103 protein-coding genes, 1 pseudogene and 1 riboswitch (1 of these 105 cut by a window edge) are annotated in these 115,343 nt (G+C 58.0%); of the genes and pseudogenes, 51 read left to right on the plus strand and 53 right to left on the minus strand.

Going from position 1 to position 115,343, the window contains the following annotated elements; all coding sequences use genetic code 11:
- Positions 1-131: 131 nt before the first annotated feature.
- Complete coding sequence (gene gspS / locus GO007_RS21945; protein ID WP_095103682.1) at positions 132-506, plus strand: type II secretion system pilot lipoprotein GspS; 375 nt, start codon at positions 132-134, stop codon at positions 504-506.
- A 41-nt stretch (positions 507-547) separates the two neighbouring features.
- Here gspS and gspB read toward each other — a convergent pair whose 3' ends face one another.
- On the minus strand, positions 548-1,102 hold the full coding sequence (gene gspB / locus GO007_RS21950; protein ID WP_370525585.1) for a type II secretion system assembly factor GspB: 555 nt from the start codon (positions 1,100-1,102) through the stop codon (positions 548-550).
- A gap of 90 nt (positions 1,103-1,192) precedes the next feature.
- Entirely contained in the window at positions 1,193-4,465 is a 3,273-nt protein-coding gene (gene pulA / locus GO007_RS21955; protein WP_095103686.1) for a pullulanase-type alpha-1,6-glucosidase, read from the minus strand.
- A gap of 308 nt (positions 4,466-4,773) precedes the next feature.
- Here pulA and gspC point away from each other — a divergent pair, with 308 nt between their 5' ends.
- The 13 genes from gspC to GO007_RS22020 are packed head-to-tail and all read left to right on the plus strand — an operon-like array spanning position 4,774 to position 16,425.
- Positions 4,774-5,625, plus strand: coding sequence for a type II secretion system protein GspC (gene gspC / locus GO007_RS21960; protein ID WP_095104097.1), 852 nt, complete (start codon positions 4,774-4,776; stop codon positions 5,623-5,625).
- Between the two features lie 42 nt (positions 5,626-5,667).
- Positions 5,668-7,608 (plus strand): GspD family T2SS secretin variant PulD, encoded by a 1,941-nt coding sequence (pulD, locus tag GO007_RS21965; protein ID WP_095104099.1) that lies wholly within the window; start codon positions 5,668-5,670, stop codon positions 7,606-7,608.
- Positions 7,605-9,131 carry a type II secretion system ATPase GspE gene (gene gspE / locus GO007_RS21970; RefSeq protein ID WP_095103688.1) on the plus strand — a complete coding sequence of 509 codons (1,527 nt, stop codon included), beginning with the start codon at positions 7,605-7,607 and terminating at the stop codon, positions 9,129-9,131. The genes pulD and gspE (GO007_RS21970) overlap by 4 nt, the downstream gene beginning before the upstream one ends.
- A complete protein-coding gene (gspF, locus tag GO007_RS21975; RefSeq protein ID WP_095103690.1) occupies positions 9,100-10,314 on the plus strand; it encodes a type II secretion system inner membrane protein GspF in 1,215 nt (404 codons plus the stop codon). The genes gspE (GO007_RS21970) and gspF overlap by 32 nt, the downstream gene beginning before the upstream one ends.
- Positions 10,315-10,334: 20 nt before the next feature.
- On the plus strand, positions 10,335-10,757 hold the full coding sequence (gene gspG, locus GO007_RS21980) for a type II secretion system major pseudopilin GspG (RefSeq protein WP_095103692.1): 423 nt from the start codon (positions 10,335-10,337) through the stop codon (positions 10,755-10,757).
- Positions 10,757-11,275, plus strand: a complete 519-nt coding sequence (gene gspH / locus GO007_RS21985) for a type II secretion system minor pseudopilin GspH (protein ID WP_095103694.1) — start codon at positions 10,757-10,759, stop codon at positions 11,273-11,275. The genes gspG and gspH overlap by 1 nt, the downstream gene beginning before the upstream one ends.
- On the plus strand, positions 11,272-11,637 hold the full coding sequence (gene gspI / locus GO007_RS21990) for a type II secretion system minor pseudopilin GspI (RefSeq protein WP_095103696.1): 366 nt from the start codon (positions 11,272-11,274) through the stop codon (positions 11,635-11,637). Before gspH ends, gspI begins: the two co-directional genes overlap by 4 nt.
- A gap of 11 nt (positions 11,638-11,648) precedes the next feature.
- Complete coding sequence (gspJ, locus tag GO007_RS21995) at positions 11,649-12,233, plus strand: type II secretion system minor pseudopilin GspJ (protein ID WP_095104101.1); 585 nt, start codon at positions 11,649-11,651, stop codon at positions 12,231-12,233.
- On the plus strand, positions 12,230-13,210 hold the full coding sequence (gene gspK, locus GO007_RS22000; RefSeq protein ID WP_095103698.1) for a type II secretion system minor pseudopilin GspK: 981 nt from the start codon (positions 12,230-12,232) through the stop codon (positions 13,208-13,210). Before gspJ ends, gspK begins: the two co-directional genes overlap by 4 nt.
- Positions 13,203-14,399, plus strand: a complete 1,197-nt coding sequence (gene gspL / locus GO007_RS22005; RefSeq protein WP_095103700.1) for a type II secretion system protein GspL — start codon at positions 13,203-13,205, stop codon at positions 14,397-14,399. Before gspK ends, gspL begins: the two co-directional genes overlap by 8 nt.
- The gene (gene gspM / locus GO007_RS22010) at positions 14,392-14,883 is read left to right on the plus strand and encodes a type II secretion system protein GspM (protein WP_095103702.1); all 492 of its coding nucleotides are present in this window, start codon (positions 14,392-14,394) and stop codon (positions 14,881-14,883) included. Before gspL ends, gspM begins: the two co-directional genes overlap by 8 nt.
- Complete coding sequence (locus GO007_RS22015) at positions 14,873-15,628, plus strand: type II secretion system protein N (protein ID WP_095103704.1); 756 nt, start codon at positions 14,873-14,875, stop codon at positions 15,626-15,628. The genes gspM and GO007_RS22015 overlap by 11 nt, the downstream gene beginning before the upstream one ends.
- On the plus strand, positions 15,625-16,425 hold the full coding sequence (locus GO007_RS22020) for a prepilin peptidase (protein WP_095103705.1): 801 nt from the start codon (positions 15,625-15,627) through the stop codon (positions 16,423-16,425). The genes GO007_RS22015 and GO007_RS22020 overlap by 4 nt, the downstream gene beginning before the upstream one ends.
- A gap of 7 nt (positions 16,426-16,432) precedes the next feature.
- Here the strand turns inward: GO007_RS22020 and hrpB are convergent, their stop codons facing one another.
- Complete coding sequence (gene hrpB, locus GO007_RS22025; RefSeq protein WP_095103706.1) at positions 16,433-18,877, minus strand: ATP-dependent helicase HrpB; 2,445 nt, start codon at positions 18,875-18,877, stop codon at positions 16,433-16,435.
- Between the two features lie 127 nt (positions 18,878-19,004).
- Between hrpB and thpR the strand changes: the two genes are divergently transcribed.
- The 9 genes from thpR to panD all read left to right on the plus strand — a co-directional run bounded on the left by thpR (position 19,005) and on the right by panD (position 26,172).
- Positions 19,005-19,541, plus strand: coding sequence for an RNA 2',3'-cyclic phosphodiesterase (gene thpR, locus GO007_RS22030; protein ID WP_095103708.1), 537 nt, complete (start codon positions 19,005-19,007; stop codon positions 19,539-19,541).
- Positions 19,541-20,269: a DNA/RNA nuclease SfsA gene (gene sfsA / locus GO007_RS22035; RefSeq protein ID WP_095103709.1), complete on the plus strand. Its 729-nt coding sequence runs from the start codon at positions 19,541-19,543 to the stop codon at positions 20,267-20,269. The genes thpR and sfsA overlap by 1 nt, the downstream gene beginning before the upstream one ends.
- Before the next feature lie 152 nt (positions 20,270-20,421).
- Positions 20,422-20,877 (plus strand): RNA polymerase-binding protein DksA, encoded by a 456-nt coding sequence (gene dksA / locus GO007_RS22040; protein WP_004858018.1) that lies wholly within the window; start codon positions 20,422-20,424, stop codon positions 20,875-20,877.
- Between the two features lie 58 nt (positions 20,878-20,935).
- Positions 20,936-21,817: a tRNA glutamyl-Q(34) synthetase GluQRS gene (gene gluQRS / locus GO007_RS22045; protein ID WP_095103710.1), complete on the plus strand. Its 882-nt coding sequence runs from the start codon at positions 20,936-20,938 to the stop codon at positions 21,815-21,817.
- Between the two features lie 179 nt (positions 21,818-21,996).
- Entirely contained in the window at positions 21,997-23,391 is a 1,395-nt protein-coding gene (gene pcnB, locus GO007_RS22050) for a polynucleotide adenylyltransferase PcnB (RefSeq protein WP_095103712.1), read from the plus strand.
- Positions 23,388-23,867, plus strand: coding sequence for a 2-amino-4-hydroxy-6-hydroxymethyldihydropteridine diphosphokinase (gene folK, locus GO007_RS22055; protein ID WP_095103713.1), 480 nt, complete (start codon positions 23,388-23,390; stop codon positions 23,865-23,867). The genes pcnB and folK overlap by 4 nt, the downstream gene beginning before the upstream one ends.
- 117 nt (positions 23,868-23,984) lie before the next feature.
- Complete coding sequence (gene panB, locus GO007_RS22060) at positions 23,985-24,776, plus strand: 3-methyl-2-oxobutanoate hydroxymethyltransferase (protein ID WP_095103715.1); 792 nt, start codon at positions 23,985-23,987, stop codon at positions 24,774-24,776.
- Between the two features lie 11 nt (positions 24,777-24,787).
- Entirely contained in the window at positions 24,788-25,642 is an 855-nt protein-coding gene (gene panC / locus GO007_RS22065; protein WP_041144089.1) for a pantoate--beta-alanine ligase, read from the plus strand.
- A 149-nt stretch (positions 25,643-25,791) separates the two neighbouring features.
- Positions 25,792-26,172, plus strand: coding sequence for an aspartate 1-decarboxylase (gene panD / locus GO007_RS22070; protein ID WP_095103716.1), 381 nt, complete (start codon positions 25,792-25,794; stop codon positions 26,170-26,172).
- Between the two features lie 328 nt (positions 26,173-26,500).
- Here the strand turns inward: panD and GO007_RS22075 are convergent, their stop codons facing one another.
- The 6 genes and pseudogenes from GO007_RS22075 to GO007_RS22100 form a co-directional block, all read right to left on the minus strand.
- The gene (locus tag GO007_RS22075) at positions 26,501-26,977 is read right to left on the minus strand and encodes a DUF2778 domain-containing protein (protein WP_095103719.1); all 477 of its coding nucleotides are present in this window, start codon (positions 26,975-26,977) and stop codon (positions 26,501-26,503) included.
- Positions 26,974-27,456, minus strand: a pseudogene (locus GO007_RS22080) (Hcp family type VI secretion system effector). Before GO007_RS22080 ends, GO007_RS22075 begins: the two are co-directional and overlap by 4 nt.
- Positions 27,457-27,745: 289 nt before the next feature.
- Positions 27,746-28,993, minus strand: coding sequence for a polysaccharide deacetylase family protein (locus GO007_RS22085; RefSeq protein ID WP_095103720.1), 1,248 nt, complete (start codon positions 28,991-28,993; stop codon positions 27,746-27,748).
- Between the two features lie 63 nt (positions 28,994-29,056).
- Positions 29,057-29,497 carry a PTS sugar transporter subunit IIA gene (locus tag GO007_RS22090; protein WP_095103721.1) on the minus strand — a complete coding sequence of 147 codons (441 nt, stop codon included), beginning with the start codon at positions 29,495-29,497 and terminating at the stop codon, positions 29,057-29,059.
- A gap of 120 nt (positions 29,498-29,617) precedes the next feature.
- Positions 29,618-30,388 carry an ABC transporter permease gene (locus GO007_RS22095; protein WP_045859825.1) on the minus strand — a complete coding sequence of 257 codons (771 nt, stop codon included), beginning with the start codon at positions 30,386-30,388 and terminating at the stop codon, positions 29,618-29,620.
- Positions 30,385-31,311, minus strand: coding sequence for an ABC transporter ATP-binding protein (locus tag GO007_RS22100; protein WP_095103723.1), 927 nt, complete (start codon positions 31,309-31,311; stop codon positions 30,385-30,387). Before GO007_RS22100 ends, GO007_RS22095 begins: the two co-directional genes overlap by 4 nt.
- 106 nt (positions 31,312-31,417) lie before the next feature.
- Between GO007_RS22100 and can the strand changes: the two genes are divergently transcribed.
- The gene (can, locus tag GO007_RS22105) at positions 31,418-32,080 is read left to right on the plus strand and encodes a carbonate dehydratase (protein ID WP_045859826.1); all 663 of its coding nucleotides are present in this window, start codon (positions 31,418-31,420) and stop codon (positions 32,078-32,080) included.
- Between the two features lie 100 nt (positions 32,081-32,180).
- Here the strand turns inward: can and hpt are convergent, their stop codons facing one another.
- Positions 32,181-32,717: a hypoxanthine phosphoribosyltransferase gene (gene hpt / locus GO007_RS22110; RefSeq protein WP_041147520.1), complete on the minus strand. Its 537-nt coding sequence runs from the start codon at positions 32,715-32,717 to the stop codon at positions 32,181-32,183.
- 204 nt (positions 32,718-32,921) lie between these two features.
- Between hpt and GO007_RS22115 the strand changes: the two genes are divergently transcribed.
- A complete protein-coding gene (locus GO007_RS22115) occupies positions 32,922-35,312 on the plus strand; it encodes a glucose/quinate/shikimate family membrane-bound PQQ-dependent dehydrogenase (protein WP_095103724.1) in 2,391 nt (796 codons plus the stop codon).
- Positions 35,313-35,407: 95 nt separating this feature from the next.
- On the opposite strand, the gene cueO is transcribed toward GO007_RS22115, so the two are convergent.
- The gene (gene cueO / locus GO007_RS22120; protein ID WP_095103725.1) at positions 35,408-37,000 is read right to left on the minus strand and encodes a multicopper oxidase CueO; all 1,593 of its coding nucleotides are present in this window, start codon (positions 36,998-37,000) and stop codon (positions 35,408-35,410) included.
- 144 nt (positions 37,001-37,144) lie between these two features.
- Here cueO and GO007_RS22125 point away from each other — a divergent pair, with 144 nt between their 5' ends.
- The 3 genes from GO007_RS22125 (at position 37,145) to speD (ending at position 39,350) form a co-directional block, all read left to right on the plus strand.
- Positions 37,145-37,492 (plus strand): YacC family pilotin-like protein, encoded by a 348-nt coding sequence (locus GO007_RS22125; protein ID WP_095104103.1) that lies wholly within the window; start codon positions 37,145-37,147, stop codon positions 37,490-37,492.
- Between the two features lie 179 nt (positions 37,493-37,671).
- On the plus strand, positions 37,672-38,541 hold the full coding sequence (speE, locus tag GO007_RS22130; protein WP_095103727.1) for a polyamine aminopropyltransferase: 870 nt from the start codon (positions 37,672-37,674) through the stop codon (positions 38,539-38,541).
- Between the two features lie 14 nt (positions 38,542-38,555).
- Positions 38,556-39,350 (plus strand): adenosylmethionine decarboxylase, encoded by a 795-nt coding sequence (gene speD / locus GO007_RS22135; protein ID WP_095103728.1) that lies wholly within the window; start codon positions 38,556-38,558, stop codon positions 39,348-39,350.
- 37 nt (positions 39,351-39,387) lie between these two features.
- Here speD and GO007_RS22140 read toward each other — a convergent pair whose 3' ends face one another.
- The 12 genes from GO007_RS22140 to pdhR form a co-directional block, all read right to left on the minus strand.
- Positions 39,388-40,146 (minus strand): DeoR/GlpR family DNA-binding transcription regulator, encoded by a 759-nt coding sequence (locus GO007_RS22140; protein WP_095103729.1) that lies wholly within the window; start codon positions 40,144-40,146, stop codon positions 39,388-39,390.
- Between the two features lie 127 nt (positions 40,147-40,273).
- Positions 40,274-41,287, minus strand: a complete 1,014-nt coding sequence (locus GO007_RS22145) for a D-threonate 4-phosphate dehydrogenase (RefSeq protein ID WP_095103731.1) — start codon at positions 41,285-41,287, stop codon at positions 40,274-40,276.
- The gene (gene dtnK, locus GO007_RS22150; protein WP_095103732.1) at positions 41,247-42,521 is read right to left on the minus strand and encodes a D-threonate kinase; all 1,275 of its coding nucleotides are present in this window, start codon (positions 42,519-42,521) and stop codon (positions 41,247-41,249) included. Before dtnK ends, GO007_RS22145 begins: the two co-directional genes overlap by 41 nt.
- The gene (locus tag GO007_RS22155) at positions 42,518-43,480 is read right to left on the minus strand and encodes a 2-keto-3-deoxygluconate permease (protein ID WP_095103733.1); all 963 of its coding nucleotides are present in this window, start codon (positions 43,478-43,480) and stop codon (positions 42,518-42,520) included. The genes dtnK and GO007_RS22155 overlap by 4 nt, the downstream gene beginning before the upstream one ends.
- Positions 43,481-43,655: 175 nt before the next feature.
- The gene (yacL, locus tag GO007_RS22160; protein WP_095103735.1) at positions 43,656-44,018 is read right to left on the minus strand and encodes a protein YacL; all 363 of its coding nucleotides are present in this window, start codon (positions 44,016-44,018) and stop codon (positions 43,656-43,658) included.
- Between the two features lie 184 nt (positions 44,019-44,202).
- Positions 44,203-46,800, minus strand: a complete 2,598-nt coding sequence (acnB, locus tag GO007_RS22165) for a bifunctional aconitate hydratase 2/2-methylisocitrate dehydratase (protein ID WP_095103736.1) — start codon at positions 46,798-46,800, stop codon at positions 44,203-44,205.
- Positions 46,801-46,969: 169 nt separating this feature from the next.
- Positions 46,970-47,119 (minus strand): hypothetical protein, encoded by a 150-nt coding sequence (locus GO007_RS22170; protein ID WP_157349331.1) that lies wholly within the window; start codon positions 47,117-47,119, stop codon positions 46,970-46,972.
- 47 nt (positions 47,120-47,166) lie between these two features.
- Positions 47,167-47,451 (minus strand): hypothetical protein, encoded by a 285-nt coding sequence (locus GO007_RS22175; protein ID WP_095103737.1) that lies wholly within the window; start codon positions 47,449-47,451, stop codon positions 47,167-47,169.
- Positions 47,452-47,613: 162 nt separating this feature from the next.
- On the minus strand, positions 47,614-49,038 hold the full coding sequence (gene lpdA / locus GO007_RS22180) for a dihydrolipoyl dehydrogenase (protein WP_095103739.1): 1,425 nt from the start codon (positions 49,036-49,038) through the stop codon (positions 47,614-47,616).
- Positions 49,039-49,363: 325 nt separating this feature from the next.
- A complete protein-coding gene (gene aceF / locus GO007_RS22185; RefSeq protein WP_095103743.1) occupies positions 49,364-51,256 on the minus strand; it encodes a pyruvate dehydrogenase complex dihydrolipoyllysine-residue acetyltransferase in 1,893 nt (630 codons plus the stop codon).
- A 14-nt stretch (positions 51,257-51,270) separates the two neighbouring features.
- Positions 51,271-53,934: a pyruvate dehydrogenase (acetyl-transferring), homodimeric type gene (gene aceE / locus GO007_RS22190; protein ID WP_095103744.1), complete on the minus strand. Its 2,664-nt coding sequence runs from the start codon at positions 53,932-53,934 to the stop codon at positions 51,271-51,273.
- Between the two features lie 241 nt (positions 53,935-54,175).
- Positions 54,176-54,955, minus strand: coding sequence for a pyruvate dehydrogenase complex transcriptional repressor PdhR (gene pdhR, locus GO007_RS22195; RefSeq protein WP_041144071.1), 780 nt, complete (start codon positions 54,953-54,955; stop codon positions 54,176-54,178).
- A 643-nt stretch (positions 54,956-55,598) separates the two neighbouring features.
- On the opposite strand from pdhR, the gene aroP reads away from it, so the two are divergent.
- Positions 55,599-56,972, plus strand: a complete 1,374-nt coding sequence (aroP, locus tag GO007_RS22200; RefSeq protein ID WP_095103746.1) for an aromatic amino acid transporter AroP — start codon at positions 55,599-55,601, stop codon at positions 56,970-56,972.
- 371 nt (positions 56,973-57,343) lie between these two features.
- On the opposite strand, the gene ampE is transcribed toward aroP, so the two are convergent.
- Together ampE and ampD are read right to left on the minus strand one after the other, a co-directional pair.
- On the minus strand, positions 57,344-58,198 hold the full coding sequence (gene ampE / locus GO007_RS22205) for a beta-lactamase regulator AmpE (protein ID WP_095103748.1): 855 nt from the start codon (positions 58,196-58,198) through the stop codon (positions 57,344-57,346).
- On the minus strand, positions 58,195-58,758 hold the full coding sequence (ampD, locus tag GO007_RS22210) for a 1,6-anhydro-N-acetylmuramyl-L-alanine amidase AmpD (protein WP_095103750.1): 564 nt from the start codon (positions 58,756-58,758) through the stop codon (positions 58,195-58,197). Before ampD ends, ampE begins: the two co-directional genes overlap by 4 nt.
- 224 nt (positions 58,759-58,982) lie before the next feature.
- Here ampD and nadC point away from each other — a divergent pair, with 224 nt between their 5' ends.
- The 4 genes from nadC to hofC all read left to right on the plus strand — a co-directional run bounded on the left by nadC (position 58,983) and on the right by hofC (position 63,085).
- Positions 58,983-59,876 (plus strand): carboxylating nicotinate-nucleotide diphosphorylase, encoded by an 894-nt coding sequence (gene nadC, locus GO007_RS22215; RefSeq protein ID WP_095103752.1) that lies wholly within the window; start codon positions 58,983-58,985, stop codon positions 59,874-59,876.
- A gap of 183 nt (positions 59,877-60,059) precedes the next feature.
- Positions 60,060-60,491, plus strand: coding sequence for a prepilin peptidase-dependent pilin (ppdD, locus tag GO007_RS22220; protein ID WP_095103754.1), 432 nt, complete (start codon positions 60,060-60,062; stop codon positions 60,489-60,491).
- 10 nt (positions 60,492-60,501) lie between these two features.
- Positions 60,502-61,890 carry a type II secretion system protein GspE gene (gene gspE, locus GO007_RS22225; RefSeq protein ID WP_095103756.1) on the plus strand — a complete coding sequence of 463 codons (1,389 nt, stop codon included), beginning with the start codon at positions 60,502-60,504 and terminating at the stop codon, positions 61,888-61,890.
- Positions 61,880-63,085 carry a protein transport protein HofC gene (hofC, locus tag GO007_RS22230; protein ID WP_095103758.1) on the plus strand — a complete coding sequence of 402 codons (1,206 nt, stop codon included), beginning with the start codon at positions 61,880-61,882 and terminating at the stop codon, positions 63,083-63,085. Before gspE (GO007_RS22225) ends, hofC begins: the two co-directional genes overlap by 11 nt.
- A gap of 34 nt (positions 63,086-63,119) precedes the next feature.
- Here the strand turns inward: hofC and GO007_RS22235 are convergent, their stop codons facing one another.
- Complete coding sequence (locus GO007_RS22235; RefSeq protein WP_095103760.1) at positions 63,120-64,163, minus strand: GMP reductase; 1,044 nt, start codon at positions 64,161-64,163, stop codon at positions 63,120-63,122.
- Between the two features lie 346 nt (positions 64,164-64,509).
- On the opposite strand from GO007_RS22235, the gene coaE reads away from it, so the two are divergent.
- The 3 genes from coaE to yacG are packed head-to-tail and all read left to right on the plus strand — an operon-like array spanning position 64,510 to position 66,077.
- Positions 64,510-65,130, plus strand: a complete 621-nt coding sequence (gene coaE, locus GO007_RS22240) for a dephospho-CoA kinase (protein ID WP_095103762.1) — start codon at positions 64,510-64,512, stop codon at positions 65,128-65,130.
- Entirely contained in the window at positions 65,130-65,873 is a 744-nt protein-coding gene (gene zapD / locus GO007_RS22245; RefSeq protein ID WP_095103763.1) for a cell division protein ZapD, read from the plus strand. The genes coaE and zapD overlap by 1 nt, the downstream gene beginning before the upstream one ends.
- Positions 65,874-65,882: 9 nt before the next feature.
- Positions 65,883-66,077, plus strand: coding sequence for a DNA gyrase inhibitor YacG (yacG, locus tag GO007_RS22250; protein ID WP_041144058.1), 195 nt, complete (start codon positions 65,883-65,885; stop codon positions 66,075-66,077).
- Between the two features lie 57 nt (positions 66,078-66,134).
- Here yacG and mutT read toward each other — a convergent pair whose 3' ends face one another.
- The 23 genes from mutT to leuO all read right to left on the minus strand — a co-directional run bounded on the left by mutT (position 66,135) and on the right by leuO (position 93,442).
- Positions 66,135-66,530, minus strand: a complete 396-nt coding sequence (mutT, locus tag GO007_RS22255) for an 8-oxo-dGTP diphosphatase MutT (protein WP_095103764.1) — start codon at positions 66,528-66,530, stop codon at positions 66,135-66,137.
- Positions 66,531-66,588: 58 nt separating this feature from the next.
- The gene (gene secA, locus GO007_RS22260; RefSeq protein ID WP_095103765.1) at positions 66,589-69,294 is read right to left on the minus strand and encodes a preprotein translocase subunit SecA; all 2,706 of its coding nucleotides are present in this window, start codon (positions 69,292-69,294) and stop codon (positions 66,589-66,591) included.
- A 61-nt stretch (positions 69,295-69,355) separates the two neighbouring features.
- Positions 69,356-69,850: a secA translation cis-regulator SecM gene (gene secM / locus GO007_RS22265; RefSeq protein ID WP_223261814.1), complete on the minus strand. Its 495-nt coding sequence runs from the start codon at positions 69,848-69,850 to the stop codon at positions 69,356-69,358.
- Between the two features lie 250 nt (positions 69,851-70,100).
- Positions 70,101-71,018, minus strand: coding sequence for a UDP-3-O-acyl-N-acetylglucosamine deacetylase (gene lpxC / locus GO007_RS22270; protein WP_095103768.1), 918 nt, complete (start codon positions 71,016-71,018; stop codon positions 70,101-70,103).
- Positions 71,019-71,118: 100 nt separating this feature from the next.
- On the minus strand, positions 71,119-72,270 hold the full coding sequence (gene ftsZ, locus GO007_RS22275) for a cell division protein FtsZ (RefSeq protein WP_041144053.1): 1,152 nt from the start codon (positions 72,268-72,270) through the stop codon (positions 71,119-71,121).
- A gap of 62 nt (positions 72,271-72,332) precedes the next feature.
- Positions 72,333-73,595 carry a cell division protein FtsA gene (ftsA, locus tag GO007_RS22280; protein ID WP_004857881.1) on the minus strand — a complete coding sequence of 421 codons (1,263 nt, stop codon included), beginning with the start codon at positions 73,593-73,595 and terminating at the stop codon, positions 72,333-72,335.
- Positions 73,592-74,428: a cell division protein FtsQ gene (gene ftsQ, locus GO007_RS22285; protein ID WP_095103769.1), complete on the minus strand. Its 837-nt coding sequence runs from the start codon at positions 74,426-74,428 to the stop codon at positions 73,592-73,594. Before ftsQ ends, ftsA begins: the two co-directional genes overlap by 4 nt.
- A gap of 1 nt (position 74,429) precedes the next feature.
- The gene (locus tag GO007_RS22290) at positions 74,430-75,350 is read right to left on the minus strand and encodes a D-alanine--D-alanine ligase (RefSeq protein ID WP_095103770.1); all 921 of its coding nucleotides are present in this window, start codon (positions 75,348-75,350) and stop codon (positions 74,430-74,432) included.
- A complete protein-coding gene (gene murC, locus GO007_RS22295; protein WP_095103772.1) occupies positions 75,343-76,818 on the minus strand; it encodes a UDP-N-acetylmuramate--L-alanine ligase in 1,476 nt (491 codons plus the stop codon). Before murC ends, GO007_RS22290 begins: the two co-directional genes overlap by 8 nt.
- A gap of 47 nt (positions 76,819-76,865) precedes the next feature.
- Entirely contained in the window at positions 76,866-77,936 is a 1,071-nt protein-coding gene (gene murG / locus GO007_RS22300) for an undecaprenyldiphospho-muramoylpentapeptide beta-N-acetylglucosaminyltransferase (protein WP_095103773.1), read from the minus strand.
- Positions 77,933-79,192 carry a cell division protein FtsW gene (gene ftsW, locus GO007_RS22305; protein ID WP_095103774.1) on the minus strand — a complete coding sequence of 420 codons (1,260 nt, stop codon included), beginning with the start codon at positions 79,190-79,192 and terminating at the stop codon, positions 77,933-77,935. Before ftsW ends, murG begins: the two co-directional genes overlap by 4 nt.
- Complete coding sequence (gene murD, locus GO007_RS22310) at positions 79,192-80,508, minus strand: UDP-N-acetylmuramoyl-L-alanine--D-glutamate ligase (protein WP_095103775.1); 1,317 nt, start codon at positions 80,506-80,508, stop codon at positions 79,192-79,194. Before murD ends, ftsW begins: the two co-directional genes overlap by 1 nt.
- A 2-nt stretch (positions 80,509-80,510) precedes the next feature.
- Positions 80,511-81,593 carry a phospho-N-acetylmuramoyl-pentapeptide-transferase gene (mraY, locus tag GO007_RS22315; RefSeq protein WP_095103777.1) on the minus strand — a complete coding sequence of 361 codons (1,083 nt, stop codon included), beginning with the start codon at positions 81,591-81,593 and terminating at the stop codon, positions 80,511-80,513.
- Positions 81,587-82,945, minus strand: coding sequence for a UDP-N-acetylmuramoyl-tripeptide--D-alanyl-D-alanine ligase (gene murF / locus GO007_RS22320; protein ID WP_095103778.1), 1,359 nt, complete (start codon positions 82,943-82,945; stop codon positions 81,587-81,589). Before murF ends, mraY begins: the two co-directional genes overlap by 7 nt.
- Entirely contained in the window at positions 82,942-84,429 is a 1,488-nt protein-coding gene (gene murE, locus GO007_RS22325) for a UDP-N-acetylmuramoyl-L-alanyl-D-glutamate--2,6-diaminopimelate ligase (RefSeq protein ID WP_095103779.1), read from the minus strand. Before murE ends, murF begins: the two co-directional genes overlap by 4 nt.
- Positions 84,416-86,182 (minus strand): peptidoglycan glycosyltransferase FtsI, encoded by a 1,767-nt coding sequence (locus tag GO007_RS22330; RefSeq protein ID WP_041144043.1) that lies wholly within the window; start codon positions 86,180-86,182, stop codon positions 84,416-84,418. Before GO007_RS22330 ends, murE begins: the two co-directional genes overlap by 14 nt.
- A gap of 15 nt (positions 86,183-86,197) precedes the next feature.
- The gene (gene ftsL / locus GO007_RS22335) at positions 86,198-86,563 is read right to left on the minus strand and encodes a cell division protein FtsL (RefSeq protein ID WP_004857854.1); all 366 of its coding nucleotides are present in this window, start codon (positions 86,561-86,563) and stop codon (positions 86,198-86,200) included.
- Entirely contained in the window at positions 86,560-87,501 is a 942-nt protein-coding gene (gene rsmH, locus GO007_RS22340) for a 16S rRNA (cytosine(1402)-N(4))-methyltransferase RsmH (protein ID WP_095103780.1), read from the minus strand. Before rsmH ends, ftsL begins: the two co-directional genes overlap by 4 nt.
- Before the next feature lies 1 nt (position 87,502).
- Complete coding sequence (gene mraZ / locus GO007_RS22345; protein WP_041144041.1) at positions 87,503-87,961, minus strand: division/cell wall cluster transcriptional repressor MraZ; 459 nt, start codon at positions 87,959-87,961, stop codon at positions 87,503-87,505.
- 637 nt (positions 87,962-88,598) lie between these two features.
- Positions 88,599-89,603 (minus strand): catabolite repressor/activator, encoded by a 1,005-nt coding sequence (cra, locus tag GO007_RS22350; protein ID WP_095103783.1) that lies wholly within the window; start codon positions 89,601-89,603, stop codon positions 88,599-88,601.
- Between the two features lie 181 nt (positions 89,604-89,784).
- Entirely contained in the window at positions 89,785-90,276 is a 492-nt protein-coding gene (gene ilvN, locus GO007_RS22355) for an acetolactate synthase small subunit (protein WP_041144039.1), read from the minus strand.
- Between the two features lie 2 nt (positions 90,277-90,278).
- Positions 90,279-92,003: an acetolactate synthase 3 large subunit gene (gene ilvI / locus GO007_RS22360; protein WP_095103784.1), complete on the minus strand. Its 1,725-nt coding sequence runs from the start codon at positions 92,001-92,003 to the stop codon at positions 90,279-90,281.
- A gap of 470 nt (positions 92,004-92,473) precedes the next feature.
- The gene (gene leuO, locus GO007_RS22365) at positions 92,474-93,442 is read right to left on the minus strand and encodes a transcriptional regulator LeuO (protein ID WP_095104105.1); all 969 of its coding nucleotides are present in this window, start codon (positions 93,440-93,442) and stop codon (positions 92,474-92,476) included.
- A gap of 603 nt (positions 93,443-94,045) precedes the next feature.
- Between leuO and leuL the strand changes: the two genes are divergently transcribed.
- The 6 genes from leuL to aroD all read left to right on the plus strand — a co-directional run bounded on the left by leuL (position 94,046) and on the right by aroD (position 99,760).
- Complete coding sequence (gene leuL / locus GO007_RS22370; RefSeq protein WP_115193567.1) at positions 94,046-94,132, plus strand: leu operon leader peptide; 87 nt, start codon at positions 94,046-94,048, stop codon at positions 94,130-94,132.
- A gap of 94 nt (positions 94,133-94,226) precedes the next feature.
- Positions 94,227-95,798, plus strand: a complete 1,572-nt coding sequence (gene leuA, locus GO007_RS22375) for a 2-isopropylmalate synthase (protein WP_095103785.1) — start codon at positions 94,227-94,229, stop codon at positions 95,796-95,798.
- Positions 95,798-96,889, plus strand: coding sequence for a 3-isopropylmalate dehydrogenase (leuB, locus tag GO007_RS22380; RefSeq protein WP_041144036.1), 1,092 nt, complete (start codon positions 95,798-95,800; stop codon positions 96,887-96,889). Before leuA ends, leuB begins: the two co-directional genes overlap by 1 nt.
- 2 nt (positions 96,890-96,891) lie before the next feature.
- Complete coding sequence (gene leuC / locus GO007_RS22385; RefSeq protein WP_095103787.1) at positions 96,892-98,292, plus strand: 3-isopropylmalate dehydratase large subunit; 1,401 nt, start codon at positions 96,892-96,894, stop codon at positions 98,290-98,292.
- Positions 98,293-98,302: 10 nt separating this feature from the next.
- Complete coding sequence (gene leuD, locus GO007_RS22390; protein ID WP_095103788.1) at positions 98,303-98,908, plus strand: 3-isopropylmalate dehydratase small subunit; 606 nt, start codon at positions 98,303-98,305, stop codon at positions 98,906-98,908.
- Positions 98,909-99,004: 96 nt separating this feature from the next.
- Positions 99,005-99,760, plus strand: a complete 756-nt coding sequence (gene aroD / locus GO007_RS22395) for a type I 3-dehydroquinate dehydratase (protein WP_095103789.1) — start codon at positions 99,005-99,007, stop codon at positions 99,758-99,760.
- 38 nt (positions 99,761-99,798) lie between these two features.
- Here aroD and GO007_RS22400 read toward each other — a convergent pair whose 3' ends face one another.
- The gene (locus tag GO007_RS22400; protein ID WP_095103791.1) at positions 99,799-100,983 is read right to left on the minus strand and encodes a sugar efflux transporter; all 1,185 of its coding nucleotides are present in this window, start codon (positions 100,981-100,983) and stop codon (positions 99,799-99,801) included.
- Between the two features lie 185 nt (positions 100,984-101,168).
- Positions 101,169-101,321 carry a glucose uptake inhibitor SgrT gene (sgrT, locus tag GO007_RS22405; RefSeq protein ID WP_095103793.1) on the minus strand — a complete coding sequence of 51 codons (153 nt, stop codon included), beginning with the start codon at positions 101,319-101,321 and terminating at the stop codon, positions 101,169-101,171.
- Positions 101,322-101,408: 87 nt separating this feature from the next.
- Here sgrT and sgrR point away from each other — a divergent pair, with 87 nt between their 5' ends.
- From sgrR to thiQ, 4 genes are all read left to right on the plus strand, one after another.
- Positions 101,409-103,064 carry an HTH-type transcriptional regulator SgrR gene (sgrR, locus tag GO007_RS22410; RefSeq protein WP_095103795.1) on the plus strand — a complete coding sequence of 552 codons (1,656 nt, stop codon included), beginning with the start codon at positions 101,409-101,411 and terminating at the stop codon, positions 103,062-103,064.
- Positions 103,065-103,124: 60 nt separating this feature from the next.
- Positions 103,125-103,271, plus strand: a riboswitch (TPP riboswitch).
- Between the two features lie 32 nt (positions 103,272-103,303).
- Positions 103,304-104,287, plus strand: coding sequence for a thiamine ABC transporter substrate binding subunit (thiB, locus tag GO007_RS22415; protein ID WP_095103797.1), 984 nt, complete (start codon positions 103,304-103,306; stop codon positions 104,285-104,287).
- The gene (gene thiP, locus GO007_RS22420) at positions 104,263-105,873 is read left to right on the plus strand and encodes a thiamine/thiamine pyrophosphate ABC transporter permease ThiP (protein WP_095103799.1); all 1,611 of its coding nucleotides are present in this window, start codon (positions 104,263-104,265) and stop codon (positions 105,871-105,873) included. The genes thiB and thiP overlap by 25 nt, the downstream gene beginning before the upstream one ends.
- Complete coding sequence (gene thiQ, locus GO007_RS22425) at positions 105,857-106,558, plus strand: thiamine ABC transporter ATP-binding protein ThiQ (protein ID WP_095103801.1); 702 nt, start codon at positions 105,857-105,859, stop codon at positions 106,556-106,558. Before thiP ends, thiQ begins: the two co-directional genes overlap by 17 nt.
- Here the strand turns inward: thiQ and GO007_RS22430 are convergent.
- Positions 106,545-107,309 carry a DedA family protein gene (locus GO007_RS22430; protein ID WP_095103803.1) on the minus strand — a complete coding sequence of 255 codons (765 nt, stop codon included), beginning with the start codon at positions 107,307-107,309 and terminating at the stop codon, positions 106,545-106,547. The genes thiQ and GO007_RS22430 overlap by 14 nt on opposite strands.
- Positions 107,310-107,437: 128 nt before the next feature.
- The gene (gene araC, locus GO007_RS22435) at positions 107,438-108,283 is read right to left on the minus strand and encodes an arabinose operon transcriptional regulator AraC (RefSeq protein ID WP_095103805.1); all 846 of its coding nucleotides are present in this window, start codon (positions 108,281-108,283) and stop codon (positions 107,438-107,440) included.
- Between the two features lie 337 nt (positions 108,284-108,620).
- Here araC and araB point away from each other — a divergent pair, with 337 nt between their 5' ends.
- The 5 genes from araB to rapA form a co-directional block, all read left to right on the plus strand.
- Complete coding sequence (araB, locus tag GO007_RS22440; RefSeq protein WP_095103807.1) at positions 108,621-110,330, plus strand: ribulokinase; 1,710 nt, start codon at positions 108,621-108,623, stop codon at positions 110,328-110,330.
- Positions 110,331-110,340: 10 nt separating this feature from the next.
- Positions 110,341-111,843 carry an L-arabinose isomerase gene (araA, locus tag GO007_RS22445; protein WP_095103809.1) on the plus strand — a complete coding sequence of 501 codons (1,503 nt, stop codon included), beginning with the start codon at positions 110,341-110,343 and terminating at the stop codon, positions 111,841-111,843.
- Between the two features lie 83 nt (positions 111,844-111,926).
- Entirely contained in the window at positions 111,927-112,622 is a 696-nt protein-coding gene (araD, locus tag GO007_RS22450) for an L-ribulose-5-phosphate 4-epimerase (protein ID WP_095104107.1), read from the plus strand.
- A gap of 97 nt (positions 112,623-112,719) precedes the next feature.
- Positions 112,720-115,077 carry a DNA polymerase II gene (polB, locus tag GO007_RS22455; RefSeq protein WP_095103811.1) on the plus strand — a complete coding sequence of 786 codons (2,358 nt, stop codon included), beginning with the start codon at positions 112,720-112,722 and terminating at the stop codon, positions 115,075-115,077.
- A gap of 133 nt (positions 115,078-115,210) precedes the next feature.
- A protein-coding gene (gene rapA / locus GO007_RS22460; protein WP_095103813.1) for an RNA polymerase-associated protein RapA crosses the window boundary here: on the plus strand, positions 115,211-115,343 show its beginning. It continues 2,774 nt past the right edge of the window; 133 of the gene's 2,907 nt are visible here — the first part of the coding sequence; it begins with the start codon at positions 115,211-115,213; the stop codon falls past the right edge of the window.

The following is a 115,343-nucleotide window of genomic DNA, read 5'->3' on the forward strand; positions in this document are numbered from 1 at the left end:
AAAGATAAACCTTAAACCATCCGCAGATAAAAGTGGGAGCCGCTTAACAATTATATATAATAATATTTACTGATGACACCGTGGAAATATTTGTTAAACTACCCTTCAGTTAACCATTCCAGCTTAATATTATGCGAACTTTCGTTATATTTCCGCTTATCATGATTGCCGCTCTTGCAGGGTGCCAGCAGAATCGCTCCTCAACCTTAAGCCCTGCCGTCAGCAGCGAGGCGCAGCTTGAGCAGCTCTCATCCGTGGCCGCAGGCGCCCGCTATCTGAAGAACAGATGCAATCGCAGCGATCTGCCCGCAGACGAAGCCCTTACCCAGGCCGCGTGGAATGTCGGGAAAAAAAGAGGATGGGGAAATATCGATTACGCTACCCTGGCTCAGCGCAGCGCGCAGATGTATCAACAGCTGCAGCAGGACAGTACTCCGGAAACAACCAAATGCAGTCAGTTTAATCGCCAGCTGGCGCCATTTATTGCTGGCTTAGGTCGTCAATAAAATGTCGCAGCCGGTTATTTTGCGTTTTATTGCCGCGCAATTTATTGCCCCTGCGGACTATCCGCAATAATACCTCCCGGCCAGTCATCCAGCGCCGCCAGAGTAAACGTATTGCCCTTAAAGCTAAACACGGTTAAATCCTGCTGAATCTGCTCAATCACCAGATTCGGCAGCGGTGATTGCCCTTCCTGCCAGGACTGGCCGTTGATAACAATAGTGCGCTTATCCTCGCGCGAGGCGTAGATATGCGCGCTGTAGCGCAGTGCCGGTAAATAATCCTCCTCTGAACTCTCCTCCTCCACGCTGGCCTGCCCCTTTTCCTTTGTCGGAGCCTTTGCCGGAGCCGGAGTGGGGGCCGATGCAGAATGGCTAAGCGGCACCAGCGCCGCGTGCGCCACCGGCACCATCGACGTTTGCGCGACCGGCGCATTTCGCCACTGCTCGCCGCTAAACCAGCCCAGCGCGATAAATAGCGCGGCGTAGAGCGGGACGGTCAGCCAGGGAACCTGCACCATTCCGCCGACCATCACCGGCGCTCCCGCATCCCGGATGTCCGCCGCGGGCGTCGGGCACTCTTCATCATGGCGAATCATCACACCCTCTCTCCTGATACCGGAAAAACCGCAGCCCGGCTCTGAGCGCCGGGCTGCCTGACCCCTTTCATGCGGGTCAGCTAAAGAGACGCTTTACTTACTGCTTACCGGCAGGCCCGCGCCCTGCGCGTCGCCCTGCGGTTTTTCCAGCACCGCAACGGACCAGGCAGGCAGCGTAATCGCGCCGTCGGCAGCGATCTCGACGCCGTTCGCCAGCGACCCCTCTCCCGCCGCCTGCTGAACGGAACTCAACTGCAGGTTTTCACCATTGAAATCATGGAGGGTCCGGCTCTCAGGCGCCGCGTTGATCGCCACGACCAGGCCGTCCACCCGGCCGTCGAGGCTCGCTCCCGCCTGGACGCCATCATCGATGGTCATGATCAGCAGGCCAGCCAGCGCGTCGGCTCCGGTATTGCGGAAATCGACGCGCTTCATCACCGCGCTGCCGTCACCTAAGGTGAAGAGCGGGGATGATTTGCGCAGCTGGGTCAGCTCCTGATAGAACGCGGTCATCTGCTGCAGCTCCGGCTCGCCGGGAGTCGCCACCATCTCCTTAACGCGGGAAATCAGATCGTAATTGCTGCCGTCATCGCTACTGCGCGGCATCCCGACGTTAAAGTTATTGTCCTGCATGGCGTAGTCGACGCGGTTAAACCAGTCGCCGGAGTCATAGGAGTCGCGGGTGAAGGATTTAGAGCGCAGCAGCTCCGAACCCTGCTGATCGAAGGCGATCCCCTGACCCAGCATCACCGTCGCCAGCGATACCGCCTGCATCCGCACGCGGGTATTGAGATCGGCCTCCTGCGCGGCTTTGTAGCTAATCATGTCCCACAGCGTTTGGTTATCGTGCTTCGAGACGTAGTTAACAACCTCCGTCGGGTCAGCCGCATAGCCGCCCGGCGCGCCGTTGTAGTCAATCTCGCTGCCTTTTTTCACCGCGCCGTCTTTATCAACCATCACAAAGTCGGCCAGGTTTCCGGCCATTCCCAGACGCGTCAGATCGGCAAGATGGCGCACCGTATCTTCGTTCTGGCTGGCGATCTCGTTAGGCAATACCCCGGCACCGCTGCCGATCCCCTGGTTCTGACGCAGCGCATCGCCGGAGTCAAACGGACCGCCGCCGCGCACCGAGTCACGCAAACGATCGGAGAACGTCCCGATACCGCTGCCTTTGAGATTGATCTGCGAAGCGATTTCGAAACGGTCGCTCTGCCCGGAATCCCAGCCTTCACCGAAGAAGTAGATATCCGGATTTAGGGCCTTCACCCGCTCCCACGCCGACAGGATCTGCGCTTTCGGGTGATAGCCCATCAGGTCGAAACGGAAGGCGTCAATTTTGTAATCGGTGGTCCATACCGCCAGCGAGTCGGCGATAAGCTTGGCGAACATCCGATGCTCCGGCGCGGAGTCCGAGCAGCAGGTCGCCGATTCAACGCTTCCGGTAGTTTCGTTCAGACGCTGATAGTACCAGGGGACGATTTTATCCAGCACCGAAGTCCGGTCAGTTGGCCCGGCGGCATTGGTGTGGTTGTACACCACGTCCATGATCACGTTCATTCCCAGATCCTGCTTAATCGCCTGGATCATGGTACGGAACTCTTTGATCCGCGCGGTCCCTTCCGGGTTGGTGGCGTAAGAGCCTTCCGGCACCGTGTAGTGGAACGGATCGTAGCCCCAGTTATAGGAATCGGTCTGCGCGACCAGGCTGTTCAGCGCCTGAACCTGCGGATTATCCTGGCTATCGCTTTGCTTCAGCTGATTAAGCACCTCTTCCACCGTCGACCCGCTGGCGCAATAAGCGGCAAATTCGCTGCTCTTCACCGCGCTGTTGACTTCGCAGAGGCGGCTGAACGGCTGCTGGATGTCGGCCACTTTGTCGCTGAACTCGTTGACCGTCGCCAGATCGAAGACCGGCAGCAGCTCAACGTGGGTCACTCCGGAGGCGGAGAGCTTTTTCAGATGCTGCACCATGTTGCTGTCCTGAGCGGTGAGCGCCAGATATTTACCGCGCAGCTCGGCCGGAACGGTGCTGTCCCAGGCAGAAAGATCGCGAATATGCGATTCATGAATCGTCATCTTCGCCAGATCGGCTTTGGTTTTCTGCGCATGAGGCATCGCCAGGCTATCCCAGCCGTCGGGCTTGAGCGCGCTGTCGTTCAGATCGACAACCTGGCTGTACTCCGAATTGGTGGAGAGGCTATGGGCGTAAGGGTCGGTCACCTCGTACTGTTCAATCTTGCGCGACTGCGGGTGATAAACCGTCAGCGCATAGCGATAGAAGGCCCCCTTCAGGTCGCTTCCGCCCTGCCATGCCCAGGCGCCCGAGGCCGCGTCGCGGGTCATCGGATGGCTGGCAAGCACCTTTTTATCGGCGCTATACAGCACCAGATCGACCTGCTGCGCGGTCGGCGCCCACAGGCGGAAATTAACCCCGCCATCGCTCACCTGCGCCCCGTAGCTGAGGGCCTCCGCCGGCGGCGCGTAGACGTCGTCCAGCACGCCCGCCGTCTGCACCTGGGTGGCGGAGATCAGAATGCCGTCCTTCTCGGCGGCGATCGCCACCGTTTCGCCCTGCAGCAGCTCGTCAACCGGCGCATTATCCGGAAGCTTAAAGGCGGCGTAGCTGGAGAGCTGCGGGAAGCGCATGCTCACCTGCTGGCTGACGGTGGTGGGAGTCAGGTTCAGATAGCGATCGGTAAATTTCCCTTCGCTATCGGCGGCCACTTTACTGCTGTGGCTGTAGTAAAGGCGGACGATTGGTTTGTCCTGTCCGCCCGGCCACAGCAGAGTGGTCTTGTCAACCCAGTGGGCCTCGGCAAGCGCCACGCCAAACGCGGCGCGAAACGCATCCGCGCGGGTATCATATAGCGAGCCGCTGCCGGCGATAACCGAGACCGTGCGGTCGGTAAAGTCGCCGAACGACACGCGCAGATCGCTATCGATCAGCTTGTTGGTGCCATCTCTGACGATGACGTTAATACAGCCGCTCTCTTTATTGAGCGGAATCACCCAGTACGGGCCGTATTTATCGCTGCCGCTCGGGGTGGTGCTGACGTCATTCCAGTCCGCCACCGGCGCGCTTAACGCATCGCAGGTTTCATTATTCCAGAGATAGAGGTTCCGGGTGCTGTAATCCGCGGCGGTGGTGCCGGTAATGCCAGCAATATCAACCAGATGAATGACCGCCTGCTGAGAGGAAGCCGTGGCAGCTTCACCGGGAACCGCCACATCGGGTAAACGAACAACGACATCCTGATTATCGGGAGTGTCAGGTGAGCCAGAGGAAGAAGATGAAGAACTATTATCGCAGCCGCTAAGTAAAACCAACGAGCCAAGGAATAGGGCATTACAGGTATATCTGAGCATTCGATAGTCCCTAATATGCTTAATAAATTATGAAAGGTAAGAGAAGATGTTTATCTGTAAAGCGCCGGCAATTAGATATTTTTGCTTTCAGCGATTCAATCATCCATTAACAATTAATGGGGGGGCGTAGGCGGCCGGGGGAGTAAAAATAAAAAGGGAATGACGACCCGGATAGCGAAACTCATTATGCTTTGCGGCGACTAATCAAGAATTTCGCAATAAAAGATCTAAATATAAAAAGCCACCCACCAATACAGGTAGGGAAGCGATGCCGCCCCGGGGAAAACAGGATGAGAAAAAGAATTAAAATACCTTTTTCTGTGATGAGGTTAACACTAACAAATAAAACAATAATTAACAATACTCCTCATATTGTGATGTTCGTCATATTATTACTTATCGCTCAGCAGCTCGCCAAATTAAGCTGGCGGATTATATTCCCTGTAGATCCTGCGGCTATGGCGATTAACGCCGCGACGGTTTTCGCTCCCCCGATCGCTATTCGACAAACGGAATTAGCGCCGTTTACGCTATTTGGCAGCGCGGAAAAAACGCCTCCGGCATCGGGCGTATCCACCGACGGTAAGAGCCTGGCCCAGGCGCCGCTTTCCGCCCTGAAGCTGCGGATCACCGGCCTGCTCGTCAGCAGCGATGCCGCGCGGTCGATTGCCATCGTGGCAAAAGGGAATCAACAGGTTAGCCTGGGCGTTGGCGACAGCACGCCGGGTAACGAAGCCAAAATAGTCGCTATTCTCAACGATCGCCTGATCGTTAACTACCGGGGCAGAAACGAAGCGATACCGCTCTTTGACGACGCCGCCGCGGGCGTGAAACCCGCCCTGACGCCGCCCGCGAAAGCGTGGGTTAAACAGCTGCGCGAACAGCCGCAAAATATTCTCAACTATCTCAATATTTCCCCGATTATGGTTAATGAGCAGCTCAGCGGATATCGACTCAATCCGGGAAAAGACCCCACTCTTTTTCGTCAGTCCGGCTTACATGAAAACGATCTGGCGGTCGCCATGAATGGCCTCGATCTTCGCGATCGGCAGCAGGCTCAGCAAGCATTAAAACAGCTCCCCGAGCTCAGCGAAATAACGCTGACCGTCGAACGCGATGGTCAGCGGCAGGATATCTATTTAGCCTTGAGGGATGAATAATTGCGCAGAACCATAAATTTCCGTCTGCTTTTCACGCTGCTGATGATATTCAGCACGCTGTTATTCAAACCCGCCGGCGCAGAAGAATTCTCCGCCAGCTTCAAGGGCACCGATATTCAGGAATTTATTAATACCGTCAGCAAAAACCTCAATAAGACGGTCATTATCGACCCCAGCGTACGCGGCACAATTACCGTTCGCAGCTACGATATGCTCAATGAAGAACAATATTATCAGTTCTTCCTCAGCGTCCTCGACGTCTACGGTTTTGCGGTTATCAATATGAATAATGGCGTACTGAAGGTCGTGCGTTCAAAAGATGCCAAAACCGCGGCGGTCCCGGTCGCCAGCGACGCCTCGCCGGGCGAGGGCGATGAGGTGGTTACCCGGGTGGTACCGCTGACCAACGTGGCCGCCCGCGATCTCGCGCCGCTGCTGCGACAGCTCAATGACAACGCCGGGGCCGGCAGCGTGGTGCACTACGAGCCGTCCAACGTGCTGCTGATGACCGGACGCGCGGCGGTGATTAAGCGCCTGCTGACCATCGTCGAGCGCGTTGATAACGCCGGCGATCGCAGCGTGGTGACGGTCCCGCTCTCCTGGGCCTCCGCCGCCGACGTGGTCAAGCTGGTGAATGAGCTGAACAAAGACACCAGCAAATCCGCGCTCCCCGGTTCGATGGTGGCGAACGTGGTCGCCGACGAGCGGACCAATTCGGTGCTGGTGAGCGGCGAACCGAACTCCCGCCAGCGCATCATCACCATGATCAGGCAGCTCGACCGCCAGCAGGCGGTACAGGGAAACACCAAGGTTATCTACCTCAAGTATGCCAAAGCCGCCGATCTGGTGGAGGTGCTAACCGGCATCAGCAGCAGCATGCAGAGCGAAAAGCAGAGCGCGAAGCCGGTGGCGGCGCTGGATAAAAACATCATCATCAAAGCCCACGGCCAGACCAACGCGCTGATCGTGACCGCCGCCCCGGACGTCATGAACGACCTCGAGCGGGTCATCGCTCAGCTGGATATTCGCCGTCCGCAGGTGCTGGTTGAAGCCATTATTGCCGAGGTTCAGGACGCCGACGGCCTCAATCTGGGCGTACAGTGGGCCAACAAAAACGCCGGCATGACCCAGTTCAACAACAGCGGGCTGCCGATCTCAACGGCCATTGCCGGCGCCAACCAGTACAACAAAGACGGCACGGTCACCAGCTCGCTCGCCAGCGCGCTAAGCTCCTTTAACGGCATCGCCGCCGGGTTCTATCAGGGGAACTGGGCGATGCTGCTCACCGCCCTCTCCAGCAGCAGCAAAAACGATATTCTCGCCACCCCCAGCATCGTCACCCTCGACAACATGGAGGCGACCTTTAACGTCGGCCAGGAGGTTCCGGTGCTCAGCGGCTCGCAGACCACCTCCGGCGATAACATCTTCAATACCGTCGAACGAAAAACCGTCGGCATCAAGCTGAAGGTCAAGCCGCAGATTAACGAAGGGGACTCGGTGCTGCTGGAAATTGAGCAGGAGGTTTCCAGCGTCGCCGACTCCGCCTCCAGCACCAGCTCGGATTTAGGCGCGACCTTCAACACCCGCACGGTTAACAACGCGGTGCTGGTCGGCAGCGGCGAAACCGTCGTCGTGGGCGGGCTGCTGGACAAAAGCGTCACCGACTCCGCCGACAAGGTCCCGCTGCTCGGCGATATTCCGCTGATTGGCGCCCTGTTCCGCTCCACCAGCAAAAAGGTTTCCAAACGCAACCTGATGCTGTTTATCCGGCCGACCATTATTCGCGATCGCGATGGCTACCGGCAGGCCTCCTCGGGCCAGTACGCCGCCTTTAACGACGCGCAAACCAAACAGCGCGGCAAAGACGGCACGGAAGCGTCGCTGAACGATGACCTGCTGCATATCTACCCCCAGCAGGATACCGCCGCGTTTCGTCGGATCGGCGCCGCCATCGATGCCTTCAACCTGGGAGGCAAACCATGACGCCAGCGGCGGAACGCCGCCCGCTGCTGCCTTTCGTCTATGCCCGCGCCCACGGCATTATCCTGCTGAGCGATGGCGCGACCTGCGCCGTCCGCTGCCTCGCCGACGCCCCGACGGCGGCGCTGCTTGAGGCGCGCCGGGTGGCGGATATGCCGATCGAGGTCCAGCGGCTGGCCGCCGATGAGTTCGAGAAGCTGCTGGTGCTCAGCTATCAGCGTGATTCGGCGGAAGCCCGGCGCATGATGGCCGATATCGGCAATGAGCTGGATTTATACACCCTCGCCGACGAGCTGCCCGACACCGACGATCTGCTGGATAGCGAGGACGATGCGCCCATTATCCGCCTGATCAACGCCATGCTGACGGAGGCCATCAAAGAAAAGGCCTCGGATATTCATATCGAAACCTACGAGCGCCACCTGCAGATCCGCTTTCGCGTTGATGGCGTCCTGCGGGAGATCCTCCGCCCACAGCGTCGGCTTGCGGCCCTGCTTATTTCGCGCATTAAGGTGATGGCCAACCTCGATATCGCGGAAAAGCGCATTCCGCAGGATGGCCGCATGGCGCTGCGTATCGGCGGACGCGCCGTTGACGTGCGCGTCTCGACGCTGCCCTCCGGCCACGGCGAGCGCGTGGTGCTGCGCCTGCTGGATAAAAACAGCGTCAACCTCGACCTGCTGACCCTCGGCATGCCGCCCGCGCTCCTGCAGCAGGTCGATGAACTGATGGCCCGCCCGCACGGCATCATTCTGGTCACCGGCCCTACCGGTTCGGGCAAAAGCACCACCCTGTACGCCGCCCTCAGCCGCCTCGACGCTCGCGAGCGCAATATTATGACTATTGAAGATCCCGTCGAATACGAGCTGGAGGGCATCGGCCAGACGCAGGTCAACGCCAGGGTGGAGATGACCTTCGCCCGCGGGCTGCGCGCCATTTTGCGTCAGGACCCTGACGTGGTGCTGGTGGGCGAGATCCGCGACAGCGAGACGGCGCAGATTGCCGTCCAGGCCTCCCTGACCGGGCACCTGGTGCTCTCCACGCTGCATACCAACAGCGCGCTGGGGGCGATCTCGCGCCTGCAGGATATGGGCGTGGAGCCATTTCTGCTGTCAACCTCGCTGCTGGCGGTGATGTCGCAGCGCCTGGTGCGCCGGCTCTGCCCGCACTGCCGTCGACCGGGGCAGGCGGATGCGCAAACGGCGAAACGGATGGGCGTCCCGACCGGTACCGCCATGTGGCACGCCGAGGGCTGCGGGGAGTGCGGCTTCACCGGCTATCGCGGGCGCACCGGGATCCACGAGCTGCTGCGGGTCGACGATCGGGTGCGGATGGCAATCCACCGCGGAGAAAACGAATTAACGCTGGGCCAGCGGCTGGGGACGGACTATATCACCCTCCGCCACGCCGGGCTGGAGAAGGTGCTGAGCGGCATCACCAGCTGGGAAGAGGTGGTCAGGGTGACCGAGCAGCAAACGGCACAGGGGGAGCAGGATGGCCATTTTTCGCTACCAGGCGCTCGATGAACGCGGCAGGACGCAGCGCGGCGTACAGCAGGCGGACTCCGCCCGCCACGCCCGCCAGCTGCTGCGGGAAAAGGGCTGGCTGCCCGTTGAGATCAAGGCCGCTGAAGGCCCCGCGCGCGGCGGCGGGCGTTCGCTGCTGACGCGACGCACCGGCGCCGGCGACCTCGCCCTGCTCACCCGGCAGCTGGCGACGCTGGTAGCGGCGGCAATCCCGTTGGAAAAAGCGCTGGATGCCGTGGCGCAGCAGTGCGAAAAAGCGCACCTGAAAACCCTGATGGCCGGGGTGCGCGGCAAGGTGCTGGAAGGACATACCCTGGCGGAGGCCATGCGCGGCTATCCGGCCTGCTTCGATCGGCTGTATTGCGCGATGGTCGCCGCGGGCGAAACCTCCGGGCACCTTGCCGGCGTGCTTAACCGGCTGGCGGACTATACCGAACAGCGCCAGCAGCTTCGCGCCCGCCTGCTGCAGGCCATGATCTACCCCATCGTTCTGACCCTGGTCGCCATCAGCGTGATCGCCATTTTGCTCTCCACGGTGGTGCCGAAGGTCGTCGATCAGTTCGTCCATCTCAAGCAGGCCCTGCCGTTTTCCACCCGCCTGCTGATGACCATGAGCGATATCGTCAGAGGCGCCGGGCCCTGGCTACTGCTGGCGCTGCTGGCGGGCGGGCTGCTGCTTCATTACGCCCTGCGCCAGCCCGCGCGGCGGCTCATCTGGCATAGACAGCTGCTGCGCCTGCCGCTGATTGGCCGGGTGGCCCGCAGCATCAACAGCGCTCGCTACGCCCGCACCCTCAGCATTCTTAACGCCAGCGCCGTCCCGCTGCTGCCGTCGATGCGCATCAGCGCGGAGGTGTTAAGCAACACCTGGGCGCGCCGCCAGCTGGAAACCGCCGCGGAGTCGGTGCGCGAAGGGAGCAGCCTGCACCGCGCCCTCGAAACCACCGCCCTTTTCCCGCCGATGATGCGCTACATGGTTGCCAGCGGCGAACAGAGCGGCGAGCTCAACGGCATGCTCGAACGCGCCGCCGATAACCAGGACCGCGAGCTGAGCGCGCAAATTCAGATGGCGCTCAGCCTGTTTGAGCCGCTGCTGGTGGTGGCGATGGCCGGCATGGTGCTGTTTATCGTGCTGGCCATTCTGCAGCCGATCCTGCAGCTCAACACCCTTATGAGTATGTAATTGTCTTAATGGAGAAAAATATGCAACGACAGCGTGGATTCACCCTACTGGAAATTATGGTGGTGATTGTCATCCTCGGTATTCTTGCCAGCCTGGTGGTACCTAACCTGATGGGCAATAAAGAAAAAGCGGACCGGCAAAAGGTGGTCAGCGATCTGGTGGCGCTGGAAGGCGCGCTGGATATGTACAAGCTGGATAACAGCCGCTATCCCAACACCGAGCAGGGGCTCGCGGCGCTGGTCAGCCGTCCCACCGCCGAGCCGCTGGCGCGTAACTATCCGGAAGGCGGCTATATCCGCCGTCTGCCGCAGGACCCGTGGGGCAACGACTATCAGCTGCTCAGCCCCGGCCAGCACGGCCAGGTCGACGTCTTTAGCGTTGGGCCGGACGGCATGCCGGACACCAACGACGATCTCGGCAACTGGAATATCGGGAAAAAATAGTGCAACAGCGCGGCTTCACGCTACTGGAGATGATGCTCATTTTGCTGCTGATGGGCGTTAGCGCGGGCATGGTGATGCTGGCGTTTCCGCCATCGCGCGAGGATGACGCGGCGCAGACCCGCGATCGCTTTGAGACGCAGCTGCGCTTTATCCGCGATCGCGGGCTGCAAACCGGCCAGTTCTTCGGTATCTCGATTCACCCCGACCGCTGGCAGTTTATGCGGCTGCAGTCCGCAGACGAGAACGGCAGAGCCGGAGAAGCGGACGGCGGCGAGGAGAGTCCCCGCTGGCAGCCGCTGCAGATCGCTCGCCTCGCCACCTCGGGCAGCGCCGCCCCGGAACCGCTGGCGCTGAGCTTTCCCGATGGCGCCGCCTGGACGCCGGGCGAACAGCCCGACGTTCTGCTGTTCCCCGGCGGGGAAGTGACGCCCTTTCAGCTGCGCATCGGCAGCGGGCAGGCGCTGAACGTTGATGCTCGCGGCGACATTCAGCCGGCGCAGCGGGAGGAGAGTCCATGAAATCACAATCCGGGATGACGCTTATCGAAGTCATGGTCGCGCTGGTGGTCTTCGCCCTCGCCGGGCTGTCCGTGATGCAGGCAACGCTGCAGCAGACCCGCCACCTCGGGCGAATGGAGGAGAAAACCCTCGCCGGGTGGCTTGCCGACAATCAGCTAATCCAGCTGAAGCTGGAAAACCGCTGGCCGGCGCTGAGCCCCTCGGAAACGACGGTCCAGGCGGCAGGCGGCAGCTGGCACATCCGCTGGCAGGGCGTCGAAACGGAGCTCCCGCAGCTGCGGGCGCTGGACGTCGAGGTCCGCCATGATAAAAGCGATAAGGCTCCGGTCTCTTCGCTGCGCACCTGGGTGACCCGGCCATGAAGAATGGCACCATGCGCGGCTTTACCCTCGTTGAAATGCTGCTGGCGCTGGCGATCCTCGCCGCGCTGAGCGTGGCGGCGATCGGCGTACTGCAAAACGTCATTCGCGCGGATACGCTCACCAAAGAAAAAGCGCAGCAGATCCAGGCGCTGCAGCAGACCTTTAGCCAGATGGCCGCCGACTTCAACCAGATCGTTCCCCGCCGCGGGCGCAACGACGACGCCCTGTTCTCTGCCGGGCGCTTCCTGCTGGGCAGCGACGACTGGGCGATAGCCTTTAGCCGCAGCGGCTGGCCAAACCCGATGGGCATTTTGCCGCGCTCAGAGATCCAGAGCGTCAGCTACCGCCTGCGCCAGCAGCAGCTGGAGCGTCTGAGCTATGACCAGCAGGACCCGCTCACCGGCAGCCGGCCGACGACCTGGGTCCTGCAGCGCGACGTCCAGGCGTTCCGCCTGCGCTTTTACGCCAGCGGCCGCTGGCAGGATCGCTGGGAGTCCGCGCAAAATCTGCCGCAGGCGCTTGAAGTCACCTTAACGCTGAAGGGCTACGGCGACATCACGCGCCTGTTTTTGCTTGCCCCCGGAGACCAGCCGTGAACGGCCGACAGCGCGGCGTCGCGCTGCTGATGGTGCTGCTGATCCTCGCCCTGATGATGGTGCTGGCGAGCGCCATTACCGAAAGAACGGCGCGGATGTACCAGCAAACGGCCACCACCCTCGATAACCTGCAGGCCAAATGGTACGCGCTGGGCGCGGAGACGATGGTCGCCGCCCTGCTGCAGCGCGACGCGCTTGATTCGCCGAATCAAACCCATCTGGCGCAAAACTGGGCCCAGCAGGGACGCCGCTTTACGCTCGCCGACGGTGAGATTTACGCCACTATTACCGACGACCAGGCCTGTTTCAATCTGAACGCCATCAACCGCACCGCCGCCGATGAAAGCGAAGCGATCCCCGCCGCGGCGCGCGCCTTTACCCGTCTGCTGGAAAAGCTCGGCGCGGAGCCGCTGCGCGCCCTGCAGCTCACCGCCGCCCTGCGCGACTGGATCGATGCGGATAGTCAGCCGCTGCTTAACGGCGCGGAAGACGAGGTCTATATGGCGCAGTCCCCGGGCTACCTGACCGGCAACCAGAGTATCCAGGACCTCAGCGAGCTGCGCCTGCTCGCCGGGATGGACCCGGCGCTGTACCAGCGTCTGCTGCCCTACGTCTGCGCCCAGCCGAACGACGCCCTGCAGATCAATATCAATACCCTGAAGCCGGCGCAGGCCGCTCTGCTGGCGGCGCTGTTTCCCGCCGATCTGAGCATTCAGCAGGCGCGCCAGCTGCTGAGCGCCCGTCCGGCAAGCGGCTGGAACAGCGTTGCCGCGTTTTTAGCCCAGCAGGCGCTGCAGGACACCGACACCACCGCCGTACGCCCCTGGCTGACGGTCCATAGTGAACGCTTTGTCGCATCGTTCACCGTGGTCATGGGCAGCGCGCGCTATCAGCAGCGCAACCTCCTGCAGCTGGAGGGGCGCAGCTTCCGCGTTATCCAGCGACGTTATGGACTTTACAGAGTGGCCGATGAATAACGATAAAACGCCGCCGCGCGCGGCGCTCATTTTGCGCCTTGGCGCCCCTGACCGGCCGATAGCCTGGCGCCTGCTCTCGCCCGGACAGCCGGAGAGAGCCGGCGCATGGTCTCCCGGTGACGATGACCCGACGCTGCGCGAGCTGGCGGCGCGCTATCCCGCCTGGGTATTGGTTCCCGCCAGCGACTGCGCTTTTCACCGCGTGACGCTGCCCGCCGGCCTGCGCCAGCGCCCGCAGCAGATCCTGCCCTTCCTGCTCGAAGAGCAGCTGGCAACTGACGTCGAAGAGGTCCATTTTGCGCTGCTCCACCGGCAGAAAAATATCTGCCATGTCGCCGCCCTGCAGCGGCAAAAAATGCGCGAGTGGCTCGCCCGCTGCGACGAGCTGGGGCTGGAGGTCCTCGCCCTGACGCCGGATGTGCTGGCCCTCCCCTTCACCCCGGCCCGCTGGAGCGCGCTGCAGGTCGGCGAACAGTGGCTGATTCGCCACCAGGCCTGGGGCGGGATGGCGGCGGAAGCCGGCTGGCTGGCTGAGCTGCTTTCCCCCGGCGAGGAGCAGCCGCCGATCGACAGCTACTCTCCGCCCCCGCCGATCCCGGCGCCGTGGCGCGAACAGGCGGCGCAGGATTTACTCCAGCTGGCGGCGGCGGATCCGACGGCGCAGCGCATCTGCTTACGTCAGGGAGACTTTGCGCCGAAACGCCGCTGGCAGCCCGCCGGGCTGCGCTGGCGTCCGGCGATGGCCGCTGCCGCCGCGCTGGCGCTGCTGTGGGGCACCAACGCCGTGCTCGATCATCTGGCGCTCGGCCAGCGGGCAGCCGCGGCTCAGCAGGCCAGCCAGGGGTTTTATCGCCAGTGGTTTAAAACGGAGACCCGGGTGATTAATCCGCGCCTGCAGATGCAGCAGCATCTGCGCCAGCTTGAGCAGACGGCGGCGCACCCGCCGGCAGTCGTCACCATCGGCCTGGTGCAAAAAATCGTGGCCGAGACCCCGGGAGTTCGCCTGCGGGCATTGGCCTATGATGGCGCGCGCAACGCCCTGCAGCTCGACGTTTCGGCGGTATCGCCGCGGGCGCTGGAGCAGTTCACTCTCCGGGCGCAGCCCCATTTTCGCGTACGAACCGGCGAAATGAAGCCGCGCGCGGATGGCATTGAAGGGCGTCTCTCCCTGGAGGGTAACGATGGATAGCCTGCGTATTTTATGGCAGCAGCGCTCGCAGCGGGAGCAGCGCCTGCTGATGGCGATGGCCATCGCGCTGTTCGTCGGTATCGCGTATTACGCCTTCTGGCAGCCGTGGCTCAACCGCGAACAGCAGTGGCGGCAAACCCTCGTCAAAGAGCAGGCCAGCCTGCGCTGGATGCGGCAGCAGACTCCGCTGCTACAGCAGCTAAGCCGCCAGCAGCCGGGCCCTGCGGCCAGCGGCGAGGAGCCTTCGGCGGTCATCATGCGCGAGGCGGCCCGTCAGGAACTGGCGATCGTCCGACTGCAGCCGCAGGGGATGCGGGTGAGCGTCACCCTCGAAGCCTGCACCTTTCAGGCTCTGATGTCATGGCTGGACGCGCTGGGCCGAGGGGGAATTCACGCCGCCTCGCTGGCCGTCACCGCGCATCCCCAGCGTCCCGGCTGGGTGACGGTGAATACTCTGATCCTCGAGCGTCAGCATGAGAAGTAAAGCCGCCATCGGACTTCTGCTCGGCGCCTGGCTGCTGTGGATGCTGCTCACCGCCCCCGCCAGGCTGCTGACCGCCGCGCTGCCGGCCGGGATCGGCGTCGGCGAGCTTGCCGGCACCGTCTGGCGAGGCGAGGCCAGAGATATTGCCTGGCGCGGAGCCAGCCTCGCCCACCTGCGCTGGCAGCTGGCTTTCTCCGGCGCGCTTCCGGGCTGGCGTATTTCGTTCAGCGATCCCAGCGGGCTGCGCGGCCAGGTCTGGCTCCAGGGGCTGAGCGCGCTGACCCTGCGCGATGGCCGCTTTATCGTCCCCGCCAGTATTGCCGGCCGCGGGCTGGCGCAGGCAGGGGCGGTTGACGCCGGCGGCCTGATTACGGTGGAAATCGCCGAGGCTCGCTTCAGCCATGCCGGCTGCCAGCAGATATCCGAGGGGCGCGCGCGCTGGCAGGATGCGACGCTGAGCTCGCCCGCCGGCTCCCTGACGCTGGCCAGCGTCAGCGGCAAATTCAGCTGTACGCCTGCGGGCGCGCTGACGATGAACATCAGCCAGGACTCGCATCAGCTAAGCCTAAGCGGACAGGGCACCCTCGCGCCTGACGGCGGCTACGCCTTTCGCGGCACGCTGCAGAGCCGACAGTCAACGCCGACGCTGCTCGCGGCGCTTATCGCCCAGGGCGGCCGCCAGGATGAACATGGACGCACGCCCTGGCAGCTGCAGGGCAAATGGTCGCCACGGGAGAAACCATGACCCTATTTACCGCATTTTCCCAGCAGTTCCCCCTGATATGGGGCTGCTTTTTGTTTATTTTCGGCCTGTGCTTCGGCAGCTTTTTTAACGTCGTGATCTACCGGCTGCCGCTGATGTTAATGGCCGAGAAGGGGCAGGAGCGGCTCAATCTCAGCTTTCCGCCGTCGTTCTGCCCGCAGTGTCGGCAGCCCGTTGCCTGGCGGGATAACGTCCCGCTGTTCAGCTTCCTGCTGCTGAAAGGCCGCTCCCGCTGCTGCGCGCGGCCGATTTCACGCCGCTATCCGCTGACCGAGCTATTCTGCGGGCTGCTGTTTGTTCTCGCCGGGTATCTGCTGACTCCCGGTTTACCGCTGCTGGGCGGGCTGGGGCTGCTTTCCACCCTGCTGGTGCTGGCCATCATCGACGACAGGACGCAGCTGCTCCCCGATTGCCTGACGCTACCGCTGCTGTGGGCCGGGCTGCTGTTTAATCTCAACGCCGCGTTTGTGCCGCTGACGGATGCGGTTATCGGCGCGGTGGCGGGCTACGTGTCGCTCTGGGCGGTGTACTGGGTATTTCGGCTGCTGACCGGCAAGGAGGCGCTGGGATATGGCGATTTTAAGCTGCTGGCGGCGCTCGGCGCGTGGTCCGGCTGGCAGGCGCTGCCGCATACGCTGCTGCTGGCCTCAGCCAGCGGGCTGATCTGGACCTTACTGCAGCGGCGGCTGACCCGCCAGGCGCTGGATCAGCCGCTGGCCTTCGGCCCCTGGCTGGCGCTGGCCGGCGGCGGCCTGTTTTTATGGGTCCAGGCGTCATAGGCTGGGCTCAGCGCGAACCCGGCGACGAATACTTTTTGGTGCGGCGGGTCGCCGCGGCGTTTGCCGGATCGTCCGGCCAGACGTGTTTGGGGTAGCGCCCCTTCATCTCTTTTTGCACTTCCCGATAGGCTCCCTGCCAGAATGCGCTGAGATCGCGGGTAATTTGCAGCGGGCGCTGGGCGGGCGACAGCAGCTCCAGCACCAGCGCCATGCGGCCCTGGGCAATCATCGGAGTCGTCGCTTCGCCAAACATCTCCTGCATGCGTACCGCCAGAGCCGGCGGGTTTTCCTCATGGTAACGAATGGCGATCCGGCTGCCCGTCGGCACGACGTAGTGCGTTGGCAGCTCGCTATCGAGCTTCTGGCGCAGCGGCCACGGCAGCCAGTTTTGCAGCGCCTGGCGAATATCCAGCGCCCTGAACGCGCGCAGCGAGTGCACTCCGCTCATTTGCGGCAGCAGCCACTCCTCCAGCGTAGCCAGCAGCGAAGCCTCATCAACCGCCGGCCACGCCTCCTCCGGCAGCCACTGCGCCGCGCAGTGCAGGCGCAGACGGAGCTGCTCCGCCTCCGCCGTCCAGTTCAGCACGCTGAGGCCTTTATCGCGAATGCCGTTGAGCATCGCCCGGTGCAGCTCCTCTTCCGACGGTTTTGCCAGCGGCTGAGTTTTGATCACCAGCTGCCCGATACAGGTGCGTCGCCAGGCCTTCAGCGTTCCCTGCGCCTCATCCCACTCCACGGTATCGGAGCGCTGCGCCAGATCCGGCAGCTGCTCGAGCAGCGCGGTAATATCCAGCGGTTGCGCAAGTAAAATGCGCGCATCCGGCGATGAGCTTCCCTGCAGCAGCAGAGGCGCAATCAGCCACTCATGGCGTCCGAACGCGTCATCGGCGTTAAGCATCGCCCCCATGCCGTTTGCCAGCTGATAGCGCCCCTCCTGGCCGCGTCGGCGGGCAATCCGGTCGGCAAAGGCCGGCGCCAGCAGCAGCGCCGCGCGCTGCGCGTCCGGATAGCCTCCGCGGCTGCCGAGGCGCTTCAGCAGCTGCTGCGCCCGCTGCTGCCAGCCAGGCTGCTGGCGGGCAAACGCCGAGCCAAGATCGCTATTGCCGCCGCGCGGCGGTTCTTCGAGGATCGCCGCCAGCTTAGCCGCCGTTGCCGCCGCATCGGGAGAGTCCGCCGCAGTCAGCATGGCCGCAAGGCGCGGATCGTTGCCCAGCGCGGCCATTTTACGCCCGCGCGCCGACAGCCTGCCGCCCTCCAGCGCCGAGAGCGCCGTCAGCAGGCGCCGGGCCGCCGCCAGGTTGGCTTCCGGCGGCAGATCCAGCCAGCGGAGTTCGGCGGGATCGTGACATCCCCACTGCAGCAGCTCCAGCAGCAGCGACGACAGATCGCTTTGCAGGATCTCCGGGTCGCTCTGCGCCGCCGCGCGTTCCGCCTGCTCTTTGGCGATCAGATGCAGGCAAATACCGGGCTCCAGACGCCCGGCGCGACCGGCGCGCTGGGTCATGGATGCCTGGCTGATACGCTGAGTTATCAGGCGGGTTAAGCCGGTGCGGGGGTCAAAGCGGGCAACCCGCTCCTGGGCGCTATCCACCACCAGACGGATCCCCTCAATGGTCAGGCTGGTTTCGGCGATATTGGTCGCCAGCACCACCTTGCGCGTTCCCTTCGCCGCCGGCAGAATCGCCTTACGCTGCTCGCTCAGCGGCAGCGCCCCGTACAAGGGGCAGATAGCCACATCGTCGGCAACCCGCCCGGCCAGTTGCTCCTGCACCCGCTGAATTTCGCCGACGCCGGGGAGAAACAGCAGCATCGACCCGCTCTCCTGGCGCAGCAGCTCGGCGGCGGCTATCGCCACCGCCTCATCAAAGCGCTGGTGTGCGGCGAGCGCCTGATAGCGCTTCTCCACCGGGAAAGCCCGGCCTGCGGAGGTAATCACCGGCGCCTGCGGCAGCAGCCGCTGCAGGCGATCGTTGTCCAGCGTCGCCGACATAATCAGCAGCTTAAGATCGTCACGCAGGCCCTGCTGCACGTCAAGCAGCAGGGCGAGGGCCAGATCCGCCTGCAGGCTGCGTTCGTGGAACTCATCGAGGATCACCAGCCCAACGCCCGTCAGCTCGGGATCGTGCTGGAGCGTGCGCGTCAGGATCCCCTCGGTGACCACTTCGATTCGGGTATTCGGCCCGACGCAGGTTTCCGCACGCATCCGGTAGCCCACGGTATCGCCCGGCTTCTCGCCCAGCAGTTCGGCCAGGCGCTGCGCCACGTTGCGCGCCGCCAGCCGGCGCGGTTCCAGCAGGATAATGCGCCCGTCGATATGGCCCGCCGCGAGGATTTGCAGCGGCAGCCAGGTCGATTTACCGGCGCCGGTTGGCGCATTGAGCAACACCTGCGGCGCCTGCTGCAGAGCGGAGAGAAGTTCGGGGAGGACGGCGGCAACCGGCAATGAGGACACGAAAGGCTCCAGGGCTTAACATTCAAGGGCAGGCATTGTAGCATCACGCCAGACTTGTCGTCTTTCGCGTTGCAGATCCGCTGCAGGTTGACATTCATCGCACTGAAATGATTAGCGGGTATTTATCATGTCCGAGCCGAAAAGGCTGTTTTTCGCCCTTGAACTGCCTGAAGAGGTGCAGCGACAGATCGTCGACTGGCGCGCCCTGAGCTTCCCGGATGACGCCGGCAGGCCGGTGGCAAAAGATAATCTGCACCTGACGCTGGCGTTTCTTGGCGAGGTCAGCGCGGATAAGCAGCGCGCGCTGGCGGCGCTGGCGGGACGCATTCGCCAGCCCGGCTTTACGCTGACCCTCGACGATGCCGGACAGTGGCTGCGTTCGCGCGTGGTGTGGCTCGGTACGCGCCAGCCGCCGCGCGGCGTGCTGCAGCTGGCCAGCATGCTGCGCGCGCAGGCGGCCCGCAGCGGCTGCTATCAAAGCCCGCAGCCGTTCCACCCGCATATCACCCTGCTGCGCGACGCCCGCAGCGCGGTCCCCATTCCGCCGCCCGGCTTCAGCTGGACGTTTGCGGTCCGTGAATTTGTACTTTATGAATCCAGCTTTGCCCGCGGACGTACCCGCTATACCGCGCTGGAACGTTATCCCTTCAACAAGGAAAGCTGATGCAGTTCAACCCACCGCTCCAGTCCGCCGTTCTGATTAAACGTTACAAACGATTTCTGGCCGACGTTGTGACTCCCGACGGGCGGGAGCTGACCCTGCACTGCCCGAACACCGGGGCGATGACCGGCTGCGCTACCCCCGGCGATACCGTCTGGTATTCGACCTCTGACAACGTGAAGCGCAAGTATGCCCATACCTGGGAATTAACCGAAACCCAGCAGGGCGCGACAATTTGCGTGAATACTTTACGCGCCAATACGCTGGCGAAAGAGGCGATACTGGCGGGAAATATTCGCGAACTTTCTGGCTATAATACGTTGAAAAGTGAAGTGAAATATGGTGGTGAGAATAGCCGCATCGATATTATGTTACAGGCAGAAGATCGACAAAACTGCTATATTGAAGTGAAATCGGTTACCTTAGCGGAAAAAGAGAGCGGTTATTTCCCCGATGCGGTCACCGAGCGCGGCCAGAAGCACCTGCGGGAGCTGATGGGCGTGGCGGCAGCGGGAGATCGGGCGGTTATTTTGTTCGCCGTGCTGCATTCGGCGATCGACCGTTTTTCTCCCGCTCACCACATTGATGCCAGATACGCACAGCTATTGATTGAAGCGCAAACCAAGGGGGTTGAAATTCTCGCATATAAAGCGGAACTTTCTACCGAGATGATGACTCTGAATAAGCCGATTACCGTGGTGTTAACTCCCGGTAAACAAACGGCTAAATAGTGTCCGGGTCGCGAGCGCAAATACGCTTTTCTTCACAGGGTTGTCAAGTGTAACGTTTAGATAATTGCTATCCGGAAAAGCATCTGCTATTTATAGCGGCCTGATTTTTCCCCCACCATGGGGATCGATAGTGCGTGTTAAGGAGAAGCAACATGCAAGAAGGGCAAAACCGTAAAACATCGTCCCTGAGTATTCTCGCCATCGCTGGGGTGGAGCCGTACCAAGAGAAACCGGGCGAAGAGTATATGAATGAAGCCCAGCTAGCGCACTTCAAGCGTATTCTTGAAGCATGGCGTAATCAACTCAGGGATGAAGTGGATCGCACCGTATCACACATGCAGGATGAAGCAGCTAACTTCCCGGACCCGGTAGATCGTGCCGCTCAGGAAGAAGAATTCAGCCTGGAACTGCGTAACCGCGATCGCGAACGTAAACTCATCAAAAAGATCGAGAAAACACTGAAGAAAGTCGAAGACGAAGATTTCGGCTTTTGTGAATCCTGTGGCGTTGAGATCGGCATTCGCCGTCTGGAAGCGCGTCCGACCGCAGATCTGTGCATCGATTGCAAAACTCTGGCGGAAATTCGCGAAAAACAGATGGCTGGCTAATCCACTTCGCTATCGTATCTCCGGCGGGAGTTTCTCCCGCCTACATGCTCTATAGACCATGAATGACTCACGCTATACAGGCCGCTTTGCCCCCTCACCTTCCGGCGAACTCCATTTCGGTTCCTTGATTGCCGCACTCGGCAGCTATCTACAGGCTCGGGCAAAAAACGGGATCTGGCGCGTACGCATTGAGGATATCGACCCGCCGCGGGAAGTTCCCGGCGCTGCCGATACCATTCTGCGCCAGCTTGAGCACTACGGACTGCACTGGGATGGCGAAGTGCTGTGGCAGTCGCAGCGTCATGAAGCCTACCGCGAGCACCTTGCCTGGCTGCATGAGCAGGGGCTTTGCTATTACTGCACCTGCACCCGCGCGCGTATTCACTCCGTCGGCGGCGTCTATGACGGCCACTGCCGCGACCTGCGGCTGCCGGCTCAGAACGCCGCTCTGCGCATACGCCAAACCCGTCCGGTTCTCGCGTTTTATGACCAGCTGCGCGGCACCATCGTTGCCGACGAGCCGCTGGCGCGCGAAGATTTTATTATCCACCGCCGCGACGGCCTGTTCGCCTATAATCTTGCGGTAGTGGTGGACGATCGTTTCCAGGGAGTGAGCGAGATAGTCCGCGGCGCCGATCTTATTGAGCCCACGGTGCGGCAGATTTCGCTCTACCAGCACTTCGGCTGGCAGGCGCCGGATTATATGCATCTGCCGCTGGCGCTGAACGCCGAGGGGAATAAACTCTCCAAACAAAATCACGCCCCGGCGCTGCCGGAAGGCGATCCGCGTCCCGAAATTATACGGGCGCTAATGTTTCTTAATCAGGATGTTGAGCAGGAATGGCGAGCGTTGAGTATCGATGATTTACTCAAACAGGCGGTAGCGAACTGGAAACCGGAAAAAATCCAGCATTCTCAAATGGCTCCCGCTGAGCTATGATTAGCCGCAATTTTTACTCATCGCCTTACGCATTGCCGCTGCGATAGCCGCATTTGTCCGCCCAGGTGACATAGTTCGCTATGCAACCGGGAGCCCACAAGCCTGTCGCCGTGCTGCAATCTGAAGTCCATAGAGTAGCTTTTTGGTCCTGAAGTCAGTCTGACACTACGAGGTGCAACATTTTTACCCGAGTCGCTAATTTTTGCCGTAAGGTGCTAAGCCGTGAGGAACGCGAGGCAGAAGCCGCCGTCGAACAAACGCATATGACGGTTATCCCGCGTGAACAGCATGCAATTTCCCGCAAAGATATCAGTGATAATGCCCTCAAGGTGCTCTATCGACTGAACAAGGCGGGCTACGAAGCCTATCTCGTCGGCGGTGGCGTACGCGACCTCCTGCTTGGCAAGAAACCGAAAGATTTCGACGTCACCACCAGCGCTACCCCGGATCAGGTACGTAAACTGTTCCGCAACTGCCGCCTGGTCGGTCGCCGTTTCCGTCTGGCTCACGTCATGTTCGGGCCGGAGATTATCGAAGTCGCCACCTTCCGTGGTCACCACGAAGGGCATACGACCGATCGCGTAACCTCGCAGCTCGGCCAGAACGGCATGCTGCTGCGCGATAACATCTTCGGCTCCATCGAAGAAGATGCCCAGCGCCGCGATTTCACCATTAACAGCCTTTACTACAGCGTTGCCGACTTTACCGTGCGCGATTACGTTGGCGGCATGAGGGATCTGCAGGAAGGCGTTATCCGCCTGATTGGCGATCCGGAAACCCGCTACCGCGAAGATCCGGTACGCATGCTGCGCGCGGTGCGCTTTGCCGCCAAGCTCAATATGAGCATCAGCGCAGAAAGCGCCGAGCCGATCCCGCGCCTTGCGGCGCTGCTTCACGACGTCCCTCCGGCGCGTCTGTTTGAAGAAGTGCTGAAGCTGCTGCAGGCGGGCTACGGTTTTGATACCTATATGCTGCTGCGCGAATACAACCTGTTCCAGCCGCTGTTCCCGACCATCACCCGCTACTTTACCGAGCACGGCGATAGCCCGATGGAGCACATCATCACCCAGGTTCTGAAGAACACGGATAACCGCATCCATAACGATATGCGCGTTAATCCGGCGTTCCTGTTTGCGGTGATGTTCTGGTATCCGCTGCTGGAAATGGCGCAGAAAATTACCCAGGAAAGCGGCCTGGCGTACAACGACGCCTTCCTGCTGGCGATGAACGACGTGCTGGACGAAGCCTGCCGTACGCTGGCGATTCCGAAGCGCATCACCACCCTGGTTCGCGATATCTGGCAGCTGCAGCTGCGGATGTCCCGCCGCCAGGGCAAACGCGCGTGGAAGCTGATGGAGCATCCAAAATTCCGCGCCGCGTACGATCTGCTTGAGCTGCGCGCCGGCGCCGAAAAGAACGGCGAGCTGCTGCGCCTGACCAAATGGTGGGGCGAGTTCCAGGTAGCCCCGCCGCCAGATCAAAAAGATATGCTGAACGAACTCGATGAAGAGCCGGCACCGCGCCGCCGTCATCGTCGTCCACGCAAACGCGCCCCGCGCCCGGGCGGCGCATGACGCTCGCCTTTATCGCCCTCGGCAGCAATCTGGCCGCTCCTCTGGAGCAGGTTAATGCTGCCGTCGCTGCGCTGGCGGAGATCCCCAACAGCCGGATCGTCGCCGTCTCCTCTTTCTACCGCACGCCGCCGCTGGGACCGCAGGATCAGCCTGACTACCTTAACGCCGCCGTCGCGCTGGAGACCGGGCTTGCCGCAGAAGAGTTGCTGAATCATACCCAGCGCATCGAGCTGCAGCAGGGTCGCGAACGCAAGGCCGAACGCTGGGGCCCGCGCACGCTCGATCTTGATATCATGCTGTTTGGCGAGCAGGTTATTGACAGCGAACGCCTGACGGTGCCGCATTACGACATGAAAAACCGCGGCTTTATGCTGTGGCCGCTGTTTGAGATTGCCCCTGAACTCCATTTTCCTGACGGCGTCGCGTTACGCACCGTACTGACCCGGCTCGCTGCCGATAAACCCGCCCTCTGGTAGTCCCCGCGGCTTTAAGCAATTACGGCAATCGTGGTCATCGGTTGCCTAAAACCGTTGCCCCCTCCAATGCTGCTGTTAGAATGCCGGTTAATATGACTTTCATCATCAGGAAACGTTATGAAACCGACCACTATCGCCCTGCTGCAGAAATGCAAACAGGAGAAGAAGCGCTTCGCCACGATCACCGCCTACGACTATAGCTTCGCCAGGCTGTTTGCCGATGAAGGCATCAACGTGATGCTGGTTGGCGACTCGCTGGGCATGACGGTACAGGGCCACGACTCCACGCTGCCGGTGACGGTCGAAGACATTGCCTACCACACCCAGGCAGTACGTCGCGGCGCTCCGGCCTGCCTGCTGCTCGCCGACCTGCCGTTTATGGCCTACGCCACGCCGGAACAGACCTTTGCCAATGCCGCCGTGGTGATGCGCGCGGGGGCGAATATGGTCAAAATCGAAGGCGGCGCGTGGCTGGCTGAGACCGTAAAAATGCTGACGAAACGGGCGGTGCCGGTTTGTGGTCACCTTGGCCTGACGCCGCAGTCGGTTAACGTTTTTGGCGGCTATAAGGTTCAGGGACGCGGCGATGCGGCCCAAACGCTGCTTGACGACGCGCTGGCGCTGGAAGCCGCAGGCGCGCAGCTGCTGGTGCTGGAGTGCGTGCCGGTCGCGCTGGCCCAGCGCGTTACCGACGCGTTGACCATCCCGGTGATCGGCATCGGCGCGGGCAACGTTACCGACGGGCAAATCCTCGTTATGCATGACGCCTTCGGCATCACCGGCGGCCATATCCCTAAATTCGCTAAAAATTTCCTCGCCGCAGCAGGCGACATACGCGCGGCGGTACGGCAGTATATTGCCGAAGTGGAGTCCGGCGTCTATCCGGGCGAAGAACACAGTTTCCATTAAGGAGTCTTGTTGTGCTGATTATTGAATCCCTGCCGCTGCTGCGTCAGCATATCCGCCGTTTACGTCAGGAAGGCAAGCGCATTGCGCTGGTCCCCACCATGGGCAACCTGCATGACGGTCATATGAAGCTGGTTGATGAAGCGAAAGCCAGCGCTGACGTCGTGGTGGTCAGCATTTTCGTTAACCCGATGCAGTTCGACCGCCCTGACGATTTGACGCGCTACCCGCGCACGCTGCAGGACGATTGCGAGAAGCTGAACAAACGCAAAGTGGACTTCGTATTCGCACCGGCTCCGGCGGAAATCTATCCGCACGGTACCGAAGGTCAGACCTACGTCGATGTTCCAGGCCTGTCGACCATGCTTGAAGGGGCCAGCCGTCCGGGCCACTTCCGCGGCGTCTCCACCATCGTCAGCAAACTGTTCAACCTGGTGCAGCCGGACGTTGCCTGCTTTGGCGAGAAGGATTTCCAGCAGCTGGCGCTGATCCGCAAGATGGTTGCCGACATGGGTTACGATATCGAGATTATCGGCGTACCGATTATCCGCGCCAAAGATGGCTTAGCGCTCAGTTCACGCAACGGCTACCTTACCGCTGACCAGCGCAAGATCGCCCCAGGGCTGTATAAAGTGCTGAATAGCGTGGCGGAAAAGCTGGCGGCCGGCGATCGTAATCTGGATGAAATGATTACCCTTGCCGGGCAGGAGCTGGACGAAAAGGGCTTCCGCTCCGACGATATTCAGATCCGCGATGCGGATACGCTGCTGGAGCTGACGGAAACCAGCCAACGGGCGGTGATCCTGATGGCAGCATGGCTCGGCCAGGCGCGTCTTATCGACAATAAAATCGTCGAGCTCGGCCTGTAGACAAAGGTTAAAAACCGGGCAATACTGCCCGGCATTTGCTCAAGCGGATGCGACATCCGCTTCGTTTTCGTCAGGTAGATACCCGCAATAGTTCGAGTGCAGCCAGCCTGTATGCCGCTTGAAGTATGACGGGAATAAAGGTAGACACTATGATTCGTAATATGCTGCAGGGCAAACTCCACCGCGTAAAAGTCACTCAGGCCGATCTGCACTATGAAGGCTCCTGCGCTATTGACCAGGATTTCCTTGATGCGTCCGGGATCCTCGAAAATGAGGCGATCCATCTCTGGAACGTGACTAACGGTAACCGCTTCACCACCTACGCCATCGCCGCCGAGCGCGGCTCCAGAATCATTTCCGTTAACGGCGCGGCGGCGCACTGCGCCAGCGTCGGCGATATTCTGATCATCGCCAGCTTTGTCACCATGAGCGATGAAGAAGCCCGCAGCTGGCGGCCAAAGGTCGCCTATTTTGAAGGCGACAACGAAATGAAGCGCCAGGCCAAAGCCATTCCGGTCCAGGTTGCCTGATAGCTCATCGCTGACGGCGCGCCGCGCAGGCGGAGCGCCGTTCAGTCGGCCCCGTAAAAACCTATAGCTAATTAGTCTCTGGTACGCTGAGGATTAACGCTTTTAATTAAAGCCGTTATATAAACGACTATTGATACAATCAATAGTGACGTGAGACAAACAGACAGAAAATAATACTTATCCCATGTAAAATCGGACATAAACCCCGTAAGGTCCGTAATCAGTCTGTACATTTTAACTTCAGGTATCAGCACGTAGAGCAGGACGAATGTAACGGTAAAGAGTAATGCTTCCCCGAACCATAATAGTACGTATTGTATTGGCTTCATTAGTAGACCTGTACGGTACCGAAAGCGGTTAATGACGCAGTTATCTGTATTGTGGGCGTATTCAGCAACGCATCACGCAACAGCATGAAGTCAGATAATCGGGGTAGCGTAATACAACCTTCACTTACACCTTTATAACCAGCAGGATGAAGTCTGAAGTTTCCCCTTCGAACATGGCCAATAAATGTATGATCATTAATCTGCGAATCGTATCGATACAGGGCAAACCATATCGACCGATCCGACCCAGAAATAAACGACGCTACAGAATCACTTACCATCGTAACTATCCCCCCGGTACCACGCGTAACGATGTAGTACAGACCCGGCGGCAATGGTCCGATAGAAGGTATAGCTACATCATCAGGATTGTTACGTGATGCTCCTGTACCAGAATAGGCAGGAAAAAATCCTATACCAGGACAACTGAGATTACTTAGCTGATTCCCGTTCAGATAGAAGGTACCTTGAATCATCGTTCATTCCATGAATCCGAGAAAATAATATTACCATCACAATGTTTCCATGTGATTTTCTCATAGCGTAATGAAACAGCCTCTAAGTGATTATGTTTCTCTGTCGCGGGGTTTTTACAATCGTGCATCACTGGACAAATAGAGATTACCTTTACGTTTTCAAGTAACATATTAAAGTATTCTTCTTCCTGACCTGAGTAGTTAATTTTGTACCATTTAATCTCTACACTTTTCAGAGTTTGCCCTTGCGCCACGGCCTTATAGATATATGGACTTGATGAATCAAATTATTTTTGAAAAGTTAACGGTGCATGTAAACGCGTGCCGGTGATCTTTCCCGTACTGTTATCAGTCGGAAGATGTAACCTATGACTAAAACCGAGAACCTCAATACTCCCCTCGCGTTTTATAACATCAACCGCCCCTTTGATATCAGCCCCACCATCATCTTTCATCCATAAATAAGCCGGAATTGCCATTTCTGTACATCCTTTTACTGTTATTACGCTGAATAACCATAAATAAAGGATGGATTTTATGCAAGAACGTAAACTCTGAAAATAAATAGAGTCATTCGTCAATTTTATACAATTAAAATCCCGTCAGGTGGCTAACCAACGGAATGGGCCGGTAAAGCATAACAGGCAATGAAAGTGCCGTTCAGACTGCTATTGTTGAGCGCTGTGAGTACCTTCAGACCGTACCCTGTGCCTGCATTCCCAGTGCCCCTTTCTAACTTTTCGATATTGATGACCAGGACGGCCCAACCTACCCCTGCGGCTGGTTGCTGATCAGCCGCGACATCGTCTCCAGCGAATCCGTGCGCAGAATATAGAGCCGCTTCAATAAGAACGGATTATCCCCGGGTTTCACCTTCCCTCTCACCGTGGTCACCGCCATATGAAAACCGGCATCGTTCGCGGCTTTGACCGCCGTGGCGTTATAGCCGCCAAACGGATAGGAGAGATACAGCACGTGCGGATTAAACTGCGTCAAGGCGCGGCGCGAGTGCTCAAAATCAAACAGGATGTTGTGGTAGCTGCGGCTCAGCAGAATCGGATGATGCCAGGCATCAACCCGATGCAGAAAATGGGTATGCGACTGCACGTCAAAGACGTCCTGAATCTGCTTCAGCTCAGAAATACTCATAAACTGCAGCGATTTAGGCGCCCATTTCTGCGGATGGCGCTTAATGCGCGAGGAGATAATAAACGCCGTGGCGTGAAAGCCATACTGCCTGAGGATCGGCCAGGCGTAGCGGTTGACCGATTTCAGGCCGTCATCAAAGGTGATCGCCACCGCACGCGCCGGCAGGTTGATCTTATTGCGCACGTAGCCTTCCAGCTGGTACATGTTCAGGGTGGTGTAGCCCTGGTCGCGCAGCCAGGTCATCTGGTTGCTGAAGGCGCGTACGGAGGTGGTGGTCGAGGTATGGCGAAAGCGGGTGTTCTCTTCATCACGCAGGATATGATGATAGGTGAGGATCGGAATGCCGTTATCCTGCTGGGCGTCCAGGCTACTGACCCACGCCAGGCGATTGCCGATACGAATTTGAAACCAGGTCTGATTCAGCCGATCTTTCAGCTTACTGATTATCGGATAGCGCAAATTATTGGCCAGCGTGCCGAACGGCGCGCTGCCGCTGGATGGCGCGTCGTAAACCGGGGTATCTTTCCAGGTGAGCAGGTTTTGATTACTCAGCGACTTATGCAAATCGCCAAGGCTGTCCTCCACCCGCTGCTTACCCTGCACCGGCTGCAGATGGCCTTTATCGATAAAACCGGTACCAAAGCCGAAGCTGAATTCATAATAATCGGCGGCCGTCGGCACGACGGCAATAATTTGCCCGGCCCGGATATTACCGACGCTGACCACCTGATTGCCGATCTGCGCCCAGATAACCGCGTCTTCAGCGGTTTGCATATAGCGAGCAGGAACGCCCTGTTGGCTTAACAGGCTGGCAGAGGCGCTGAGCGACGTCAGCAGGAGGAGCAGAGCAAAGATTCGGGCAAACATCGACGTCTAACCGCTGGAAAGAAACTGCCGCCATTGTAACAAAAGCGGCATCAATACCAACGCCTAATTGCCGAACGCTTCATGCAGCAGGCGGAAAGGCGGATTCTTTTGCTGCTGGTGCCAGAGGCTGCTGACTACCGGGCCTCCGGCGCTGACTATCGCCTCGCGAAACGCTTCGCTGCTCAGGCTCTCCCGCAGAAGATACATTCTCTCTAACAATGGATAGTCGATTCCGGAGATCACTTCGCAGTGGGTATGCTTATGGCTCATTAGCGCCGCGACCCGATACGGCGCCGCGCCGGTTTCATCGGTCAGAAAGATCGCGCCATCGCCGCTATCGGTTGCGTGCAGCGCGTCGCACATCATCCGGCTCAGCATATTGCTGCTGAGATTACGCCAGTAGTTCACCGCCCGACACTGCGTCAACGGGCCATATTTTTTTTCCAGACGGTCCAGCAGTTCCTGCGCTTTATCGTCATGACAAGCAATTACCCAACCTAACATCGCCTACCTCCTTAGCAGGAGGCTAATTTAACAAGGGGAATGATTGATGTCGGTGATGGCAGTCAAGATTAGCGGATAGCGCTTCGCCTAATCGGTCAGCGAAGCGCCAAATATCGCCCGCTAGCTGCGCAGACCGCGTCCGCGCTGGATCAGAGACCAGCACAGCAGATAGAACGCGACGATAAATACCACCAGTACGCCAAAGGTGGTAATCAGCGGAACATCGTTGATGCCGAGGAAGCCGTAGCGGAAGCCGCTGATCATGTAGACGATCGGGTTAAGATGCGACAGCGCCTGCCAGAACGGCGGCAGCAGGGTCAGAGAATAGAAGACCCCGCCGAGATAGGTCAGCGGCGTCAGCACGAAGGTCGGGATCAGGCTGATATCGTCGAAGGTTTTGGCAAATACCGCATTCAGTAGACCCGCCAGCGAGAAGAGGATGGCAGTCAGGATCAACGTCAGCCCAACGAACAGCCAGGAGTGAACCTGGAACGGGACGAAGAACAGCGAGATCGCGGTGACGAGGATCCCCACAAACAGCCCGCGCGCCACGCCGCCGCCAACGTAGCCGATGATAACCACGTGCGTCGGCACCGGCGCCACCAGCAGCTCCTCAATATTACGCTGGAATTTAGCGCTGAAAAAAGAGGAGGCCACGTTGGCGTAGGCGTTAGTGATCACCGCCATCATAATCAGGCCCGGCACGATAAACTGCATATAGGTGAAGCCGTGCATTTCGCCGATGCGCGAGCCGATCAGGTTGCCAAAAATGACGAAATAGAGCGTCATGGTGATCACCGGCGGCACCAGCGTCTGGATCCAGATACGCATAAAACGGTGGATCTCTTTGGCCCAGATGCTTTTCAGCGCGACCCAGTACAGCTGCATCATGCTGATTCTCCTTTCCTGTCATGTACCAGCGTGACAAACAGCTCTTCCAGGCGGTTGGCTTTGTTACGCATGCTTAATACCTGAACGCCCTGCGCGCTCAGCTGAGAAAATACGCTGTTGATCCCCTGCTCGCGCAGCACCTCAACTTCCAGGGTTGAGGTGTCCACCAGGCGATAATGATAGCCTTCGAGCACCGGCAGCGGGCTTTTCGGCGCCAGATCGAGAATAAAGGTTTCAGATTTAAGCTTCGCGAGCAGCGCTTTCATAGAAGTATTCTCCACCAGCTCCCCGCGCTGAATAATGCCGATATTGCGGCACAGCATCTCCGCCTCTTCCAGGTAGTGGGTGGTCAGGATAATGGTGGTGCCTTTATCGTTCAAATCCTTGAGGAAACCCCACATCGAGCGGCGAAGTTCGATATCCACGCCCGCCGTCGGCTCATCGAGGATCAGCAATTTCGGCTCGTGCATCAGCGCGCGGGCGATCATCAGCCGGCGCTTCATGCCGCCGGATAGCATCCGCGCACGCTCGCCGCGCTTTTCCCATAAATCGAGCTGTTTCAGGTATTTTTCACTGCGTATAACCGCTTCTTTACGCTCAACGCCGTAGTAGCCCGCCTGATTGACGACGATCTGCTGCACGGTTTCGAAGGGGTTAAAGTTAAATTCCTGCGGCACCAGGCCGAGCTGGCGCTTGGCGTTAACCACATCCTTCTGCAGGTCGTAGCCAAAGACGTTGACCTGACCTGAGGTTTTATTTACCAACGAGCTGATAATGCCAATCGTGGTGGATTTACCCGCGCCGTTAGGCCCCAGCAGCGCATAAAAGTCGCCTGCCTCAACCTGCAGATCGATCCCCCGCAGCGCCTGAACCCCGCCGGGGTAGGTTTTTGTAAGCTGTTTTAATTCCAGAGCAATGGTCATTAAATATCTCTTCTCGTGTCGTGACACGCGATGGGTTGTTTTAAAAAACGTGAGGTTAACCTATATTAGCGCAACGCACTTACCTGGTTATAGGCCGTGAACGTCCATGAACGATATAGATACACTCATCAGCAATAATGCACTATGGTCAAAAATGCTGGTGGAAGAAGATCCCGGTTTTTTTGCAACCTTGTCTCAGGCGCAAAAACCGCGCTTTCTGTGGATTGGATGTTCTGATAGCCGCGTACCCGCTGAACGGTTAACTGGCCTGGAGCCTGGCGAACTGTTTGTGCACCGCAACGTTGCCAATCTGGTGATTCACACCGACCTGAACTGTCTTTCAGTGGTGCAGTACGCCGTTGATGTGCTGGAGGTCGAACATATCATCATCTGCGGCCACTACGGCTGCGGCGGCGTGCAGGCGGCGATTGAAAACACCGAGCTGGGCCTGATCGACAACTGGCTGCTGCATATTCGCGATATCTGGTTTAAACACAGTTCGCTGCTGGGCGAGATGCCCGAAGAGCGTCGCCTTGATACGCTGTGCGAGCTGAACGTGATGGAGCAGGTCTATAACCTGGGTCACTCAACGATTATGCGCTCGGCGTGGAAACGCGGGCAGAAGGTGACGATCCACGGCTGGGCCTACGGTATCCACGATGGCCTGCTGCGCGATCTCGACGTTACCGCCGTCAGTCGCGAAACTCTCGAACAGCGCTACCGTCACGGAATTTCCAACCTCAAAATTAAGCACGTCAATCACAAGTAACTGACGCGCTTTCCGTATCCGGGCAGGCAGCCTGCACTGGACCGGATAAACCCGGCGGCACGCTGCTTAGCCGGGCACCGCAATATTGCTCACCTGCGCCCTACTCGTCCAGCAGCACCACTTTGCCCACGTACGGCAGATGGCGATAGCGCTGGGCGTAATCAATACCGTAACCGACAACGAACTCGTCCGGGATAGCGAAGCCGACAAACTCAACCGGTACGCTCACTTCGCGACGGCTCGGCTTATCCAGCAGCGTACAGATGGCCAGCGATTTCGGCTCGCGCAGGCTGAGGATCTCACGCACCTTGGAGAGCGTGTTGCCGGAGTCGATGATGTCTTCCACGATCAGGACATCTTTACCGCGAATGTCTTCATCCAGATCCTTGAGGATTTTAACGTCGCGGGTCGTGGACATGCCGCTGCCGTAGCTGGAAGCGGTCATAAAATCGACTTCATGCGGCACCTGAACTTCGCGGCACAGGTCGGCCATAAACATAAATGAGCCGCGCAGCAGCCCCACCAGCACCATTTCGCTGCCGCTGTCTTTGTAGCATTCGTTGATTTGACGACCCAGTTCGGCGATACGTGCTTTGATCTCGGCTTCCGGGATCATCACTTCTACAGTATGTTTCATAAAACTAACCATTTGATTCTTAAGATAAATCATCAAGGCCGCTGCTCTCACATCGACGTTGACCGGCAAGCTGACCAGTATACCAGTAAAAAGAAATCTGCGGTGCAGGGAATAATAAAAGCCATTTTGTGATTCCGATCACACTTGTTAAATCCTATAATTAATTGCATCTAAAAAATTAACAAACAAAACGAGTAACCTTCTATGGCAGAAACAAAATCTCAACAATCACGGCGACTCGTGACGCTGACTGCTCTCTTTGCAGCGTTCTGTGGTCTCTATCTTTTAGTTGGCGGGGTATGGCTGGCGGCCATCGGCGGCTCCTGGTACTACCCGATTGCCGGTCTGGTTATGCTCGCCGTCACCGTTATGCTGCTGCGCGGTAAGCGTTCAGCGCTTTGGCTGTACGCCGCGCTGCTTCTCGCCACGATGATTTGGGGAGTCTGGGAGGTCGGCTTTGACTTCTGGGCGCTCACCCCGCGTAGCGATATCCTGGTATTCTTCGGCATCTGGCTGATTTTGCCCTTTGTCTGGCGCCGTCTGCCCGTCCCTTCCGCCGGTGCGGTCGCCGGGCTGGTTATCGCCCTGCTGATCAGCGGCGGGATCCTGACCTGGGCCGGATTTAACGATCCGCAGGAAGTGAACGGCACCCTGAGCGCCGACGCCACGCCTGCGGCCCCGATCTCCGCCGTTGCCGACGGCGACTGGCCGGCATATGGCCGTAACCAGGAGGGTCAACGCTATTCGCCGCTGAAGCAAATCAACGCCGATAACGTGAAGAACCTTAAGGAAGCCTGGGTGTTCCGCACCGGCGACCTGAAGCAGCCGAACGATCCGGGTGAGATCACTAACGAAGTGACGCCGATTAAAGTCGGCAACATGCTCTACCTGTGTACCGCCCACCAGCGTTTGTTCGCCCTGGACGCGGCGACCGGGAAAGAGAAGTGGCACTTCGATCCGCAGCTGAACGCGGACCCGTCCTTCCAGCACGTGACCTGCCGCGGCGTCTCTTACCACGAAGCCAAAGCCGACAGCGCGCCGGCTGACGTGGTCGCCAACTGTCCGCGCCGCATCATCCTGCCGGTCAACGATGGTCGCCTGTTCGCCATTAACGCCGACAACGGTCAACTGTGCGAATCCTTTGCCAATAAAGGGATCCTCAACCTGCAGACCAATATGCCGGTGACCACTCCGGGAATGTACGAACCGACATCCCCGCCGATCGTCACCGATACCACGATTATCATTGCCGGCGCGGTGACCGATAACTTCTCCACCCGCGAGCCGTCGGGCGTCATTCGTGGTTTCGATGTCAATACCGGTAAGCTGCAGTGGGTGTTCGATCCGGGCGCCAAAGACCCGAACGCGATTCCCGATGACCAGCACCACTTTACGCTGAACTCACCTAACTCGTGGGCGCCTGCGGCCTATGACGCGAAGCTGGATTTAATCTATCTGCCGATGGGCGTCACCACTCCGGATATTTGGGGCGGTAACCGTACGCCGGAGCAGGAGCGCTTCGCCAGCTCTATCGTCGCGCTGAACGCGACCACCGGTAAACTGGCATGGAGCTACCAGACCGTTCATCACGATCTGTGGGATATGGATATGCCGTCGCAGCCAACCCTCGCAGATATTGACGTCAACGGTAAGACCGTACCGGTTATCTACGCGCCGGCCAAAACCGGCAACATCTTCGTTCTGGACCGTCGTAACGGCGAGCTGGTTGTCCCGGCGCCGGAAAAACCGGTTCCGCAGGGCGCGGCGAAAGGCGATTACGTTACGAAAACGCAGCCGTTCTCCGACCTGAGCTTCCGTCCGAAGAAAGATTTGACCGGTGCGGATATGTGGGGCGCCACCATGTTCGACCAGCTGGTGTGCCGCGTTATCTTCCACCAGCTGCGCTATGAAGGCATCTTCACCCCGCCGTCTGAGCAAGGTACGCTGGTATTCCCGGGTAACCTCGGGATGTTCGAATGGGGCGGTATCTCCGTCGATCCGAACCGTCAGGTGGCGATTGCCAACCCGATGGCGCTGCCGTTCGTCTCTAAGCTGATCCCACGCGGCCCGGGCAACCCAATGGAGCCGCCAAAAGATGCTAAAGGTTCCGGTACCGAGTCCGGCGTTCAGCCGCAGTATGGCGTGCCGTTTGGCGTAACCCTTAACGCGTTCCTGTCACCGTTTGGCCTGCCGTGCAAACAGCCGGCCTGGGGCTATATCTCCGCGCTGGATCTGAAGACCAACGAAGTGGTGTGGAAAAAGCGCATCGGGACGCCGCAGGACAGCCTGCCGTTCCCGATGCCTGTCCAGCTGCCGTTTAATCTCGGGATGCCAATGCTGGGCGGCCCAATCTCCACGGCGGGTAACGTGCTGTTTATTGGCGCCACCGCGGATAACTACCTGCGCGCATACAATATGAGCAACGGTGAGAAGCTGTGGCAGGCCCGCCTGCCGGCGGGTGGCCAGGCGACGCCGATGACCTACGAGGTTGATGGCAAGCAGTATGTTGTCATCTCCGCCGGCGGTCACGGTTCGTTCGGGACCAAAATGGGCGACTACATCGTCGCTTACGCCCTGCCGGATGAGGCGAAATAACCGGTGAAGTCAAAGAGCAAAAGGCCCGGTGAGAACCGGGCCTTTTCTTTTGCGGTTTTGCAGGATAGCCTGCGGAGCCAGGCCCTGCGGCCGGGCTAGACCGTAAAGCCGAGCATCATGCCGGTATCCTCATGCTCCAGCAGATGGCAGTGCGCCATATAGGCAAACTCCTTCGGCGCGTCGTGCTCGAACTTCACCAGCACCTCGCTGACGCCGCCATCGACCCGCACGGTATCTTTCCATCCCGTTCGATGCGCGGCGGGCGGCTGGCCGTTTTCCGACAGAATACGGAACTGGGTTCCGTGGATATGGAACGGGTGCAGCATCATGTCGCCTTTGCCGGAAATCACCCAGCGTTCATACTGCCCCTTCGCCGCGGCGAACATCGGCACGTCCATGTCAAAAGCTTTGCCATTGATACGATTGGCGTTATGGAAGTCGAACGCGTTGCCGCCGTGGTTCATCTGCCCCATACCCGCGTGGTCCATTTTACCCATCTCGCCGTGGTTCATATTTCCCATGCCGCCGCTATCCATCATGCTGCCGTGGTGCATGCCTGACATCGCCCCATCGCCGTACTTTTTCGTCAGCGCCTGCATTCCCATCATATCCAGCATCGGGTCCATCGACAGCTGCAGCGTGCGTTGGGTCAGGCCTGCCAGCGGCGGCAGCCCGGGCAGCGCCGCCAGCGCATCCGGCAGCTGGCCGGATGCCTGAATCGTCAACGGCTGGACGTGCAGCACCGGCTGCGGCTTATCGAACGGCGCAATCGCCATTCCCATCTGGCTGACCGGCAGCGTGATCAGATCGAAGGCTTTACCGTCGCTGGTATCCACCAGCACTTCAAAGCGTTCCCCCATCAATATCGGCAGCTCGCTCACTTTGACCGGCTCGGCAAGCAGCCCGCCGTCGCTGGCCACCACGTACATCGGCCGGCCATCGCTGGCGGCGAAATTCAGCGAGCGGGCGTTGCAGCCGTTAAGCAGGCGCAGACGCAGCCAGCCGCGCGGGGCGGCGTGCTCGGGATAGAGCGCCCCGTTGGTCAGCAGCGTATCGCCAAACCAGCCGACGGCGGCGCTGATGATATCAAGCTGATAGTCAATTTCGCCGGCGGCGGTGAAGCGCTTATCCTGCACGATCACCGGCACATCATCGATCCCCCACTGCTTCGGCAGCAGCAGGCGCTCGCTCTCCTCATCGGAAATCAGCACCAGACCCGCCAGGCCCATCGCAACCTGGCGTCCGGTTTTACCATGCTGATGCGGGTGGAACCAGCAGGTGGCGGCCCGCTGCGTCGGCGTGAAGCTCACGCTGCGGGAAGCCCCCGGCGCAATAACTCCCTGCGGCCCGCCGTCAACCTCGCCGGGGACCTCCAGCCCGTGCCAGTGCACGGTGGTCTCTTCGGTCAGGCGGTTATGAATATCAACGGTTACCGCCTGCCCTTTTTTGAGGCGCAGCGCAGGGCCCAGCAGATTGCCGTTATAGCCCCAGGTGGTCGCGCTGTGAGGACCAAACTGCGTTTTCCCGGCCTGGATGGTTAACGTGATGCGATTACGCGCGTCGGCGGCGAGCAGGTCTGGTATCGGCAATGCCGGACGAGCGGCGGCAAACGCCGGGCGGCTCCAGAGCGGAAGCGCGCTGAATGCGCCAAGCGCGGCGGTTAATTTGATAAATTCACGACGTTGCATTTCACATCCTTTTATTCTGCTGGTGAACTTTTGAGCTTAAACCCTCCAGCAACGGGAAGGTCAAGCATAAGAGTAAGAATAAAGCTCGGCGTCATGTAAAGAAGTATGCTAACTTTGTTCGTCCGTGATTCAATGGTAAACAAAATGAAGACGCTTTGCAGAACACTAGTGCTCGGCAGCCTGCTTGCACTATCCGCCAATAGCTACGCGTTAAGCGAGTCGGAAGCGGAAGATATGGCTGATTTAACAGCGGTATTTGTTTTTCTGAAAAACGACTGCGGTTACCAGAACCTGCCTAATACCCAGATCCGTCGCGCGCTGGTCTTCTTTGCTCAACAGAATCAATGGGATCTGAGCAACTACGACAGCTTTAATATGAAAGCGCTCGGCGAAGACAGCTACCGCGATCTCAGCGGCATCAAGATTTCGACCCCAAAAAAATGTAAGGCGCTGGCGCGCGATTCCCTAAGCCTGCTGGCTTACGTTAAATAACGTCGTTAAATAAGCCCGCCGCCAAAAAATATCCGCCCGCTATCGCCTCTATTTTCAGGCGTATTTGCCCGCGCGCGCATGGCTGAAATATCCGCCGTGCATCCTCATCTATAGTTGGCTATGATGTTGCGCTCGTTTTTTACGGGTGTAACAGATGTTAACAAAGGAGGAATCAACCCGTGGCCGATAGCAACCTGTGGCATGAAACACTGCACGACCATTTTGGTCAGTATTTTACCGTTGATAACGTGCTGTATCACGAGAAGACCGATCATCAGGATTTGATCATTTTTGAGAACGCCGCTTTTGGCCGCGTGATGGCGCTGGACGGCGTGGTGCAAACCACCGAGCGCGATGAGTTTATCTATCATGAAATGATGACCCACGTGCCGCTGCTGGCCCACGGCCAGGCGAAGCACGTACTGATTATCGGCGGCGGCGATGGCGCAATGCTGCGCGAAGTCTCCCGTCATCCCCACATCGAAACTATCACGATGGTTGAGATAGACGCGGGCGTAGTCTCTTTCTGCCGCCAGTACCTGCCAAACCACAATGCCGGCGCCTACGACGATCCGCGCTTTACGCTGGTTATTGATGACGGCGTCAATTTTGTTAACCAGACGACGCAAACGTTTGACGTCATCATCTCCGACTGCACCGACCCAATTGGTCCCGGCGAAAGCCTGTTCACCTCAGCGTTCTATGCGGGCTGTAAGCGCTGCCTGAACCCCGGCGGAATTTTCGTCGCCCAGAACGGCGTGAGCTTTCTGCAGCAGGACGAAGCCGTCGACAGCCACCGCAAGCTGAGCCACTATTTCAGCGACGTTAGCTTCTATCAGGCGGCGGTACCCACCTATTACGGCGGCATTATGACCTTCGCCTGGGCGACGGATAACGACGCGCTGCGCCATCTTTCCGGCGAAATTATCCAGGCACGCTTTCACAAAGCAAACCTGAAGTGCCGTTATTACAACCCGGCAATTCATACGGCGGCATTCGCCCTACCGCAATATCTGCAGGATGCGCTGTCTGTCAGCGATCTTAAGTAAGGGGGTGAACTAAATTGAAAAAACTGAAGCTGCACGGCTTTAACAACCTGACCAAGAGCCTGAGTTTTTGCATTTACGATATCTGCTATGCCAAAACGGCGGCAGAGCGCGACGGCTATATCGCCTATATCGATGAACTCTATAACGCCAACCGCCTGACCGAGATTTTGTCCGAGACGTGCTCGATAATCGGCGCCAACATCCTGAATATCGCGCGCCAGGATTATGAGCCGCAGGGCGCCAGCGTCACCATTCTGGTCAGCGAAGAACCGATTGACCCGCAGCTTATCGATCAAAGCGAGCATCCGGGCCCGCTGCCGGAAACCGTGGTCGCCCATCTCGATAAAAGCCATATCTGCGTCCACACCTACCCGGAAAGCCATCCCGAGGGCGGGCTCTGTACCTTCCGCGCTGATATTGAAGTTTCAACCTGCGGCGTCATTTCGCCGCTGAAGGCGCTGAACTACCTTATTCACCAGCTGGAGTCCGATATCGTCACCATTGATTACCGCGTTCGCGGCTTTACGCGCGATATCAACGGTATGAAGCACTTTATCGATCACGAGATTAACTCAATACAGAACTTTATGTCCGACGACATCAAGGCGCTGTATGACATGGTGGACGTCAACGTGTACCAGGAAAATATCTTCCACAGCAAGATGCTGCTGAAGGAGTTCGACCTGAAGCACTACATGTTCCATACCCGGCCGGAAGATTTAAGCGAAGAGGAGCGCAGGGTCATTACCGACCTGCTGTGGAAAGAGATGCGCGAGATTTACTACGCCCGCAACATTCCGCATATCTAAGAGACGCAGGCAGGGCCGCGGCGGCGGCGCTGCCTGGTTATGCCAGGTGAAGCTGGCACGGCAGGTTGGCGAGCGCCTCCTGTGCCTGGGTCGCCAGGCCGCGATCGGTGACGATATCCGTCAGGCTGGCAAGCGGGGTGACACAAAACAGCGACCAGGAGCCATACTTGCTGCTGTCCGCTAACAGCACCCGGCGGCTCGCATTCAGCGCCAGATCCTGCTTGAGCCCGGCCTTCTCTTCCGTGGGAGTGGTAATTCCCTTCTCCAGGCTCCACGAATTACAGCTAATAAATGCGATATCCGGGTAGATACCGCGCAGCAGCTTACGACCGTGATCGCCAATGCACGACTGGCTGCTGTCATCGATGCGACCGCCGATAATGGTCACCTCTATCTGCTTAAACTCCGAGAGAAACAGGGCGATGCGTAAATCGGATGTAATCACGCGCAGCGGCAGCGAAGTCAGGTTACGCGCCAGCTCCAGCATCGTCGTCCCGGCATCCAGCACGACCGAATCTCCGGCTTTAATCATCGACAGGGCGAGCTGGGCAATCGCGCTCTTTTCCTGGGGATGCAGCAGCTGCTTTTCATTCGTCGTCGGCTGAGCAGGGATAAAGCGGTTAAGCGCCACGCCGCCGTGGCTGCGATTAATCACGCCCTGCTCATCCAGCTTAATCAGATCGCGTCGTATGGTCGCGGGGGAAGCGTCAATAGCGCTAACCAGTTGTTCAACGGTGACCAGATTATGGCCTTTCAGATAGTCCAGAATCTGGTCTAATCGATTTTGTGACTTCATATACCTTTCATCTTTCACGTTGCGAGCCGATAGCCACGCCAGCGCTTAACCGGCGCGGGTAACCGCCTCAGGCACCGCGGACTGCCGCCTTGTGCAACCTGAATGAATCCGGATAACGATCTATAAATTAAGCAAGCTGACTGGCTAGCTGGATAGAGATCGCCATGCTCTCAGACTTAGCTTTACCTGTCCAGGCAATATCAAACGCGGTGCCGTGATCCGCTGAGGTGCGGATAAACGGCAGCCCGGCCGTGATATTGACGCCATCATAGAAGCCAAGCAGCTTCAACGGAATATGCCCCTGATCGTGGTACATCGCCACCACCATATCGTACTGCCCTTCCCAGGCCTGCAGAAAGACGGTATCCGGCGGGCAAGGGCCATAAACGGCCACTCCCCGCTGCTGCATCTGCGCTATCGCCGGGCCGACAATATTAATCTCCTCATCGCCAAAAAGACCGTTTTCACCGGCATGAGGATTAACGCCGGCTACCGCGATACGCGGAGAGCTGAACCCCACGCGCCTTAGGAAAGTGTCGGCGAGCGAGATCACCGTTTTGATACGCTCGCCGTTCAGGGTATCGAGGAATTTACGCAGCGCAATATGCGTCGAAACGTGTATGACCTTCAGCTTGTCGGTATACAGCACCATCGCATAATCGCGACTGTCCGTCAGCCGGGCCAGCAGCTCCGTATGGCCCGGATACATGTGCCCCGCCAGATGAAGCGCCTCTTTATTCAGCGGCGCGGTCGCGATGGCGGAGACCTCTCCCGCCAGCGCCATTTCGGTGGCCCGCTTAACGCAGCGGTAAGCCAGGTCGCCGGCCTGCGCCTGCACTTTTCCCGGTATGAGCATGGCAGGCTCTTTCAGGGGTTCGTCAATGACGTTAACGATCCCCGGCGCAAAGCGCGCCTGGGAAACCTGCTTTATCGGGCGTAATTCTACGGGCGGGGTGACGCCGGACGCCTGCAGACGCTGTAGCGTCTGTAAACATCCCACCACGACTGCCGGCGTGCCGGAAAGCTCGCCTTCGGCCAGAGATTTGATAATGATTTCGGGCCCGATGCCTGCCGGGTCGCCCATCGTGACGGCAATTACGTTATTTGTCACTGTACATCTCCTCAATAAAATAAAGTGCATCCCGAAGCGTGGCTTCACCGCCAAATCCGCCGGCTTTGGTGATCACCGGCAGATCGTCAATTTCGCTGTTAACCAGCGTTCCGCAGGGCACGCAGGGCGCAACCTCGCTGTCGATGCGATACCCCTCAGCGCCGAGCGCTCTCGCCACGGCGATAGCAATATCTCCGCCCGTGAGGAACAGCCCCCCGATTTGCGCTCGGTTGATGATGGCGAGCGTGATATCGCCTAGCGCTGAGCTAATGCTGTCTCCTAGCTGCTGGCGTGAAAGCTGGTAGCGTTCGCACAGCGTCTCAATCATCCCGCGCGCATCGGCGTCGCGGCTGGTTCTCAGCACACAATGCTGGCGATCGCGCAAAACAGCAGTGGACTGGTGGACGATCTTTTCCTTCATGCTATCGCTGTCCGTTTGCAGCAGCGCCTCGACATCAATATCCACAATCCCCAGCGCTCTCTCTTTCGCCGCAAACACAATTTGCTGCCGGGTCGCTTCACTCATCGAACCGGCGACTACCAGCACCGGCAGCTGCTGCCGTGGGCTGAGATAGCAGCCTGCCGGCAGCGCGTTAGCAAAACCCGCCGCGCCAACGAGCAGGTAACGGTCGTGGAGCCCGGCCACCGCCTGGGCCAGCAGGGCTAAATCGCCATCATTTTCGGCATCAACGACCACAATCCCACCATCGCTCTCGCCTAAGCGCTGGAGTTCGGCGCCTGAGCCACCGCCACGTACCGTCGCCAGATCCAGCTCATAAACCGGGCAGGCGGTCTGCAATTCAAGCAATGTCTTGATATGAGAAGAAATAATCGGTGTTTTTGGATCGCTGGCAAATTCTGTTTCGACGAGCGGTACGCCGTGTACCAGACACTGTCCGTTCATCGTCACCCTACCCGCCGCAGGGATCGCTGCCGCCACGATGGCCAGCCTGGCCCCGCAGGCCTGCATTGCCGCTTCGACCTCCGCGCCGACGTTACCGCGGAACGTCGAGTCTATCTTTTTGTATACCAGCGGCGGGTTATCCCGCTCGCGAAACCAGGGCGCGACGGCCGCCCTCACCTTCTCTGCCGCCTCAGCCGGCGCCAACGCCCTGCTTTCGGTATTTATCACCAGGACATCAGCCTTACGTGACGCTTGCTGTCGTTCATCGAGCATGACCTCAGTGCGCGCGCCCTTTTTGGCCAACTGGACCCCTGTATCATTTGCTCCGGTAAAATCATCTGCGATAACAATCATCTTCATTGCGGTTTCTCCCCGAGGGCGATCTTCGCCTGCTGCTGGTTACGCTTCGCCACCCACGACGTCAGCGCTGGCGTTAAGAGGGCGGTCACAATCACCGACGTGGCCACCAGCGGCGTCGCCACCGCCACGATCGCGCCCAGCGCAGGGTCCGCCTGTGCAATCGCCATCGGCGTGGCGACGGCGTTACCAGCGGTGCTGGAAGCCGCTGCGCCGGCAATACCGGTCCCGCCCAGCAGGCGATCGACTTTAATATTGAAGAAACCGCCCACCAGGGTGGTCAGCGCGCCCAGCAGGATCCCGGCAAGCCCGCCCTTCAACAGCATGGACAGGTCGATTCCGGCGCCTAGCGCAAAAGCAAAGAATGGGATCAGCAGCGGGCCGCCTTTAGTGAGGAATTCGCGCATCTGCGCATCCAGATTGCCGAGCAGCATGCCGATAAGCATGGGGATCAGCACCACCACGATCGACATCAGCGGAATATTAGCCATACCCGCCGCGCCCAGAGCGATCATCGTCAGTATCGGGCCGTCGCTCAGAGACATCAGCGGCGTTGCCCCCACCTCATTCTCGCTGCCAAACTCGCCGGCCAGAGCGGCGTACAGGCCGCCGTTAGTGTTGCTCATCGCGGCAATAATGGCGACGGAGGAGAGTCCCCACAGACCGTCGACGCCAAAAAACGTCTCGACGGTAAATCCAAGCGCTACCGCCACAACGAACTTAGTGAAGGTAATACCGCCGCCAATCAACAGAGATTTAGGGGCGGCTTTTATATGGATACCCGCCCCCATGCAGAGTAAAAACGCCCCGATAAGCGGCGCGGCGCCGTTCTTAAATAATGCCGTGGTAAAGCCCCCCACCTGCAGCGCCTCGGGGGCGAAGGTATTGAGCATAGCCCCCAGCACAAGCGGGACGACCATCATCCCTCCGGGGATTTTTTCTATTGTCGCTTTAATTTTCATACCGCCCTCCGAATTGATTTAATATAATCACATATGATTATATTAAATCAATAAAAAGAAAAATAAGGGTCAGATCGCAGTTCCGGGTCAACGTTAAGCCGTTTAATGATTATTTGATTAAATGTAATCAAGGAGGAGAGTGCGGGCAGCGCCAAAAAGAGCGCTGCCGGGGGGGTTAGCGGTCTTGTAAGAAGCGACGGTAGGCGGCAACGACCTGCAAAAAGTCTTCGACGCCGCAGAGGGAGAAGCTCTCCTCGTCGTAGTAGCTCATCCCTTCTTCAATTTCATCGCCGGAGATTTCCAGCTGGTTAGCGCGGATCATCACCTCTTCGCCGTCTAACCATAACGTGTACTCATGCCCGGCACGCTGCCAGGAGCGCTCGCTGCCTTTTACGGTACGCGCGGCCTGTTCCACTTCGTCCAGCAGGGCGAGATTATCCTTCACCTCTTCATTAAACCAGTGCCCCACCACCTCGTGGCCCATCGCCATCCGCACCTTTACCACTCCGGTAATATCGCGCAGAAATTCGTAATCCATAGTCTCTTCCTCTGCAAGGGCAATGCGTCACGCTGCACTGTACCCATAGCGTAATTATCGCAGTACCGGGGAAGAAAAAAAGCCGGGCGGATGAAGGATTGGAAATAAAAATGCCCGGTGATGCAATGTTCACCGGGCACTGGAGAGTTTACAGGCAATTCGTCAGGCGGGCTGACGCGTCACCTTACACCGCCGTCTGGAAAATAACCCCATCCGCTTTATCAGTGTACTGATCCAGCTGGTTGAAGTTCAGGTAGCGGTAGGTATCCGCCGCCGTCTGATCGACCTGCGCAACGAAGGTCTGGTACTCTTCCGGCGTCGGCAGCTTGCCGAGCAGTGAAGCCACGGCCGCCAGCTCAGCAGAAGCCAGGTAGACGTTCGCGCCGGTCCCCAAACGGTTCGGGAAGTTACGGGTTGAGGTAGAAACCACCGTCGCACCGTCGGCTACGCGCGCCTGGTTACCCATGCACAGGGAGCAGCCCGGGATTTCGATACGCGCGCCGCTCTTACCAAATACGCTGTAGTAACCTTCTTCGGTCAGCTGAGCCGCATCCATGCGGGTTGGCGGAGCCACCCACAGGCGGGTCGGCAGCTGGCCTTTATGGCTATCCAGCAGCTTACCTGCCGCGCGGAAGTGGCCGATGTTGGTCATACAGGAGCCGATAAAGACTTCGTCGATCTTCTCCCCCTGAACGTCGGACAGCAGACGAGCATCGTCCGGATCGTTCGGCGCGCAGAGGATCGGCTCTTTGATATCCGCCAGGTCGATGTCGATAACCGCGGCATATTCCGCATCCGCATCGGCTTCAAGCAGCTGAGGGTCCGCCAGCCATTTTTCCATCCCCTGAACGCGACGCTCCAGGGTACGGCGATCGCCGTAACCTTCGGCAATCATCCACTTCAGCAGAACGATGTTGGAGTTCAGATACTCAACGATCGGCTCCTGGCTCAGCTTGATGGTACAGCCGGCTGCAGAACGCTCAGCGGAGGCATCGGTCAGCTCAAACGCCTGCTCAACCTTCAGGTCCGGCAGGCCTTCGATTTCCAGAATGCGTCCGGAGAAGATGTTTTTCTTACCTTTCTTCTCAACGGTCAGCAGGCCCTGCTTGATAGCGTACAGCGGGATGGCGTGAACCAGATCGCGCAGGGTGATCCCCGGCTGCATTTTACCTTTGAAGCGGACCAGTACGGATTCCGGCATATCCAGCGGCATCACGCCGGTTGCGGCGGCAAACGCCACCAGACCAGAGCCCGCCGGGAAGGAGATACCGATCGGGAAACGGGTGTGGGAGTCACCGCCGGTACCGACGGTATCCGGCAGCAGCATACGGTTCAGCCAGGAGTGGATAACGCCATCACCCGGACGCAGGGAGACGCCGCCGCGGTTCATAATGAAGTCCGGCAGAGTATGGTGCGTGGTCACGTCGACCGGCTTCGGATAGGCCGCGGTATGGCAGAAGGACTGCATCACCAGGTCGGCGGAGAAGCCGAGGCACGCCAGGTCTTTCAGCTCATCGCGGGTCATCGGACCGGTGGTATCCTGGGAGCCAACGGAGGTCATCTTCGGCTCGCAGTAGGCGCCGGGACGAACACCGGCTACGCCGCAGGCGCGGCCAACCATTTTTTGCGCCAGCGAGAAGCCGCTGGTGCTTTCGGCAACGTCTTTCGCGTGACGGAAAACGTCGCTATGCGGCAGGTCCAGCGCATCACGCGCGCGGGTAGTCAGGCCACGGCCGATAATCAGCGGAATACGGCCACCGGCGCGGACTTCATCGATCAGCACGTCGGTCTTCAGCTCGAAGGTCGCCAGCAGTTCGTTGGTTTCGTGATGACGCACTTCACCTTTGAACGGATAAACGTCGATAACGTCGCCCATGTTCAGGTCGTTGACGTCAACTTCAATCGGCAGCGCGCCCGCATCTTCCATAGTGTTGAAGAAAATAGGGGCGATTTTTCCGCCGAGAACCAGGCCACCGCCGCGCTTGTTCGGCACGTTCGGGATATCGTCGCCCATAAACCACAGCACCGAGTTGGTGGCGGATTTACGCGAAGAGCCGGTACCGACAACGTCGCCAACGTAGGCCAGCGGGAAACCTTTTTTCTGCAGCGCTTCAATTTGCTTGATCGGGCCAACCGAGCCCGGCTGATCCGGTTCGATACCTTCACGGGCGTTTTTCAGCATCGCCAGCGCGTGCAGCGGGATATCCGGGCGGGACCAGGCGTCCGGCGCCGGGGAGAGGTCATCGGTGTTGGTTTCACCGGTAACTTTGAAAACGGTCACGGTGATTTTTTCCGCCAGCGGCGGGCGGCTCAGGAACCACTCGCCGTCGGCCCAGGATTGCATCACCTGTTTAGCGTATTCGTTACCTGCTTTCGCTTTCTCTTCTACATCATAGAAGTTATCAAACATCAGCAGCGTATGGGACAGCGCTTTCGCGGCAATCGGAGCCAGTTTAGCATCGTCCAGCGCGTCAATCAGCGGATGAATGTTGTAACCGCCCTGCATGGTGCCCAGCAGTTCGACGGCTTTTTCAGGGCTAACCAGTGGGGAGGTCGCTTCACCTTTGGTGATGGCGGCAAGGAATCCGGCTTTAACGTAGGCGGCTTCGTCGACGCCCGGCGGTACGCGGTTAATTAACAGGTCTAACAGGAATTCTTCTTCACCCGCTGGCGGGTTTTTCAGCAGTTCTACCAGCGCGGCCATTTGGGTTGCATCTAAGGGTTTGGCAACAATCCCAACGGCTGCACGCTCAGCTACGTGCTTACGGTATTCTTCTAGCACGACGGTTCTCCTCGCTCTCATTGTAAAATGCGGCAGGCGATTCTCTTCACGCTCCTGTGAGACAGCAGTTTGTAGGGTAAATGCCCGATACCGCGTCGGCAGCATAGCAGGATTTTAGGGAGGTGTTAATCTGTTTACAAAAAAGCAACATTAAAAATTAGCTGAATCGTTAAGGGCAGGATTTTGCAGTCTTTACACCGGTTTCCCGGTATATAAATTTCACGCCGCTGCCGCCGGCTGGGCAATATTCCGGCAAAATCAGCCGCCTCATCCCGTCGTGCGGCTGGCGCGCCATTTCAGGGGAAAAGGCATAAAACATGCCCGGCGCCTCATCCTGTGCCGGGCATCTGAGAAGCTGAAGCGATTTTAGCCCTGATGCGGCATCAGCTGCGGATAGCCGCTAAATGCCGGCTTAGTGCTGCTCAACGCGGCTTCATCACTCTGGATGCTGCCCGAGTTCGCCGCCCATACGCCTTCACTCGTTTTGCTGATCTGCTGGTGCTGCGTATTCAGGTTCTGCCCCATAGCGGCGATATGCGTATTTTCCGTGCCGCCGCTGTTGTCAGCCCACGGAATGGAAGGATCGGCGGCACAGGCCATACCGGATGCCAGCGTTGCGGCTAACAACGTCGTTGTTAAAAAGCGTTTCATAACCCACCCCACTAATAATTAACCAGCTATAAGTTTACTTAGTAAGTATTGTCAAAGTATCTATAACCTGTAGCAGGTTATGAACGCAGACACAGTTCTAAACATCAGGCATAAAAAAAGCGGCTCACAGAGCCGCTTATGCTTTTTGCCGGAAAGAAAAACTTACTTTTTCTTCGCTTTCGCGTTCGGCAGGTCGGTGATGCTACCTTCGAAGACTTCTGCCGCCAGGCCAACGGACTCGTGCAGAGTCGGGTGCGCGTGGATGGTCAGAGCGATGTCTTCTGCGTCACAGCCCATTTCGATAGCCAGACCGATCTCACCCAGCAGCTCGCCGCCGTTGGTGCCGACAATCGCGCCGCCGATAACACGGTGGGTCTCTTTGTCGAAGATCAGTTTAGTCATACCGTCTGCACAATCGGAAGCGATCGCACGGCCGGATGCTGCCCACGGGAAGGTGGCGGTTTCGTAGCTGATGCCTTTTTCTTTCGCTTCTTTCTCGGTCAGACCAACCCAGGCAACTTCTGGTTCGGTATAGGCGATTGACGGGATCACTTTCGGGTCGAAGTAGTGCTTCAGGCCAGAAATAACTTCTGCGGCAACGTGACCTTCGTGAACGCCTTTGTGCGCCAGCATCGGCTGACCCACGATATCGCCGATAGCGAAGATGTGCGGTACGTTGGTACGCAGCTGCTTATCAACGCGGATAAAGCCGCGGTCGTCAACTTCAACGCCGGCTTTGCCTGCATCGAGGTTTTTACCGTTCGGCACGCGGCCGATAGCCACCAGCACGGCGTCGTAACGCTGCGCTTCAGCCGGCGCTTTTTTGCCTTCCATAGAAACATAGATACCGTCTTCTTTTGCTTCAACGGCGGTCACTTTCGTTTCCAGCATCAGGTTGAACTTCTTGCTGATGCGTTTAGTGAAGACTTTCACCACGTCTTTATCGGCAGCCGGGATAACCTGGTCGAACATTTCAACCACGTCAATCTCTGAACCCAGCGCATGGTAAACGGTACCCATTTCCAGACCGATGATACCGCCACCCATAACCAGCAGGCGTTTCGGTACGGATTTCAGTTCGAGGGCGTCGGTGGAGTCCCATACGCGCGGATCTTCATGCGGAATGAACGGCAGTTCGATCGGACGGGAACCCGCCGCGATGATCGCGTTGTCGAAGTTGATCACGGTTTTGCCGTTTTCGCCTTCAACTTCCAGGGTGTTAGCCCCGGTAAATTTACCCAGACCGTTTACCACTTTCACTTTACGGCCTTTGGCCATACCGGCCAGACCGCCGGTCAGTTGGGTGATAACTTTCTCTTTCCAGGTACGAATTTTGTCGATATCGGTTTTCGGCTCGCCGAAAACAATGCCGTGTTCGGCCAGAGCTTTCGCTTCTTCGATAACTTTAGCGACGTGCAGCAGTGCTTTAGAAGGGATACAGCCGACGTTCAGACAAACACCGCCCAGGGTGCTGTAACGTTCGACGATGACGGTTTCCAGACCTAAGTCAGCGCAACGGAAGGCAGCAGAATAACCTGCGGGACCAGCCCCAAGTACCACGACCTGAGTTTTGATTTCAGTACTCATCATGACCTCTGTAGTTAGTATCCGGCGGTCATACCCGTCGTCTTTCAGGCCGCAACGGCGTTAGCTTCACGCCTTCACCCCAGTCACTTACTTGAGTAAGCTCCTGGGGACTCTGGCGCTTGCTGCCTTGCTGCATCCAGAAATCCATAGGGCATGTATATTAATACCCTTATATCCACCGGGACGTTCTATCCGCCTGCATTTTACAAAATTGTTAACAATTTTGAAACAACAAACGGCAAACGATTTTGTCCTTTATTGCCGATAACCTCAAAACGCACGGGAGGTTACCAGAAAAAAGCCGGCCGTCAGGCCGGCTTTTCGCTTACATCACCAGGCGGCGAATATCGCTCAGGGTGTTGTTGATGATGGTAATAAAGCGAGCACCATCAGCACCGTCGATTACGCGGTGGTCGAAGGACAGAGAGATCGGCATCATCAGACGCGGAACGAACTCTTTACCATTCCACACCGGTTCCATCGCGGATTTGGACACACCGAGGATAGCCACTTCCGGCGCGTTCACAATCGGCGCAAAGTGGGTAGTACCCAGGCCGCCGATGCTGGAGATGGTAAAGCAACCGCCCTGCATTTCGCCAGCCGTCAGCTTACCGTCACGCGCTTTCTTAGAGATCACAGTCAGTTCACGGGACAGCTCGGTAATGCTCTTCTTGTTCACGTCTTTGAAGACCGGAACAACCAGACCATTAGGCGTATCAACCGCAACACCGATGTTGATGTACTTTTTCAGCGTCAGACGCTGCGCATCTTCGGACAGGGAGCTGTTGAAGCGAGGCATCTGCTCAAGCGCAGCGGCAACCGCTTTCATGATGAAGACCACCGGGGTGAATTTCACGTCCAGCTTACGCTTCTCAGCTTCCGCGTTCTGCTGCTTACGGAACGCTTCGAGGTCAGTGATGTCGGTTTTGTCGAAGTGCGTAACGTGCGGGATCATCACCCAGTTACGGCTCAGGTTAGCACCAGAGATTTTCTGGATACGGCCCAGCTCAACTTCTTCAACTTCACCAAACTTGCTGAAGTCCACTTTCGGCCACGGCAGCATGCCCGGGATACCGCCGCCGGTAGCGGCAGCAGGCGCAGACTCAGCGCGCTTAACGGCATCTTTCACGTAGGCCTGGACGTCTTCGCGCAGGATGCGGCCTTTACGACCGGAGCCTTTCACTTTCGCCAGGTTCACGCCAAATTCGCGCGCCAGGCGGCGGATCAGCGGAGTAGCGTGCACGTAGGCGTCGTTCTCAGCGAACTCAGATTTGCCTTCAGCTTTCGCCGCCGGCGCCGCCGCTTTCGCAGCCGGAGCAGGTGCAGCCGCCGCAGGTGCCGGAGCAGCTGCCGCCGGAGCCGCAGCAGGCGCCGCGCCTTCAACTTCGAAGACCATAATCAGCGAGCCGGTGGAAACTTTATCGCCGGTGCTGATTTTGATCTCTTTCACGGTGCCCGCGAACGGTGCCGGAACTTCCATCGAGGCTTTGTCACCCTCTACGGTGATCAGTGACTGTTCAGCGGCAACTTTGTCGCCCACTTTAACCATCACTTCGGTCACTTCAACTTCGTCGCCGCCGATATCAGGTACATTCACTTCTTTAGAACCGGAAGCCGCTGGTGCAGCCGCCGCTGCCGGAGCAGCAGCCTGCGCCGGTGCCGCAGCAGGTGCCGCACCCGCCACTTCGAAGACCATAATCAGCGAGCCGGTGGAGACTTTGTCGCCGGCGTTGATTTTGATCTCTTTCACGGTACCCGCGAACGGTGCCGGGACTTCCATCGACGCTTTGTCGCCTTCAACGGTAATCAGGGACTGTTCAGCCGTGACGGTGTCGCCCACTTTAACCATGATCTCGGTGACTTCAACTTCGTCGCCGCCGATATCAGGCACGTGCACGTCTTTCGCCGCGGCCGCAGCCGGTGCAGCGGCCGGAGCTGGCGCTGCTGCTTTCTCTTCCTGCGCAGGTGCAGCGGCTGCTGCACCATCGGCGGAATCGAAAATCATGATAAGTTTACCGGTCTCGGTTTTGTCGCCAACGGAGACTTTGATCTCTTTAACAACGCCAGCCTGCGGAGACGGGACTTCCATAGAGGCTTTGTCGCCCTCTACGGTGATCAGCGATTGTTCAGCTTCAACTTTGTCGCCAACTTTGACCAGGATTTCGGTGATTTCAACTTCATCAGCCCCGATGTCCGGTACATTGATTTCGATAGCCATTATTCTCTTACCTCTTACGCCAGACGCGGGTTAACTTTATCTGCATCGATGTTAAATTTGGCGATTGCTTCAGCCACAACTTTCTTATCGATTTCACCACGTTTAGCCAGTTCGCCCAGCGCCGCAACAACCACGTAGGAAGCATCTACTTCGAAGTGGTGACGCAGGTTTTCACGGCTGTCAGAGCGACCGAAGCCGTCGGTACCCAGTACGCGGTAATCATCAGCCGGTACATAGGTACGAACCTGCTCGGCGAACAGTTTCATATAGTCGGTAGAAGCCACGGCTGGTGCGTCGTTCATCACCTGAGCGATGTACGGTACACGCGGGGTTTCCAGCGGGTGCAGCATGTTCCAACGCTCACAGTCCTGACCATCGCGCGCCAGCTCAGTGAAGGAAGTTACGCTGTATACGTCAGAACCTACGCCGTAGTCTTTCGCCAGAATCTCTGCTGCTTCACGCACGTGACGCAGGATAGAACCGGAACCCAGCAGCTGAACTTTACCTTTGCTACCTTCGAGAGTGTCGAGTTTGTAGATACCTTTACGGATACCTTCCTCAGCACCTTCCGGCATTGCCGGCATGTGGTAGTTTTCGTTCAGCGTGGTGATGTAGTAGTAAACGTTCTCTTGTTTCTCACCGTACATACGCTCCAGGCCATCGTGCATGATGACGGCAACTTCGTACGCGTAAGACGGATCGTAAGAGATACAGTTCGGGATAGTCAGAGACTGAATATGGCTGTGACCATCTTCGTGCTGCAGACCTTCGCCGTTCAGCGTGGTACGACCGGAAGTCCCACCTACCAGGAAGCCGCGAGCCTGCTGGTCGCCTGCCTGCCAGCACAGGTCGCCGATACGCTGGAACCCGAACATGGAGTAGTAGATGTAGAACGGGATCATCGGCAGGTTGTTGGTGCTGTAAGAGGTCGCAGCAGCCAGCCAGGATGCGCCGGCACCCAGTTCGTTGATACCTTCCTGCAGGATCTGACCTTTCTCGTCTTCTTTATAGTAAGCAACCTGCTCACGGTCCTGCGGGGTGTACTGCTGGCCGTTCGGGCTGTAGATACCAATTTGACGGAACAGGCCTTCCATACCAAAGGTACGCGCTTCATCGGCGATGATCGGCACCAGACGGTCTTTAATGGACTTGTTCTTCAGCATCACGTTCAGGGCGCGAACGAAGGCGATGGTGGTAGAAATTTCTTTGTTCTGCTCTTCCAGCAGCGGACCGAAATCTTCCAGGGTCGGCAGCTCCAGCTTCTCATCGAAGTTAGGCTGACGGCTCGGCAGGTAGCCGTGGAGTTTCTCACGCTGAGCGTGCAGATAGGTATGCTCTTCGGAACCTTCCGGGAAGGTAACGTACGGCAGTTTTTCGATATCAGCATCGGCAACCGGCACGTTGAAACGATCGCGGACGTAGCGTACGCCGTCCATGTTCATTTTCTTAACCTGGTGAGCGATGTTTTTACCTTCAGCGGTATCACCCATGCCGTAACCTTTGATGGTATGGGCCAGGATGACGGTGGCTTTGCCAGTTGTTTCCTGCGCTTTTTTCAGTGCAGCGAAGACTTTCTTCGGATCGTGACCACCGCGGTTCAGGGCCCAGATCTGCTCGTCAGTCCAGTCGGCAACCAGCGCTGCGGTTTCCGGATATTTACCGAAGAAGTGCTCGCGAACGTAGGCACCGTCTTTGGATTTGAAGGTCTGGTAGTCGCCATCAACGGTTTCGTTCATCAGCTGAATCAGCTTACCGCTGGTGTCTTTACGCAGCAGCTCATCCCAGCGACCGCCCCAGATAACCTTGATAACGTTCCAGCCAGCACCGGCAAAAATGCCTTCCAGTTCGTTAATGATTTTGCCGTTACCGGTGACCGGACCGTCCAGACGCTGCAGGTTGCAGTTGATGACGAAGACCAGGTTATCCAGTTTTTCACGGGTCGCGATGGTGATGGCGCCTTTAGATTCCGGCTCGTCCATCTCGCCGTCGCCCAGGAAAGCGTAAACGGTTTGTTTGGAGGTATCTTTCAGGCCACGGTGTTCCAGATATTTCAGGAATTTAGCCTGGTAGATTGCACCGATTGGGCCCAGACCCATTGATACGGTCGGGAACTGCCAGAAGGTCGGCATCAGTTTCGGGTGCGGGTAGGAAGAGAGGCCTTTGCCATGAACTTCCTGACGGAAGTTGTTCATCTGCTCTTCAGTCAGACGACCTTCCAGGAACGCACGTGCGTATACGCCCGGGGAGATGTGGCCCTGGAAGTAAACCAGGTCGCCGCCATCCTGCTCGTTGCGCGCACGGAAGAAGTGGTTGAAGCACACTTCATAGAAGGTCGCGGAGGACTGGAAGGAAGCCATGTGGCCGCCCAGCTCAAGATCCTTTTTCGATGCGCGCAGAACGGTCATGATGGCGTTCCAGCGAATCGCAGAACGAATTCGACGTTCCAGATCCAGATTCCCCGGGTATTCCGGTTCATCTTCAACGGCAATAGTGTTGACGTAACTGCCAGTAGATGTGCCAGCAGCAACCTTCACCCCGCCTTTGCGGGCTTCAGAAAGGAGTTGGTCAATCAGATACTGAGCGCGCTCAACACCTTCTTCACGGATGACCGATTCGATCGCCTGTAGCCAGTCGCGAGTTTCGATCGGATCCACGTCATTTGGTAAACGTTCTGACATGGGGGGTATTCCTTATCTATCTAATCGTTGATTAATCTGGAACCTGTCCCATTGCACTCTTTGTTCTTCATATTTCAGGTTATCTCTTTGTTGGCTGCGCTTCCTCACCCCGGTCACATAGTTAGCTATGCTCCCGGGGATTCACGCGCTTGCCGCCGCGATATAACCCGAACTATTTGAACAACCAAAAGCACAATAAGACAGGTTCTGCGTTTAGTTGCCGCGCTCTAAAAAATGGCGCTTAAGAACCGGAGTTCTCATCCTTCCGTTGCTGTAAACGACGCAGTGAGCGTTCTCGACGACTCTCCTCACGGCTACGATCCAGCAAAATTTCCTCAATGAACGCCAGGTGTCGATGCGACGCTTCACGCGCCTGCTCCGGCTCCCCGGCGATTATCGCCTCGAAAATACGAGTGCGATGATTGCTGACCTGCGGGAGCATTTCCCGACGGGCGTACAACAATTCAAAGTTCTGGCGAACGTTTTGCTCCAGCATCGGCTCCATGCAGCGTAGCAGATGCAGCAGCACAACATTATGCGCCGCTTCGGTGACGGCAATTTGATACTGGACGACGGCATCGGATTCGGCGTCAAGATCGCCGGACTGCTGGGCCCGCTCAATGGCCTGATGCAGCTCGCGAATGCGTTCGCGGTCAGCATCATTGCTGCGCAGCGCCGCGTAATAAGCCGCGATGCCTTCAAGCGCGTGACGGGTTTCCAGCAGGTCGAATTGGGATTCAGGGTGATCGGACAGGAGCTCTACCAGCGGGTCGCTGAAGCTCTGCCACAGGCTGCTCTGTACAAAAGTTCCACCGCCCTGGCGACGAAGCAACAGGCCCTTGGCTTCGAGGCGTTGAATCGCCTCACGCAGCGAGGGACGGGAAACGTCGAACTGTTTAGCCAGTTCGCGTTCAGGCGGGAGTTTTTCACCGGGGCGCAACGTCCCCTCAAGGATTAAAAACTCAAGCTGCTGCTCTATCACATCAGATAGTTTTGGTTGGCGGATTTTGCTGTAGGCCATATTCCCTGTCTCTGCCATTAGCCCGTAGTCAATTGGTCTTACCAATTCGCAGTTCGTAGCGGTAAAGTAACAAAGTATTCACCTTCTGTCCATACAGGTTTTGATTGAAATCAGTAAAGCAGGCACATTTTAACAACCTTACAGAAATAACATTTCAGAATTGTAACTTCTCACAAATGATGTCTTTACCACGTTGGAGGTAGCGTTAACTTTTATGAAACGAAAAATACGCCATCTGAACCGATTCAACAGTCAAAAAATCGTTTTTAAATTCACTTTTACTGCGTAATTAGTCATTAAGGGTTAAAGAGGCTAATTGCCGCCCTGTTTACAAATGGTTTCTTTTTGTTCGCTTCGTCATCACCCCTTCATAAAGCAGGTGCATTCGCCCGCACTTATCACTATTCTCCATGATACAAAAGGCCTTTTAGTGATTTTATATTCCGCCTTGCGTAAAGAAATTAATACAGAAACGGAATTTCATAATTACACAACACAATAATGTCGACGCTGAATCACGCAGAACAAGGCTGGTCTTAAACTCTCTGGAATAGAGATAGCTATGCTATCTGGCAGGGACCGACAATAAAGCAACAGCCTGAAGGATGAAGCGTAAACGCAAAATAACCACACACGAGGTTTCATGATGGAAGGTCAACAGCAAGGCGATCGGCTAAAGCGCGGCCTGAAAAACCGCCATATACAGCTTATTGCTCTGGGCGGCGCTATCGGTACCGGCCTGTTTCTGGGCAGCGCATCCGTTATCCAGTCGGCAGGTCCCGGCATTATCCTTGGCTATGCCATCGCCGGTTTTATTGCTTTTCTGATTATGCGCCAGCTCGGTGAGATGGTTGTAGAAGAGCCGGTGGCAGGTTCATTCAGTCATTTCGCCTACAAGTACTGGGGCGGGTTTGCCGGCTTTGCCTCCGGCTGGAACTACTGGGTGCTGTACGTTCTGGTCGCGATGGCCGAGCTGACAGCGGTCGGAAAATACGTCCAGTTCTGGTGGCCGGAGATCCCGACCTGGGTCTCTGCGGCGATCTTCTTCGTTGCCATTAACGCCATCAACCTCACCAACGTGAAGGTATTCGGCGAGATGGAGTTCTGGTTCGCCATTATTAAAGTCGTTGCCGTTGTGGCGATGATTCTGTTCGGCGGCTGGCTGCTGTTCAGCGGCAACGGCGGCCCGCAGGCAACCGTCCGCAACCTGTGGGATCAGGGCGGCTTCCTGCCGCACGGCTTCACCGGGCTGGTCATGATGATGGCCATCATCATGTTCTCGTTTGGCGGCCTGGAGCTGGTCGGGATCACCGCGGCAGAAGCGGATAACCCGGAGCAGAGCATTCCCAAAGCCACCAATCAGGTTATCTACCGTATTCTGATTTTCTACGTGGGCTCGCTGGCGGTACTGCTCTCCCTGCTGCCGTGGACGCGCGTAACCGCAGACACCAGCCCGTTTGTGCTGATCTTCCACGAACTGGGAGATACCTTCGTTGCTAACGCGCTCAACGTGGTGGTGCTGACCGCCGCGCTGTCGGTGTATAACAGCTGCGTTTACTGCAACAGCCGAATGCTGTTTGGTCTTGCCCAGCAGGGTAACGCGCCGAAAGCGCTGATGAACGTCGACAAGCGCGGCGTGCCGGTGAACACCATTCTGGTTTCCGCCGTGGTGACCGCGCTGTGCGTGCTGATTAACTATCTCGCGCCGGAATCGGCGTTTGGTCTGCTGATGGCGCTGGTTGTTTCTGCCCTCGTCATTAACTGGGCAATGATCAGCCTGGCGCACATTAAGTTCCGTCGGGCAAAACAGCAGCAGGGCGTGGTTACCCGCTTCCCGGCGCTGTTCTATCCGCTCGGTAACTGGATCTGCCTGCTGTTCATGGTCGCGGTACTGGTCATTATGCTGATCACCCCGGGCATGGCCATCTCCGTCTACCTGATCCCGGTGTGGATTGCCGTTCTCGGCGTCGGCTACCTGTTCAAACAGAGAAGCGCCAGCGCCGTAAAAGCACATTAATACATCGTTAAACTCTGTGCCCGCCGCATCTTAGCGGGCGCAGAGCCCTGTTACCCGCCTCCCCCTTCCCCCCTAATCAGTCGTTTTTCCATATCGCCAACCGATACCGCAACGCATTTCACAACACGCTGACCCCACCATGGGCGCGTCTCGCTGCGCAGGGAATGTTCCAGCGCCGCATATTCGCGCTTGCATGCGATAGCCGCTAACCGGCAGGTGGAGAGAAAAAGGGAAGACGTACTGGCGTATCGCGCGGAACGCCACCGAACCCGCGGTACGATCCTAACGGCTGAAGCGCATCGCCTGGCAAGAAAACGGGATGCCTGATTTCGACATCCCGCCTGCGCCGCGCCCGCCGACGGGCGGGGGGCTTAAATCAGCGTTCCGTAAATCGTCAGCAGGGCCATAATCACCACCACTACCAGCGACGTTTTCTTGGCCATTGAAACGGCCGCCTTCGGCGTCTCGACCTTATCGACATGCGGCTCACGGGCGAGCGAGAACTGCGCCAGACGCGTCAGTACCTGATACTGCGACGAATGGCGATCGCCCAGCGAGGCGAACCACGCGGGGAGCGCCTTCTCGCCGTGACCAACCAGCGCGTAAACCACGCCTACCAGCCGCACCGGCACCCAGTCCACGACGTGCAAAATGCCATCAATCCCTGACTGCAAACGATGGTGCGGCGTTTGATAGCGGGCCAGCCACGACTGCCATGCACGCAGGACGCTATAGCCAATCAGCGTGATCGGGCCCCACGGCCCGCCGACCACAAACCAGAACAGCGGCGCAAGGTAATAGCGGTAGTTGATCCACAGCAGCGCATTCTGCAGTTCGCTGAGGTATTCACGGTTGTCGCAGCCCGGCGGGACGCCGTGGATAAGCGTCAGCTCGCTGGCCATCGCATCGCAGGCATGCTTATCATTGCGGGAAGCGGCCTTCAGGTAGGCGTGATAGTGCAGGCGGACTTTGCCGGCGCCAATGCACAGCAGACCAAGCAGGATCCAGAACACCAGCAGCGGGACGTTAAACAGCACGCCGTGCAGCAGGCTCTGAATAATGTACACCGCAACCATCGCCACCGCCGCCATCAGCAGCGTGCCGAACAGCGAGAAGTGCTTCACGCGACGGAACAGAACCTCAAGGCGATGATCGAGCTGCCAGTGCTCGCCCAGCTTAAACAGGCGTTCGGCGATGAGAACCAGCAGCGTAGAAAATAACGTCATGGCATCTCCTTATCTGACGAAGCGGTCAACAGACCGCGAAATTTTGCCCAGTCAAACGCCGGGCCGGGATCCGTTTTACGCACCGGCGCGATATCGCTATGGCCGGTCATGTTTTCAGCGATAGCCGGATACAGCGCGGTCAGCTGCCGCGTAACCGCGGCCAGCTGCTGATACTGCGCATCGGTATAAGCCAGCGTATCCGTTCCTTCCAGCTCAATACCAATAGAGAAGTCGTTGCAGCGCTCACGCCCCTGATAGCAGGATACGCCGGCATGCCACGCGCGCTTATCGAAAGGCACATACTGCACGATTTCACCGTCGCGGCGAATCAGACAATGTGCCGAAACCCGTAGCTGAGCGATCCCGGCAAAAAAAGGGTGCGCGTTGGGATCGAGCGTGCCGCTGAACAGAGCGTCAATCCACGGACCGCCAAATTCACCCGGCGGCAGGCTAATATTATGCACCACCAGCAGGGAGGGGGTTTCATCATCCGGGCGGCAATCATGGTGCGGCGAAGGAACCCGACGCGCGCCCACCAGCCATCCTCCGTTCAACTGCATTGCGGAGTCTCCTTTCACTAACGCATGCTCCCGGGCCGCCCATGGCCCAAGGATGCCGATTATCATACACAAATTCGTTCGGGGCCGATCGCCGCGCCTCCACCTCTACAACGCAGGCACGCCAACGAGGCAATAGCCTGAAGGATGAAGAGTATATGGTGTAGAAACGCCGTTCAGGTTAGCATGTTTCCCACTTCTGAATCTTATCTATCTGGAGCTTTATCATGTCGCCTCGTCGCTACAACCCCGACCGCCGCCGTGACGCGCTGCTGGAACGCATTAACCTCGATATTACCGATGCAGTAGCCCAGTCCCTGCGCGAAGATTTAGGCGGCGAAGTTGACGCTAACAACGATATTAGCGCGCAATTATTGCCGGAAAGCGCACGCTCGCACGCGGTTGTCATTACCCGCGAAGACGGCGTGTTCTGCGGCAAACGCTGGGTGGAAGAGGTCTTTATTCAGCTGGCCGGCGACGACGTCAGCGTCACCTGGCTGGTTGAAGATGGCGACGCGGTCAAGGCGGATCAGCCGCTGTTTGAGCTGCAGGGCCCTTCCCGCCTTCTTCTGACCGGCGAGCGCACCGCGCTGAACTTCGTGCAGACCCTATCCGGGGTCGCCAGCGAGGTGCGCCGCTACGTGGATCTGCTGGCGGGCACCAAAACCCAGCTGCTCGATACCCGTAAAACGCTGCCCGGCCTGCGCACCGCGCTGAAATACGCCGTACTGTGCGGAGGCGGCGCAAACCATCGCCTGGGGCTGTTCGATGCCTTCCTGATCAAAGAGAACCACATTATTGCCTCCGGCTCCGTGCGCCAGGCCATCGAGAAGGCCTTCTGGCTGCATCCGGACGTGCCGGTAGAAGTTGAGGTTGAATCCCTTGATGAGCTGGATGAAGCCCTGAAAGCCGGAGCTGATATCATCATGCTCGATAACTTCACCCCAGACCTGATGCGCGAAGCGGTGAAGCGTACCAACGGCCAGGCCGCGCTGGAAGTTTCCGGCAACGTCACCTTCGATACTATCCGTGAATTTGCCGAAACCGGCGTCGATTACATCTCCGTTGGCGCCCTGACCAAAAACGTCCGCGCGCTCGACCTGTCAATGCGTTTCCGCTAACGCTCCGCCCCGGCATGGATCGCCTGCCGGGGCGCACGCTTTGCGAGGGCGATCTCAGCGTTTTGCTCTCGCCCTGTAACGCGTAAAGAAAGCCTGGGAAGCCGTTTCCTGAGCGCTCATTTATCGCTCGTCATCCTCCCCGCAGACCGCCACAGTGCTCCCGACGATAACAAGGAGCAATCGATGGACAGACAACGTGGCTTTACCCTTATCGAACTCATGGTGGTGATTGGCATTATCGCCATTCTGAGCGCCATCGGTATTCCCGCCTACCAGAACTATCTGCGCAAGGCGGCGCTGACCGATGTCCTGCAAACCTTTATTCCCTACCGCACGGCGGTTGAGCTATGCGCCCTTGAGCACGGCGGCCTGACAAGCTGCGATGGCGGTAGCAACGGCATTCCCTCTCCCGCCACCACGCGCTACGTTTCCGCAATGACCGTGGCTAAAGGCGTCGTCACCCTTAGCGGGCAAGAAAGCCTGAACGGGCTACGCGTCACCATGACGCCCGGCTGGGATACCGCAAATGGTATTACCGGCTGGCAGAGAGAGTGCGACATCGCCAGCGGCAGCGCCCTCAAGCAGGCGTGTGAAGACGTATTCCGCTTTAACTGAGGCCATCGCGATGAAAGCCGAAAAATTGATCGCCCTCTGCCAGCGCTACCACGCCCTGCTGCTTAACAGCGATGAGCAAACCCTCTCCATCGCGGTGGTAGACTCTCCGCCGCCTGAGCTAATGGAAGCGCTGCGCTTCGCCACGCAAAAGCGGATCGATATCGAGTGCTGGAGCCAGGATAAAATGAATCAGCGCCAGCAATCGTCCGGACAGTCTGGACCATCTCCTGCCAGCGGTGAGGCGCCGACGGGCGTCATCGAACAGGTCAATCAGATTCTGGAGCAGGCGCTGCGCCAGCGCGCATCTGATATCCACGTCGAGCCTGGCGAAAATAACCTGCGCATACGTCTGCGGGTCGATGGGGTGCTCCATCCGCTTGCGCCGCTTGCCGCCGAACTGGCACTGCCGATAACGGCGCGACTTAAGGTGCTCGGGAACCTGGATATTGCCGAACACCGCCTGCCGCAGGACGGCCAGTTTACGCAGACTCTCTCGGGACAATCGGTGTCATTTCGCATCGCCACTCTGCCCTGCCGTTACGGTGAGAAGATCGTCCTGCGCCTGCTGCATCAGGTGGAACAGGCGCTGGACCTCGAGGCGCTCGGCCTCTCCTCAGAGCAGCTTGCCGCCTTTGGCTCCGCGCTCAATCAGCCGCAGGGGCTGCTGCTGGTCACCGGCCCAACCGGCAGCGGTAAGACCATCACGCTCTACAGCGCCCTGCAGAAGAGAAACCGCGATGAGGTTAATATTTGCAGCGTAGAGGACCCGCTGGAAATTCCCATCGCCGGCATGAATCAAACGCAGATCAACCCGCGATCCGGATTAACCTTTAACAGCGTCCTGCGCGCGCTGCTGCGCCAGGACCCGGACATTGTTATGGTTGGCGAAATACGCGATGCGGAAACGGCAGAAATCGCGATCAAAGCGGCGCAAACCGGGCACCTCGTGCTCTCGACGCTGCACACTAACTCGACCAGCGAAACGCTTATTCGCCTGCAGCAAATGGGAATTGCCTGCTGGATGCTCTCATCCGCGCTATCGCTGGTCATTGCTCAGCGCCTGGTGCGCAGGCTCTGCCCACGCTGCCGTCGGGAAGGTGCAGGCGGCATTGACGTGCCGCACAGCCTGTGGCCGCGTCGGCTTCCCCGCTGGCAGGCTACGGGCTGTCGGCACTGCTATCACGGCTACTATGGGCGCCTGGCGCTATTTGAGGTGCTCCCGATAGGCGCCGCGCTGCAGCAGGCTATTTCCCAGGGGCTGAGCGCGGTGGAGATTGAATCTCTGGCGCGTGAAGCCGGAATGATGACGCTGTTTGAAAGCGGCTGCCTGGCCATTGAGCAGGGGCTGACCTGTTTTGAAGAGGTGGTCCGCGTGCTGGGGCTCCCCCATGGCGACTGAACGCCTTTGGCGCTGGCGCGGGCTTGATCCCGAAGGATCGCCCTGCCAGGGATCGCTGTGGAAAAGCTCCCGCCTGGAGGTTATTCAGGCGCTGCAGCATGAACGGATTATCCCCCTCGCGCTCCGCCGCTGCGCGGTACGCAGCTCGCTGTGGCACCCGCGCTACAGCGGCCAGATTATCCATCAGTTGGCGACCCTCCTGCAGGCGGGGCTGCCTCTGGCCGAGGGGTTAGAGCTGCTGGCACAGCAGCAGCAGGGCGCGCAGTGGCAGGCGCTTCTGCGAACGCTGGCTCGGGACCTTGCGCAGGGCATCCCGCTTTCCAGCGCGCTGGAAAGATGGCCGCAGGCGTTTCCTCCGCTCTATCTGGCCATGATCCGCACCGGTGAGCTTACCGGTAAACTGGATCTTTGCTGCTTTCATCTGGCTCGCCAGCAGCGGGAGCAGCTGCAGCTGAGCGAAAAGGTCAAAAAGGCGCTGCGCTATCCGCTGGTCATTCTGCTGCTGGCGCTGCTGGTGGTGATGGGCATGCTCACCTTTGTCCTGCCGGAGTTTGCCGCTATCTACCAGACGTTCAACACGCCGCTCCCTCTGTTGACCAAAGTAGTGATAAGCGCCGGAGAAAGCCTCAGCAACCGTTGGCCGCTGCTGCTGTTGATGGCGATATTGCCGTTTCTCCTCAACCAGCTGGCCCAACGTCGCCCTTCCTGGCTACTACGGCGGCAAAAGCTGCTTCACGCTTTGCCGGTAGTCGGAAAGCTGATAGGGGGACAGCGGCTCAGCCAGATATTTACCGTTTTAACCCTCACGCAGAGCGCCGGCATCAGCTTTATGCAGGGCCTGGAAAGCGTAGAAGAGACGTTAAGCTGCCCGCTTTGGCGCCAGAGGATCCATCAGGTTAATACTCAGATTGCCCACGGGACCGCCATCTGGCAGGCGCTGGCGAACAGTGGAGGATTTACCCCGCTATGCCTGCAGCTCATCCGCACCGGGGAGGCTTCAGGATCGCTGGATATCATGCTGGAGAACCTTGCCCGCCATCATAGCGAACGCACGCACCGTCAGGCAGAAGGCTTGGCCACGCTGCTTGAACCGATGCTGCTGCTGATAACCGGCGCCGTTGTTGGCGTACTGGTGGTGGCGATGTATTTACCCATTTTTCATCTGGGCGACGCCATTAGCGGAATGGGGGGATAGCGGCTGGCGCAGGAGGTGCGCCAGCAAAACGGCATTACAGGCTGTTGAACACGCGGTTCTCTTGTTCCTGTACGCGAATAAAGGTTGTGCGTTTGGTCAGCTCTTTCAGACGAGATGCGCCGACATAGGTACAGGCGGAACGTAGGCCGCCGAGGATATCGCGGGCGGTATTATCAACCGGGCCGCGCAGGGGCAGCTTAACGGTTTTACCTTCCGCAGCGCGGTACTGCGCAACGCCGCCCACATGACGGGTCATGGCGGATTCAGAGCTCATACCGTAGAACAGCATAAACTTCTCGCCGTTCTCTTCAACAACGGTGCCGCCGCTCTCTTCGTGGCCTGCCAGCATACCGCCCAGCATGACGAAATCAGCGCCGCCGCCGAAGGCCTTCGCTACGTCGCCTGGCGTGGTGCATCCGCCATCGCTGACGATCTGACCGCCAAGGCCATGAGCCGCATCGGCGCATTCGATAACCGCAGAGAGCTGCGGGTAGCCAACGCCGGTTTTCACGCGGGTAGTACAAACGGAACCCGGACCGATGCCGACCTTCACGATATCCGCGCCGGACAGAATCAGCTCTTCGCACATTTCGCCGGTCACGACGTTACCCGCACAGATCGTTTTCAGCGGCCAGGCTTCGCGCGCTTTCGCCACGAACTGCACGAAATGCTCGGAATAACCGTTTGCCACGTCAATGCAAACGAAGCCGAGCTGCGGGTTCTGCGTCAGGATCTGTTTGGTTTTTTCGAAGTCGACATCCGAGGTACCGGTAGAAACCATGACGTACTTCAGCACATCGGCAGGAGTGGTCTGCACAAAGTTCCGCCACTCTTCTACGGTGTAGTGCTTATGTACGGCAGTGAGGATCCCGAAAGAAGCCAGCGCTTTTGCCATACTAAACGTACCGACGGTGTCCATATTCGCTGCGATGATCGGCACGCCGGACCAGGAGAGGCCAGAATGTTTAAAAGTGAATTCGCGTTCCAGTTCAACATCAGAACGACTTTTGAGGGTAGAGCGCTTGGGGCGGATAAGAACGTCTTTAAAGCCAAGCTTCAGATCTTCTTCAATACGCATGTGCGAATTCCTGGGGTTAATTGCATTATTGTGAGAGCACAACTCCAGTGACGTTATCATACTCACGAATCATGACTGCGCAAGACTGCGATTTTCACTTTTTTTACGCTACAATCGTACAAATTTACCTGGTGGATTGAGAAAAGCGCGAACGCGATAATCAACGGCCAGAGCGTCATTTTTAACCATTTGATTTATATGTACAAAGCAATCCAGTATCCGTCGTAAAAGTCTCTTTCCGGCTTGAAGCAGCCTGACGGGACACCCACCGCAGAGTCACGGCTCGTGAAGCGCGGGCGCTGCTGAAAAGTCAATGTGTATATGATCAGTTTCAGGAACGGGGTATATGAGGTATACGGTAGCGTTAACGGGCGGCATCGGTAGCGGCAAAAGCACCGTAGCCGATGCATTTTCTCACCTTGGTGTTAACGTTATTGACGCCGACGTTATCGCCCGTCAGGTGGTAGAACCTGGAACTCCCGCGCTACTGGCGATTGCCGCTCGCTTTGGCCAACAAATGATTAACGATGACGGCACGCTGAACCGCCGCAGCCTGCGGGAACACATTTTCGCTCACGCCGAGGATAAAACCTGGCTTAACGCGCTGCTGCACCCGCTCATTCAGCAGGAAACCCGCCGTCAAATGCAGGCGGCGTCCTCTTCTTATGTTCTCTGGGTCGTTCCCCTGCTGGTCGAAAACAACCTCGCTGCCAACGCTGACCGCGTGCTGGTCGTCGATGTCCCAAAAGAGACGCAAATACAGCGAACCATACTGCGCGATCGGGTCAGCCGTGAGCACGCAGAACGTATTCTTGCCGCCCAGGCGACGCGTGAGCAACGCCTCGCCGCTGCGGATGATGTCATTGAAAATATGGGCCCTCCGGATGCCATCGCATCGGATGTCGCCCGCCTGCATGAAAAGTATCTAATGCTGGCATCGCAGGCCGCCTCACAGGAAAAATCGTAATGCATACCCCTGTTCTATTTGAACATCCCCTCAATGAGAAAATGCGCACCTGGCTGCGTATTGAGTTTTTGATTCAACAGCTGTCCGTGCATCCGACGCTCGCCACCTACGCGGACGCGCTCCACTTTTTCCGCAATACGGGCGATCTCCTGGATGTCCTCGAACGCGGCGAGGTGCGCACAGATCTGCTCAAAGAGCTCGAGCGGCAGCAGCGTAAACTGCAGTCCTGGGCAGAAGTGCCAGGCGTCGACCGCGGGCGTATTGACGAATTGCGCCAACAGCTGAAGCAGTCCGGCAGCGCGTTAATGTCTGCCCCGCGCATCGGCCAGTTCCTGCGTGAAGATCGTTTAATTGCGCTGGTTCGCCAGCGTCTGAGCATTCCCGGCGGCTGCTGTAGTTTCGATCTGCCCACGCTGCATATCTGGCTGCATATGCCTCAGGAGTATCGCGACGAGCAGGTTGGCAGATGGTTAGTGAGCCTTCAGCCGCTCACCCAGGCGCTGGTGCTGATCCTCGATTTGATTCGCAACTCCGCGCCCTTTCGCAAGCAGACCAGCCTCAACGGTTTTTATCAGGATAATGGCGATGATGCCGATCTGCTGCGTTTACGCCTCGATCTTGCCAGCCAGCTGTATCCGCAAATTTCTGGCCATAAAAGTCGCTTTGCCATTCGCTTTCTCCCGCTGGACAGCGAACTCGGTATCGTCCCCGAGCGTTTTGATTTTGAACTGGCCTGTTGTTAAGGAGAAAACATGTCGAAAGAGACAATCGTCAACTGCCCGACCTGCGGTAAAAACGTGGTCTGGAATGAGCACAGCCCGTTTCGGCCATTTTGCTCAAAACGCTGTCAGCTCATTGACTTAGGTGAATGGGCGGCGGAAGAAAAACGCATTCCTAGCGCGGGCGACCTGTCCGATACCGATGACTGGAGCGAACAGCAGCAGTAGCGCCTGGCGGCAGAGAAAATCCCGGAGATGACGTTGCGTCTTGTCCGGGCTATTTTCTCAGCGGGCGGACTGCACTAATTTGCTGATAATCGGTTCGTTAGCCGGCGGAAACTCCTCGGCCAGCAGCGCACGCTGGGCAATCCAGCGCCCCGGCTGCCCTTCTTTACCCCAGGGCTCGCCTTCCCAGTCATCAACCAGCCAGAACCATAGCGTGATATGCCGATCGGGGAACTGATACTCCAGCTTATCAAACAGAGTGGACGCGCGTACCGTAATGCCAACCTCTTCCTGCAGCTCACGCGCTAACGCCTGCTCGGCAGATTCTCCCGCTTCAATTTTCCCACCGGGAAACTCGAGCTTATTTGCCATATGCGCATCGGCAGCGCGCTGGGTAATAAAGATTTCACCCTGCGGGTTACGGATGATGCCAACTGAGATTTGCAGTATTTTCATTGTGTTAATTCCATAAAAAAGGCGCAGATATCTGCGCCTTCATTTTTATTCTCTGAGCTTAACTCAGGCGACCATGGCACTGCTTATATTTCTTACCGGAACCACACGGGCAAGGATCGTTCCGGCCAACCTTACGCTCGCCGGTTTCCTCAGCCAGTGCGGCTGCGGCTACCGTGTCGTCATCCTGATGGCTCAGCTGCTGCATCTGCGCGAGGCGCTCCGCCTCTTCGCGGCGCTGCTGTTCCATCGCTTCAACTTCTTCCGGCATCCGCACCTGAACCTTGCTCAGGGTGCTGATCACTTCATACTTCAGGGATTCAAGCATCGCCGCAAACATCGAGAACGATTCACGCTTGTATTCCTGCTTAGGATCTTTCTGCGCGTAGCCGCGCAGATGGATGCCCTGACGCAGGTAGTCCATTGCCGCCAGATGCTCTTTCCACAGGGAGTCCAGCGTCTGCAGCATTACGCCTTTTTCGAAATGACGCATCATTTCGGTACCCACGACTTCTTCTTTACGCTGATAGGTTTCTACCGCGTTCTGCAGAATACGCTCACGCAGAGTTTCTTCATGCAGTTCAGGCTCTTTGTCCAACCACTCCTTGAGCGGCAGATCGAGATCGAAGTCGTTTTTCAGACGTTCCTGCAGGCCTTCGACATCCCACATTTCCTCCAGAGACTGCGGCGGAATGTGCGCATCGATAGTTGTTTTGAAAACGTCTTCGCGAATGCTGTTGATGGTTTCGCTAACATCAGATACGTCCAGCAGTTCGTTACGCTGGCTGTAGATGGCGCGACGCTGATCGTTAGCCACGTCATCATATTCCAGCAGCTGCTTACGAATATCAAAGTTACGGCTTTCAACCTTGCGCTGCGCGTTGGCGATAGCTTTGGTGACCCACGGGTGCTCAATCGCTTCGCCCGGCTTCATCCCCAGCTTACGCATCATGCCGGACACGCGGTCAGAGGCAAAAATGCGCATCAGGGCATCTTCCATCGACAGATAGAAACGAGAAGAACCGGCATCGCCCTGACGACCTGAACGACCGCGCAGCTGGTTATCGATACGGCGAGATTCATGGCGCTCGGTACCGATAATGTGTAAACCACCGGAGGCCAGCACCGCTTCGTGACGCACCTGCCAGTCGGCTTTGATTTGAGCGATCTGCTCTGGAGTCGGATCTTCCAGCGCGGCGACTTCCGCCTGCCAGCTGCCGCCCAGCACGATATCCGTACCACGACCGGCCATGTTGGTGGCGATGGTCACCGCGGCCGGGTAGCCGGCTTGAGCCACGATATCCGCTTCACTGGCGTGGAACTTCGCGTTCAGGACATTGTGTTTGATGCCCGCTTTGGTCAGCTCTTGCGAAACCACTTCGGATTTTTCGATAGAAATCGTACCTACCAGAACCGGCTGGCCGGCGGCAGTACGCTCTCTGATATCTTCGATAATCGCCTGAATTTTTTCTGCTTCGGTCATATAGACCAGATCCGCCATATCCTTACGGATCATCGGACGGTTGGTCGGTACGACTACGGTATCCAGCTTATAGATAGAGCTGAATTCGAAAGCTTCGGTATCCGCAGTACCGGTCATCCCCGCCAGCTTCTCGTACAGACGGAAGTAGTTCTGGAAGGTGATGGACGCCAGCGTCTGGTTCTCGTTCTGGATATCAACGCCTTCTTTGGCTTCGACGGCCTGGTGCAGACCGTCTGACCAGCGACGACCCTGCATGGTACGACCGGTATGCTCATCGACAATAATGACTTCGCCATCTTTTACGATGTAGTCAACGTCGCGGGTGAACAGCACGTGCGCACGCAGCGCCGCGGTCACGTGGTGCATCAGCATAATGTTAGTCGGTGAATACAGAGATTCGCCTTCGTCCATAATGCCTTCGTTCACCAACAGCTCTTCAATCAGGACCAGCCCGCGTTCGGTCAGGTTCACCTGACGCGCTTTCTCATCTACCGAGAAGTGGCCTTCACCGGTAAAGGTATCGGAGTCCTCTTTTTCCTGGCGCACCAGATGAGGAATGATCTTGTTCACTTTCTTGTACATTTCCGAGCTGTCTTCAGCCGGGCCGGAAATGATCAGCGGCGTACGCGCTTCATCGATGAGGATGGAGTCCACCTCATCCACCAGCGCATAGTGCAGCTTACGCTGTACGCGCTCTTCCGGACTGAACGCCATGTTATCGCGCAGATAGTCGAAGCCGTATTCGTTGTTGGTGCCGTAGGTGATATCGGCGGCGTAAGCTTCACGCTTGGCCGGAGCAGGCAGGCCCGACATATTGATACCAACGGTCATACCGAGGAACTCAAACAGCGGACGGTTGTTTTCAGCATCACGCTGCGCCAGGTAGTCGTTGACGGTCACGACGTGAACGCCTTTACCTGACAGCGCGTTCAGATAGGCCGGGAGGGTAGCGGTCAGCGTTTTACCTTCACCGGTACGCATTTCTGCAATGCAGCGCTCATTGAGCACCATGCCGCCCAGCAGCTGTACGTCAAAGTGACGCATACCGAATACGCGCTTACTGGCTTCACGTACCACGGCAAAGGCTTCCGGGATCAGGCTTTCTACGCTTTCGCCCTTCGCCAGACGCGCGCGGAACTCTTCTGTTTTAGCCTTCAGCTGATCATCAGAGAGCTTCTCCATGTCAGGTTCCATGGAATTAATCAGCGTCACAGCTTTGCGCATGCGGCGCAGTGTACGATCGTTACGGCTACCGAAAACTTTAGTTAATAATTTGATTAGCATAATAAAATCTCAAACGCCCCGCGATGCGGAGTCACAAAAAATAGAATGATCCGTTTTTAGTTCAGCTGAGGCGTTGCGGCCCGGCGCGTATCCCGGTGACCTGGCTAATCCAGACGGAGACGCAAAAGGCGCGATGGGAGGGGTTGTATGCCGCCTGACGCACAATGACCGGCGGCTTGCTTTCCTGCGTCAGCAGCGCGCTGAGCGTATCGAGCAGGGCCAGATGCTGCGCCTGTAATGGCGAAGATTCTTCCGCAACCGGCAGCGCCTGAGGCGCCATGGCAAATGACAGATGACGAATAACCGTGCGGATGGCGTGCTGATGCCAGTAATCGACGGTAAAGTTTGGCCGGCGGCTGGCATCCAGAAGCGCCAGCTGGGAGAAATTAACTTTATTCGGCGTGTGGCTGCTGGCCGCTGCTTTCGCAGGCGATGCCGTTTCGTGACTATTGCTTAACGCAGGCAGGCCAAAGCTAGCCGCGACCATCCCCAACAGGAGATGCGGCCAGAAATACCGTCTGCCAAACTGTCGCCAGCGCGTCAGCAATCCACTCACGTCCATTACCTTTAGTTGAAGCAACCCCAGGAAATAATTTTGCGCCCAAATATTACCATTAATACCGCGTCACGGCAGCAGGAATGAAAGCTTTGCGGAGGTAAAAGCGGTCAATTAAGCAGCGAACGCGCGGTGTCAGCGATCGTTGAATCGGGGTGAAATAAGAACCGGAAGGTAAAAAAGAAAAACGACTGGCTCCCTGGCCGGAGAGAGTACCAGGTTACCAGTCGATTTTACTGAATGGTCAGGCTTACGCCATAACCATTGATGGTGCCCGGAATGCCAGCGGCATTTCCGCTTCGTCTTCGAAGGTCACGTACTCCCAGGCTTCCTGTTTTGCCAGAACAGCCTGCAGCAGTTTGTTGTTCAACGCGTGACCTGATTTGAACGCCGTAAATGCGCCAATGATATTGTGACCACACATAAACAGGTCACCAATCGCATCCAGCATTTTGTGGCGGACAAACTCATCTTCAAAGCGTAAGCCGTCTTCGTTCAATACGCGATAATCGTCAACAACGATGGCACAATCGAAGCTGCCTCCCAGGCACAGGCCGCGGGACTGCAGATATTCGATATCACGCATAAAACCGAAGGTACGCGCACGGCTAATCTGGCGCATAAATGCATCAGCAGAGAAGTTCATCGCATAGCGCTGGTTGCTTGAGTCAATCGCCGGATGGTTAAAATCGATGGTGAAGTCCAACGAAAAACCATTGTACGGCTTAAACTCAGCCCACTTATCGCCATCTTCGACGCGAACGGCCTCTTTAATGCGCACAAATTTCTTGGCGCAGTTCAGCTCATCGATGCCGGCATCCAGCAGCAGATAAACGAACGGAGCAGCACTGCCGTCCATAATCGGGATTTCCGGCGCATCGACTTCAATAACTATGTTGTCAATGCCCAGGCCAGCCAGTGCGGCATTCAGGTGCTCGACTGTTGAAATCCGCACGTCATGCTCGTTCACCAGGCAAGTACAGAGCATGGTATCACGCACAGATTTGGCATCAGCCGGAAAATCAACCGGTGGATTCAAGTCGGTGCGACGATAGATGACCCCGGTATTTGCCGGCGCAGGTCGTAACGTCAGTGTGACTTTCTTGCCGGTATGCAAACCGACGCCAGTCGCCTGAACGATACGTTTAAGAGTCCTTTGTTTGATCATCGTATAATCTCGCCAAGTTACCTATCCAACCGAAGTGTATAACACTTTCGGACGGGCAGTTTAGCACAAAGAGCGCTGATGCCCAACTTCCAGCCAATTCTTAATCAGCTTGCTTGCGCAGGAAGGCCGGGATATCCAGATAATCCGGCTCTTTCGCGGTTTGCGGCGTATTGTCGTTCACCACTTTCGCTGCCGGTTTCTGCTCCTGATTCAATGGCGCCATACCGTGCTGCTGGTAGCGATCCATTACCGGCTGCTGAACCTGCTTGTTGGTTACCAGGGTAATTTCCGGACGTTTGTCCATGCCAATACCGGTAGCAACAACGGTCACGCGCAGCTCATCGTTCATATCCGGATCCAGAGAAGTACCGATAACCACGGTCGCGTTATCCGAGGCGAAAGCACGGATAGTGTTACCTACGGTTTCGAACTCATCCAGACGCAGGTCGAAGCCAGCGGTGATGTTGACCAGAACGCCGCGCGCGCCGGACAGATCGATATCTTCCAGCAGCGGAGAAGAAATCGCCATTTCAGCCGCTTCTTCCGCACGGTCTTCACCGCTCGCCACGCCGGATCCCATCATCGCATAGCCCATTTCGGACATCACGGTGCGCACATCCGCAAAGTCGACGTTCATCAGACCCGGACGGGTAATCAGCTCGGCGATCCCCTGCACTGCGCCTTTCAGCACGTCGTTTGCTGCGCCGAAGGCGTCCAGCAGCGAAATGCCGCGGCCGAGAACTTTCAGCAGCTTGTCGTTCGGGATAGTGATCAGTGAATCCACGTGCTTGGAGAGCTCGGTGATCCCCTGTTCGGCGAAAGCCATACGCTTCTTGCCTTCAAAATTGAAGGGCTTAGTCACAACCGCGACGGTCAGGATACCCAGATCCTTCGCCACTTCTGCTACCACAGGCGCCGCACCGGTACCGGTACCGCCGCCCATACCAGCCGCGATAAACACCATGTCTGCGCCGTCGAGAGCAGCACGCAGCGCTTCACGGTCTTCATCCGCCGCATTGCGGCCGACTTCCGGGTTGGCGCCTGCGCCCAGCCCCTTGGTAATACCGCTACCAATCTGAATAGTCTGGCCAACAGCCGTTTTACGCAGCGCCTGCGCATCGGTGTTCACCGCGAAGAATTCAACACCTTCAATGCGCTCGCGCACCATGTGCTCTACGGCATTACCGCCGCCGCCACCGACGCCGATGACTTTAATCACCGCGTCGTTGGTTAATTCCATTGGTTCAAACATAGTTTCTCTCCGTCTTGTGCCTGTCGCCTGAGAACGCTAATTTTCTGCGTTCTCTTAAAAAATTAAAACTCTTTTCGCAGCCAGCTATTTAGTCGCTTAATCCACGAGCCAACTGATGCAGTTACGCGTTTTTCCACTTCTGCTTCACCACTAAGATGAGACTCCTTCCCGTAGTGCAGCAACCCAACCGCCGTTGAATAATACGGCTCCTGGGCATAATCCGTTAAACCGGTAATGTTCAGCGGGGCACCGATACGCACCTGCGTATGGAATACCCGCTGCGCACAGGCGGCAAGGCCTTCAATTTGCGCCGCGCCGCCGGTTAAAACAATCCCCGCAGCCAGATGGTGCTTAACGCCCTGCTGGCGGAGCTGTTCCTGCAGCTGCAGGATCTCTTCATTGACCAGGTTGAGCAGTTCGGTATAACGCGGCTCAATGACCTCTGCCAGCGTCTGACGCTGCAGGCTGCGCGGCGGGCGTCCGCCTACGCTCGGGACTTCGACGTTTTCGTCTTTACCGACGATTGAGCCCAGCGCGCAACCGTGGCGCACCTTGATCGCTTCGGCATCGCTCGGCGGCGTGCCGAAGGCATAGGCGATATCGCTGGTTACCACGTTGCCCGCGTACGGGATCACTTTGGTATGACGCAGCGCGCCGCCGGTATACACGGCGATATCCATTGTACCACCGCCGATGTCCACAACGCAGACACCAAGCTCACGTTCATCTTCCGTCAACACGGAATAACTGGCCGCTAAACCGGCAAAAATGAGCTGGTCCACTTTCAGACCGCAGCGCTCCACCGCTTTAACAATATTTTTTGCCATATCGTTATGGCAGGTAATCAAATGCACTTTTGCCTGCATACGAACGCCAGACAGGCCAACCGGGTTTTTAATCCCCTCCTGGTAGTCAATGGCGTACTCCTGCGGGATGACGTGCAGCACGCGATGCTCATCGCGTACGCGGACCGACTTGGCGGTATGCACCACGTTCTCAACGTCGTCCAGCGTCACCTCTTCTTCTGAAATCGGCACCATCCCAATTTCATTTTGACAGCTAATATGTTTACCTGAAAGCGCCAGGTACACTGACGAAATCTGGCAATCAGCCATCAGTTCGGCCTGGTCAATGGCGCGCTGTACGCATTTCACCACGGATTCCAGGTCGTTAACCCCGCCTTTATCCATACCACGCGATGGGCAACTGCCCACGCCAATGATATTGACCACGCCGTCGGGCAGAACTTCCCCTACTAAAGCGGCAACCTTCGCGGTGCCAATCTCCAGTCCAACTACCAGCTTTCTGTCCGTCGCCTTGATCATTGTTGTTCTGCCTGTGCCTGATTCTGTTGTTGATTAGTTTCCTCAGCGGGAGCAGGCACCCAGCCTACCGCCGCGCCCGAGTCATAGCGCAAATCAACGTAGCTTATCCGTTTGCCATCGGTCTGCGCCTGCTGCTGAAGAACCGGGTAAAGTTCCATAAAGCGCTGAAGACGTTTCATGGTGTCGCCGCGGCCAAGGTTGAGCTTAATATCGTTATTAAGCGTCAGCTGCCAGGAGCGACGCGCGGTCATCGCCGCCACTTTCAACGTGAATTTATCCTTTGCCAGCACCTGCCCCATGTCGCGATATCCTTGCAACACTTCGTTCTCGCTGCCTTCCGGGCCATACAACATCGGTAAATTCTGTTTATTGGTGCGATCCGCCGGGACGCTGAAAGAATTACCTTCTACGTCTACCATATGCTGATCATTCCAACGCGCAATCGGCACATATTCAACCAGATGAATCTTCAATTCGTCCGGCCACTGCTTTCTGACGCTCGCCTGTTTAATCCACGGCAGGCGCTCAATCTGACTTTGGATAATATTCACATCCTGAGTCATAAAGGTTCCAGGAGAACCCAGCGCCAGAATTGCCTGGCGAATATCGTCATTACGCGTGTAGTGACGCTCACCGGTTACCACCATCTTGGACAGCGGTAAACGCTGTGCGTCTTCCATCCAGCCCAGAACCATCCACCCGCTGACCAATACGGTACACAGCACCGCCAGCAGGAAGAAAATCCCCGCCAGACGAGTTCCATTACTTCGGCGCGAAGAAGACGTTTCCTCTTCTTCTTCGTGGTTCCGCGTATTCAGCGCAGCCTGCGACATATCACCCCGCCAGGTCCAAAATTCGAACAACAAGCTGTGAGAAGCTCATCCCCGCCTGACGCGCCGCCATCGGCACCAGGCTATGGCTGGTCATGCCAGGGGAAGTATTCGCTTCCAACAGATAAAACTGGCCATCGCTGTCCAGCATCACGTCAATCCGTCCCCAGCCGCTACAGCCAAGAACATTCCAGGCTTTCAGTACCAGGGCCTGAATTTCTGACTCGCGGGCAGGTTCCTCACAACCAGGACAGAAATATTGCGTCTCATCAGAGAGATACTTCGCCTCATAATCATAGAAGGTTCCAGCCACATGGATACGAATTGACGGTAAAATTTCTTCACCGACGATTGCAACGGTGAATTCTGGTCCACTGAGCCATTTCTCAATCAGAACTTCATCATCATGCTGAAAAGCCAGCGCCAATGCATTGTGTAATTCACAACTTTCGCTTACTTTCGACATGCCGACGCTTGAACCTTCACGACTCGGCTTAATAATGAGCGGCAGGCCAAGCGCCGTAATCTGCTGCGCGGCCTCTGCGGTAAGGCCCGCGTTGAACTGTGAACGGGTCAGCGCCACCCACGGAGCAACGGGTAAGCCCGCGCCCTGCCACAGTAATTTACTGCGCACTTTATCCATTGAGATTGCCGAAGCCATCACGCCGCTGCCGGTATAAGGCAGTTGAATCAGCTCAAGCAGCCCCTGCAACGTTCCATCTTCCCCACCGCGGCCGTGCAAAGCAATAAACGCTTTCTTAAAACCCAGCTGCTTCAGCTGAGTAATATCGACATCGCGAGGGTCGACGGGATGGGCGTCAACGCCGCCCTCACGCAGGCCGGCAAGCACCGCCGCGCCGGAGTTGAGCGATACCTCTCGCTCGGCGGAGGTCCCGCCGAAAAGAACCGCGATTTTATCAGCCACGGCGCTCCTCCCCCGCTTTTTGCGGCATGAGTTTGATTTCAGCCAGGTGGCGGGCGATTTTCCCTATATTTCCAGCGCCCTGCACCAGCACCAGGTCGTTCCCGGTAAGCACCGAAGCCAGCATCTCTGCCGCCTGGGCCGGGTCGGAAAGCAGAATCGGGTCCACCTTGCCGCGACCGCGAATAGTGCGGCACAGGGAGCGGCTATCCGCCCCCGGGATCGGCGCTTCGCCAGCGGAGTAGACGTCCAGCATCAGTAGCGCATCGACCTGAGTCAGCACGTTGGCAAAATCGTCGTACAGATCGCGCGTACGGGTAAAGCGGTGCGGCTGGAACAGCATCACCAGATTTTTATCCGGCCAGCCGGCGCGAGCCGCTTTAATGGTCGCATCCACTTCCGTCGGGTGATGACCGTAATCATCAATCAGCATCGCGCTGCCGCTTTTACCGTTGACCTCAGCCAGCGGATATTCGCCAAGGAAATCAAAGCGACGGCCGGTTCCCTGGAACGCTTCCAGCGCCCGCAGAATCGCGTCGTCTTCAATGCCCTCTTCCGTCGCTACCGCCACGGCAGCCGCCGCATTCAGCGCATTATGGCGGCCCGGCGCGTTTAGCGTGACCTGGATAACCTCTTTGTCCTGGCGCACGAGGCGGAAATGGCCCTGCGCGCCAAGCTGGCGATAGTCTTCAATACGCACGTCGGCATCATCGCTAAAGCCGTAGGTCGTCGTCTGGCGGCCAACGCGCGGCAGCAGCTCACGAATGACCGGGTCGTCCACGCACATCACCGCGCGTCCGTAGAACGGCAGGTTGTGCAGGAAGTTAACGAACGTCTGCTTTAAGTTTTCAAAATCACCGTGGTAGGTATCCATGTGATCGGCTTCGATATTGGTCACAATGGCAACCATCGGCTGCAGATGCAGGAACGAAGCGTCGCTCTCATCCGCTTCCGCAATCAGATAACGGCTATGCCCAAGACGGGCATGAACGCCGGCCGCTTTGACCAACCCACCGTTGACGAAGGTAGGATCGAGGCCAGCCTCGGCATAAATACTGGAGACCATCGCGGTGGTCGTGGTCTTACCGTGCGTGCCGGCGATAGCGATGCCGTGGCGAAAACGCATCAGCTCCGCCAGCATCTCCGCGCGGCGGATAACCGGAATACGCGCTTCATGCGCGGCAACAATCTCCGGATTGTCCGCAGAGATTGCGCTGGAAACCACCACCACGCTGGCATCACGCACGTTTTCAGGGCGATGGTTGAAATAGATCGTGGCGCCAAGTTTAGCCAGCTGTTGCGTAACCGGATTCGGCGCCAGGTCGGAGCCGGAAATCTGGTAGCCTTCGTTGGCCAGAACTTCGGCAATACCGCCCATACCGGCACCGCCAATGCCAACAAAGTGAATGTGCCGGACGCGACGCATCTCGGGCACTATGGAACGCAGTTTTGCCAAATCTTGTGTATTCATTCTTTACGCCATCAACTTCTCTATTCGGGCGGTGGGATTCACCGCGATTAGCGCGCCAGTGCTGCAGCGCTCACTTCTTCCGCTACCCGCTCGGTAGCATCCGGAATCGAGACTCTACGCGCTCGTTCCGCCATATCCAGCAGCGTTTCCCGATCCCAGCCGGCCAGGGTTTGCGCCACGGCGTCAACCGTGAACTGGGGCTGTTCGAGAATTTTCGCGGCTCCCGCTTTCTCCAGCGGCAGCGCGTTCCAGTACTGCTGGCGATCCTTGTGCTGAAACGGCACAAACAGCGCCGGTAATCCTGCGGCGGCAATTTCGCTCACCGTCAGCGCACCGGAGCGACATACCACCACATCGGCCCAGGCATACGCCGCCGCCATATCATCAATAAATTCGGTCACCTTGTGCTGCGGCTGCCCGGCATCGGCGTAAGCCTGCTGTACCGTCTGCTGGCCGCCTTTACCGCTCTGATGCCAGATGGTCACCGCGCCGCCCAGCTTCCCGGCCACCAGCGGCATGGTCTGGTTCAATACGCGCGCGCCCTGCGAACCGCCAACCACTAAAACGCGGGTCGGCCCCTGACGCCCAAACAGCCGCTGCTCCGGCAGAGGCAGCGCGAGCACATCGGTACGTACCGGGTTGCCCACCACGTCAGCGTGGGGGAACGCGCCGGGAAACGCCTGCATCACTTTCTTCGCAATTTTTGCCAGCCATTTATTGGTCAGGCCGGCAATACCATTCTGTTCGTGCAGCACCACCGGAATACCCAGCGACCACGCCGCCAGCCCGCCGGGGCCGGACACGTATCCGCCCATCCCCAGCACGACGTCCGGCTGGAAACGTTGCATAATCGCGCGCGCCTGACGCCAGGCGTTGAAAATACGTACCGGCGCCAGCAGCTGCGCCTTCAGGCCTTTGCCGCGCAGGCCGGAGATGCGGATAAAATCTATCTCAATACCGTGCTTTGGCACTAAGTCCGCTTCCATACGATCGGCGGTACCCAGCCAGCGAACCTGCCAGCCCTGGTCCATTAAATGGTGCGCGACCGCCAGCCCCGGGAACACATGCCCGCCGGTACCGCCCGCCATCACCATTAACCGCTTTTCCTGACCGCTCATCGAACACCCCGTGTAAACGCCTGCGCTTTTTCCAGACGCGTTTCATAATCAATACGCAACAGCAACATGATGGCCGTCGACATAATCAGCAAGCTGGAACCACCGTAGCTGATAAGCGGCAGCGTCAGGCCCTTGGTCGGCAGCATGCCCGCAGCCGCGCCGACGTTAACCAGCGCCTGGAAGCTAAACCAGATACCGATCGCACAGGCCAGAAAGCCGGAGAAACGGTGGTCAATCTCCAGCGCTTTGCGGCCAATGGACATGGCGCGAAAAGCGACGAAGAATACCATTAAAAGGGCCAGTACCACACCGATATAACCGAGTTCTTCGCCGATGATGGCGAAGATGAAGTCAGTGTGCGCCTCCGGCAAATACTCCAGCTTTTGTACCGAGTTGCCTAAGCCCTGCCCCCACATTTCGCCGCGACCAAAGGCCATCAGCGACTGGGTTAGCTGGTAGCCGCTGCCAAACGGATCCTCCCACGGGTTCCAGAAGGAGGTTACGCGGCGAATACGATACGGTTCGGCGAGGATCAGCAGCACCACCGCCGAGATCCCCATGCCGATAATGGCAATGAACTGCCACAGCTTAGCGCCGGCGAGAAACAGCATCGCCAGGGTCGTGACAAACAGCACAACCACCGTTCCGAGGTCCGGCTGCGCCAGCAGCAGAATCGCCAGCACGAAAATCACGCCCATCGGTTTCAGGAAGCCGCGCAGGTTATTGCGCACCTCATCGCCTTTACGTACCAGGTAGTTAGCGATGTAGCAGAACAGCGACAGCTTGGTAAACTCCGCAGGCTGAATACGCAGCGGGCCCAGCGCAATCCACCGCGATGCCCCGTTTACCGAACTCCCGACCACCAGCACGATCAGCAGCATCACGATCGAGGCGATCAGCATCGCGGTGCTGTGCCGCTGCCAAAACACCATCGGCAGGCGCAGGGTCACCAGCGCGAGCCCCAGCGCCAGCAGAATGTAGAGTCCGTCGCGCTTGGCAAACAGAAACGGATCGTTCGCCAGACGCTGACCAACCGGCATCGAGGCCGAGGTCACCATGATGAAGCCGACCGCCGCCAGGCCAAACGTCAGCCACAGCAGCATCCGGTCATACATCACCAGGCTGTCGTTATCTTTCTGCCGCGAGCCCATCACCCAGCCCTTCAGCGCGGCAAACAGCCAGGAGAAGATACGCATTCCCGGCAAACGCGGCAGCGTCAGTCGGGGCATTCTCAGGCGCGGGAGGGATAGACGCATCAGCCTAACTCCTTCGCCAGGCGGGTAAAGATATCCCCCCGTTGTTCGAAGTTTTTAAACTGATCGAGGCTGGCGCAGGCCGGTGACAGCAGCACCATATCGCCCGGCTTCAGCAGCGGCGCAATCTGACGCATCGCCTGCTCCATGGTTTCCGTCTGCGTCGCCGCCTCAGGGCGCAGCGCTGCCAGCTGCTCGCCGTCGCGACCGAAGCAGTAGAGGCGGATATTGTCGCCGGCCAGATAACGCTTCAGCGGGTCAAAATCAGCGGATTTGCCGTCACCGCCGAGCAGCAGATATAGCGTACCGTCCAGATGCAGACCGTTCAGCGCCGCTTCGGTGCTGCCAACGTTGGTGGCTTTGGAATCGTTAATCCAGCGCACGCCGTTATGATCCAGCGCCAGCTGGAAGCGGTGCGCCAGACCGGTAAACGTAGTCAGCGCCTTGAGGCTGCTGGCCCGCGGCAGGCCTGCGGCATCCGCCAGCGCCAGCGCCGCCAGGGCATTGCTGTAGTTATGCTGGCCGGTGATGTTCATCTCTTTGACGTTCAGGACTTTCTCACCTTTCACCCGCAGCCAGGTTTCTCCCTGCTGGCGGTTGAGGTGGTAGTCGCCGACGTCCACGCCAAAGCTGATGCAGCGGTCATCGGCGCCGCGCACCGGCATCGTCAATCCGTCATCAGCATTCACGATGCAGCTCTTCGCATTTTCATAAACGCGCAGTTTGGCCGCCCGATACTGCTGCAGGCCTAGCGGATAGCGGTCCATATGATCTTCGGTCACGTTGAGGATCGTCGCGGCAACCGCCCGCAGGCTGGAGGTGGTTTCCAGCTGGAAGCTGGAAAGTTCCAGAACATACAGTTCGCGTTCAGGGTCCAGCAGCATCAGGGCCGGCAGGCCAATATTGCCGCCGACGCCGACGTTTACGCCGGCCGCTTTCGCCATCTCACCCACAAGGGTGGTGACGGTGCTTTTACCGTTTGAGCCGGTAATGGCCACAACCGGCGCCTGCGCCTCGCGGCAGAACAGCTCGATATCGCCAACGATTTCCACGCCGGCATCCGCCGCCGCGCTCAGAGAGGGATGCGCCAGGGCGATACCAGGGCTTGCCACGATCAGATCGGCCGCCAGCAGCCAATCTTCGTTCAGGCCGCCAACGTAGCGCTCCACTCCTTCCGGCAGCTTATCCAGGCCTGAAGGCGCAGCGCGAGTATCCATGACGCGCGGCGTCACGCCGCGGGCCATGAAAAAGTCCACGCAAGACAGGCCGGTCATACCCAGCCCAATAATGACGACTTTCTTACCCTGATAATCTGCCATGATTAACGTACCTTCAGCGTCGCCAGGCCAATCAGCACCAGCATCAGCGAAATAATCCAGAAGCGCACGATCACGCGCGGTTCCGGCCAGCCTTTCAGTTCATAGTGGTGATGAATCGGCGCCATTCGGAAGATGCGCTGGCCGCGCAGCTTGAAGGAGCCGACCTGCAGAATGACCGACAGGGTCTCAACAACAAAAACGCCACCCATAATAACCAGCAGGAATTCCTGACGCAGCAGCACGGCAATGATGCCCAGCGCGCCGCCGAGGGCCAACGAACCCACGTCGCCCATAAAGACCTGAGCCGGATAGGTGTTAAACCACAGGAAGCCAAGGCCCGCGCCAACAATTGCCGTACAGACGATAACCAGTTCGCCGGCATGACGCAGATAGGGAATATGCAGGTAGTTGGCGAAGTTCATGTTGCCCGACGCCCACGCCACCAGCGCGAAACCGGCGGCAACAAATACGGTGGGCATAATCGCCAGACCGTCGAGGCCATCGGTGAGGTTAACCGCGTTGCCGGTACCGACAATCACAAAGTAGGCCAGCAGAATGTACAGCAGCCCCAGCTGCGGCATGATGTCTTTGAAGAACGGCACCACCAGCTGGGTGGCCGGCGTGTCTTTCCCGGCCATATACAGCGCAAAGGCAACCCCCAGCGCAATCACCGACATCCAGAAGTATTTCCAGCGGGCAATCAGGCCCTTGGTGTCTTTGCGTACCACCTTGCGATAGTCATCAACGAAGCCAATGATGCCGTAACCTATCAGCACCGTCAGAACGCACCAGACGTACGGGTTAGAGGGGTAAGCCCACAGCAGGACCGATACCACAATCGCGGTAAGGATCATGATCCCGCCCATGGTCGGCGTACCGCGTTTGCTGAAGTGAGATTGCGGACCGTCGTTGCGGACAACCTGGCCGAAAGCGAGTTTTTGCAGACGAGCGATCATACGCGGGCCCATCCACAAAGAGATGAACAGCGCGGTCAGCAGGCTGACGATGGCGCGAAACGTCAGGTAGGAAAAGACGTTAAAGCCTGAATAATATTTGACCAAATGTTCGGCCAGCCATACTAACATGTTCCATTCTCCTGTAATGCGCGTACTACCTCTTCCATGGCGGCACTACGTGAACCCTTCACTAAAATGGTCAAAATTTTATGCTCTGCGATAAGCTCGCGCAGACGAGTCACCAGCGCGGATTTCTCGCTAAAGTGCTCGCCCACGCCGCTGGCGGAGCTGATATCAGCGCTCAGCGCGCCGACGCTCAGTACCCGATCGAGTCCTGCAATCTTCGCCGCTTCGCCAACCTGACGATGGCAGGCGGCGCTTTCCGCGCCGAGCTCGGCCATATCGCCGACCACCAGCACCCGGTAGCCCGGCATTTCAGCCAGTACCTGCACCGCGGCGGTCATCGACCCGACGTTGGCGTTATAGGAATCATCAAGCAGCAGCTGATTTTCCGTAAGCCGGATCGGGAACAGGCGCCCAGGCACCGCGGTAAGCTGAGCCAGCCCGGCTTTCACCGCGGCTAAATCAGCGCCGACCGCCATTGCCAGCGAGGCTGCGGCCAGCGCGTTGGCGATATTATGGCGGCCCGGCAGCGGCAGCAGAACATCCACGCTCCCCGTTGGGGTTTGCAGGGTAAATTCCGTACCGTGGCTGGTGACATGAATATTGGTCGCCGTAAAGTCGCTGTTCGCGGCGTTTGGCGAGAAGCGCCAAACCTTACGATCGCCAATGACGCTCTGCCAGTTCAGCCAGTCGTTATTGTCGGCGTTGAGAATGGCGATGCCGTTTGCCGGCAGGCCGGTAAAGATTTCGCCTTTCGCTTTCGCCACGCCCGCCAGCGAGCCGAAACCCTCAAGATGCGCGGCGGCCAGGTTGTTCACCAGCGCGGCTTTCGGACGCGTCAGATTAACGGTCCAGGCAATTTCGCCCTGGTGGTTGGCGCCCAGCTCAATCACCGCATACCGGTGCTCATGAGTCAGACGCAGCAGCGTCATCGGCACGCCAATATCGTTATTCAGGTTGCCGGCGGTATACAGCGTGGTGCCGCACTGTCCGAGGATCGCCGCGGTCATCTCTTTCACCGAGGTTTTTCCGGAGGAGCCGGTCAGCGCGACCACGCGCGCCGGTACCTGCTGGCGAACCCACGCGGCCAGCTCACCGAAAGCCAGGCGAGTATCTTTCACCACCACCTGGGGTAAATCGCACTCCAGCCTGCGGCTGACCAGCAGCGCGCCGGCACCCGCCTGTTTTGCCTGCGCAGCAAAGTCGTGAGCGTCGAAGCGCTCGCCTTTGAGGGCTACAAACAGGCAGCCCGCCGTTATTTTGCGGGTATCCGATGTGACCTCATCAATGGCCAGATCGCTACCGTGCAGTTCGCCGCTGGCGATGTCGGCAAGCTGAGTGAGCGTAAAGCGAATCATGCTACCGTCCCCAGTAAGCGCGCGACGGTAACGCGATCGGAGTAGTCCAGGCGGCGGTTGCCGACAATCTGGTAATCCTCGTGGCCTTTACCCGCGACCAGCACCACGTCGCCCTCTTTCGCCTGCATAACGGCATTGGTCACCGCTTCCGCCCGACCTTCCATCACCTTCGCGTACCCGGCATCAAGCATGCCGGCCAGGATATCGTTGATAATGGCGCGAGGCTCTTCGGTACGCGGGTTATCATCAGTGACAACGGCGATATCGGCGAACTCTTCGGCGATAGCGCCCATCAGCGGACGTTTGCCCTTATCGCGATCGCCGCCGCAGCCAAATACGCACCACAGCTTGCCGTTGCAGTGCAGACGCGCGGCCTGCAGCGCTTTTTCAAGCGCATCAGGCGTATGAGCGTAATCCACCACCACGGTCGCTTTACCCGGCGCGCTAAAGACTTCCATGCGCCCGCAAACCGGCTGCAGACGAGAGGCCGTTTTCAGCAGCTCGGCCAGCGGATAGCCCAGCGCCAGCAGCGTAGCCAGCGCCAGCAGCAGATTGCTGACGTTAAAGGCGCCCATCAGGCGACTTTCGACTTCGCCCTTGCCCCAGCTGGAGTCAAACTGAATGGTCGCCCCGCTGTCGTGATAGCTCACCGCGGTTGCCTTCAGCCAGCGGCCGTGGCAGTTCGGATTAATATGGTCTTCCATCGATACCGCAACCGCATCCGGCAGCTTCGCCAGCCAGCGGCGGCCCACTTCATCATCGGCGTTGACGATCGCCTGACCGCAGTGGTGGGTGGAGTAGAGCAGCCATTTTGCCGCTTCGTAATGCGCCATATCACCGTGATAGTCCAGGTGATCGCGGCTCAGGTTGGTAAAGACCGAGGCGGCAAACTGCAGCGCGGCTACGCGGTGCTGCACCAGGCCGTGAGAAGAAACTTCCATCGCCGCCAGCGTCGCCCCCTGCCCTGCCAGACCGGACAGCACGTGCTGGACGTCTACCGCAGAGCCGGTGGTGTTTTCCGTCGGGATAACCTTGTCCAGCAGGCCGTTGCCTACCGTACCCATGACCGCGCTGGTTTCGCCGAGCAGCTTGCCCCACTGCGCCAGTAGCTGAGTGGTGGTGGTTTTGCCGTTGGTCCCGGTTACGCCGATCAGGCGCAGCTGCTGCGAAGGCTGATGGTAAAAACGCCCGGCCAGCGCCGACAGGCGCTCGTTGAGCTGGCTAAGATAAATGACCGGCACGCCGTGCATTTCACGGATTTCACCGTCGCCAGCCTCATCTTTGGCCTCAGCTATAATGGCAGCAACACCTTGCGCTATCGCCTGCGGGATATAACGACGCCCGTCCGCCTGATGACCTAATACCGCGATAAAGAGATCCCCGGAAGCAGCCACCCGGCTGTCCAGCGTCATCTCTCGCAGAATTCGCTCCGGCGCATTTGGCACCCACGGAGCGAGAAGGTCGCGCAAATTACGATCTGCCACCTGTTCCCTCGCCTTGATTAATCACAAATTCACTTTTTTCGCCCGTTGCCAGCGCATCCGGTTCGATGTTCATGGTGCGCAGAACGCCGCCCATGATGGCACCGAAGACCGGCGCGGAAACGGCGCCGCCGTAGTATTTACCCGCCTGCGGGTCGTTGATCACCACCACCAGCGCGAAACGCGGGTGGCTGGCGGGCGCAACGCCTGCGGTGTAAGCAATATATTTATTGATGTAGCGGCCGTCCGGCCCTACTTTTTTCGCCGTACCGGTTTTGATCGCGATGCGATAGCCCTTAATCGCCGCCTTCACGCCGCCGCCGCCCGGCAGCGCCACGCTTTCCATCATGTGCACCACGGTACGAACGAGAGGTTCCGGGAAGACTCGCTCGCCCGGAACCGGTGGATCAACTTTAGTAATCGACAGCGGGCGATAAACGCCGTAGCTGCCGATCGTTGCGTAGACTCGCGCTAACTGTAACGGAGTTACCATTAGCCCATAGCCGAAAGAAAAGGTGGCCCTCTCTATGTCAGACCACCGTTGTTTTTGAGGGTATAAGCCACTGCGTTCTCCGACCAACCCCAAATTGGTCGCTTTTCCGAGCCCAAAACGTGAGTAAGTATCTACTAACGCTGAGGACGGCATCGCTAACGCCAGCTTGGAAACACCGACGTTACTCGACTTCTGTAGTACCCCGGTCAGGGTCAATTCGCTATAGCGCGCCACGTCTTTAATTTCGTGGCCGTTAATACGGTAAGGAATGGTGTTCAGCACGGTATTTTCATTGACGATCCCGCGCTGTAGCGCCGTCATCACCACCATCGGCTTCACCGTTGAACCCGGTTCGAAGACGTCGGTGATGGCGCGGTTACGCATGATATCTTTTGCCGTGCCGGAGAAATTATTCGGGTTGTAGGACGGGCTGTTGGCCATCGCCAGCACTTCGCCGGTGCTGACATCAACCAGCACCGCGCTTCCCGACTCCGCCTTGTTAAACGCCACCGCATTGTTGAGTTCGCGATAAACCAGCGCCTGCAGGCGCTCGTCGATGCTCAGCGCGAGGTTATGCGCGGCCTGGCTGTCGGTGGAAGAGATATCCTCGATGACGCGGCCATAGCGGTCTTTACGCACGATACGCTCGCCGGGCTGGCCGGTAAGCCACTTGTCAAAGCTCTTCTCAACGCCCTCAATACCCTGGCTATCGACGTTGGTAAAACCGATAAGGTGAGAGGTGACTTCGCCTGACGGGTAGTAACGGCGCGACTCTTCGCGCAGGTGGATCCCCGGCAGCTTAAGCTTCCTGATGTAATCGGCCATATCAGGATTGACCTGGCGAGCCAGATAGATAAAGCGCATCCGCGGGTTGGTATTGATGCGCGACGCCAGCTGATCCAGCGGCATATTCAGCGCGTCCGCCAGCGCTTTCCAGCGATTGTCGAGAGTGACGCCGCCGGCATCGTGCAGCTCTTTCGGATCGGCCCAGATAGCCTTCACCGGCACGCTCACCGCCAGCGGGCGGCCCGAGCGGTCGGTAATCATCCCGCGCGCGGTAGACACTTCCTGTACGCGCAGGGAGCGCATATCGCCCTGACGCACCAGCATGTCCGGACTGATAACCTGGAGCCACGCCACGCGGCCCAGCAGGAAAGTCAGAGCCAGCAGAATACAGCCGCACAGCAACGCAAAACGCCAACTGATAAAGTTGGCCTGTTCTTCCTGACGTTTTGGTCTTGGCGTTTTCGGCGCTGCTTTCATGCGTCGCAATAATCCTTATTTTTGTACAACGATATTTTCTTGTGATGGATCGACATGTTGCATCTGCAACTTCTCGGTCGCGATCCGCTCAACCCGACTGTGATCGCCCAAGGCGTTCTCTTCGAGGATCAGGTTGCGCCATTCAATATCCAGCGCATCACGTTCCAGAACCAGCTGTTCGCGCTGGGCGGTTAACAAACGGGTATGGTGCGCCGTCGTGACCACCGTAATTGCCGTAATGATGATGCAAATGAACAGACAGAGTGGCAGCTTCCCAAACCGCAGAAGATCGTCCCCGATAACGCCAGGCAAGGCATGGCGCTCGTTGCTTCCTAACGATCCTTTAACTTTGCTTAAGGCTTCTGTCACTCTGCCGATCATGCGTTCGTCCTCTCTGCAATGCGCAGAACTGAACTACGGGCGCGTGGATTCTCTGCCACCTCTTCTTCGCCCGGCATCAACTTGCCTAATGCTCGCAGCTCACGGCCGCCCAGTTTACTAAGCTGCTCTTCAGTCATCGGTAGCCCTGCCGGAACCTGCGGACCGCGGCTTTGCTCACGCATAAAGCGCTTCACAATACGGTCTTCCAGCGAGTGGAAACTGATGATAGAAAGCCGCCCGCCCGGGGCCAGCACGCTGAGCGAGCTTTTTAGCGCCTGCTCTATCTCCTCCAGTTCACTGTTCACCCAAATGCGCACCGCCTGGAAGGTACGGGTCGCGGGATGTTTGAATTTATCCTTCACCGGAGTCGCCGCCGTCACCACTTCCGCCAGCTCTTTCGTGCGGGTCATGGGCTCAACGCGGTTGCGCTCAACGATGGCGCGCGCGATGCGCTTACCGAAGCGCTCTTCGCCAAAGGTTTTAATAACCCAGGCGATATCGGCCTCTTCGGCCGTCTGCAGCCATTCGGCGGCCGACTGGCCGCGCGTCGGATCCATGCGCATATCCAGCGGGCCGTCGCGCATAAACGAGAAGCCGCGTTCCGCGTCATCAAGCTGAGGTGACGAGACGCCAAGATCGAGAAGAATACCGTCGATCTTGCCCGTCAGTTCGCGCTCACTAACATAATCTGCAAGCGCAGAAAAAGGTCCATGTACGATGGAAAAACGGGGGTCATCGATGGTCTTCGCCACGGCGATCGCCTGCGGATCGCGATCGATTGCCAGCAGGCGGCCTTCCGCTCCCAGCCGGGAGAGGATCAGGCGCGAGTGACCACCGCGACCAAAAGTGCCATCAATGTAGATACCATCCGGGCGAATATTCAGGCCGTTAACGGCTTCATCCAGAAGTACCGAAGTATGTTTAAAATTTTCCATCATTTTATAAAGACAAATCCTGCAGTCGCTCCGGCAGTTCCCCGGTTGCGGACTGCTCAGCGTCGATATCTTCCTTGACCCGTTGATACCAGGTCGTTTCATCCCACAGCTCAAACTTATTGAACTGCCCGACCAGCATCACTTCTTTTGTCAGCCCGGCATGCTGCCGTAACACCGGTGCGATCAATAGCCGCCCGGCATTATCCATCTGACATTCGCTGGCATGTCCCAGAAGCAGACGCTGTACGCGCCGCTCAGCGGGATTCATGCTCGATAAACGCGACAATTTTTGCTCGATGATTTCCCATTCAGGCAAGGGGTAAAGCAGCAGGCACGGGTGATGAATGTCAATGGTGCAAACCAATTGACCGGAAGCGCTCTCAATCAGCCCGTCGCGGTAACGCGTCGGTACGGCCAGACGGCCTTTGCTGTCGAGATTGACTAACGTTGCCCCACGGAACATGCCAGCCTCACCCCTTTTCGCCACTTTACCCCACAAATTCCCACCAGAAGGAGTTTACGGAGCGGAGGAAAAGCTTGTCAAGCCAGCACGAATACCAACGAAGCTTAAAAACCCATTATTTGCAGCCGATATTAGGCCTGATGATAAAATCATCAACAAACGAGGCAAATTAACGTCATGAATACGTGTAAGAAAACAACCAACAAATTCGTAACAGTTAAAAGCAACAAAATATCTTCGGCGGGAAAATATAAAGTGTCAGTTTGCGACGCGAGCGGCATTTTAGGCGATTCTGATGCCCGTTAACAGTGCCGGTTGTCACCGGAGAGGCTCTCTTGTCGCGGGGTGGAGAAGATTGTGGGTATTGTTTGCGATAAAATGAGTGTTAATTCAGCGATTAACTTAGTGAATGTAACAAAATAATACAAATATCGGCGGGGACATCTTTTCTTATACCCAGCAGATGCAAGAAAGGCCCTGCTCCAGAATAAAACAAAATAATACGTAAAGAAGTTTAGGGATTTGTCTGAAAGATATTCAGTTTTGCATTTTTAAGGCAATTTGTATGGATTATCGCCAGACGCGCGTCCGTCTGGCGAGCGGTAGAATTATCCCGGCAGCCTCCTGCCGGAAATATTCAACGACGGTTCAGGCTCCCGCGGCGATACAAATTCCGGCGAATCCGGCTTAGGCCAGGCTTTGGCTTGCGCGGTTCGTCGAGGCTGGCGAGGACAATCTCCAGCACGCGTTCGGCAACATCGCGGTGGCGTTGGGCCACTGCCAGCACCGGACACTGGAGGAAATCCAGCAGTTCGTTATCGCCGAAAGTCGCAATCGCCAGCTCGGATGGCAGCTTGCCTTCACGACGCAACGTCACGTCCATCACGCCCTGCAGCAGCGGGAACGAGGTGGTAAACAGCGCCTGCGGCATCGGATTCGTTTCCAGCCACTTCTCGAACAGCTGAGCCGCCGCTTCGCGCTCGTAGCTGTTAGCGTAGAGGTACTGCACCTCACGCGGATCGTCCTGCCACGCGGTCCGGAAGCCCTGCTCGCGCAGGAAGCTCACCGACAGCTCCGGCAGAGCGCCAAGATACAGCACGCTGTCGCCAGGGAATTTACGCAGCTCGGCGCCCAGCATTTCCGCATCGTCCCGATCGGCGCCCACGACGCTGGTGAAGTGTTCACGATCGAGCGCGCGATCGAGCGCAACAATCGGGAAAGGATCGTTGGCCCAGCGCTGATAGAACGGGTGCTCAGGCGGTAATGAGGTCGAAACGATAATGGCATCGACCTGGCGCTGCAGCAGATGCTCAATGCAGCGCATCTCGTTATCTGGCTGATCTTCCGAACAGGCGATCAGCAGCTGATAGCCGCGCTGACGCGCCTGACGCTCCAGGTAGTTAGCAATGCGGGTATAGCTGGTGTTTTCCAGATCCGGAATGACCAGACCAATAGAACGCGTGCGTCCTGCACGCAGGCCGGCAGCGACCGCATTCGGGTGATAGTTGTGTTCACGAACCACAGCCATCACCTTTTCGACCGTTTTATCACTCACGCGGTACTGCTTCGCTTTACCGTTAATCACATAGCTAGCGGTGGTTCGCGAGACACCGGCCAGCCGGGCGATTTCATCCAGTTTCACAATTGCCCCTTGGGTAATTTAGTACAGAACATAACCTTTCTTCAGGTATGGATTCATTTTCATAACATCTAAACGCAGAACAGTTAGCACAGCAACCGGTTTTATCTCCAGTTCCTACCGATTTCGCAAAAAAATAGCCCGACAGTTTGTGCCGGGCTATTTTTACGTCATTTTCAGCGACTCAGCGCATTATTTTATCGCCGCGCGACAGGCCAACGACGCCAGAGCGAGCAACTTCAACTATTCTCGCGACGTCACGCAGCGAGGCGATGAATGCATCCAGCTTATCGCTGGTGCCAACCAGCTGAACGGTGTAGATAGACGGGGTGACATCAATAATCTGCCCGCGGAAGATCTCGGTGTTGCGCTTGACCTCTTCGCGGCCAAAGCCGCTGGCCTGCACCTTCACCAGCATAATCTCGCGCTCAACGTGCGAGTTTTGTCCAAGCTCGCTGACCCGCAGCACGTCCACCAGCTTATGCAGCTGCTTCTCGATCTGCTCAATCGCTTTCTCATCACCCACGGTCTGAATCGTCATCCGCGAGAGCGTCGGGTCGTCTGTAGGTGCCACCGTCAGGCTTTCAATGTTATACCCACGCTGCGCAAAGAGACCAATAACGCGCGATAAGGCGCCCGATTCGTTTTCCAGTAATACCGATAATATCCGGCGCATAATCAGGTTCTCTCCGTTTTGCTCAACCACATCTCGTCCATCCCGCCGCCGCGGATCTGCATCGGATACACGTGCTCGCTGCCGTCGACAGTTACATCGACGAAGACCAGACGATTATTACGCACCTGTTCCAGCGCTTCAGCCAGCTTCGGCTCAAGCTCCTGCGGCTCGTTGATGCGAATCCCTACGTGACCATACGCTTCTGCCAGGCGGACAAAATCCGGAAGTGACTCCATGTACGACTGCGAGTGACGGCCGGAGTAAATCATGTCCTGCCACTGCTTCACCATCCCGAGATAGCGGTTATTGAGGTTCAGCACCAGAACCGGCAGTTCATACTGCAGCGCGGTGGACAGCTCCTGGATATTCATCTGAATACTGCCGTCGCCGGTGACGCAAACAACGGTCTCCTCCGGCAGCGCCATCTTCACGCCGAGCGCCGCAGGCAGGCCGAAGCCCATCGTGCCCAGGCCGCCGGAGTTGATCCAGCGTCTTGGCTTATCAAAGGGATAATAGAGCGCGGCGAACATCTGATGCTGGCCAACGTCGGAGGTGACGTAGGCATCCCCGTTGGTCAGACGCCAGATGGTCTCGATTACCGCCTGCGGTTTGATCTTGCCGCTTTGCGTATCGTATTGCAGGCAGTGACGCGCGCGCCACTGCTCGATCTGCCGCCACCAGTCGCGGAGCTCATCCAGCGGCTGCTGCGCCTCTTCCTGCTCCAGCAGATCCAGCATCTGCTCCAGCACCTGACGAGCATCGCCAACGATCGGCACGTCCGCCGGCACCGTTTTCGAAATTGACGTCGGATCGATGTCGATATGCAGCACCGTGGCATTCGGGCAATATTTTGCCAGATTGTTGGTCGTGCGATCGTCAAAGCGGACGCCAACGGCAAAAATCACGTCGGAATTATGCATCGTCATGTTGGCTTCGTAGGTGCCGTGCATACCCAGCATGCCCAGCGCCTGCTGGTGCGTAGCCGGGAAAGCCCCCAGCCCCATCAGCGACGAAACGACCGGCAGATTAAGTTTTTCCACCAGACGATACAGCTGCTCTTCGCATTGGGCGTTAATCGCCCCGCCGCCCACGTACACCACCGGGTGTTTGGCCGCGATCAGCGTCTGCAGAGCGCGTTTAATCTGTCCTTTATGCCCGCTGGTCGTCGGATTATAGGAGCGCATGCTGACCGCATCCGGCCATACGTACGGCAGCTTGTTCGCCGGGTTGAGGATATCTTTCGGCAGATCGACGACAACCGGGCCAGGACGGCCGCTGGCCGCCAGCCAGAAGGCTTTCTTCAGGACGCCGGGGATATCTTCAGTTTGCTTAACCAGGAAGCTGTGCTTTACCACCGGCCGGGAAATACCGACCATGTCGCACTCCTGGAAAGCGTCGTAGCCAATCAGGGAAGTCGCCACCTGCCCGGAGAGGATCACCAGAGGGATAGAGTCCATGTAAGCCGTCGCAATACCGGTAATGGCGTTCGTTGCGCCGGGCCCGGAAGTCACCAGCACGACGCCGACTTCCCCCGTGGCGCGGGCGAGGCCGTCCGCCATATGTACCGCGGCCTGCTCGTGGCGGACCAAAATATGATCGATACCGCCGAGGGTATGTAACGCATCATAGATATCGAGGACCGCCCCCCCGGGATAACCGAATACCTGCTTGACGCCCTGATCGACAAGCGACTGGACGACCATCTCGGCTCCTGACAACATCTCCATGGTTTGCCTCCCGGCTTATTGTTTTTAACGACAGCGGAATTCAATTTCCGCGCGTTCGCACAAATGCGCAGAATCTCGTCTTCGCATTGAGGTGAATTGACTGCCTGCCTTTACCATAACTGGTCGCTAACGGGCAGGCAATTAGCCGCCGCGGGTACGCGAGAAGTATTAAAAGAATAAAAAAGAGGATTTAATAAAAAATCAGGTGGAAAACTTCACCGACAGTAAATGGCGCAAATCATTACTCGGACAAATCGCCGTGCCGCAGGAAATCATCCATTTTTCATCTGAATCTGCGGATAGCCGAGTCCGCCAAACAGAATAAAATTCTGCCTTACTACCCATTAACAGATAAAATCATTCGAAACGAGCCGCCGCGCTAGCCTCGGTCAACGGCAGGCCAGAATATCCCCTTTACCCGCTCACAAAGCAGGAGCCGCGGCTCCCGTTTGTGGTTATGCAGAGACAGGTTAGCGCCGGCAAATACTGACCAGCAGTTCTTCCATCCACTGGTGGCCTTTATCGCGACCAGCGGCTTCGTGCCATGAAAGATAGCAGGTTCGGCTATTAACCTGCATCGGCAGAGTAACCAGCCGCAGGTTAAGCTTATCCGCGAATTCAGCCGCCAGCCAACGCGGCGCAATAGCCACCATTTGTGTTTGCGAAACCACGTTTAATACGCTGACCATCGCATTTCCCTGATAAGCAATTCGCGCCTGTTTATCGAGATTGTCATACCAGGGCTGGCTGAATGAAGCATAGCGATCCAGGGCCACAACCGCATGCTCTTCCCGATAAATGTCGTCTTCCGCCAGCAATTCGCTAATACGCGGATGTTGACGACTGGCGACTAATACCATCTCATCGTTAAACAGCGGTACGCAGGCAAATTCAGGGCGGCGAAACTCTTCATAGCCAACCACAAATTCAATTTCCTGATAACGTAATTGATGGTCAGTATTTTGATTCAGCGCCGATTTAAAAATCAAATGAATATTTGGCGCGGCGGCGCTAACTTTATTGAGGATCGTTGCCGTCAAATAGTTATCCAGCGGGCTGCAAACGCACAGATTAAACACCCGATCGCTGCTTATTGGCTCAAAGCCGGAGCCCGGCAGTTCGTTCTGCACCAGCTGCAAAGCCTGACGCACCGAGCCAAACAGCTGGAACGCACGCGCCGTTGGCTGAATCCCGCGGCCATAGCGAACGAACAGCTCGTCATTAAACATCACCTTCAGGCGCGATACGGCGTTGCTGACCGCCGGCTGCGACATCCCCAGAGACTGTGCCGCCCGGGTGATATTTTGCTCCTGCATCACCGCATCAAAGACGGTGAGCAGATTGAGATCGACCATTCGTAGCTGAGGTTTTGTCACTTCCACCGCAGGGGCTGTTTGATATTCAATACTTTCAATTATCATATCTAATTTCACCATCAGGCTAAATTCCCTTTGCACAAGTACAGTAATTAATGCCGAAAATATCATTTAGCACGCATATGAAATTTGCAAAAGGGTAAAAATGAATTTTAGGAATATATCAAAGTTATGATTTCGACAAAAATAAGCATGATGAGAAAATGGCCGACTCATTTTAACTATATCGATTACTTGATGGTGTTAAGTTTACTCATAACTTATAAAGATAAACAACGGCAGGAATAGTTAAATTAAATTGAAGCAGCATTAAACTATCGATTAAATATACTATTAAAATTAACATGCCGTTATCATAGATAATTAACCTGAACTCATTTTAATATATTCACAGGGTAAATATCCTCAGTCTTTTCATTAAGATGCCAGCCATTACCGCCCCGGTAACGTGACGCCTTGAATGAAAAGAAATTTATGCGAATGTTTTAAATGGTCTCGCCCCTGCCGCGGCGCCAAAAACGATTGTCGGCAAAAAAGCGCGATCTTCAGCACAATTAGCTAATTCAGTGACAAGGTAAAAAGGCGATTTTCCCCCTCAGGGGTTGACATCAAAAGGCGTATCCAGTAACTCTAAAGGCATATCGATTTCATCTGGAGCATGACGCAATGATTCGCAGCACTCGTTTCACCAGCCTACTACTACTAAACGCATCCAATTTGCGCGGTAGGCTGCTGGGCGACGTTAAGCGTTAGTCATCTTCCAGTAAGACTATAAAACCCGCGCCATTGCGCGGGTTTTTTTATGCTCGTCAGCAAGGCGCCCAGGACACCGATTAAGGATTTAACCATGAGCCAGCAAGTCATTATTTTCGATACTACCTTACGCGACGGGGAACAAGCGTTACAGGCCAGCCTGAGCGTTAAAGAGAAGCTGCAGATTGCCCTGGCCCTTGAGCGTATGGGCGTAGACGTGATGGAAGTCGGCTTCCCTGTCTCATCTCCGGGCGATTTTGAATCCGTACAGACCATCGCGCGTACCATCAAAAACAGCCGCGTTTGCGCCCTGGCTCGCTGCGTAGAGAAAGATATCGATGTCGCGGCCGAGTCATTAAAAATCGCCGAAGCGTTCCGTATTCATACTTTTATCGCCACCTCGCCGATGCACATCGCCACCAAGCTGCGCAGCACCCTCGATGAGGTGATTGAGCGCGCGGTGTATATGATCAAGCGCGCACGCAACTATACCGACGACGTCGAATTCTCCTGTGAAGATGCCGGGCGTACGCCAATTGCTGACCTGTCTCGCGTCGTGGAAGCCGCCATCCGCGCCGGCGCCACCACCATTAACATCCCGGATACCGTCGGCTATACCATGCCGTTCGAATTCTCCAACATCATTACCGGCCTGTACGATCACGTCCCGAACATCGACAAAGCGATCATTTCCGTTCACACCCATGACGATTTGGGCTTAGCCGTCGGCAACGCCATTGCCGCCGTCCACGCCGGCGCGCGCCAGGTTGAAGGCGCCATGAACGGTATCGGCGAACGTGCGGGCAACTGTTCGCTGGAAGAAGTCATCATGGCCATCAAGGTGCGTAAAGACATTATGGACGTACGCACCCGCATTAATCACAGCGAAATCTGGCGCACCAGCCAGACCGTCAGCCAGATTTGCAACATGCCGATCCCGGCGAACAAAGCCATCGTCGGCACCGGCGCTTTCGCCCACTCTTCCGGTATTCACCAGGACGGCGTGCTGAAGAACCGCGAAAACTACGAAATCATGACCCCGGAATCCATCGGCCTGAATCAGGTACAGCTGAACCTGACCTCCCGCTCCGGCCGCGCGGCGGTGAAACACCGCATGGAAGAGATGGGCTACAAGGAAAGCGACTACAACATGGACCACCTGTACGACGCGTTCCTGAAGCTGGCAGACAAAAAAGGTCAGGTCTTCGACTACGACCTGGAAGCGCTGGCCTTTATTAACAAGCAGCAGGAAGAGCCTGAGCATTTCCGCCTGGACTACTTCAGCGTTCAATCCGGTTCCAACGCTATCGCCACCGCCTCCGTCAAGCTGGCCTGCGGCGACGAAGTGAAGTCCGAAGCGGCTAACGGCAACGGCCCGGTCGATGCCGTATATCAGGCAATCAACCGCGTCACGGCGTATGACATCGAGCTGGTTAAGTATGGTTTAAGCGCCAAAGGCCACGGCAAAGATGCGCTGGGCCAGGTTGATATCGTCGTTAACTACAACGGCCGCCGCTTCCACGGCGTCGGGCTGGCGACGGATATCGTAGAGTCCTCGGCGAAGGCGATGGTTCACGTTCTGAACAACATCTGGCGCGCCGCTGAAGTCGAAAAAGAGTTGCAACGCAAAGCTCAAAATAACGAGAACAAGAAGGAAACTGTGTAATGTCGAAGAATTATCATATTGCTGTTTTGCCAGGTGATGGCATTGGCCCGGAAGTCATGAACCAGGCGATGAAAGTACTGGAAGCTGTCCGTAACCGTTTTGATATGCGCATTACCACCAGCCAGTATGACGTTGGCGGCATCGCCATCGACCGCCAGGGCACCCCGCTGCCGCAGGCAACCGTGGACGGCTGCGAGCAGGCGGACGCCATTCTGTTCGGCTCCGTCGGTGGCCCAAAATGGGAGCACCTGCCGCCCGCAGAGCAGCCGGAGCGCGGCGCGCTGCTGCCGCTGCGTAAACATTTCAAGCTGTTCAGCAACCTGCGTCCGGCAAAGCTGTACCAGGGGCTGGAAGAGTTTTGCCCACTGCGCGCGGATATCGCCGCCAACGGCTTCGACATTCTGTGCGTCCGTGAACTGACCGGCGGCATCTACTTCGGCCAGCCGAAGGGTCGCGAAGGCAGCGGCCATCACGAAAAAGCATTTGATACCGAGGTTTACCACCGCTTTGAAATCGAGCGCATTGCGCACATCGCGTTTGAATCGGCCCGCAAGCGCCGGAGCAAAGTGACCTCTATCGACAAAGCCAACGTGCTGCAGTCCTCCATTTTGTGGCGGGAAATCGTCGGCGAAATCGCCAAAGAGTACCCGGACGTTGAGCTGGCGCACATGTACATCGACAACGCCACCATGCAGCTGATTAAAGACCCGTCCCAGTTTGACGTGCTGCTGTGCTCCAACCTGTTCGGCGACATCCTGTCCGACGAATGCGCGATGATCACTGGCTCAATGGGCATGCTGCCGTCCGCCAGCCTCAATGAACAGGGTTTTGGCCTGTACGAGCCGGCAGGCGGCTCGGCGCCGGATATCGCCGGCAAGAACATCGCCAACCCGATCGCCCAGATCCTGTCGCTGGCGCTGCTGCTGCGCTACAGCCTCGATGCGGACGCTGCGGCAACGGCGATCGAAAGCGCGATCAACCGCGCATTAGAAGAAGGCATCCGTACCGGCGATTTAGCGCGCGGTGCGGCGGCGGTCAGTACCGATGAAATGGGCGATATTATTGCCCGCTACGTCGCTGAAGGGGTGTAATCATGGCGAAGACGTTGTATGAAAAATTGTTTGATGCTCACGTGGTTTATGAAGCGCAAAACGAAACCCCGCTGCTGTACATCGACCGTCATCTGGTACACGAAGTAACCTCCCCGCAGGCGTTTGACGGCCTGCGCGCGCACAACCGCCAGGTACGCCAGCCGGGAAAAACCTTCGCCACCATGGATCATAACGTTTCGACTCAGACCAAAGACATCAACGCGTCCGGCGAAATGGCGCGTATTCAGATGCAGGAGCTGATTAAGAACTGTAACGAATTCGGCGTTGAGCTGTATGACCTGAACCACCCGTATCAGGGTATCGTCCACGTGATGGGCCCTGAGCAAGGCGTGACCCTGCCGGGGATGACCATCGTCTGCGGCGATTCCCATACCGCGACCCACGGCGCGTTCGGCGCGCTGGCTTTCGGCATCGGGACCTCCGAAGTCGAGCACGTGCTGGCAACTCAGACCCTGAAGCAGGGCCGCGCCAAAACGATGAAGATTGAAGTTCAGGGCCAGGCGGCCCCCGGCATCACCGCTAAAGATATCGTGCTGGCGATCATCGGCAAAACCGGCAGCGCCGGCGGTACGGGCCACGTGGTCGAATTCTGCGGCGAAGCCATTCGCAACCTGAGCATGGAAGGCCGCATGACCCTGTGCAATATGGCCATCGAGATGGGCGCTAAAGCGGGCCTGGTGGCGCCGGACGCGACCACCTTTGATTACGTGAAGGGCCGTCTGCACGCGCCTAAAGGCGAGGACTTTAGCGAAGCGGTCGCTTACTGGGAAACCCTGACCACGGACGCCGATGCCACCTTTGACACCGTCGTCATCTTACAGGCCGCAGAGATTGCTCCGCAGGTCACCTGGGGAACCAACCCAGGCCAGGTTATCTCCGTCACCGACATGATCCCCGATCCGGCCTCTTTCGCCGATCCGTTAGAGCGCGCGAGCGCGGAAAAAGCGCTGGCCTATATGGGCCTGAAGCCGGGCATCCCGCTGACCGAAGTCGCAATTGATAAAGTCTTTATCGGCTCCTGTACCAACTCGCGCATTGAAGACTTACGCGCGGCGGCGGAGATCGCCAAAGGACGTAAAGTGGCGCCAGGCGTGCAGGCATTAGTGGTGCCTGGCTCAGGCCCGGTGAAAGCCCAGGCGGAAGCAGAAGGCCTGGATAAAATCTTTATCGAAGCCGGTTTTGAATGGCGCCTGCCGGGCTGCTCCATGTGTCTGGCGATGAACAACGACCGCCTGAACCCGGGCGAACGCTGCGCATCCACCAGCAACCGTAACTTTGAAGGCCGTCAGGGCCGCGGCGGACGTACCCACTTAGTCAGCCCGGCAATGGCCGCAGCGGCGGCCGTTAGCGGCCATTTTGCCGACATCCGCGACATCAAATAAGGAGACCATCATGGCAGAGAAATTTACCCAACATACGGGCCTGGTGGTGCCGCTGGATGCCGCAAACGTCGATACCGATGCGATCATTCCCAAGCAGTTCCTGCAGAAAGTCACCCGCACCGGTTTTGGCGCGCATCTGTTCAACGACTGGCGCTTCCTCGATGATCAGGGACAGCAGCCGAATCCGGAATTCGTCCTCAACTTCCCGGAGTACAAGGGCGCCTCGATTCTGCTGGCGCGGGAAAACTTCGGCTGCGGCTCCTCGCGTGAACATGCGCCGTGGGCATTGACCGATTACGGCTTTAAAGTGGTTATCGCCCCCAGCTTTGCCGATATCTTCTACGGCAACAGCTTTAACAACCAGCTGCTGCCGGTCACGCTGAGCGACGAGCAGGTCGACGAGATGTTTAAGCTGGTGCAGGCCAACCCGGGCATTAAGTTCGAGGTGGATCTGGAAGCCGAAGTGGTTAAAGCGGGCGACAGGTCGTACAGCTTTAAAATCGACGCCTTCCGCCGCCACTGCATGCTTAACGGCCTCGATAGCATCGGCCTGACGCTGCAGCACGAAGAGGCGATCTCCGCCTACGAGAATAAGCAGCCGGCCTTTATGAACTAAAGCCGCCAGCGGCTCCCCTGCCCGGTCCACTGACCGGGCATTTTTTTATGCCTTCTCAGCGACAGAAGGCCTCAGGAAATACGCACAGGCGCTGATATGACGACAACCGTTACGGTGAAGAACATCACCTTCCAGGAAGGTTCAACCCACATTTGCGTTCCGCTGATGGGCCAAACCCTCGATGAGCTGAAGGCCCGTGCCCGGGCGCTGGCGGAGGTCGACGCCGATATTATCGAATGGCGTGCCGACGGCTTTGCGCAGGTTGGCGAAAGCGAGCAGGTAATGCTGGCGCTGGCTGACATTCGCCAGCTCCTCGCCGATACGCCGCTGCTGTTCACCTTCCGTAGCCAAAAAGAGGGCGGCGAGGCGCAGCTCGACGAGGCGGACTATTTTGCGCTTAACCGTCAGGTCGCGCTCAGCGGGCTGGTCGAGGTGATTGATATTGAGCTCTTCAACGATGAATCGCAGATCCGATCGCTGATCGACGATGCCCATGCCGCCGGCGTTAAGGCGATCGTCAGCAATCATGATTTCCAGAAGACGCCGCCCGAGGAAGAGATTATTCGCCGCCTCTGCCGCATGCAGGAGCTGGGCGCCGACCTGCCGAAAATAGCGGTCATGCCGCAATCTCCGCAGGATGTGCTGACGCTACTCTCCGCCACGCTGGCCATGAAAGAGAAGTACGCTACCCGCCCGATCATCACCATGTCGATGGGGAAAATGGGCGGCATCAGCCGGGTTACCGGGCGACTGTTTGGCTCAGCGATGACGTTCGGCAGCGCGGGCCAGGCCTCCGCGCCGGGGCAAATCGCCATCCGGCAGCTGCGGGAAACGATCGATATCCTCTCCTGAATCCTGCCGCCCGCGGCGTTCCGCGAGCGGGTAACGGGCTAGATATCTTTAACTTTGCAGGTCAAAAACAGGGTGACCAGCGAAATCGCCGCAATCGCCCAGTAAACGCTGGCGTGGCCGTAGCTTTGCGACAGCGCCCCCTGCAGCACGCCGGCCAGGATTACGCCGGTGGAAATACTGTTGGTAAACAGCGTGGTGGCCGCTCCCGCGCGTCCCGGCATCAGGTCCTGAAACCACAGCATGCCAATCCCGGCGACAATACCGATAAAAATCGCGTTAAACAGCTGCAGCGCCAGCAGCGCCGTGCGGTCGTGGAACAGGATCAGCCCGGCGTAGAACAACACCCCGGCGGCCACGGCGGCGACCATCATGCTACGCTTGCCCCAGCGTTTGACATAGTAGCCCGCAAGGATCATCGCCGGGATCTCCAGCCCGGCCGCGGTGCCCATTAAGATCCCGGCCAGGCTATCCGGCAGGCCGAGATCGCTGCTGATCCACAGCGGCATATCGATGATGTACATGGTGTTGCAGGTCCACATCAGCGTCGAGGCGATAAACAGCATACGCACGTTTTTATCCTGCCAGCCGCCGGCCTGCGCCACCGCGCCTGCCGCCTCCGAAGGCTGCTCCACCCGCGCCACCGACGGCAGCTTACAGGCGATCAGCGCCAGGCTAATCACAAAAATAGCGGCTGCAATGGAGAACATGGTGGTAAAGCCGTAGTTCAGCGCCAGCATAAAGGCCAGCGGCGGGCCGATAACCCACGCCAGCGACAGCTGGGCGCGCATGATTGAACTGAACATCACCACTTCCCGCGCCGAGCTGTCGGCATACTCCCGCGCCAGGGCGAACAGCTGCGGCATCGCGGCATTGGCGATGGATGCCAGCATTACGCCGCAGGTAATCAGGGTTAAGTAGTGGCGATTAAACGCAAACAGCAGCGCGTTGCCCACGGCCATCAGACAGCAGAACATAATCAGCCGGCGGCGGTCGCCCTGGCTATCGGATCGCTTCGCCAGCGCCAGGCTGACCGCGATCCCGGCAATGGCGTTAACGGTATAAAACAGCCCGACCCAGAAAGGCTGCGCACCTACTTCGCGGCTGAGAAACAGGCTGAGCGTCGGGGCCTGCAGCGCGCCGGCAATCCCCATCATAAAAGCGACCAGCATAAAAGCCGCGTAGACGCCGTTAAGCCGCCGCCCCATTGTCATTAACCACAGCATGTCATGTCCTTAGCACGCGAAGAAAACGAAAAAAGCCAGCAGAAGTCATCTGCTGGCGGGTGATTTTATACTCAATCGATTTCAGGTTACAGGCAGGCGGCCATTATGAGCGGACCGCGGCAACGCCGGGAACGTGAAAGACGACAGGTACGCACCAATACTCAGTCACACATGATGTCTGCAAGTTAACGCTCAGAGGTCGGTGACGTAACTCCCCACTGCATCAGCTCGCCGAGTATTTCCTGCTGTCGTCCTGCCATCAGGCGGGCTAGCCATGACGCATCCTGCGTCGCAGAAAAGTAGCGTTGGTAGAACTGCTTAGCGGTTGACCTCATCATATTCATCTCCTCGCTTCATCGGAATCTATTATTGGCCTAATATAGGGATTAATAAATTGCTGAGTTTTCATCAGGAGTTCCCCTTTTATGTCTTCCGCCCGTCTGCAACAACAGTTCATCCGCTTATGGCAATGCTGCGAAGGCAGGTCGCAGGAGACGACGCTCAACGAGCTGGCGGAGATGCTAAGCTGTTCGCGCCGCCATATGAGAACCCTGCTGAACATGATGGAAGAGCGCGGCTGGCTAACCTGGGAGGCGGAAGCGGGACGCGGTAAGCGATCGAAGCTGGCCTTCCTTTACACCGGCCTGGCGCTGCAGCAGCAGCGGGCGGAAGATCTGCTGGAGCAGGATCGCATCGATCAGCTGGTGCAGCTGGTCGGCGATAAGGCCGCCGTGCGCCAGATGCTGGTCTCTCATCTCGGACGGAGCTTTCGCCAGGGGCGGCATATTCTGCGCGTGCTCTACTACCGGCCGATGAAAAATCTGCTCCCCGGCAGCGCTCTGCGCCGTTCGGAAAACCATATCGCCCGGCAAATCTTCAGCGCCCTGACGCGGGTAAATGAGGAAAATGGGGAACTGGAAGCCGATATTGCCCACCACTGGCAGCAGCTATCTCCCACCCACTGGCGCTTCTTTTTGCGTCCCGGCATCCACTTTCACCACGGACGCGAACTGGAAATGGAGGATGTGATCGCCTCTTTGCAGCGCAGCAACGCCCTGCCGCTCTACTCCCATATTGAGCGCATCGTCTCGCCTACCGCCTGGACGCTGGATATCCATCTGACCCAGCCGGATCGCTGGCTGCCGTGGCTGCTGGGCCAGGTTTCCGCGGTGATACTGCCGCGCGAATGGCAGTCGATGGAGAACTACTCCGCGATGCCGATCGGTACCGGGCCCTATGCGGTGGCGCGCAATAACCAAAATCAGCTAAAGATCCATGCCTTCGACGACTACTTCGGCTATCGGGCATTAATTGACGAGGTCAACGTCTGGGTGCTGCCGGAGATTGGCGAAGAGTCGAACGGCGGCTTAACCCTGCAGGGCACCACGCAGAGCGAGAAAGCCGTCGAAAGTCGTCTGGAAGAAGGCTGCTACTACCTGCTGTTTGATTCCCGCAGCCCGCTTGGCGCCAATGCAGCCGTACGCCAGTGGCTGAGCTATCTGTTCCAGCCGGCGAACCTGCTCTATCACGCGGGCGAACATTACCAGGGCAACTGGTTCCCGGCCTACGGCCTGCTGCCGCGCTGGCACCACGCGCGCAGCCACGCCTGCGAGAAGCCCGCGGGCCTGGAGTCGGTGACGCTGACCTATTACCAGGACCATATTGAGCATCGCGCGATCGGCGGCATTATGGCGACGCTGTTAGCCGAACATCAGGTCAGGCTGGAGATTCGGGAGCTGGAATACGCGGAGTGGCATCGCGGCGAGGTTGTCAGCGATATCTGGCTAAACAGCGCCAACTTTACCCTGCCGATCGACTTTTCCCTGTTCGCCTGGCTTTATGAAGTTCCGCTCATTCGCCACTGCATCCCGATTGACTGGCAGGAGGATGCCGGCCGCTGGCATGCGGGCGAGTTAAACCCCGCAACCTGGAGTCAGCAGCTGCTGGCTAATCAAACGATCGTGCCACTGATCCACCACTGGCTGATGATCCAGGGCCAGCGCAGCATGCGCGGCGTGAGGATGAACACCCTCGGCTGGTTTGATTTTAAATCGGCGTGGTTTGCGCCGCCGGAACCGTAGAGCCTTGCCACCTGACGCTGAAGCACTTTCGGTCCGCTAACAAAATCATTACACTGGTCGCCGTTCTCAACGGGGTGCTAATAAACATACGCCGCTTCATTCAGGTTGCATTGAGACAGCCTGCAGGATGAAGCGTATGGGCTGAGAAAATACCCGTCGAACCTGATCCGGATAACGCCGGCGAAGGGATTTGAGGCTCACTCAAAATCCTTTGCCACCCCTTTTTTGTGAGGTGCAAAGTGTTGAAAAAATTACTCCCGCTGCTGGTGCTGGTCGCCGCTCCCGCGTTGGCTAAACCCGTTCTCACCGTTTATACCTACGACTCCTTTTCTGCGGACTGGGGCCCAGGCCCGGCCGTCAAAAAGGCTTTTGAAGCCGACTGCGGCTGCGAGCTGAAGTTCGTGGCGCTGGAAGATGGCGTCTCGCTGCTGAATCGCCTGCGCATGGAAGGCAAAAACAGCAAAGCCGACGTGGTCCTCGGACTGGACAACAACCTGCTGGAAGCGGCGGCGCAAAGCAAGCTGTTCGCCAAAAGCAACGTGCCGACCGACGCGCTTACGGTCCCTGGCGGCTGGAACAACGATACCTTCGTACCCTTTGATTACGGCTATTTCGCCTTCGTCTACGATAAAAACAAGCTCAAAAATCCGCCAAAAAGCCTGAAAGAGCTGGTTGAGAGCGATCGGAAATGGCGGGTGATCTACGAAGATCCGCGCACCAGCACGCCGGGCCTCGGCCTGCTGCTGTGGATGCAGAAAGTGTACGGCGACAAATCCCCTCAGGCCTGGGAGAAGCTGGCGGCGAAAACCGTCACCGTGACCAAGGGCTGGAGCGAGGCCTACGGCCTGTTCCTGAAGGGGGAAAGCGATCTGGTGCTGAGCTATACCACCTCTCCGGCTTATCACATTATCGAAGAGAAAAAAGATAACTACGCGGCGGCCGCTTTCAGCGAAGGCCACTACCTGCAGGTCGAAGTGGCGGCCCGCACCGCGGCCAGCAAGCAGCCGGAGCTGGCGGAGAAGTTCCTTAAGTTTATGGTCTCTCCGGGTTTCCAGAATGCGATTCCGGCGGGCAACTGGATGTACCCGGTCACCCAGGTGACGCTCCCTGCCGGCTTTGACGCGCTGGTCAAACCGCAGACCACGCTGGAGTTCACTCCGCAGCAGGTCGCTGGCGAACGACAGAACTGGATTAACGCATGGCAACGCGCCGTCAGCCGCTAACTATCGGCTGGCTGCTGCCGGGCCTGACGGCCGCCGCCGTGCTGGTCGTGGTGGCGCTGGCCGCTTTTCTGGCGCTCTGGAGCAGCGCGCCGGAGGCGGCCTGGCTGGCGATCGTTCGCGACAGCTATCTCTGGCACGTCGTCCGCTTCTCCTTCTGGCAGGCGTTTCTCTCGGCGCTGCTTTCGGTGGTGCCGGCTATTTTTCTTGCCCGCGCCCTTTACCGGCGCCGCTTTCCCGGCCGCACGCTGCTGCTGCGCCTGTGCGCGATGACTCTTATCCTGCCGGTGCTGGTGGCGGTATTCGGCATCCTCAGCGTTTACGGCCGTCAGGGCTGGCTGGCGGCGGCTTTTAGCGCGCTGGGATGGCGGTGGGATTTCTCCCCTTACGGGCTGCAGGGAATTCTGCTGGCGCACGTCTTCTTCAATATGCCGATGGCGACCCGCCTGCTGCTGCAGGCGCTGGAGAATATTCCCGGCGAACAGCGGCAAATTGCGGCCCAGCTTGGCATGCGCGGCTTTCACTTTTTCCGCTTCGTGGAGTGGCCGTGGCTGCGGCGGCAAATTCCTCCGGTGGCGGCGCTTATCTTTATGCTCTGCTTCGCCAGCTTCGCTACCGTCCTCTCCCTTGGCGGCGGCCCTCGGGCCACTACCATCGAGCTGGCGATCTACCAGGCGCTGAGCTTTGATTACGACCCGGCTCGCGCGGCGATGCTGGCGCTGATCCAGATGAGCTGCTGCCTCGGGCTGGTGCTGCTCAGCCAGCGCCTGAGCAAGGCCTTGGCGATCGGCGTGACCCACGTTCGCGGCTGGCGCGACCCTGACGATCGCCTGCACAGCCGCCTGACCGATTTCGTGCTCATCGCGATCGCGCTGCTGCTGCTGCTGCCGCCGCTGCTGGCGGTCGTCATCGATGGCCTGAATAACAATCTGCCGCGGGTGCTGTCCCAGCCTGCGCTATGGCAAGCCTTATCGACCTCCCTGCGCATCGCGCTGGCCGCCGGCATACTCAGCGTTATTCTGACGATGATGCTGCTGTGGAGCAGCCGCGAGCTGCGCATCCGCCGCCGCCCGCTGGCCGGCCAGGCGCTGGAGCTCAGCGGGATGCTGATCCTCGCCATGCCGGGAATTGTGCTCGCGACCGGCTTCTTTTTACTGCTCAATAATAGCGTTGGCCTGCCCGACTCCGCCGACGGCATCGTTATCTTCACCAATGCGCTGATGGCGATCCCCTATGCGCTGAAGGTGCTGGAAAACCCGATGCGCGACGTCGCCGTGCGCTACGGCATGCTCTGCCAATCGCTGGGGATGAGCGGCTTTACCCGCCTGCGGGTCGTAGAGCTTCGCGCCCTGAAGCGCCCGCTGGCCCAGGCGCTGGCCTTTGCCTGCGTGCTTTCGATCGGTGATTTCGGCGTGGTGGCGCTGTTCGGCAACGACGATTTCCGCACCCTACCGTTCTATCTGTATCAGCAGATTGGCGCCTATCGTAGCCAGGACGGTGCCGTTACCGCCCTGCTGCTGCTGGCGCTGTGCTTTGTCCTCTTTACCGTGATTGAGAAGCTACCGGGGCGTGATGTTAAAACTGAATGATGTAACCTGGCTGTACCAGCACCTGCCGATGCGTTTCACCCTCTCCGTACAGCGCGGCGAACGCATTGCGGTACTCGGCCCCAGCGGGGCGGGGAAAAGCACGCTGCTGAATCTGATCGCCGGCTTTTTGCCGCCGGCGAGCGGCAGCATCGTCATCGACGGTCAGCCGCATACCGATACGCCGCCCGCCCGTCGCCCGGTATCAATGCTGTTTCAGGAAAATAACCTCTTTAACCATCTCACCATCCGCCAGAACATCGGCCTTGGCATGCACCCCGGGCTTAAGCTGAGCGCCGGGCAAAACGCCAGTCTGCAGGCTATTGCCGAACAGATGGGCCTTGATTCCCTGCTGGAGAGGCTTCCCGACGAGCTATCCGGCGGTCAGCGGCAGCGGGCGGCGCTGGCGCGCTGTCTGGTGCGCGAGCAGCCGGTACTGCTGCTGGATGAGCCGTTTTCCGCGCTCGATCCGGCGCTGCGCCAGGAGATGCTGATTTTGGTCGCAGAGGTTTGCCAGCGCCGGAATTTGACGCTGCTGATGGTGTCGCATAGCGTGGAGGATGCGGCCCGCATCGCCCCGCGATCGCTGGTGGTGGCCGACGGGCGTATCGCCTGGGATGGCGCCACCGATGCGCTCTTAAGCGGCAACAGCAGAGCCTCCCATCTGTTAGGGATCAGCGCGCGATAACCTGGTGCAGAATATTGAGATAGACTGGCATCAGAGGGTGGCGAATCGCCACGGTTAACGCCACGCCCGCCAGCGCCAGCGCCAGCGGCGTCAGCCACAGCAGACGTGTACGCGGCAGCAGTCGGGTCAGACGATCGCTTGTTTTCGCGCTACGCCACAGTCGCCAGCATAGCCAACCGGCCAGCCACGCCAGCAGCGCGGCGCTCAGCAGCAGCCACTTAAAGCTGGCGCTGTTCTCATCGGCGGGAATATCAATGGCCGCGCCGGCAAGAATGCCTGGTAAAAAGTAGAGCGGCGGCCACAGCAGACAGCCAATAATATTCGGCAGAATAAACTTCGCCACCGGCAGGTCAAGCATTCCGGCAACCATCGGCACCAGCGGTCTCGTCGGCCCGACGAAGCGCCCGATCAGGATCGTGACCATGCTGTGCTGGTGCAGCGCGTGCTCGGTCTTATCAAGCAGCGCTTTGTTTTTCTTCATAAACGACCAGCGATGCAGCGGTTTTTTAAACCGCCAGCCGAGCCAGAATGAAATCCAGTCACCGAATAAACAGCCGACGATCCCCGCCAGCCACGCCTGCCAGAAGTTAACCTCACCGCTGCCGATCAGCGCGCCCAGTCCGGCCATCATCACCGTACCCGGCAGTATCAGCCCCACCAGCGCCAGCGATTCAAGAAAGGCGACCAGCATCACGGCTATCAGGGAGTAGACCGTGGATTGGGTGATAAAATGTTCCAGCAATGCTTGCATAGTGTGCCCGGTTTAAAAACGAAGCACGGATTCTCCAGAGCCGTCGCGCCTTCGTCAAGCCATCAATTGTCTGAATAGTTTACCGGTTGTGACAATTTTCCGGGGCATCATTTCACTTTATTTACGTTTTATTCACATCCTGCGCGGAATTCGCTCGGGCTGGCGCCGGTGCATTTTTTAAATACCCGCGAGAAATAGAGCTGATCTTCAAAGCCAACGTTGCGTCCCACCGTGGCGATGGGCATTCGCGTGGTGCTCAGCAGCAGCTTGGCCTGGCTGATGCGCTGATCTTCCCGCCACCCCAGCACGCTGATGCCCAGCTGCTGGCGGAACAGGTGCGACAGCCGCGACGGCGACAGACACACGTGCTGGGCGACGCTGGCGATATCAAAATGGCTGTCCGCCAGGTGATCGCTAATGTACTGGCAGGCGTCGCGGACCCGGTTATCCAGCGGCGGGTACAGGGATTCGTTAATGGCCTCCATGCGCCGCAGCAGCAGCTGTTCCAGCAGATTGATCGCCAGCAGCTCAGAGTAGCGCCCGGCCCCCTGTCCGGCGTCGACGATCTGGCCGAAAAGCTCGCCAAAGCGCGCCTGCCACTGCTCATCGGGACGGAAAAATCCAGTGTGGGCGAAAATCGTCGGCCAGTTCAGCCATTCGTGCCAGTAGGCCCGCGGGCGGAAGTAGACCCACTGGTGATACCACTCGCGGGCATCAGGGTGGCGGCCGTAGTGATGAATTTCCCCCGGCGGGAAGAGTAAAATATCGCCAGGCCGGCAGACAAACTGTTCGTCCTGGTTGTTGATCACCCCTTCACCGCGAATCGTCAGATTAAGAATAAAACCTTTCATGCCGAGCGGGCGGTCAATAAAGAAATCCAGATAGCTATCCGCATCAATCGGCGTCAGCCCCGTAACCAGGTGGGCGTTAAAAGAGTAGCCCGGTAGCAAAGGATCGTTTTGTGTTTCAGCCATAAACTCAGCTCTCCCGGAGAGGCTCTGGACACCAATTGTCCATATTCGTTATTTTATCCCTAAGCGCGCTTCCCGTAATGGGATGCGGGTTGAAATTCGAATTAAAACCCGCCTGATTTCAGCAAAAATCGACGACACCGCTCAATGTAAGCCATTCCAACGCATAACAAAAGTGTCTATAAATACGGCAGGAAAGTCCACATTGAATATTTGCACGGCGTCACACTTTGCGATGACATAGCAATATAGTCCATAAGATTAGCGAATACGGCCTGACGGTTTTTCCCGAGGATATCTACTGTTTCACCATGAATGGTTTTTAGCATGGAGTAACAGCATGGCAATTGCGATTGGCCTCGATTTTGGTAGTGACTCAGTTCGCGCTCTGGCAGTGGAATGCGCCACCGGCGAAGAGCTCGCCTCCAGCGTAGAGTGGTACCCACGCTGGCAGGAGGGGCTATTTTGCGACGCCCCGAATAATCAGTTCCGCCACCACCCGCGTGATTACATTGAATCAATGGAAGCCGCGCTGAAAAGCGTGCTGGCGCTGCTGAGCCCCGGGCAGCGCGCCGCCGTCGTCGGTATCGGCGTTGACAGCACCGGCTCGACGCCGGCGCCTGTCGATGCCGACGGCAACGTGCTGGCCCTGCGGGAAGAGTTCGCCAACAACCCGAATGCGATGTTCGTGCTGTGGAAAGACCATACCGCGGTAGAAGAGGCGGAAGCCATCACCCGCCTGTGCCACCAGCCGGGCAAAGAGGACTACTCCCGCTACATCGGCGGCATCTACTCCAGCGAATGGTTCTGGGCCAAGATCCTCCATGTCACCCGTCAGGATAGCGCCGTTGCGCAGGCCGCGGCCTCATGGATTGAGCTGTGCGACTGGGTTCCGGCGCTGCTCTCCGCGACCACCCGCCCGCAGGATATTCGTCGCGGCCGCTGCAGCGCCGGGCATAAATCGCTGTGGCACGCCGACTGGGGCGGTCTGCCGCCGGCCAGCTTCTTCGACGAGCTCGACCCCATTATCAATCAGCACCTCAGCTGGCCGCTGTTTAGCGAGACCTGGACCGCCGACGCGGCGGTCGGCACCCTCTGCGCCGAATGGGCCCAGCGCCTGGGTCTGCCGGAAACGGTCACCATCTCCGGCGGCGCCTTCGACTGCCATATGGGGGCGGTAGGCGCCGGCGCGCAGCCTAATACGCTGGTTAAAGTCATCGGCACCTCCACCTGCGACATTCTGATCGCCGATAAGCAGAGCGTTGGCGCCCGCACGGTGAAAGGCATCTGCGGCCAGGTCGACGGCAGCGTGGTGCCCGATTTTATCGGTCTGGAGGCCGGGCAGTCGGCCTTTGGCGATATCTACGCCTGGTTTGGCCGCATTCTCGGCTGGCCGCTGGAGCAGCTGGCGCTTGCCCATCCGGAGCTGAAAGAGCAGATCCGCGCCAGCCAGAAACAGCTGCTGCCGGCGCTGACCGAAGCCTGGGCGAAAAATCCCTCGCTCGACCATCTGCCGGTGGTGCTGGACTGGTTCAACGGACGGCGCACCCCAAACGCTAACCAGCGCCTGAAAGGCGTAATAACCGATCTGAATCTCGCCACCGATGCGCCGGCGCTGTTTGGCGGCCTGGTTGCGGCAACCGCCTTCGGCGCCCGCGCCATTATGGAGTGCTTCACCGACCAGGGGATCCCGGTCATCAACGTGATGGCGCTGGGCGGCATCGCGCGCAAAAACCCGGTCATCATGCAGGCCTGCTGCGACGTGCTGAACCGGCCGCTGCAAATTGTCGCCTCCGATCAATGCTGCGCGCTGGGTGCGGCCATCTTTGCCGCCGTCTCCGCCGGCGTATATAGCGATATTCCAACGGCCCAGCAGCATATGGCAAGCCGGGTGGAAAGCACCCTGCAGCCGCGTCCGGCCCAGGCGCAGCGCTTCGAACAGCTCTATCAGCGCTACCGGCAATGGTCAGTCAGCGCTGAACAACAGTATCTCCCTTCGGCTGCACAGGCGGAAAAGGCCTCGCAATCTCAGCCAGCTCTCACCCATTAAGGACACCAAAATGACGATTTTTGATAACTATGAAGTCTGGTTCGTGATTGGCAGCCAGCATCTGTACGGCGCGGAAGCGCTGCGTCAGGTCACAAAGCATGCCGAGCACGTGGTGAACAGCCTGAACGCCGAGGCAAAACTGCCGTGCCGGCTGGTATTAAAGCCGCTGGGCACCACGCCGGACGAAATCACCCATATCTGCCGCGACGCTAACTATGATGATAAATGCGCCGGCATGGTGGTGTGGCTGCACACCTTCTCTCCGGCCAAGATGTGGATTAACGGCCTGACCATCCTCAATAAACCGCTGCTGCAGTTCCACACCCAGTACAACGCGTCGCTGCCGTGGGACAGCATCGATATGGACTTTATGAACCTCAACCAGACCGCGCACGGCGGCCGCGAGTTCGGCTTTATTGGCGCCCGTATGCGCCAGCAGCATAGCGTGGTGACCGGCCACTGGCAGGATCGGGACGCCCATCAGCGCATCGGCTCATGGATGCGCCAGGCGGTCTCGAAACAGGATACCCGTCATCTGAAAGTCTGCCGCTTTGGCGATAACATGCGCGAAGTCGCGGTCACCGATGGCGATAAGGTCGCCGCGCAGATCAAATTCGGCTTCTCGGTCAATACCTGGCCGGTGGGCGATCTGGTGCAGGTGGTCAACGACGTCAGCGAAGGCGATATCAGCGCCCTGGTAGATGAGTATGAAAGCAGCTACCGGCTGACTGCGGCAGCGCAGGTCCGCGGCGATAAGCGGCAGAACGTTCTCGATGCCGCGCGTATCGAGCTGGGAATGCAGCGCTTCCTGCAGCAGGGCGGCTTCCACGCCTTCACCACCACCTTTGAAGATTTACACGGCCTGAAGCAGCTTCCGGGTCTCGCCGTGCAGCGTCTGATGCAGCAGGGCTACGGCTTTGCGGGCGAAGGCGACTGGAAAACCGCCGCCCTGCTTCGCATCATGAAGGTGATGTCAACCGGTCTGCAGGGCGGCACCTCCTTTATGGAGGATTACACCTACCACTTCGACAACGGCAACGATCTGGTACTCGGCTCGCATATGCTGGAGGTCTGCCCAACCATCTCCACGGCGGAAAAACCGATCCTCGACGTTCAGCCGCTGGGCATTGGCGGTAAAGCCGACCCTGCGCGCCTGATCTTCAACACCCAAACCGGCCCGGCGATCGTCGCCAGCCTGATCGATCTCGGCGATCGCTATCGCCTGCTGGTTAACACCATTGAAACGGTGCCTACCCCGCACGCTCTGCCGAAGCTGCCGGTAGCCAACGCGCTGTGGAAAGCGCAGCCGGATCTCCGCACCGCGTCCGAAGCCTGGATCATTGCCGGCGGCGCGCATCATACCGTCTTCAGCCACGCCCTGACTCTCGAAGATATGCGCCAGTTTGCGGAGCTGCAGGATATCGAGCTGACCGTCATTGATAACGAAACCCGCCTGCCTTCCTTCAAAGATGCGCTGCGCTGGAACGAAGTTTATTACGCCGGCAAACGTTAAGAGGTCGCCCCCTCTTCTCCCTCTCCGCCGCTAAGGAGAGGAGAAGAGGGGAAACCGTGCTGACCCGCTATTCGGAGTACACAATGTTAGAAGATCTGAAACGTCAGGTTCTGGAAGCCAATCTCGCGCTGCCCAGGCACAACCTGGTGACCTTAACCTGGGGCAACGTCAGCGCCGTCGACCGCGAGCGGGGCCTGCTGGTGATCAAGCCTTCGGGCGTCGACTACAGCGCGATGAGCGCTGAGGATATGGTGGTGGTGAGCCTGGAAACCGGCGAAGTGGTGGAAGGGAAAAAGAAACCCTCGTCGGATACCCCAACCCATCGCCTGCTGTATCAGGCCTTCCCGACCCTCGGCGGTATCGTCCATACCCATTCACGCCATGCGACCATCTGGGCGCAGGCGGGCCAGTCAATCCCGGCGACCGGCACCACCCACGCCGATTACTTCTACGGCGCGGTTCCCTGCACCCGCCTGATGACCGACAGCGAAATCAACGGAGAATATGAGTGGGAAACCGGGCGCGTTATCGTCGAGACCTTCCGCGAGAACGCCATCGACCCGGCGCAAATGCCCGGCGTGCTGGTGCATTCCCACGGCCCGTTTGCCTGGGGGAAGAACGCGGAAGATGCGGTGCATAACGCGATTGTGCTGGAAGAGATCGCCTATATGGGTATTTTCTGCCGGCAGCTGGCGCCGCAGCTGCCGGATATGCAGCAAACCCTGCTGGATAAGCACTATTTACGCAAGCACGGCGCGAAGGCCTATTACGGGCAGTAGCGCCGCCGGGATGGGTCAAAATACCTGTATAAAACCCCAGCATCGCGCCGTGAACCAGGCTATACTCAGGCCTGGTTTGACTTGATGAGAGCACGGCGTGACTCAGCCACGAGAAGGTTTCTTACTGACCCGTCACTGGCGGGATACCCCGCAGGGCACGGAGCTGACCTTTTGGCTGGCGACCGACGACGGCCCCCTTCAGGTCACCCTGCCGCCGCAGGAGTCCGTGGCATTTATCCCCGAAGCGCAGCGTGCCCAGGCTGAACGCCTGCTGCTGGGCGAAAATGGCCTGCGCCTCGCCCCCCTCAGCCTAAAAGACTTTCACCGCCAGCCGGTTTTTGGCCTTTACTGCCGCGCCCATCGCCAGCTGATGCGCCTCGAAAAGAAGCTGCGCGAACAGGGCGTTACCGTCTACGAAGGCGATATCCGCCCGCCGGAGCGCTATCTGATGGAGCGCTTTATTACCGCGCCGGTTTGGGTCGAGGGCGAAAAACGAGGAGCGCAGCTGCTCAACGCCCGCATGAAGGCCAGCCCGCACTACCGGCCGCCGCTGAAATGGGTATCGCTGGATATCGAAACCAGCCGCCACGGCGAGCTGTACTGCATCGGCCTGGAAGGCTGCGGCCAGCGGGTCGTCTACATGCTCGGGCCAGAGCCGGCGGCCTCTCCCGCCGTCGATTTTCAGCTGGAGTACGTAGCCAGCCGCCCGCAGCTGCTGGAAAAGCTCAACGCCTGGTTTGCCGCCCATGACCCGGACATTCTGATCGGCTGGAACGTGGTGCAGTTCGACCTGCGCGTGCTGCAAAAACACGCCGAGCGCTACCGTATTCCGCTGCTGCTCGGCCGCGACAACAGCGAGCTGGAGTGGCGCGAGCACGGTTTTAAAAATGGCGTATTCTTCGCCCAGGCCAGCGGGCGGCTGATTATCGACGGCATTGAGGCGCTGAAATCCGCGTTCTGGAGCTTCCCCTCTTTTTCACTTGAGGCGGTAGCGCGCGAGCTGCTGGGTGAAGGCAAAGCCATCGATAATCCCTGGGATCGGATGGACGAAATCGACCGCCGCTTCAGCGAGGATAAGCCGGCGCTGGCAACCTACAATTTGCAGGACTGCGAGCTGGTGACGCGCATCTTCCAGAAAACGGAGATCGTGCCGTTTCTGCTGGAGCGCGCCACGGTTAACGGCCTGCCCGCCGACCGCCACGGCGGGTCGGTGGCCGCCTTCAGCCACCTCTATTTTCCACGCATGCACCGGCTGGGCTACGTTGCGCCCAACCTCGGCGAAGTTCCGCCGCAGGCCAGCCCCGGCGGCTACGTGATGGACTCCCGCCCCGGCCTGTACGATTCGGTGCTGGTGCTGGACTACAAAAGCCTGTATCCCTCGATTATTCGCACCTTCCTGATCGACCCGGTGGGGCTCGTCGAAGGCGGCGCCCTGCCCGATGACGAGCACAGCACCGAAGGCTTTCTCGGCGCGCGCTTCTCCCGCGAGAAGCACTGTCTGCCGGGTATCGTCGGCCAGATTTGGCACGGCCGCGACGACGCCAAGCGGCATAAAAACAAGCCGCTGTCTCAGGCGTTGAAGATCATTATGAACGCCTTTTATGGCGTGCTCGGCACCAGCGCCTGCCGCTTTTTCGACCCGCGGCTGGCCTCGTCAATCACCATGCGCGGCCACGCCATCATGCGCCAGACCAAAGCGCTGATTGAGTCGCAGGGCTATGACGTTATCTATGGCGACACCGATTCCACCTTTGTCTGGCTCAGGCGCGCCCATGATGAACAAGAGGCGGCGAAAATCGGCCGTTCGCTGGTGGCCTATGTCAACGACTGGTGGGCCGCCGAGCTGGGGAAAGCGCGCCTTACCAGCACCCTGGAGCTGGAGTTTGAAACCCACTTCTGCCGTTTTTTAATGCCGACCATCCGCGGGGCCGATACCGGCAGCAAAAAGCGCTACGCCGGAATGATTCAGGAGGCGCAGGAGCAGAGAATGGTCTTTAAAGGGCTGGAGACGGTGCGAACCGACTGGACGCCGCTGGCCCAGCAGTTTCAGCAGGAGCTGTACCTGCGCATTTTCCGCAACCAGCCCTATCGTGACTACGTCCTGGAGACGATTCGTCAGCTGATGAACGGCGAGCTCGACGATCGGCTGATCTACCGTAAGCGGCTGCGCCGACCGCTGGCGGAATATCAGCGCAACGTTCCGCCGCACGTCCGCGCGGCAAGGCTTGCCGACGAGCACAACGTCAGGCTGGGCAGGCCGCAGCAGTACCAGCAACGCGGCAGCATCAAATATGTCTGGACCACCGGCGGGCCGGAGCCGGTCGATTATCAGCAGTCGCCGCTCGATTACGAGCACTATTTGTCGAAACAATTACAGCCGGTCGCGGAAGGAATACTTCCCTTTGTCGACGATGATTTTGCTACAATAGTGACAGGGCAGCTGGGGCTATTTTGACAGGTGACTATCACCGCAGCATCCAGTACCATAGCGCCCTTTCCACTCCTGGACCCAATTTTGATCTCTCTCCAGCCTATTCGGAGATGATCAACTATTGCCTGCAATTTAAGAACTAAAGAGCCGAACACATATGCCTTTTACACTTGGTCAACGCTGGATTAGCGACACAGAGAGCGAACTGGGATTAGGGACGGTAGTAGCGCTGGATGCGCGCATGGTTACCCTTCTTTTCCCCGCCATCGGTGAAAATCGTCTGTACGCAC

It is taken from the genome of Klebsiella sp. 10-1 (assembly GCF_009758445.1).
In the GTDB taxonomy this organism is placed as follows: domain Bacteria; phylum Pseudomonadota; class Gammaproteobacteria; order Enterobacterales; family Enterobacteriaceae; genus Klebsiella; species Klebsiella scottii.

What these genes read in the sequence shown, in the direction of transcription:
- gspE (WP_095103756.1), top strand. Translation starts at nt 60,502, where the DNA reads ATGAAAGCCGAAAAATTGATCGCCCTCTGCCAGCGCTACCACGCCCTG.
- ampE (WP_095103748.1), bottom strand. Translation starts at nt 58,198, where the DNA reads ATGACGTTATTTTCTACGCTGCTGGTTCTCATCGCCGAACGCCTGTTT.
- aceF (WP_095103743.1), bottom strand. Translation starts at nt 51,256, where the DNA reads ATGGCTATCGAAATCAATGTACCGGACATCGGGGCTGATGAAGTTGAA.
- ilvN (WP_041144039.1), bottom strand. Translation starts at nt 90,276, where the DNA reads ATGCGCCGGATATTATCGGTATTACTGGAAAACGAATCGGGCGCCTTA.
- panD (WP_095103716.1), top strand. Translation starts at nt 25,792, where the DNA reads ATGATTCGTAATATGCTGCAGGGCAAACTCCACCGCGTAAAAGTCACT.
- murG (WP_095103773.1), bottom strand. Translation starts at nt 77,936, where the DNA reads ATGAGCGGTCAGGAAAAGCGGTTAATGGTGATGGCGGGCGGTACCGGC.
- thiQ (WP_095103801.1), top strand. Translation starts at nt 105,857, where the DNA reads ATGTTAAAACTGAATGATGTAACCTGGCTGTACCAGCACCTGCCGATG.
- gspE (WP_095103688.1), top strand. Translation starts at nt 7,605, where the DNA reads ATGACGCCAGCGGCGGAACGCCGCCCGCTGCTGCCTTTCGTCTATGCC.
- yacL (WP_095103735.1), bottom strand. Translation starts at nt 44,018, where the DNA reads ATGGATTACGAATTTCTGCGCGATATTACCGGAGTGGTAAAGGTGCGG.
- dksA (WP_004858018.1), top strand. Translation starts at nt 20,422, where the DNA reads ATGCAAGAAGGGCAAAACCGTAAAACATCGTCCCTGAGTATTCTCGCC.
- zapD (WP_095103763.1), top strand. Translation starts at nt 65,130, where the DNA reads ATGCATACCCCTGTTCTATTTGAACATCCCCTCAATGAGAAAATGCGC.
- araA (WP_095103809.1), top strand. Translation starts at nt 110,341, where the DNA reads ATGACGATTTTTGATAACTATGAAGTCTGGTTCGTGATTGGCAGCCAG.
- hofC (WP_095103758.1), top strand. Translation starts at nt 61,880, where the DNA reads ATGGCGACTGAACGCCTTTGGCGCTGGCGCGGGCTTGATCCCGAAGGA.
- lpdA (WP_095103739.1), bottom strand. Translation starts at nt 49,038, where the DNA reads ATGAGTACTGAAATCAAAACTCAGGTCGTGGTACTTGGGGCTGGTCCC.
- GO007_RS22075 (WP_095103719.1), bottom strand. Translation starts at nt 26,977, where the DNA reads ATGATTCAAGGTACCTTCTATCTGAACGGGAATCAGCTAAGTAATCTC.
- murC (WP_095103772.1), bottom strand. Translation starts at nt 76,818, where the DNA reads ATGAATACACAAGATTTGGCAAAACTGCGTTCCATAGTGCCCGAGATG.
- leuC (WP_095103787.1), top strand. Translation starts at nt 96,892, where the DNA reads ATGGCGAAGACGTTGTATGAAAAATTGTTTGATGCTCACGTGGTTTAT.
- ampD (WP_095103750.1), bottom strand. Translation starts at nt 58,758, where the DNA reads ATGCAGTTGAACGGAGGATGGCTGGTGGGCGCGCGTCGGGTTCCTTCG.
- folK (WP_095103713.1), top strand. Translation starts at nt 23,388, where the DNA reads ATGACGCTCGCCTTTATCGCCCTCGGCAGCAATCTGGCCGCTCCTCTG.
- panB (WP_095103715.1), top strand. Translation starts at nt 23,985, where the DNA reads ATGAAACCGACCACTATCGCCCTGCTGCAGAAATGCAAACAGGAGAAG.
- pulA (WP_095103686.1), bottom strand. Translation starts at nt 4,465, where the DNA reads ATGCTCAGATATACCTGTAATGCCCTATTCCTTGGCTCGTTGGTTTTA.
- GO007_RS22085 (WP_095103720.1), bottom strand. Translation starts at nt 28,993, where the DNA reads ATGTTTGCCCGAATCTTTGCTCTGCTCCTCCTGCTGACGTCGCTCAGC.
- ppdD (WP_095103754.1), top strand. Translation starts at nt 60,060, where the DNA reads ATGGACAGACAACGTGGCTTTACCCTTATCGAACTCATGGTGGTGATT.
- gspJ (WP_095104101.1), top strand. Translation starts at nt 11,649, where the DNA reads ATGCGCGGCTTTACCCTCGTTGAAATGCTGCTGGCGCTGGCGATCCTC.
- GO007_RS22100 (WP_095103723.1), bottom strand. Translation starts at nt 31,311, where the DNA reads ATGACCATTGCTCTGGAATTAAAACAGCTTACAAAAACCTACCCCGGC.
- mutT (WP_095103764.1), bottom strand. Translation starts at nt 66,530, where the DNA reads ATGAAAATACTGCAAATCTCAGTTGGCATCATCCGTAACCCGCAGGGT.
- GO007_RS22020 (WP_095103705.1), top strand. Translation starts at nt 15,625, where the DNA reads ATGACCCTATTTACCGCATTTTCCCAGCAGTTCCCCCTGATATGGGGC.
- leuL (WP_115193567.1), top strand. Translation starts at nt 94,046, where the DNA reads ATGATTCGCAGCACTCGTTTCACCAGCCTACTACTACTAAACGCATCC.
- GO007_RS22090 (WP_095103721.1), bottom strand. Translation starts at nt 29,497, where the DNA reads ATGTTAGGTTGGGTAATTGCTTGTCATGACGATAAAGCGCAGGAACTG.
- murD (WP_095103775.1), bottom strand. Translation starts at nt 80,508, where the DNA reads ATGGCAGATTATCAGGGTAAGAAAGTCGTCATTATTGGGCTGGGTATG.
- cueO (WP_095103725.1), bottom strand. Translation starts at nt 37,000, where the DNA reads ATGCAACGTCGTGAATTTATCAAATTAACCGCCGCGCTTGGCGCATTC.
- GO007_RS22140 (WP_095103729.1), bottom strand. Translation starts at nt 40,146, where the DNA reads ATGAAGTCACAAAATCGATTAGACCAGATTCTGGACTATCTGAAAGGC.
- mraY (WP_095103777.1), bottom strand. Translation starts at nt 81,593, where the DNA reads ATGTTAGTATGGCTGGCCGAACATTTGGTCAAATATTATTCAGGCTTT.
- gspL (WP_095103700.1), top strand. Translation starts at nt 13,203, where the DNA reads ATGAATAACGATAAAACGCCGCCGCGCGCGGCGCTCATTTTGCGCCTT.
- GO007_RS22400 (WP_095103791.1), bottom strand. Translation starts at nt 100,983, where the DNA reads ATGCTGTGGTTAATGACAATGGGGCGGCGGCTTAACGGCGTCTACGCG.
- sgrR (WP_095103795.1), top strand. Translation starts at nt 101,409, where the DNA reads ATGTCTTCCGCCCGTCTGCAACAACAGTTCATCCGCTTATGGCAATGC.
- GO007_RS22170 (WP_157349331.1), bottom strand. Translation starts at nt 47,119, where the DNA reads ATGTTTTATGCCTTTTCCCCTGAAATGGCGCGCCAGCCGCACGACGGG.
- dtnK (WP_095103732.1), bottom strand. Translation starts at nt 42,521, where the DNA reads ATGAAGATGATTGTTATCGCAGATGATTTTACCGGAGCAAATGATACA.
- ftsQ (WP_095103769.1), bottom strand. Translation starts at nt 74,428, where the DNA reads ATGTCGCAGGCTGCGCTGAATACGCGGAACCACGAAGAAGAAGAGGAA.
- gspM (WP_095103702.1), top strand. Translation starts at nt 14,392, where the DNA reads ATGGATAGCCTGCGTATTTTATGGCAGCAGCGCTCGCAGCGGGAGCAG.
- can (WP_045859826.1), top strand. Translation starts at nt 31,418, where the DNA reads ATGAACGATATAGATACACTCATCAGCAATAATGCACTATGGTCAAAA.
- nadC (WP_095103752.1), top strand. Translation starts at nt 58,983, where the DNA reads ATGTCGCCTCGTCGCTACAACCCCGACCGCCGCCGTGACGCGCTGCTG.
- ftsA (WP_004857881.1), bottom strand. Translation starts at nt 73,595, where the DNA reads ATGATCAAGGCGACGGACAGAAAGCTGGTAGTTGGACTGGAGATTGGC.
- GO007_RS22095 (WP_045859825.1), bottom strand. Translation starts at nt 30,388, where the DNA reads ATGATGCAGCTGTACTGGGTCGCGCTGAAAAGCATCTGGGCCAAAGAG.
- gspI (WP_095103696.1), top strand. Translation starts at nt 11,272, where the DNA reads ATGAAATCACAATCCGGGATGACGCTTATCGAAGTCATGGTCGCGCTG.
- aceE (WP_095103744.1), bottom strand. Translation starts at nt 53,934, where the DNA reads ATGTCAGAACGTTTACCAAATGACGTGGATCCGATCGAAACTCGCGAC.
- leuA (WP_095103785.1), top strand. Translation starts at nt 94,227, where the DNA reads ATGAGCCAGCAAGTCATTATTTTCGATACTACCTTACGCGACGGGGAA.
- gluQRS (WP_095103710.1), top strand. Translation starts at nt 20,936, where the DNA reads ATGAATGACTCACGCTATACAGGCCGCTTTGCCCCCTCACCTTCCGGC.
- GO007_RS22145 (WP_095103731.1), bottom strand. Translation starts at nt 41,287, where the DNA reads ATGCACTTTATTTTATTGAGGAGATGTACAGTGACAAATAACGTAATT.
- GO007_RS22235 (WP_095103760.1), bottom strand. Translation starts at nt 64,163, where the DNA reads ATGCGTATTGAAGAAGATCTGAAGCTTGGCTTTAAAGACGTTCTTATC.
- GO007_RS22330 (WP_041144043.1), bottom strand. Translation starts at nt 86,182, where the DNA reads ATGAAAGCAGCGCCGAAAACGCCAAGACCAAAACGTCAGGAAGAACAG.
- sgrT (WP_095103793.1), bottom strand. Translation starts at nt 101,321, where the DNA reads ATGATGAGGTCAACCGCTAAGCAGTTCTACCAACGCTACTTTTCTGCG.
- ftsW (WP_095103774.1), bottom strand. Translation starts at nt 79,192, where the DNA reads ATGCGTCTATCCCTCCCGCGCCTGAGAATGCCCCGACTGACGCTGCCG.
- hpt (WP_041147520.1), bottom strand. Translation starts at nt 32,717, where the DNA reads ATGAAACATACTGTAGAAGTGATGATCCCGGAAGCCGAGATCAAAGCA.
- GO007_RS22115 (WP_095103724.1), top strand. Translation starts at nt 32,922, where the DNA reads ATGGCAGAAACAAAATCTCAACAATCACGGCGACTCGTGACGCTGACT.
- gspG (WP_095103692.1), top strand. Translation starts at nt 10,335, where the DNA reads ATGCAACGACAGCGTGGATTCACCCTACTGGAAATTATGGTGGTGATT.
- murF (WP_095103778.1), bottom strand. Translation starts at nt 82,945, where the DNA reads ATGATTCGCTTTACGCTCACTCAGCTTGCCGACATCGCCAGCGGCGAA.
- gspS (WP_095103682.1), top strand. Translation starts at nt 132, where the DNA reads ATGCGAACTTTCGTTATATTTCCGCTTATCATGATTGCCGCTCTTGCA.
- ilvI (WP_095103784.1), bottom strand. Translation starts at nt 92,003, where the DNA reads ATGGAGATGTTGTCAGGAGCCGAGATGGTCGTCCAGTCGCTTGTCGAT.
- thpR (WP_095103708.1), top strand. Translation starts at nt 19,005, where the DNA reads ATGTCCGAGCCGAAAAGGCTGTTTTTCGCCCTTGAACTGCCTGAAGAG.
- araD (WP_095104107.1), top strand. Translation starts at nt 111,927, where the DNA reads ATGTTAGAAGATCTGAAACGTCAGGTTCTGGAAGCCAATCTCGCGCTG.
- ftsL (WP_004857854.1), bottom strand. Translation starts at nt 86,563, where the DNA reads ATGATCGGCAGAGTGACAGAAGCCTTAAGCAAAGTTAAAGGATCGTTA.
- coaE (WP_095103762.1), top strand. Translation starts at nt 64,510, where the DNA reads ATGAGGTATACGGTAGCGTTAACGGGCGGCATCGGTAGCGGCAAAAGC.
- GO007_RS22155 (WP_095103733.1), bottom strand. Translation starts at nt 43,480, where the DNA reads ATGAAAATTAAAGCGACAATAGAAAAAATCCCCGGAGGGATGATGGTC.
- yacG (WP_041144058.1), top strand. Translation starts at nt 65,883, where the DNA reads ATGTCGAAAGAGACAATCGTCAACTGCCCGACCTGCGGTAAAAACGTG.
- mraZ (WP_041144041.1), bottom strand. Translation starts at nt 87,961, where the DNA reads ATGTTCCGTGGGGCAACGTTAGTCAATCTCGACAGCAAAGGCCGTCTG.
- pdhR (WP_041144071.1), bottom strand. Translation starts at nt 54,955, where the DNA reads ATGGCCTACAGCAAAATCCGCCAACCAAAACTATCTGATGTGATAGAG.
- leuB (WP_041144036.1), top strand. Translation starts at nt 95,798, where the DNA reads ATGTCGAAGAATTATCATATTGCTGTTTTGCCAGGTGATGGCATTGGC.
- GO007_RS22430 (WP_095103803.1), bottom strand. Translation starts at nt 107,309, where the DNA reads ATGCAAGCATTGCTGGAACATTTTATCACCCAATCCACGGTCTACTCC.
- lpxC (WP_095103768.1), bottom strand. Translation starts at nt 71,018, where the DNA reads ATGATCAAACAAAGGACTCTTAAACGTATCGTTCAGGCGACTGGCGTC.
- thiP (WP_095103799.1), top strand. Translation starts at nt 104,263, where the DNA reads ATGGCAACGCGCCGTCAGCCGCTAACTATCGGCTGGCTGCTGCCGGGC.
- GO007_RS22015 (WP_095103704.1), top strand. Translation starts at nt 14,873, where the DNA reads ATGAGAAGTAAAGCCGCCATCGGACTTCTGCTCGGCGCCTGGCTGCTG.
- gspF (WP_095103690.1), top strand. Translation starts at nt 9,100, where the DNA reads ATGGCCATTTTTCGCTACCAGGCGCTCGATGAACGCGGCAGGACGCAG.
- GO007_RS22125 (WP_095104103.1), top strand. Translation starts at nt 37,145, where the DNA reads ATGAAGACGCTTTGCAGAACACTAGTGCTCGGCAGCCTGCTTGCACTA.
- araC (WP_095103805.1), bottom strand. Translation starts at nt 108,283, where the DNA reads ATGGCTGAAACACAAAACGATCCTTTGCTACCGGGCTACTCTTTTAAC.
- aroD (WP_095103789.1), top strand. Translation starts at nt 99,005, where the DNA reads ATGACGACAACCGTTACGGTGAAGAACATCACCTTCCAGGAAGGTTCA.
- aroP (WP_095103746.1), top strand. Translation starts at nt 55,599, where the DNA reads ATGATGGAAGGTCAACAGCAAGGCGATCGGCTAAAGCGCGGCCTGAAA.
- ftsZ (WP_041144053.1), bottom strand. Translation starts at nt 72,270, where the DNA reads ATGTTTGAACCAATGGAATTAACCAACGACGCGGTGATTAAAGTCATC.
- sfsA (WP_095103709.1), top strand. Translation starts at nt 19,541, where the DNA reads ATGCAGTTCAACCCACCGCTCCAGTCCGCCGTTCTGATTAAACGTTAC.
- araB (WP_095103807.1), top strand. Translation starts at nt 108,621, where the DNA reads ATGGCAATTGCGATTGGCCTCGATTTTGGTAGTGACTCAGTTCGCGCT.
- pulD (WP_095104099.1), top strand. Translation starts at nt 5,668, where the DNA reads ATGATATTCAGCACGCTGTTATTCAAACCCGCCGGCGCAGAAGAATTC.
- rsmH (WP_095103780.1), bottom strand. Translation starts at nt 87,501, where the DNA reads ATGATGGAAAATTTTAAACATACTTCGGTACTTCTGGATGAAGCCGTT.
- GO007_RS22175 (WP_095103737.1), bottom strand. Translation starts at nt 47,451, where the DNA reads ATGAAACGCTTTTTAACAACGACGTTGTTAGCCGCAACGCTGGCATCC.
- secA (WP_095103765.1), bottom strand. Translation starts at nt 69,294, where the DNA reads ATGCTAATCAAATTATTAACTAAAGTTTTCGGTAGCCGTAACGATCGT.
- leuD (WP_095103788.1), top strand. Translation starts at nt 98,303, where the DNA reads ATGGCAGAGAAATTTACCCAACATACGGGCCTGGTGGTGCCGCTGGAT.